The organism is Marinobacterium zhoushanense (assembly GCF_014641945.1).
GTDB lineage: Bacteria > Pseudomonadota > Gammaproteobacteria > Pseudomonadales > Balneatricaceae > Marinobacterium_D > Marinobacterium_D zhoushanense.
The window spans coordinates 172,799-288,141 of the sequence record NZ_BMIJ01000002.1; the positions used below are offsets into that span (position 1 = coordinate 172,799).

108 protein-coding genes (2 of these 108 running past the window's edge) are annotated in these 115,343 nt (G+C 58.4%); 38 read left to right on the forward strand and 70 right to left on the reverse strand.

Annotation, left to right across the window (positions count from 1 at the left end):
- The 4 genes from IEX40_RS05000 to IEX40_RS05015 all read right to left on the reverse strand — a co-directional run.
- Positions 1-1,879: the 5' portion of a sensor domain-containing diguanylate cyclase gene (locus IEX40_RS05000; protein ID WP_229680593.1), read on the reverse strand. 116 nt of this gene lie to the left of the window's left edge; only the first 1,879 of its 1,995 coding nucleotides appear in the window; it begins with the start codon at positions 1,877-1,879; its stop codon lies off the left edge, out of view.
- Between the two features lie 154 nt (positions 1,880-2,033).
- Positions 2,034-4,919 carry an aminomethyl-transferring glycine dehydrogenase gene (gene gcvP, locus IEX40_RS05005; RefSeq protein WP_188746017.1) on the reverse strand — a complete coding sequence of 962 codons (2,886 nt, stop codon included), beginning with the start codon at positions 4,917-4,919 and terminating at the stop codon, positions 2,034-2,036.
- Between the two features lie 94 nt (positions 4,920-5,013).
- Entirely contained in the window at positions 5,014-5,406 is a 393-nt protein-coding gene (gcvH, locus tag IEX40_RS05010; RefSeq protein WP_188746018.1) for a glycine cleavage system protein GcvH, read from the reverse strand.
- Positions 5,407-5,457: 51 nt separating this feature from the next.
- On the reverse strand, positions 5,458-6,834 hold the full coding sequence (locus IEX40_RS05015) for an L-serine ammonia-lyase (protein ID WP_188746019.1): 1,377 nt from the start codon (positions 6,832-6,834) through the stop codon (positions 5,458-5,460).
- A 386-nt stretch (positions 6,835-7,220) separates the two neighbouring features.
- Between IEX40_RS05015 and gcvT the strand changes: the two genes are divergently transcribed.
- Positions 7,221-8,339: a glycine cleavage system aminomethyltransferase GcvT gene (gene gcvT, locus IEX40_RS05020; protein ID WP_188746020.1), complete on the forward strand. Its 1,119-nt coding sequence runs from the start codon at positions 7,221-7,223 to the stop codon at positions 8,337-8,339.
- 51 nt (positions 8,340-8,390) lie between these two features.
- Here gcvT and IEX40_RS05025 read toward each other — a convergent pair whose 3' ends face one another.
- From IEX40_RS05025 to IEX40_RS05035, 3 genes are all read right to left on the reverse strand, one after another.
- Entirely contained in the window at positions 8,391-8,885 is a 495-nt protein-coding gene (locus tag IEX40_RS05025) for a Crp/Fnr family transcriptional regulator (protein ID WP_188746021.1), read from the reverse strand.
- A gap of 144 nt (positions 8,886-9,029) precedes the next feature.
- Positions 9,030-9,221: a zf-HC2 domain-containing protein gene (locus IEX40_RS05030; RefSeq protein WP_229680594.1), complete on the reverse strand. Its 192-nt coding sequence runs from the start codon at positions 9,219-9,221 to the stop codon at positions 9,030-9,032.
- Positions 9,218-9,826, reverse strand: coding sequence for a sigma-70 family RNA polymerase sigma factor (locus IEX40_RS05035; protein ID WP_188746022.1), 609 nt, complete (start codon positions 9,824-9,826; stop codon positions 9,218-9,220). The genes IEX40_RS05030 and IEX40_RS05035 overlap by 4 nt, the downstream gene beginning before the upstream one ends.
- 169 nt (positions 9,827-9,995) lie before the next feature.
- Here IEX40_RS05035 and IEX40_RS05040 point away from each other — a divergent pair, with 169 nt between their 5' ends.
- The 3 genes from IEX40_RS05040 to IEX40_RS05050 all read left to right on the forward strand — a co-directional run bounded on the left by IEX40_RS05040 (position 9,996) and on the right by IEX40_RS05050 (position 11,571).
- Positions 9,996-10,187: a DUF3012 domain-containing protein gene (locus tag IEX40_RS05040; RefSeq protein WP_188746023.1), complete on the forward strand. Its 192-nt coding sequence runs from the start codon at positions 9,996-9,998 to the stop codon at positions 10,185-10,187.
- Between the two features lie 76 nt (positions 10,188-10,263).
- Positions 10,264-11,193 carry an exopolyphosphatase gene (locus tag IEX40_RS05045; protein WP_188746024.1) on the forward strand — a complete coding sequence of 310 codons (930 nt, stop codon included), beginning with the start codon at positions 10,264-10,266 and terminating at the stop codon, positions 11,191-11,193.
- Positions 11,194-11,214: 21 nt separating this feature from the next.
- Complete coding sequence (locus IEX40_RS05050; protein WP_188746025.1) at positions 11,215-11,571, forward strand: DUF4870 family protein; 357 nt, start codon at positions 11,215-11,217, stop codon at positions 11,569-11,571.
- A gap of 6 nt (positions 11,572-11,577) precedes the next feature.
- Here the strand turns inward: IEX40_RS05050 and IEX40_RS05055 are convergent, their stop codons facing one another.
- A complete protein-coding gene (locus IEX40_RS05055) occupies positions 11,578-12,273 on the reverse strand; it encodes a pseudouridine synthase (protein ID WP_188746026.1) in 696 nt (231 codons plus the stop codon).
- A gap of 126 nt (positions 12,274-12,399) precedes the next feature.
- Between IEX40_RS05055 and IEX40_RS05060 the strand changes: the two genes are divergently transcribed.
- On the forward strand, positions 12,400-12,897 hold the full coding sequence (locus tag IEX40_RS05060) for an FKBP-type peptidyl-prolyl cis-trans isomerase (protein ID WP_188746027.1): 498 nt from the start codon (positions 12,400-12,402) through the stop codon (positions 12,895-12,897).
- A 44-nt stretch (positions 12,898-12,941) separates the two neighbouring features.
- Positions 12,942-13,223 carry a peptidylprolyl isomerase gene (locus IEX40_RS05065; protein WP_188746028.1) on the forward strand — a complete coding sequence of 94 codons (282 nt, stop codon included), beginning with the start codon at positions 12,942-12,944 and terminating at the stop codon, positions 13,221-13,223.
- Between the two features lie 92 nt (positions 13,224-13,315).
- On the opposite strand, the gene leuA is transcribed toward IEX40_RS05065, so the two are convergent.
- Positions 13,316-14,983 (reverse strand): 2-isopropylmalate synthase, encoded by a 1,668-nt coding sequence (gene leuA / locus IEX40_RS05070; RefSeq protein WP_188746029.1) that lies wholly within the window; start codon positions 14,981-14,983, stop codon positions 13,316-13,318.
- A gap of 285 nt (positions 14,984-15,268) precedes the next feature.
- Between leuA and IEX40_RS05075 the strand changes: the two genes are divergently transcribed.
- The 3 genes from IEX40_RS05075 (at position 15,269) to IEX40_RS05085 (ending at position 18,158) form a co-directional block, all read left to right on the forward strand.
- Entirely contained in the window at positions 15,269-15,733 is a 465-nt protein-coding gene (locus IEX40_RS05075; RefSeq protein WP_188746030.1) for an Lrp/AsnC family transcriptional regulator, read from the forward strand.
- 31 nt (positions 15,734-15,764) lie between these two features.
- Entirely contained in the window at positions 15,765-17,525 is a 1,761-nt protein-coding gene (gene radD, locus IEX40_RS05080) for a DNA repair helicase RadD (protein WP_188746031.1), read from the forward strand.
- 111 nt (positions 17,526-17,636) lie between these two features.
- Positions 17,637-18,158: an RNA methyltransferase gene (locus tag IEX40_RS05085; protein WP_188746032.1), complete on the forward strand. Its 522-nt coding sequence runs from the start codon at positions 17,637-17,639 to the stop codon at positions 18,156-18,158.
- A 48-nt stretch (positions 18,159-18,206) separates the two neighbouring features.
- Here IEX40_RS05085 and IEX40_RS05090 read toward each other — a convergent pair whose 3' ends face one another.
- Positions 18,207-19,421: an NnrS family protein gene (locus tag IEX40_RS05090; protein ID WP_188746033.1), complete on the reverse strand. Its 1,215-nt coding sequence runs from the start codon at positions 19,419-19,421 to the stop codon at positions 18,207-18,209.
- A 254-nt stretch (positions 19,422-19,675) separates the two neighbouring features.
- On the opposite strand from IEX40_RS05090, the gene IEX40_RS05095 reads away from it, so the two are divergent.
- Positions 19,676-20,128, forward strand: coding sequence for an Rrf2 family transcriptional regulator (locus IEX40_RS05095; RefSeq protein WP_188746034.1), 453 nt, complete (start codon positions 19,676-19,678; stop codon positions 20,126-20,128).
- Here IEX40_RS05095 and dauA read toward each other — a convergent pair.
- The gene (dauA, locus tag IEX40_RS05100; protein ID WP_188746035.1) at positions 20,107-21,855 is read right to left on the reverse strand and encodes a C4-dicarboxylic acid transporter DauA; all 1,749 of its coding nucleotides are present in this window, start codon (positions 21,853-21,855) and stop codon (positions 20,107-20,109) included. The two genes, IEX40_RS05095 and dauA, sit on opposite strands and share 22 nt — an antisense overlap.
- A gap of 132 nt (positions 21,856-21,987) precedes the next feature.
- Between dauA and IEX40_RS05105 the strand changes: the two genes are divergently transcribed.
- The 8 genes from IEX40_RS05105 (at position 21,988) to IEX40_RS05140 (ending at position 29,095) form a co-directional block, all read left to right on the forward strand.
- Positions 21,988-22,188, forward strand: coding sequence for a ribbon-helix-helix protein (locus IEX40_RS05105; RefSeq protein ID WP_188746036.1), 201 nt, complete (start codon positions 21,988-21,990; stop codon positions 22,186-22,188).
- Positions 22,189-22,297: 109 nt separating this feature from the next.
- Positions 22,298-22,507 (forward strand): DUF2788 domain-containing protein, encoded by a 210-nt coding sequence (locus IEX40_RS05110; RefSeq protein WP_036192434.1) that lies wholly within the window; start codon positions 22,298-22,300, stop codon positions 22,505-22,507.
- 125 nt (positions 22,508-22,632) lie between these two features.
- On the forward strand, positions 22,633-23,205 hold the full coding sequence (locus IEX40_RS05115) for a LemA family protein (protein ID WP_188746037.1): 573 nt from the start codon (positions 22,633-22,635) through the stop codon (positions 23,203-23,205).
- A gap of 8 nt (positions 23,206-23,213) precedes the next feature.
- Positions 23,214-24,152 carry a GIDE domain-containing protein gene (locus IEX40_RS05120; RefSeq protein WP_188746038.1) on the forward strand — a complete coding sequence of 313 codons (939 nt, stop codon included), beginning with the start codon at positions 23,214-23,216 and terminating at the stop codon, positions 24,150-24,152.
- A 65-nt stretch (positions 24,153-24,217) separates the two neighbouring features.
- Entirely contained in the window at positions 24,218-24,637 is a 420-nt protein-coding gene (locus IEX40_RS05125; protein WP_188746039.1) for a hypothetical protein, read from the forward strand.
- Between the two features lie 89 nt (positions 24,638-24,726).
- Positions 24,727-25,575 carry a 3-deoxy-8-phosphooctulonate synthase gene (gene kdsA, locus IEX40_RS05130; protein WP_188746040.1) on the forward strand — a complete coding sequence of 283 codons (849 nt, stop codon included), beginning with the start codon at positions 24,727-24,729 and terminating at the stop codon, positions 25,573-25,575.
- Between the two features lie 60 nt (positions 25,576-25,635).
- Positions 25,636-27,663 carry an SUMF1/EgtB/PvdO family nonheme iron enzyme gene (locus IEX40_RS05135; RefSeq protein ID WP_188746041.1) on the forward strand — a complete coding sequence of 676 codons (2,028 nt, stop codon included), beginning with the start codon at positions 25,636-25,638 and terminating at the stop codon, positions 27,661-27,663.
- Between the two features lie 46 nt (positions 27,664-27,709).
- A complete protein-coding gene (locus tag IEX40_RS05140) occupies positions 27,710-29,095 on the forward strand; it encodes a DUF4139 domain-containing protein (protein WP_188746042.1) in 1,386 nt (461 codons plus the stop codon).
- A gap of 10 nt (positions 29,096-29,105) precedes the next feature.
- On the opposite strand, the gene IEX40_RS05145 is transcribed toward IEX40_RS05140, so the two are convergent.
- Positions 29,106-29,588, reverse strand: a complete 483-nt coding sequence (locus tag IEX40_RS05145; protein ID WP_188746043.1) for a tetratricopeptide repeat protein — start codon at positions 29,586-29,588, stop codon at positions 29,106-29,108.
- 287 nt (positions 29,589-29,875) lie between these two features.
- On the opposite strand from IEX40_RS05145, the gene cysK reads away from it, so the two are divergent.
- Entirely contained in the window at positions 29,876-30,844 is a 969-nt protein-coding gene (cysK, locus tag IEX40_RS05150; protein WP_188746044.1) for a cysteine synthase A, read from the forward strand.
- 77 nt (positions 30,845-30,921) lie between these two features.
- On the opposite strand, the gene IEX40_RS05155 is transcribed toward cysK, so the two are convergent.
- The 3 genes from IEX40_RS05155 to IEX40_RS05165 form a co-directional block, all read right to left on the reverse strand.
- Positions 30,922-31,119 (reverse strand): hypothetical protein, encoded by a 198-nt coding sequence (locus tag IEX40_RS05155; RefSeq protein ID WP_188746045.1) that lies wholly within the window; start codon positions 31,117-31,119, stop codon positions 30,922-30,924.
- A 165-nt stretch (positions 31,120-31,284) separates the two neighbouring features.
- Positions 31,285-32,133, reverse strand: coding sequence for a sulfurtransferase (locus IEX40_RS05160; protein ID WP_188746046.1), 849 nt, complete (start codon positions 32,131-32,133; stop codon positions 31,285-31,287).
- A gap of 157 nt (positions 32,134-32,290) precedes the next feature.
- Positions 32,291-33,571, reverse strand: a complete 1,281-nt coding sequence (locus IEX40_RS05165; protein ID WP_188746047.1) for a tryptophan--tRNA ligase — start codon at positions 33,569-33,571, stop codon at positions 32,291-32,293.
- Between the two features lie 136 nt (positions 33,572-33,707).
- Between IEX40_RS05165 and IEX40_RS05170 the strand changes: the two genes are divergently transcribed.
- The 4 genes from IEX40_RS05170 (at position 33,708) to IEX40_RS05185 (ending at position 35,934) form a co-directional block, all read left to right on the forward strand.
- On the forward strand, positions 33,708-33,980 hold the full coding sequence (locus IEX40_RS05170; protein ID WP_188746048.1) for a hypothetical protein: 273 nt from the start codon (positions 33,708-33,710) through the stop codon (positions 33,978-33,980).
- A 123-nt stretch (positions 33,981-34,103) separates the two neighbouring features.
- Positions 34,104-34,343 carry a DUF2789 domain-containing protein gene (locus IEX40_RS05175; RefSeq protein ID WP_188746049.1) on the forward strand — a complete coding sequence of 80 codons (240 nt, stop codon included), beginning with the start codon at positions 34,104-34,106 and terminating at the stop codon, positions 34,341-34,343.
- A gap of 155 nt (positions 34,344-34,498) precedes the next feature.
- The gene (yaaA, locus tag IEX40_RS05180) at positions 34,499-35,281 is read left to right on the forward strand and encodes a peroxide stress protein YaaA (protein WP_188746050.1); all 783 of its coding nucleotides are present in this window, start codon (positions 34,499-34,501) and stop codon (positions 35,279-35,281) included.
- Positions 35,282-35,445: 164 nt separating this feature from the next.
- Positions 35,446-35,934, forward strand: a complete 489-nt coding sequence (locus IEX40_RS05185) for a tetratricopeptide repeat protein (protein WP_229680597.1) — start codon at positions 35,446-35,448, stop codon at positions 35,932-35,934.
- 14 nt (positions 35,935-35,948) lie between these two features.
- Here the strand turns inward: IEX40_RS05185 and panB are convergent, their stop codons facing one another.
- A complete protein-coding gene (gene panB / locus IEX40_RS05190; protein WP_188746051.1) occupies positions 35,949-36,734 on the reverse strand; it encodes a 3-methyl-2-oxobutanoate hydroxymethyltransferase in 786 nt (261 codons plus the stop codon).
- Between the two features lie 267 nt (positions 36,735-37,001).
- On the opposite strand from panB, the gene IEX40_RS05195 reads away from it, so the two are divergent.
- From IEX40_RS05195 to IEX40_RS05205, 3 genes are all read left to right on the forward strand, one after another.
- Positions 37,002-37,391, forward strand: a complete 390-nt coding sequence (locus IEX40_RS05195) for a group II truncated hemoglobin (protein WP_188746052.1) — start codon at positions 37,002-37,004, stop codon at positions 37,389-37,391.
- A 65-nt stretch (positions 37,392-37,456) separates the two neighbouring features.
- Positions 37,457-38,830 (forward strand): D-serine ammonia-lyase, encoded by a 1,374-nt coding sequence (gene dsdA / locus IEX40_RS05200; protein ID WP_188746053.1) that lies wholly within the window; start codon positions 37,457-37,459, stop codon positions 38,828-38,830.
- Positions 38,831-39,017: 187 nt separating this feature from the next.
- Positions 39,018-42,347: an autotransporter outer membrane beta-barrel domain-containing protein gene (locus tag IEX40_RS05205; RefSeq protein WP_188746054.1), complete on the forward strand. Its 3,330-nt coding sequence runs from the start codon at positions 39,018-39,020 to the stop codon at positions 42,345-42,347.
- Between the two features lie 302 nt (positions 42,348-42,649).
- Here the strand turns inward: IEX40_RS05205 and IEX40_RS05210 are convergent, their stop codons facing one another.
- The 6 genes from IEX40_RS05210 to IEX40_RS05235 all read right to left on the reverse strand — a co-directional run bounded on the left by IEX40_RS05210 (position 42,650) and on the right by IEX40_RS05235 (position 50,747).
- Entirely contained in the window at positions 42,650-43,483 is an 834-nt protein-coding gene (locus tag IEX40_RS05210) for a hypothetical protein (RefSeq protein WP_188746055.1), read from the reverse strand.
- Positions 43,484-43,538: 55 nt separating this feature from the next.
- Entirely contained in the window at positions 43,539-43,922 is a 384-nt protein-coding gene (locus IEX40_RS05215) for a cytochrome-c oxidase (protein WP_188746056.1), read from the reverse strand.
- Between the two features lie 201 nt (positions 43,923-44,123).
- The gene (locus IEX40_RS05220; RefSeq protein WP_188746057.1) at positions 44,124-45,029 is read right to left on the reverse strand and encodes a helix-turn-helix domain-containing protein; all 906 of its coding nucleotides are present in this window, start codon (positions 45,027-45,029) and stop codon (positions 44,124-44,126) included.
- Between the two features lie 280 nt (positions 45,030-45,309).
- Entirely contained in the window at positions 45,310-45,867 is a 558-nt protein-coding gene (locus IEX40_RS05225) for a GDYXXLXY domain-containing protein (protein ID WP_188746058.1), read from the reverse strand.
- Positions 45,860-47,170, reverse strand: coding sequence for a DUF2157 domain-containing protein (locus IEX40_RS05230; protein WP_188746059.1), 1,311 nt, complete (start codon positions 47,168-47,170; stop codon positions 45,860-45,862). The genes IEX40_RS05225 and IEX40_RS05230 overlap by 8 nt, the downstream gene beginning before the upstream one ends.
- A gap of 112 nt (positions 47,171-47,282) precedes the next feature.
- Complete coding sequence (locus tag IEX40_RS05235; RefSeq protein ID WP_188746060.1) at positions 47,283-50,747, reverse strand: acyl-[ACP]--phospholipid O-acyltransferase; 3,465 nt, start codon at positions 50,745-50,747, stop codon at positions 47,283-47,285.
- Positions 50,748-50,912: 165 nt separating this feature from the next.
- On the opposite strand from IEX40_RS05235, the gene IEX40_RS05240 reads away from it, so the two are divergent.
- Positions 50,913-51,644, forward strand: coding sequence for a helix-turn-helix domain-containing protein (locus tag IEX40_RS05240; protein ID WP_188746061.1), 732 nt, complete (start codon positions 50,913-50,915; stop codon positions 51,642-51,644).
- Between the two features lie 14 nt (positions 51,645-51,658).
- On the opposite strand, the gene IEX40_RS05245 is transcribed toward IEX40_RS05240, so the two are convergent.
- The 6 genes from IEX40_RS05245 to IEX40_RS05270 all read right to left on the reverse strand — a co-directional run bounded on the left by IEX40_RS05245 (position 51,659) and on the right by IEX40_RS05270 (position 58,845).
- On the reverse strand, positions 51,659-52,192 hold the full coding sequence (locus tag IEX40_RS05245) for a J domain-containing protein (RefSeq protein ID WP_188746062.1): 534 nt from the start codon (positions 52,190-52,192) through the stop codon (positions 51,659-51,661).
- Positions 52,193-52,715: 523 nt separating this feature from the next.
- The gene (locus IEX40_RS05250) at positions 52,716-54,023 is read right to left on the reverse strand and encodes an Eco57I restriction-modification methylase domain-containing protein (RefSeq protein ID WP_188746063.1); all 1,308 of its coding nucleotides are present in this window, start codon (positions 54,021-54,023) and stop codon (positions 52,716-52,718) included.
- A gap of 5 nt (positions 54,024-54,028) precedes the next feature.
- Positions 54,029-54,916, reverse strand: a complete 888-nt coding sequence (locus tag IEX40_RS05255) for a hypothetical protein (protein WP_188746064.1) — start codon at positions 54,914-54,916, stop codon at positions 54,029-54,031.
- 30 nt (positions 54,917-54,946) lie between these two features.
- Positions 54,947-56,914 (reverse strand): ORC-CDC6 family AAA ATPase, encoded by a 1,968-nt coding sequence (locus IEX40_RS05260; RefSeq protein ID WP_188746065.1) that lies wholly within the window; start codon positions 56,912-56,914, stop codon positions 54,947-54,949.
- A gap of 2 nt (positions 56,915-56,916) precedes the next feature.
- Positions 56,917-57,825 carry a phosphoribosyltransferase-like protein gene (locus tag IEX40_RS05265; protein WP_188746066.1) on the reverse strand — a complete coding sequence of 303 codons (909 nt, stop codon included), beginning with the start codon at positions 57,823-57,825 and terminating at the stop codon, positions 56,917-56,919.
- 432 nt (positions 57,826-58,257) lie between these two features.
- Positions 58,258-58,845, reverse strand: coding sequence for a DUF2726 domain-containing protein (locus IEX40_RS05270; protein ID WP_188746067.1), 588 nt, complete (start codon positions 58,843-58,845; stop codon positions 58,258-58,260).
- 209 nt (positions 58,846-59,054) lie between these two features.
- Here IEX40_RS05270 and IEX40_RS05275 point away from each other — a divergent pair, with 209 nt between their 5' ends.
- Positions 59,055-59,900 (forward strand): AraC family transcriptional regulator, encoded by an 846-nt coding sequence (locus IEX40_RS05275; protein ID WP_188746068.1) that lies wholly within the window; start codon positions 59,055-59,057, stop codon positions 59,898-59,900.
- Positions 59,901-59,975: 75 nt separating this feature from the next.
- Positions 59,976-60,599, forward strand: a complete 624-nt coding sequence (locus IEX40_RS05280) for a LysE family translocator (RefSeq protein WP_188746069.1) — start codon at positions 59,976-59,978, stop codon at positions 60,597-60,599.
- 27 nt (positions 60,600-60,626) lie between these two features.
- On the opposite strand, the gene IEX40_RS05285 is transcribed toward IEX40_RS05280, so the two are convergent.
- The 13 genes from IEX40_RS05285 to IEX40_RS05345 form a co-directional block, all read right to left on the reverse strand.
- Positions 60,627-61,289, reverse strand: coding sequence for a PASTA domain-containing protein (locus IEX40_RS05285; protein ID WP_188746070.1), 663 nt, complete (start codon positions 61,287-61,289; stop codon positions 60,627-60,629).
- Positions 61,290-61,301: 12 nt separating this feature from the next.
- Entirely contained in the window at positions 61,302-62,483 is a 1,182-nt protein-coding gene (locus IEX40_RS05290) for a PASTA domain-containing protein (RefSeq protein ID WP_188746071.1), read from the reverse strand.
- Positions 62,483-63,124, reverse strand: a complete 642-nt coding sequence (locus IEX40_RS05295; RefSeq protein ID WP_188746072.1) for a hypothetical protein — start codon at positions 63,122-63,124, stop codon at positions 62,483-62,485. The genes IEX40_RS05290 and IEX40_RS05295 overlap by 1 nt, the downstream gene beginning before the upstream one ends.
- 57 nt (positions 63,125-63,181) lie before the next feature.
- Positions 63,182-64,159, reverse strand: coding sequence for a hypothetical protein (locus IEX40_RS05300; protein ID WP_188746073.1), 978 nt, complete (start codon positions 64,157-64,159; stop codon positions 63,182-63,184).
- Complete coding sequence (locus IEX40_RS05305) at positions 64,156-64,725, reverse strand: hypothetical protein (RefSeq protein ID WP_188746074.1); 570 nt, start codon at positions 64,723-64,725, stop codon at positions 64,156-64,158. Before IEX40_RS05305 ends, IEX40_RS05300 begins: the two co-directional genes overlap by 4 nt.
- A 41-nt stretch (positions 64,726-64,766) precedes the next feature.
- Positions 64,767-65,540, reverse strand: coding sequence for a hypothetical protein (locus IEX40_RS05310; protein WP_229680598.1), 774 nt, complete (start codon positions 65,538-65,540; stop codon positions 64,767-64,769).
- 28 nt (positions 65,541-65,568) lie between these two features.
- Positions 65,569-66,033: a hypothetical protein gene (locus tag IEX40_RS05315; RefSeq protein WP_188746075.1), complete on the reverse strand. Its 465-nt coding sequence runs from the start codon at positions 66,031-66,033 to the stop codon at positions 65,569-65,571.
- Between the two features lie 31 nt (positions 66,034-66,064).
- Positions 66,065-67,855: an OmpA family protein gene (locus IEX40_RS05320; protein ID WP_188746076.1), complete on the reverse strand. Its 1,791-nt coding sequence runs from the start codon at positions 67,853-67,855 to the stop codon at positions 66,065-66,067.
- 33 nt (positions 67,856-67,888) lie between these two features.
- Positions 67,889-68,500, reverse strand: a complete 612-nt coding sequence (locus tag IEX40_RS05325; protein ID WP_188746077.1) for a peptidylprolyl isomerase — start codon at positions 68,498-68,500, stop codon at positions 67,889-67,891.
- Positions 68,497-69,624, reverse strand: coding sequence for a hypothetical protein (locus IEX40_RS05330; protein WP_188746078.1), 1,128 nt, complete (start codon positions 69,622-69,624; stop codon positions 68,497-68,499). The genes IEX40_RS05325 and IEX40_RS05330 overlap by 4 nt, the downstream gene beginning before the upstream one ends.
- A gap of 312 nt (positions 69,625-69,936) precedes the next feature.
- A complete protein-coding gene (locus tag IEX40_RS05335) occupies positions 69,937-70,638 on the reverse strand; it encodes a response regulator transcription factor (protein ID WP_188746079.1) in 702 nt (233 codons plus the stop codon).
- Positions 70,635-72,422, reverse strand: coding sequence for a sensor histidine kinase (locus IEX40_RS05340; RefSeq protein WP_188746080.1), 1,788 nt, complete (start codon positions 72,420-72,422; stop codon positions 70,635-70,637). The genes IEX40_RS05335 and IEX40_RS05340 overlap by 4 nt, the downstream gene beginning before the upstream one ends.
- 68 nt (positions 72,423-72,490) lie before the next feature.
- The gene (locus tag IEX40_RS05345) at positions 72,491-73,840 is read right to left on the reverse strand and encodes a vWA domain-containing protein (protein ID WP_188746081.1); all 1,350 of its coding nucleotides are present in this window, start codon (positions 73,838-73,840) and stop codon (positions 72,491-72,493) included.
- 447 nt (positions 73,841-74,287) lie between these two features.
- Here IEX40_RS05345 and IEX40_RS05350 point away from each other — a divergent pair, with 447 nt between their 5' ends.
- The gene (locus tag IEX40_RS05350; RefSeq protein ID WP_188746082.1) at positions 74,288-75,124 is read left to right on the forward strand and encodes a hypothetical protein; all 837 of its coding nucleotides are present in this window, start codon (positions 74,288-74,290) and stop codon (positions 75,122-75,124) included.
- Positions 75,125-75,386: 262 nt separating this feature from the next.
- Positions 75,387-76,880, forward strand: coding sequence for a carboxypeptidase M32 (locus IEX40_RS05355; RefSeq protein ID WP_188746083.1), 1,494 nt, complete (start codon positions 75,387-75,389; stop codon positions 76,878-76,880).
- 13 nt (positions 76,881-76,893) lie between these two features.
- On the opposite strand, the gene IEX40_RS05360 is transcribed toward IEX40_RS05355, so the two are convergent.
- The 13 genes from IEX40_RS05360 to IEX40_RS05420 all read right to left on the reverse strand — a co-directional run bounded on the left by IEX40_RS05360 (position 76,894) and on the right by IEX40_RS05420 (position 86,209).
- Positions 76,894-77,430, reverse strand: coding sequence for a hypothetical protein (locus IEX40_RS05360; protein ID WP_188746084.1), 537 nt, complete (start codon positions 77,428-77,430; stop codon positions 76,894-76,896).
- Positions 77,431-77,455: 25 nt separating this feature from the next.
- Entirely contained in the window at positions 77,456-77,743 is a 288-nt protein-coding gene (locus IEX40_RS05365) for a YciI family protein (protein ID WP_188746085.1), read from the reverse strand.
- An 11-nt stretch (positions 77,744-77,754) separates the two neighbouring features.
- Positions 77,755-78,411, reverse strand: coding sequence for a VOC family protein (locus IEX40_RS05370; RefSeq protein WP_188746086.1), 657 nt, complete (start codon positions 78,409-78,411; stop codon positions 77,755-77,757).
- Between the two features lie 50 nt (positions 78,412-78,461).
- A complete protein-coding gene (locus IEX40_RS05375) occupies positions 78,462-79,004 on the reverse strand; it encodes an NADPH-dependent FMN reductase (RefSeq protein ID WP_188746087.1) in 543 nt (180 codons plus the stop codon).
- Positions 79,005-79,065: 61 nt separating this feature from the next.
- Complete coding sequence (locus tag IEX40_RS05380; RefSeq protein WP_188746088.1) at positions 79,066-79,623, reverse strand: MerR family transcriptional regulator; 558 nt, start codon at positions 79,621-79,623, stop codon at positions 79,066-79,068.
- An 8-nt stretch (positions 79,624-79,631) separates the two neighbouring features.
- On the reverse strand, positions 79,632-80,030 hold the full coding sequence (locus IEX40_RS05385; RefSeq protein ID WP_188746089.1) for a hypothetical protein: 399 nt from the start codon (positions 80,028-80,030) through the stop codon (positions 79,632-79,634).
- Positions 80,031-80,104: 74 nt separating this feature from the next.
- Positions 80,105-80,764, reverse strand: a complete 660-nt coding sequence (locus tag IEX40_RS05390; protein ID WP_229680600.1) for a nucleoside/nucleotide kinase family protein — start codon at positions 80,762-80,764, stop codon at positions 80,105-80,107.
- Positions 80,765-80,881: 117 nt separating this feature from the next.
- Positions 80,882-81,355, reverse strand: coding sequence for a DUF2269 family protein (locus IEX40_RS05395; RefSeq protein ID WP_188746090.1), 474 nt, complete (start codon positions 81,353-81,355; stop codon positions 80,882-80,884).
- Positions 81,352-81,546 carry a hypothetical protein gene (locus IEX40_RS05400; protein ID WP_229680602.1) on the reverse strand — a complete coding sequence of 65 codons (195 nt, stop codon included), beginning with the start codon at positions 81,544-81,546 and terminating at the stop codon, positions 81,352-81,354. Before IEX40_RS05400 ends, IEX40_RS05395 begins: the two co-directional genes overlap by 4 nt.
- Positions 81,547-81,668: 122 nt before the next feature.
- Positions 81,669-84,293, reverse strand: a complete 2,625-nt coding sequence (locus IEX40_RS05405; RefSeq protein ID WP_188746092.1) for a DUF4132 domain-containing protein — start codon at positions 84,291-84,293, stop codon at positions 81,669-81,671.
- Between the two features lie 36 nt (positions 84,294-84,329).
- Positions 84,330-84,725, reverse strand: coding sequence for a hypothetical protein (locus IEX40_RS05410; RefSeq protein ID WP_188746093.1), 396 nt, complete (start codon positions 84,723-84,725; stop codon positions 84,330-84,332).
- Positions 84,726-84,754: 29 nt separating this feature from the next.
- Entirely contained in the window at positions 84,755-85,315 is a 561-nt protein-coding gene (locus IEX40_RS05415; protein WP_188746094.1) for a hypothetical protein, read from the reverse strand.
- Between the two features lie 63 nt (positions 85,316-85,378).
- On the reverse strand, positions 85,379-86,209 hold the full coding sequence (locus IEX40_RS05420) for a class I SAM-dependent methyltransferase (protein WP_188746095.1): 831 nt from the start codon (positions 86,207-86,209) through the stop codon (positions 85,379-85,381).
- 129 nt (positions 86,210-86,338) lie between these two features.
- On the opposite strand from IEX40_RS05420, the gene IEX40_RS05425 reads away from it, so the two are divergent.
- A complete protein-coding gene (locus IEX40_RS05425; RefSeq protein ID WP_229680604.1) occupies positions 86,339-86,788 on the forward strand; it encodes a group II truncated hemoglobin in 450 nt (149 codons plus the stop codon).
- A 35-nt stretch (positions 86,789-86,823) separates the two neighbouring features.
- Here IEX40_RS05425 and IEX40_RS05430 read toward each other — a convergent pair whose 3' ends face one another.
- The 7 genes from IEX40_RS05430 to IEX40_RS05460 form a co-directional block, all read right to left on the reverse strand.
- On the reverse strand, positions 86,824-88,047 hold the full coding sequence (locus tag IEX40_RS05430; protein ID WP_188746097.1) for an iron-containing alcohol dehydrogenase: 1,224 nt from the start codon (positions 88,045-88,047) through the stop codon (positions 86,824-86,826).
- A gap of 82 nt (positions 88,048-88,129) precedes the next feature.
- Positions 88,130-89,890: an ABC transporter substrate-binding protein gene (locus IEX40_RS05435; RefSeq protein WP_188746098.1), complete on the reverse strand. Its 1,761-nt coding sequence runs from the start codon at positions 89,888-89,890 to the stop codon at positions 88,130-88,132.
- Between the two features lie 221 nt (positions 89,891-90,111).
- Positions 90,112-90,384, reverse strand: coding sequence for a DUF2160 domain-containing protein (locus IEX40_RS05440; protein ID WP_188746665.1), 273 nt, complete (start codon positions 90,382-90,384; stop codon positions 90,112-90,114).
- A 21-nt stretch (positions 90,385-90,405) separates the two neighbouring features.
- The gene (locus tag IEX40_RS05445) at positions 90,406-91,212 is read right to left on the reverse strand and encodes a carbohydrate ABC transporter permease (protein ID WP_188746099.1); all 807 of its coding nucleotides are present in this window, start codon (positions 91,210-91,212) and stop codon (positions 90,406-90,408) included.
- A gap of 10 nt (positions 91,213-91,222) precedes the next feature.
- The gene (locus IEX40_RS05450) at positions 91,223-92,089 is read right to left on the reverse strand and encodes a carbohydrate ABC transporter permease (RefSeq protein ID WP_188746100.1); all 867 of its coding nucleotides are present in this window, start codon (positions 92,087-92,089) and stop codon (positions 91,223-91,225) included.
- Positions 92,089-93,186: an ABC transporter ATP-binding protein gene (locus IEX40_RS05455; RefSeq protein ID WP_188746101.1), complete on the reverse strand. Its 1,098-nt coding sequence runs from the start codon at positions 93,184-93,186 to the stop codon at positions 92,089-92,091. Before IEX40_RS05455 ends, IEX40_RS05450 begins: the two co-directional genes overlap by 1 nt.
- 5 nt (positions 93,187-93,191) lie before the next feature.
- Complete coding sequence (locus IEX40_RS05460) at positions 93,192-94,280, reverse strand: ABC transporter ATP-binding protein (protein ID WP_188746102.1); 1,089 nt, start codon at positions 94,278-94,280, stop codon at positions 93,192-93,194.
- Positions 94,281-94,652: 372 nt separating this feature from the next.
- Between IEX40_RS05460 and IEX40_RS05465 the strand changes: the two genes are divergently transcribed.
- Positions 94,653-96,536: a sigma-54-dependent Fis family transcriptional regulator gene (locus IEX40_RS05465; protein WP_188746103.1), complete on the forward strand. Its 1,884-nt coding sequence runs from the start codon at positions 94,653-94,655 to the stop codon at positions 96,534-96,536.
- A gap of 59 nt (positions 96,537-96,595) precedes the next feature.
- Here the strand turns inward: IEX40_RS05465 and glpK are convergent, their stop codons facing one another.
- A complete protein-coding gene (gene glpK, locus IEX40_RS05470; RefSeq protein ID WP_188746104.1) occupies positions 96,596-98,077 on the reverse strand; it encodes a glycerol kinase GlpK in 1,482 nt (493 codons plus the stop codon).
- 267 nt (positions 98,078-98,344) lie between these two features.
- Between glpK and IEX40_RS05475 the strand changes: the two genes are divergently transcribed.
- A complete protein-coding gene (locus tag IEX40_RS05475) occupies positions 98,345-99,103 on the forward strand; it encodes a DeoR/GlpR family transcriptional regulator (protein WP_188746105.1) in 759 nt (252 codons plus the stop codon).
- A 273-nt stretch (positions 99,104-99,376) separates the two neighbouring features.
- Positions 99,377-100,900, forward strand: coding sequence for a glycerol-3-phosphate dehydrogenase (glpD, locus tag IEX40_RS05480; protein ID WP_188746106.1), 1,524 nt, complete (start codon positions 99,377-99,379; stop codon positions 100,898-100,900).
- 70 nt (positions 100,901-100,970) lie between these two features.
- Here the strand turns inward: glpD and IEX40_RS05485 are convergent, their stop codons facing one another.
- From IEX40_RS05485 to IEX40_RS05500, 4 genes are read right to left on the reverse strand one after another with little or no spacing between them, the layout of a single operon-like run.
- A complete protein-coding gene (locus IEX40_RS05485; protein WP_188746107.1) occupies positions 100,971-101,852 on the reverse strand; it encodes a Tim44 domain-containing protein in 882 nt (293 codons plus the stop codon).
- A gap of 38 nt (positions 101,853-101,890) precedes the next feature.
- On the reverse strand, positions 101,891-102,790 hold the full coding sequence (locus IEX40_RS05490; protein ID WP_188746108.1) for a DMT family transporter: 900 nt from the start codon (positions 102,788-102,790) through the stop codon (positions 101,891-101,893).
- A complete protein-coding gene (locus IEX40_RS05495) occupies positions 102,790-104,487 on the reverse strand; it encodes a potassium channel family protein (RefSeq protein WP_188746110.1) in 1,698 nt (565 codons plus the stop codon). The genes IEX40_RS05490 and IEX40_RS05495 overlap by 1 nt, the downstream gene beginning before the upstream one ends.
- A gap of 4 nt (positions 104,488-104,491) precedes the next feature.
- Positions 104,492-104,875, reverse strand: a complete 384-nt coding sequence (locus tag IEX40_RS05500) for a DUF6394 family protein (protein WP_188746111.1) — start codon at positions 104,873-104,875, stop codon at positions 104,492-104,494.
- Between the two features lie 179 nt (positions 104,876-105,054).
- On the opposite strand from IEX40_RS05500, the gene IEX40_RS05505 reads away from it, so the two are divergent.
- Positions 105,055-107,907, forward strand: coding sequence for an insulinase family protein (locus IEX40_RS05505; protein ID WP_188746113.1), 2,853 nt, complete (start codon positions 105,055-105,057; stop codon positions 107,905-107,907).
- A gap of 17 nt (positions 107,908-107,924) precedes the next feature.
- Here the strand turns inward: IEX40_RS05505 and IEX40_RS05510 are convergent, their stop codons facing one another.
- Both IEX40_RS05510 and sbcB read right to left on the reverse strand, forming a co-directional pair.
- The gene (locus tag IEX40_RS05510; protein ID WP_188746714.1) at positions 107,925-108,314 is read right to left on the reverse strand and encodes a hypothetical protein; all 390 of its coding nucleotides are present in this window, start codon (positions 108,312-108,314) and stop codon (positions 107,925-107,927) included.
- The gene (gene sbcB, locus IEX40_RS05515; RefSeq protein ID WP_188746115.1) at positions 108,283-109,737 is read right to left on the reverse strand and encodes an exodeoxyribonuclease I; all 1,455 of its coding nucleotides are present in this window, start codon (positions 109,735-109,737) and stop codon (positions 108,283-108,285) included. Before sbcB ends, IEX40_RS05510 begins: the two co-directional genes overlap by 32 nt.
- A gap of 66 nt (positions 109,738-109,803) precedes the next feature.
- Here sbcB and IEX40_RS05520 point away from each other — a divergent pair, with 66 nt between their 5' ends.
- Positions 109,804-110,232: a YchJ family protein gene (locus IEX40_RS05520; RefSeq protein WP_188746117.1), complete on the forward strand. Its 429-nt coding sequence runs from the start codon at positions 109,804-109,806 to the stop codon at positions 110,230-110,232.
- 222 nt (positions 110,233-110,454) lie between these two features.
- Positions 110,455-113,040 carry a DUF349 domain-containing protein gene (locus IEX40_RS05525; protein ID WP_188746119.1) on the forward strand — a complete coding sequence of 862 codons (2,586 nt, stop codon included), beginning with the start codon at positions 110,455-110,457 and terminating at the stop codon, positions 113,038-113,040.
- 57 nt (positions 113,041-113,097) lie between these two features.
- Here IEX40_RS05525 and phbB read toward each other — a convergent pair whose 3' ends face one another.
- Together phbB and IEX40_RS05535 are read right to left on the reverse strand one after the other, a co-directional pair.
- Positions 113,098-113,847 carry an acetoacetyl-CoA reductase gene (gene phbB / locus IEX40_RS05530; protein WP_188746121.1) on the reverse strand — a complete coding sequence of 250 codons (750 nt, stop codon included), beginning with the start codon at positions 113,845-113,847 and terminating at the stop codon, positions 113,098-113,100.
- A 177-nt stretch (positions 113,848-114,024) separates the two neighbouring features.
- Positions 114,025-115,343 carry the 3' portion of an MATE family efflux transporter gene (locus tag IEX40_RS05535; protein ID WP_229680605.1) on the reverse strand. Its footprint extends 25 nt past the window's final position, so the window shows 1,319 of its 1,344 coding nt (coding positions 26-1,344); the start codon falls outside the window, past its right edge — the gene reads right to left on this strand; its stop codon occupies positions 114,025-114,027.

The window sequence follows — 115,343 nt, forward strand, 5'->3', positions numbered from 1 at the left end:
TCTTGAGCTGCGCTACGCCGGCACTGATGGTGATATGCACATCGCCACCGAGTGTCTCGATCATTGAATTAGACACATTGATCCGCAACCGTTCCGCGACAAGCAACGCCTCATGCTCCTGGGTTTCCGGCATCAGAATGGCAAACTCCTCACCGCCCAGCCGCGCGAAGAGATCGGTGGCACGCAAGAGCCCCTGAACCACCCCGGCCACATGCTTCAGCGTTTCATCACCAGAATGATGCCCGAAGCAGTCATTGACCCGCTTGAAGTAGTCCAGATCCAGCAGGACCAACGAGAGTGGACGCCGATAACGATGCGCCCGGCTGATCTCGTCGTCGACGGCTGTGGTGAAATAGCCCCGGCTTTTCGCCCCCGTCAGCGAGTCGGTTGTTGCCAGCGCAGTTAGCTCTTTGACGGCGCGGTCCTCGGCGATAGAGCTGCCTATCCACCGTCCCAGCAAACGCACAAACTCGCGATCGCCATCATCAAACTCCTGCGCGTAGGGCTTGGTAGAATAAAAGCCCACAACACCGTAGAGCGTACTGCCCAGCCGCACCGAAGTACCAATAAAACACTCATGCTTGAACGTATCGCTACCGAGCAGGCTCGCGCCATGCCGCTGACTGCCATGGCGCACGAAGACGACATCGCTACTGTTAAATGTATCGGGGGTATAGGTCGAGGGTAGCTCCAGGACATCCCCCTCTTTCAAGTCGGCAAAGGTGTCCGAATAACACTTATCCACAACATAGGTGTTATCGTGCAGGGCACCGACCACGCCCATCTCCACACCCAGGTGCTTGCACCCCAGCTCCAACGCCTTGTAGAACTTATCATCAAGTTCGGCGCCGGCCTGTATGGCGATGGTATTGAGCGTCCGCAGGCTGTCATTTGCAAACAGCAGCCGAGTTCTTAACTGCTGCTGGAGCTGAACGGCTCGGGCAAGCCAGGCACCTGCGGCAAGAAGCAGAAGGGTCACGACGGCAGCGCCCCACTTGTAGTGACGCCAGAGCTCTTCGTGCTCCGCAAAAACCTGGTCAGTCACTTTTGCCGCGGCGACCACCATCGGATACTCGCTCATCCGCCTGTAGCTGATGCGGCGTTTTGCGCCATCAATTACGCTGACTGCCTCGAAAGTACCGACATCCGGTGCGTCGGCCTGCATAAAAGGTCGATCGCCGGGTACAACCTTGCCGATAGCGCTCTCATCCAGTTTCAGGTCTATCCCCCTGGCCCGTACCAGGCCATCGAGACCGACAAGAGCGATGCTCCCACCCTCGCCCAGGTCAAGAGAACCAAAAAAACCTGAGAAGTAACTTGGGTTGAGTGATATCACCAATACGCCGCCAAAGTGATCGCCATGCGACCAGATCGGGCGCGTCAGCTGAATACTGTATCGCCCCGACACCCGGCCCTTGACCGGCTTACTGATAAACAGCTCATCGACATCACTGTCGCGGTGCACCTGGAAATGCTCTCGATCACTGAGATCCACAGGGGCTGCGTCCGGATCAAGGTTGGAGTAGGCAAGCGTTCCATCAGCATTGATGACCGCAATCTGCACCAGCAGGGAATCATCGTAGGCGGCCTGCATGATCCGTACCTTGGTTTCAAACTTCGAGCGGTCGTCCACCCAGGCCTGGCGCAACACCAAAAGCACGGCATCGATATTATTAAAGGTCCGGTCGACATGCTCCTCAAAGGTACGCGCAACACCGCCGGAGTCACTCCAGGAATGCCGATCTACATCCTCATAGTTCCGCCGCTGCTCGAATAATAGTGCCGACCAAAGCGCAGCGATCAAAACACCGGTCAGAGCTAAAATGGCCACAGGACTGATTTTGCGTTGAAACTCACGAGAACGAGACTTTGCGGGCATCCGAACATCCATTTCAAGATCGTCTTATACGCTAATGTTAAGGTATTGAGCGCGACACATACACCCAAAATCGCGTCCAACAAAAAAGGCCCGGCGCAGTGCCGGGCCTTTGTAACGGATTGCTGGTCGAATCCTCAGGACTCAACCCGCATGATCAATCCCGATAAGCATCCACCGACGGGCAGGAGCAGATGAAGTTACGGTCGCCGTAGACGTTGTCGATGCGATTCACGCTGGGCCAGAACTTGCTGTCGCGAGTCGCCGCACTCGGGAACACCGCTTCGGTGATGCTGTAGCTACGTCCCCACTCACCGGTGATATCGGCCAGTGTATGCGGAGCGTTGTGCAGAGGGCTCTGCTCCGCGCTCCACTCGCTACTCTCGACCCTTGCGATCTCGCCACGGATGCTGACCATCGCTTCGATGAAGCGGTCCAGCTCGGCCTTGGACTCCGACTCGGTTGGCTCAATCATCAGCGTGCCCGGCACCGGGAAGGACATGGTCGGCGCGTGGAAGCCGTAGTCCATCAGGCGCTTGGCGATATCCTCTTCGGTGACACCGGTAGCCTCCTTGAGCGGACGGATATCGATGATGCACTCATGCGCGATGCGACCATGCTTGCCGCGGTAAAGCACCGGGTAATGCTCCGACAGCTTCTGCGTCAGGTAGTTGGCATTCAGGATCGCCATCTGGGTTGAACGCTTGAGACCTGTCTTGCCGAGCATGCGGATATACATCCAGCTGATCGGCAGAATCGCACCGGAACCGTAAGGAGACGCCGATACCGCACCGTTGTTTTGCTGCTGGCCGGCGACGTGAGTCACGGCGTGGCCCGGCAGGAAGGGCGCCAGGTGCGACTTCACACCGATCGGCCCCATGCCCGGACCGCCACCGCCATGCGGAATGGCGAAGGTTTTGTGCAGGTTCAGGTGCGATACGTCGGAACCGATCAGGCCGGGTTTGGATATACCAACCTGAGCATTCATGTTGGCCCCGTCCATATAGACCTGGCCACCAAACTTGTGCACGATCTGGCAGATCTCAACGATCTCCTGTTCATACACACCGTGGGTGCTGGGGTAGGTCACCATCAGCGTGGACAGGTTGTCGGCATGGGCCTCGGCTTTGGCCGCCAGGTCCGCGACATCGACGTTACCCTGCTCATCGCACTCGACGATCACCACCTTCAACCCCATCATCGCCGCAGACGCCGGGTTGGTGCCGTGGGCGGAGGACGGGATCAGACAGATATCACGATGGCCCTGACCGATGGACTCCTGGTACTTGCGGATCGCCAGCAGGCCAGCATATTCGCCCTGGGCTCCGGAGTTGGGCTGCATGGACACAGCATCGTAACCGGTAATTTCGACCAGCATCGACTCCAGCTGACGGATCATCTCCAGGTAGCCCTGGGTCTGGTCGTGCGGCGCAAAGGGGTGGATATTGGCGAACTCGGGCCAGGTTACCGGCACCATTTCTGCGGTGGCGTTCAGTTTCATGGTGCAGGAGCCGAGCGGAATCATGCCGTGCACCAGCGAGTAGTCGCGGTTCTCCAGTTTCTTCAGATAGCGCAACATCTCGGTTTCGCTGTGATAGCTGTTGAACACCGGATGGGTCAGGATGGAGTCATCACGCAGCAGCTGCGACGGAATACCAGTGGTTTCGCCATCGACAATGGCCGCGTCCAATGCGTCGACCGAGAGTCCGTGACCGGCGCCAAGCAGGATATCGAACAGGTGCTCCACATCGGTACGGGTGGTGGTTTCATCCAGGCTGATGCCGATATGGTGACCACCGAACAGGCGCAGGTTACAGCCACCGGCCAGCGCGCCCTCGATCACCTCGCCCGGGTTTTCCAGGTCCAACGTCAGGGTATCAAAGAAGGTGTCGTTGAGCTTGAGTCCCTTGCTGCGCAGGCCATTGGCCAGAATCGTGGCCAGCCGATGCACGCGCTCGGCGATACGGCGCAGTCCTTGCGGGCCGTGATAAACGGCGTAGAACGAGGCCATGTTGGCGAGCAGCGCCTGGGCGGTACAGATGTTGGAGGTGGCCTTCTCACGACGGATATGCTGCTCGCGCGTCTGCATCGCCATGCGCAACGCCTGGTTACCGCGGCTATCCACCGATACACCGATGATGCGCCCCGGCACCGAGCGCTTGAGCTTGTCCGAGGTAGCGAAAAACGCCGCGTGCGGACCACCGAAGCCCATCGGCACGCCGAAGCGCTGCGCCGAGCCGAACACCACGTCTGCGCCCAGCTGGCCCGGCGACTTCAGCAGCACCAGCGCCAGCAGGTCGGAGGCCACACAGACCATCGACTGCTGCGCCTTGGCCTTGCCGATCAATGACTCCATATCATGGATATCACCGTGGGTACCCGGATACTGCAGCAGCACACCAAAGCTGTCGTACTGATCCAGCTTGTCGGCCCCATCGACAGCAATCTCAAAACCGAAGTATTCGGCACGGGTACGGATTACATCGATGGTTTGTGGATGCACGTCATCGGCAACGAAAAAGATATCGCTCTTCTTGCGGTTGGAGCGCTTGCACAGGGTCATGGCTTCGGCAGCAGCCGTGGCCTCATCGAGCAGCGACGCGTTGGCAAGGTCCATCCCGGTCAGATCCATCACCATCTGCTGGAAGTTCAGCAGCGCCTCAAGACGGCCCTGGGAGATCTCCGGTTGATAAGGGGTGTAAGCGGTGTACCAGGCGGGGTTTTCCAGCACATTACGCTGGATGACACCCGGCACATGGGTACCGTAGTAGCCCATGCCGATGAATGATCGCTTCACCCTGTTTTGCGACGCCAGCGACTTGAGCTCGGCCAGAGCTTCGGTTTCGCTCACCCCTTCGGGCATGGCAAGTGCGTCATCCAAGCGGATCGAAGCGGGCACCGCCTGTTCGATCAGCTCATCCAGAGATTTGAGCCCCAATGCGTCGAGCATCGCCTGTTGTTCTGCCGCGTCCGGTCCAATATGACGCTGGGTAAACTCGTCGCGCGCTTCCAGCTCGCTCAACCCGCGAATCTCAGTTGCCATCTTGCTGCCCCTTTTTTTGACCTTATGCTGTCAATAAAAATAGATCGGGTCGGCCGTACTGTGCACGACCGACCCGTGATAAACCTGACCCTGATCAGCCCTCTTCGGCCACGCGCTCAGCGTAGTCTTCAGCGCTCAACAGTGCATCCAGTTCTGCGGCGTCGGCCAGTTTCAGCTTGCAGATCCAGCCTTCGGCGAAGGGGGACTCATTGATCAGCTCGGGGCTATCCTGCAGCTGCTCGTTCACTTCGACCACTTCACCACCGACGGAAGCGTAGATGTCGGATGCGGCCTTGACCGATTCAACCACGGAGAACTCCTCTCCGGCCGACACTTCACGACCCACTTCAGGCAGTTCCACGAATACCACGTCACCCAGCTGCTCCTGTGCGAAGTCGGTGATCCCCAGGGTCACTGTGCCATCACCGTTGTCGCGGATCCATTCGTGGGAAGCGGCGTATTTCAGCTCGGTCGGTAGGTTGCTCATGTTCTCTAATCCATCTCTCATTTAGTCATTATCTATACGATGTCGCTGCGATCAGCAGGCCACCACATTCACGGCGAGACCACCCGTAGAGGTCTCTTTATACTTATCCTGCATGTCAGCGCCGGTCTGGCGCATGGTTTCGATTACCGAATCCAGTGACACGAAATGCTTGCCATCCCCCCTGAGTGCCAGTCGGGCGGCGTTGATCGCCTTGACCGCCCCCATGGTATTGCGCTCGATACAGGGCACCTGGACCAGCCCCGCGATCGGATCGCAGGTCAGACCCAGATTATGTTCCATGCCGATTTCGGCCGCGTTTTCGATCTGCCGCACCGTACCGCCGAGCACCGCGCAGAGTGCACCTGCCGCCATCGAACAGGCGACACCGATCTCGCCCTGACAGCCCACTTCGGCTGCCGAGATCGAGGCGTTACGCTTGTACAGCATACCGATCGCCGCGGCTGTCGCGAGGAAATTGATGACCCCCTCGTCGCTGGAGCCCGGTACAAAGCGGTCATAATACGCCAGTACCGCCGGGATTACCCCTGCTGCACCGTTTGTCGGCGCGGTTACCACCCGTCCGCCGGCCGCATTCTCCTCATTTACCGCCAGTGCATAAAGATCTACCCAGTCGATCACCGCCAGGTGATCGCTGATGGCGGACTCCGGCTTGTGCATCAACTCTCGATACAACTCATGCGCCCGCCGCCGCACATGTAAACCGCCCGGCAGTTCACCGGACTGATGACAGCCTCGGCGAATCGATTCATCCATCGCCTGCCAGATCTGCAACAGCCGTGGTCGTACCTCCTCCGCGGGGGTACGTGACTCCTCATTGGCCAGCATCAGCTCAGCGATGGTCATTCCCTCACGCTCTGCGATCGACATCAACTCGTCAGCGTTATTGAAAGGCCAGGGCTCAGCCACCCCCTGCTCCGTCGCGGGGTTATCCACCTCATCAGCGGTCACCACGAAGCCACCGCCGACCGAATAGCAGACCAGCTCCGCGAGCTGTATTCCGGCCTCGTCCAGCGCTTCGAAGCGCATGGCATTAGGATGGGCCGGCAGCGACACGCCGAAATTGAAGCGCAGGTCCTGCTCCGGATCAAAGGCGATTTCAGTACCATCCTTCAGCTGTATCGAACAGCGATCGCGGATACCGTCGATGATCCCGGCCACAGCATCGGGATCGACGCTATCGGGACGCTCACCACTCAGGCCGAGCATTACCGCGGTATCGGTCGCATGGCCTTTACCCGTCATGGCCAAAGATCCATAGAGCTGCACATGCAGACGCTTGGTCCGCGCCAGCGATCCCGCTTCATCCAGCTGCTGCATGAAACGCTGTGCTGCCACCATTGGCCCAACCGTATGCGAGCTGGAAGGACCTATACCTATTTTGAACAGATCAAAGATACTGAGCGACATCGTGATTCTCCGCTTAGACTGAAGGTCAGAAACAGGAAACGAACCCAGGCTCGATGTAACTGGCCACTACACTCCTCAGTTTACGTCAGTTGCGCCGAATGGGGCGGCAGACTAACAGCAGAGTCCGCGCTCGGCAAGAAAAATTTCCTATTGGAAACTCGCGAAACTTTTCACCACTCCCGAACGGACTTGAGTATGGCAATATCATCTAAAAAAAACGGTCTCTATGCGCAAATACTCTGGCAGTTGGAAGGATACTCATAACTCACGGGGGATCATCAGCACCAAAAGCAGAATTGTTTCCAATTGGAAATTTTGTCAGAATTGCACCTTTCACAGCGTACTCCGCTGTTTGCCAGCATAGACCTGATTAAACGAGGCACAGGATGGAAGAGACACTGCTGCGTACCCCCTTATACGACCTGCATATCGAACTTGGCGCACGTATGGTTCCCTTTGCGGGGTATGAGATGCCGGTACAGTACCCGGCGGGAGTGCGCAAGGAACACCTGCACACGCGTGAAGCAGCAGGTCTGTTCGATGTCAGCCACATGGGACAACTGTTCCTGAGCGGCCCGCAGGCGGGTGCGGATCTAGAGCGCCTGGTGCCGGTGGACATCATCGACCTGCCTGTGGGCAAACAGCGTTACGCGATGTTCACCAACGCTGACGCCGGTATCCTGGACGACCTGATGGTGACGCGCACAGAGACCGGCTATTACCTGGTGGTCAATGCCGCCTGCAAGCGTGAGGATATCGCCCATCTGCAAGCCCATCTCAGCCCGGATACCCGCCTGGAGATACTCGACGACCGTGCACTGATCGCGCTACAGGGGCCGAAGGCAGCCGACGTACTCGCCCGCCTGCAGCCCGCGGCTGCGGAGATGCTGTTCATGGACAACCGTACACTGCAGATAGAGGGTGTCGACTGTTTTGTCAGCCGTTCCGGCTATACCGGCGAAGACGGTTACGAGATCTCCGTACCGGCTACCGCCGCCGATGCGCTGACCCGCAAGCTGCTGGCGCAGCCAGAAGTGGAACCGATCGGCTTGGGTGCTCGCGATTCGTTGCGCCTGGAAGCCGGCCTGTGCCTGTACGGACACGATATCGATACCGGTACCACCCCGGCCGAAGCCAGCCTGATCTGGGCTGTGTCGCCAGCACGCCGCAGCGGCGGAGTACGTGCTGGAGGCTTCCCCGGCGCCGATATCCTGCTCGCACAGATCGACAACAAGTCGGCCACACGCAAGCGTGTCGGTTTGATCGGTGAGGGTCGCGCGCCGGTGCGCGAAGGTACCGAGCTATTCGATAGCGAAGGCAAGCTGGTGGGCAAGGTGACCAGTGGCACTTTCGGCCCCAGCGCCGAGCAGTCGGTCGCCATGGCCTATGTCAGCAGCGACGTCAGCGCTCTGGATACGCAGATCTTTGCCGAAGTAAGGGGCAAGCGCCTGCCGATGAAGGTGAGCCGCATGCCGTTCGTGGCGCAGCGCTACTATCGGGGCTGATCTCGCCACCGATCGGTACCAGAACACTAGAGCAGAGCATTGCGACGGGTTTTACTCTCGCCCGTGACCCGTCGCAATTGCCGTCAGCTTGTTATTGATACCGTCGATGGTACGGGCAAGCTCTCGCGACAGGTTTAGCATCAAGATGCCGAAGTCAGAGGGGAAGTCGAGGTGCAGCTGAAAAAAGAGATTGGAGTCGACTTTCAATACGGTGCTGGATTCGAGGGCGTAAACCGACCCCTTGCGGTTGAACAGGCCGATCATCGACACATAGCCAACCTCTTCACCAAAGTGTATCTCGCGGATCAACAGGCGCTCCTGCTCAACCTCTCGGTAGTAGCCGAGCTTGCCTTGAAGTACAACCGCAAAGAAGCTGCCAGGCTCTCCTGAACGGAATATCGTCTCACCGGCCTCGACGCATTGAACCTGCCCGTTCTCCAACAGAAAGCGTATCGCGTCATCGCTCAAGGCACCGAAGGTCGAAGCCCCCTTGAAATAATCCAGGCCCGACTCGGCAAGCAGCCGTTGAGCATCCAGATTTTTCATATATCACCCGCTTATGATGATCGAGCTCTGCAGCTCGCCAACTCTGTTTTAAAATCACTACACTCTAATCACTACACCCTAAAGCTTGGACCTGTCTACCAAGTTGTACAACTATCCCTTGGTACAATCGATCACCATTGCGCCTCACTCCTCCTCTTCGCCCTTTTCGCGCCGGCGCGCCGTAATTCGATGCAATATATCCATCTGCTTCTCACAGCGTCGACAATAGCGGCAGATCAACAGATGCAGTTTCAAGGAGCTTTTTTCCGCCAGGGTCAACTCGCGATCGATGCGTAGCGACATCAATTCGGTCGCCCTCTTGCAGGCCATCGTCATACTTCGCCCTCCCCTTTACTGAACCAGCCGACCTCGAGGCAGGCCCGCAATTTGAGCCGTGCCCGGTGCAGAATCACCCAGCAGTTTTTCTCGGTGATCTCCAGACTCTGACATATCTCGGCCGTTTCCAGCCCCATCAACTCTCGCATCGTAAACACCTGGGCGGCACTCTTAGGCAGGTGAAACACGCACAGATCGAACACCTCCCAGAAATTATCTCGTTCACAGGACGCTTCGGGCTGCACCCAGTGTTGCGGCCGAGCCCCCAGGGTCCAGTGCGCCCTTTCGTCGAACAGTTCGTCGATATCCGGTAGCTCGTCCGGATTGTATTCAGCGGTTACCTCACGGCCCTTCAACCGGATCGCGTCAACCAGCTTATGGCGAAGGATGCCGAACACCCAGGTTTCGAACTTTGACTGTCCGCGAAACCGTTGCAGCGACTCCAGCGCGCCAACCAACGTTTCCTGCACCATATCTTCGGCATAGGTCTGATCGGATAACTGCAACCGGGCAAAGGCCAATAACCGAGGTCTGACAGCGGCCAGACGCTGCTGCAGATCCTGTTGCTCCTCCTTGGAACGCTCCCCCTCTGTTTCGGTAGTCAAAGCCGCCTCCACTCTCCTGATAGTTATGTCGTTTCCGATGCTGCAACCTTACACCCTGGTAAAAAAAATCGCTCGATTTTGGGTCGATCGAGCCATCGACTCAAGCAGGGGACAGCCGCGTTCGGATCCGCTAACATCTGCACGATTGCCGATAAACATGGAGATGCACATGACCACCCTCGTAAAAGGATTTGGAAAATCTGTCCTACTCGCCTCATCCCTGTCAGCTCTGCTGCTGATCTCCGGATGCAGCCCGAAGGTGGGTAGCCCGGAATGGTGTGCCGACATGAAGCAGAAGCCCAAGGGCGACTGGACCGCGAACGAGCTGGGAGATTTCACCAAGCATTGCCTGTTGCAGTAGTGACCTGGGGCATCCCTCTCCCGCGTCCAGCGGTGGTAGTGTTTGGAAAAAGTTAACGAACAAGGAAACGAAAGCGATGGCCGGTGAAAAATTCAGACTCGTAACCCGCAGTGACTTCGATGGCCTGGTCTGTGCCGTGCTGCTCAAGCACCTTGACCTGATCGACGATATAAAATTCGTCCATCCCAAGGATATGCAAGATGGCAAGGTGGATATCTCCGCACAGGACATCACCACCAACCTGCCCTATGTAAAAGGGGTCAACCTGGCGTTTGACCATCACCTGTCGGAAACCATCCGTAACGAAAAGGCCGACAACCATATCATCGATCCCGACGCGCCCTCCGCAGCCCGGGTGGTCTGGCGTCATTACGGTGGCCATGACACCTTCCCGACGAGCTGGGACGAGATGATGGAGGCCGTGGACAAGGGCGACTCCGCTCAGTTCACCCAGGATGAAGTGCTGAATGCCGACGGCTGGGTACTGCTCAACTTCCTGATGGATGCCCGTACCGGGCTGGGCCGCTTCCGCGACTTCCGCATCTCCAACTATGCGTTGATGATGGACCTGATCGACTACTGCAAAAACCACTCGATCGAGGAGATTCTGCAGCTGCCGGATGTGCGTGAGCGTGTTGACCTGTATGTCGAACAGGAAGCGAAGTTCAAGGAGCAAATCAATCGCTGCGCCAGCGTACATGGCAATCTGGTGGTACTGGACCTGCGCAATGAGGAGACGATCTGGGCAGGCAACCGCTTCATGATTTACGCCATGTTCCCGCAATGCAATATCTCGATCCACGTGATGTGGGGTCTGAAGCAGCAGAACACCGTGTTCGCCACCGGCAAGTCGATCTTCGACCGCAGCTCCGGCACCAATGTCGGCGAACTGATGCTGAACTACGGCGGCGGCGGACACCAGGCTGCTGGTACCTGTCAGGTGGAGAACGACAGGGCCGAAGCGGTGCTCAACGAGTTGATCGCGCAGATCAATGCCGACGGCTAACTTTCAAACAGGGATGATGAAATGACGGACATTACAACCACACATTCAAGCAACGACACCGGCAACGCCAAGCTTATATACATCTTGTATCTGGCCAGCCTGATAGTCGGGATTACCGGCATCATCGGTCTGGTGATGGCCTATATCAACAAGAGCGACAACGACAGTCTGGTCAACTCGCACTACCGCTTCCAGATCCGAACCTTCTGGATCGGACTGTTGCTGGCAATAATCGGTATGCTGACCCTGATGATCGTGATCGGCTGGTTCATCCTGCTGTTCCTGACCATCTGGATGATCATCCGTTGCGTCAAGGGCCTGAAGTATCTCAGCGAAGGCAAGGCCCACCCTGACCCGACCAGCTGGATGTTCGGTTAAGTCCGCTCAAGCACTGACAGAGGCGATCTCCGCCTCTGTCAGTGCCCGATACTCCCCCGGCGCCAGTGCCGCGTCCAACGCGATTTCCCCCATGCTCTCCCGGTGCAGGGAAGTCACCCGATTACCGACCTGGGCAAACATCCGCTTGACCTGGTGGTAGCGCCCCTCGTAGATGGTCAACCTCGCCTCGCGATCGGCAAGCAGCTGCAACTGGGCCGGTGACGTGGTCAGATCCTCGTAGGCGAGATAGACCCCCTCTGCGAAGCGTGCTTCCGTATCCGGTGTAATCGGCTCGAGGGTCGTCACCCGGTACACCTTGGGGATCTTCTGTTTCGGCTCGGTCAGTCGCCGCGACCAGAGGCCGTCGTTGGTCAGGATCAGCAGACCCGAGGTACTGCGATCCAGGCGCCCGCCGATATGCAGCTCCGGATGTAGATGTTCCGGCAGCAGCTCCAGCACCGTTGGATGCTGGGGATCCTCCGTGGCGCTGAGATACCCCGGTGGCTTGTGCAGCATCAGGTAGTGCGCGGTTCGCCCCTGCAGCTGTTCATCGTCCAGCCAGACGGCGACAAACCTGTCCACCCAGGCCCTGGGATCGGTAACCACCCGATCCGCCACGCGCACGCGACCACTGGCGATCAACCAGCGTGAGCGCTGATGGCTGAAGGGTGTATGTTTGCAGATAAATTTATCGAGTCGCATGGTGCGCCGATTATCGCAGAAGCCGCCCTGCCCTGTCGCTCCCGGCCGCTTGCCAATAACGCCGGATACCCGGATACTGCCGTTTTTTCCGGTAACATCCGGCCAGATCAACCTACAGGCCCGCCAATGACACAGATTGCAGACAACACAGTGGTCCAGTTTCACTACACACTGACCGACACCGACAATAAGCAGATCGAAACCAGTCTCGACGCCGACCCCTTGGCCTACCTGCAGGGCCACGACAATATGATCCCGGCAATCGAACAGGCCCTTGAAGGCAAAAGCGCCGGTGATACCCTCCATCTGACTCTGACGCCGGATCAGGCTTACGGTGAACGCAAGGAGGGGTCTGAGCAGCGCATCCCGCTCAAGCACCTGCAGGGGCTGCCCAAAGGCCAGAAGAACTGGAAACCGGGCATGCTCGCCACCGTCCACACCAATCAGGGCGTTCGCCAGGTTACCGTGGTCAAACCGGGGCTGAAGATGGTACTGGTCGACACCAACCACCCGCTGGCCGGCAAGACGCTGACCTATGATATCCAGGTGGTCGACGTACGTCCGGCGACCGATGAAGAGATCGCCCATGGCCACGCCCATGGCGTCGGCGGACATCACCATTAAGCACTATGCTTAGCTTTATTTCACACCTATTTAGGAGGCCCCCCATGGCTCGCGCTACAGCACGTCACATCCTCGTCGGCACCGAACAGCAGTGCCAGGAACTGAAACAGCAGATCCTCGACGGCGCGGACTTTGCCAAGCTGGCACAGCAGCACTCCCAGTGCCCCTCCGGCCGCCAGGGCGGCGACTTGGGCAGTTTCGGCCGCGGCCAGATGGTGCCTGAGTTTGACAAGGTCGTCTTCAGCGCTCCGCTGAACGAGGTGCAGGGGCCGGTGAAGACCCAGTTTGGCTACCACCTGCTGGAAGTAACCAGCCGCGAAGACTGATACCGCTCTGCTCAGTGCCGTAAGCGGGAAAGCAAGACTGAAAAAATGCCGGGCGATGCCCGGCATTTTTATGCCCGATCATTGGTTTGCTATCAGGCGGCGACGCTGGCCACAGTGCCGGAGCGGTTCAGCGCCGAGATGATCGCATTCAACGACGCGCTGACGGTATCGTTGTCGAAGGCGATGCCGGACACCCGCTGCCCACCCACATTGAGGTGAACATAGGCCACGGCCTGGGCGTCGGAACCTTCGCCGATGGCGTGTTCGGAGTAATCGACCACGTTCAACGCCTCGCCGGTCGCGTTGCGCCAACCCTGAGTAAAGGCGGAGATCGCCCCCTCGCCCTCGCCGTGTATGGTGCGCGGCTGACCAGCGATAATCAGGTCCGCTTCAACCTGTTCGGAGTCGGCGCGGGTGATACGGTAGCCGCGCAGCTCGACCGGATCGGTGGTCTTGGCGAAGTAGTCCATTAACAGGCGGTGGATCTCACTGCTGTTGATCTCGGCGCCCCGCTCTTCACTGGCGCGCTGTACGATCGGCGCCAGCTCGGTCTGCAACCAGCGCGGCAGATGCAAGCCGAAATCACGTTCGAGCACGAACGACATACCGCCCTTGCCGGACTGGCTGTTGACGCGGATCACCGCCTGATAATCGCGGCCGATATCCTTCGGGTCAATCGGCAGATAGGCGACCTGCCAGTGCTCATCCTGCTGCTGACGGTGCAGACACTTCTGGATCGCATCCTGGTGACTGCCGGAAAACGCGGTATAGACCAGCTCGCCCACCCAGGGATGGCGCGGATGTACCGGCAACCGGGTGCACTCGGTGTAGACCTCGACAATCTCATCCGGGTTGGACAGATCCAGCTCCGGGTCAATGCCCTGGCTGTACAGGTTCATCGCCATGGTGACGATATCCATGTTGCCGGTGCGCTCGCCGTTGCCGAGCAGGGTACCCTCGACCCGGTCAGCCCCGGCCAGCACAGCCAACTCGGCGGCGGCCACGGCACAGCCACGGTCGTTGTGGGTATGTACCGAGATGATCAGGCTGTCACGCTTGTTCACGTGGGTAACGAAGTACTCCACCTGGTCGGCAAAGATGTTCGGTGTCGTCATCTCCACCGTGGCTGGCAGGTTGATGATGCACTTGCGCTCCGGTGTCGGTTGCCAGACATCGATCACGGCGTTGCTGATCTCCACCGCATAATCCATCTCGGTCCCGGTGAAGCTCTCCGGCGAGTACTGGAAGGTCCACTCCACCTCCGGATGCTGGGCGGCGCCCTCCATGACCCAGCGCGCGCCCTGTACCGCAATCTCGGTGATACCGGCGCGGTCCTTGTTGAATACCCGCTCGCGCTGGATGGTCGATGTGGAGTTATACACATGCACCACGGCACGCTTGACGCCCTTGAGTGCTTCATAGGTACGGTCGATCAGCTCTTTACGCGCCTGTACCAGTACCTGCACGGTGACATCATCGGGAATCTGATCCTCCTCGATCAGCCAGCGCACGAAATCATAGTCGGGCTGGCTGGCGGAGGGAAAACCGACCTCTATCTCCTTGAAGCCGAGCTTGACCAGCAGCGCCCACAAGCGTCTTTTCTGGGCCACATTCATCGGCTCCAGTAGCGCCTGGTTACCATCCCGGAGGTCGACACTGGCCCAGCGCGGTGCCTGGGTAAGTGTACGATCCGGCCATTGACGCTGCTGCACGGGTACGGCAGGTGCCGGCTGGTAACGCTGGTGATCAAAAGTGTTCATGAGATATTCCATTAACAGGGTTGAGTTCGAATTTCACAGCTTCGGCTCTTGTGAAGCCTGCTCATCTGAACACCCGGATAGAGCGTAAAGAGAGAAACAGCGCCACCACCGGGTATCGGGTGGCGCCCAAGTCGTCTGGGTAAGTCGACAGGAGATAGTGTAGAGAAAAGCGCGCGACAGATGATTGCAAAGTTGCGACGATTCACCTTTAATTTGGCATAACATGTCTTTCAAAGACACAAAAACGATAATTTATTGCCGAAATAAAAAATTGAGAGGCAGAGAATGCAACTTGACCGTCAAGACCGCCATATTCTCGAGATTCTGCAGCAGGAGGGTCGCATCAGCAACCAGGAGCTGGCCGACCGTGTCGGCCTATCCCCCTCCCCCTGCCTGAGACGGGTTCGCGCGCTGGAGGAGTCGGGGCTGATCACCGGTTACCGCGCCATCGTCGATGCCAAGGCAACGGGACGCACCCTGATGGCACTGCTGCATATCTCGATGGACCGGCACACCCCAGAGCGCTTCGAAAACTTCGACCGCACTGTCAGCGCCATCCCCGAAGTACTGGAGTGCCTGCTGATCACCGGCCAGGACGCGGATTATCAGCTTAAGGTCGTGGTCCACGACATGGATGACTATCAGAACCTGCTGCTGAACAAGATCACCCGGATAGAAGGGGTCACCGGCGCCCATTCCAGCTTCGTGCTGCGCCAGATAGTCAACAAGACTGCGATTCCTATACCCTAGGCAGCCAAGTGCAAACCGATACCGAACCGACGTGACCGAGCAGAATCGAACGACAGGCTTTACCCTGCGCCCCTATCAGCGCGAAGCGGTGGACGCCACGCTAAAACATTTTCGCCGCAGCGATGACCCAGCGGTCATCGTCTTGCCCACCGGCGCCGGTAAAAGCCTGGTCATCGCCGAGCTGGCGCGACTGGCCCGGCGCCGTATCCTGGTACTGGCCCACGTCCGCGAACTGGTGGAGCAGAACCACGCCAAATACGCCACTTTCGGGCTGGAGGCGGGGATCTTCTCGGCGGGACTCGGACGCAAGGAGCATCTGTACCAGGTCACCTTTGCCAGCGTGCAGTCGCTGGCACGCAATATGGACAGCTTCGATGACCAGTTCTCGCTGCTAATCATCGACGAGTGCCACCGGGTCAGTGACGATGACAATTCCCAGTACCAGCAGATTATCGCGGCGCTGAAACAGCGCAACCCAGGACTCAAGGTACTGGGCCTGACCGCTACCCCCTATCGTCTGGGCTACGGCTGGGTCTACCGCTACCACTATCGCGGATTCGTGCGCGCCAGCGAAGCCCGGCTGTTCGAACACTGCATCTACGAGCTGCCGCTACCCTACATGATCCGCCAGGGCTACCTGACCGAGCCCAGATTGATCGATGCGGCGATCGCCCACTACGATTTTTCGGCCCTGCAGCCCAACGCCAACGGCCACTTCAACGAGACCGAGCTGAACAGCCTGATCGCCCGTCATCCCCGGGTCACCCGGGCGATCTGCGAGCAGATCGTCGAGCTGGGTCAGCAACGTCAGGGGGTGATGATCTTCGCCGCCACCGTACGCCACGCCCATGAGATTCTCGGCTATCTGCCGGAGCCGGAATCGGCCCTGATCGTGGGCGATACCGACAGCGAACAGCGCGATGCCACCATTCAGGCATTCAAGCAACGCAAGATCCGCTACCTGGTCAACGTGGCGGTGCTGACCACCGGCTTCGATGCGCCCCATGTGGATATGATTGCGATCCTGCGCCCCACCGCCTCGGTCAGCCTGTTCCAGCAGATCGTCGGCCGCGGCCTACGCCTCAGCCCCGGCAAGCAGGAGTGTCTGATCATCGACTATGCCGGTTCCGGCTTCGATCTGTTCCACCCGGAGGTGGGTTCCCCCAAGCCGGACTCCGATTCCGAGCCGGTACAGGTGTTCTGCCCCGGCTGTGGCTTCGCCAACATCTTCTGGGGCAAGACCGACAGCGAAGGCCTGGTGATCGAACACTACGGCCGGCGTTGCCAGGGCGTGCTGCAGTTGGAGGGCGAGAAGCCGCAGCAGTGTGACTACCGTTTTCGTTTCAAGGAGTGTCCGCACTGCGGCGCCGAGAACGATATCGCCGCGCGCGACTGCCATCAGTGCGGTGAAGCGGTGGTCGATCCGGACGATCTGCTCAAGCGCGCGCTACAGCTGAAGGATGCGCTGGTGATCCGCTGCGCCGGGGTCAGCTTTAGCGAGCGGGAGGGACGGCTGCGCATCACCTACCACGACGAACAGGGTGAAGAGCTGCACGAAAGCTTCGATCTCGGTCATAAGGGACAGCGCGCCGTGTTCAACCGTCTGTTCGGTCGCCGCTTCAACGCCGGCACCGAACCCAGGCGATTCGCCTCGGCCGATGAGGTGATCAGCCACAGCCAGGGATTCCAACCGCCGGACTTCGTCATTGCCCGCCGCCACAAACAGCACTGGCGGGTGCGCGAGCGCCTGTTCGATTACGAAGGACGGTATCGCAAGGCACATCAGCTTTGATAGCTTCTATTGCAACATCAGTTGCAATATCGATCGCAGCGCCCCTTGCCGGAAAAAGTCGCTACAATGGCCCTTTACCCAGATCTTCACGTAAACAAAGCGACTCAAACAATGAAAAAAGGCTTCGCCTGCATCGGCCTACACAACCCGAAGAGTCCGGAGAATGTCGGCAACGTGATGCGTGCAGCCGGTTGCTACGGCGTCAATTCGGTGTTCTACACCGGCACACGCTATGACCGGGCCAAAGCGTTTTACACCGACACCCAGAAGGTACATCAGCGTATCCCGCTGATCGGTGTGCCCGAGCTGAAACAGGTCGTGCCGCTGGGCGCCCGGGTCGTCGCAGTGGAGTTGATCGAGGGCGCCACACCGCTTATGCACTACCAACATCCGCGTAACGCGTTTTACCTCTTCGGTCCCGAGGATGGTTCGCTCAGCCAGGAGGTGCTGGAGTGGGTCGACGACGTGGTCTACGTCCCAACCACAGGCTGCATGAACCTGTCCGCCACGGTCAACGTTGTGCTCTACGACCGCCTGGCGAAGACGCCCGATCTGACGCTTGGTGATGAGCTGATCCGTCGCAGCCGCGACCGCAACAACCGGACCCGGCTGCCCAAGGGCGAGACTGTGTAGCTATTCAACTGGCCCAATGATCGATTTGAATATCGACACTCAGCCTCTTCAGCCCCGCGCCCGGCGCAGCGCGTCCGACAGACTCTCCTCGGGACCGATCAGGATCGGCAGATAGCGCACCGCGAAGAGCAGGAAAGCCAGCAGCCAGATACTGCCAGCCAGCATCATCAACACCAGTGAAAACTCCGGCACCAGAGCTGCGAGCACCCTCACCAGCGCCGCCAAATGGATCGCCAGGAAGGCCAGAGAGACCAGCGTACCGGCACGCAGCTCGCGATTGGTGTGTCCCAGTGCCGCGCGCGAAGCCACCGCCAGGATCATGCCGGCCATGGCGCCGACGCCCAGCGCATGGATGCCCGCGCTCACCGGTACCGTCGCGGTGAACTGGCTAAGCCCCAGTAATACAAATCCGATGCCCACCCAGAGGTAGCCCAGGTGCAAGGCGAACAGCAGCGGTTCGGCCAGGCTTGCCAGCCCCCGCCAACGCAGCAGACGCAGGATTTGGGCAGCGCCGGCCAGCAGCAATAGCGCACCCGCCAGCACCGGTGACAGCTGACTGACCCAGGCCAGGGTCGCCAGGATGGAACTGCCGACCGCAACCCTGTCCACCCAGCCAAAGGCGGCCGGCATCTGCTCTGGCGACGCCTGACGGCGAATCAGCCAGTTGCGGGTAAAGGCCGGCGTAATCCGTCCCCCAATCAGCGAGATCATCAGTGCGACCAGCAGCACCTGCGACTCCAGCAGATGGATACGGTCAACCCAGCCCATCTGGAACATCAGGCTAAACAGGCTCATGATGCCGAGCGCCAGCACCACCACCAGATTGCGTCTGTTGCCACTGGTCAGAACCTCCCGACCGATCAGCACACTCAGCACTATCCAGTAACCGGTATTGGCCAGCACCAGCAGAACAAGGCTGTCGACTCCGCTCCAGCTCACCAATCGACCGGCGAGCCAAAATGCCGTCAGCACCACCAGCGGGGCGCCATGTACCGGCCTGTGCCCCGTCCACTTGGCCACTGCCGCCAGCAGGAAACCACCGACGGCGGCACCGACAAAACCGAACAGCATCTCGTGTCCATGCCAGGCAACCGCTCCCCAGCCGGCCGGCGCACTCAGCGCCAGAGCTCCACTGAGATAAACCAGCCAGATGAGCATGACGGCCAACGCCTGTAGCGCACAGACCAAAAACAGTGGACGGAAACCATTACTGAAGAAGCGCTGCCATGGGCTTGCGGGCTCTAACGGGGGGGTGATCAACATTCATCTGCTCCCACTCTTAAAAATGCATTTATATTACATCTTTAATGGCACAATGGAACCATCTTGTGTCCCTGATCGACAGCCGATATCGACCAATTGCCCATACCGGGCTGGGGAAACCTCTGTATATAGACGTGAAAATATATTAGCCTTCTACAATATATGACTATGCGGGACAGGACTGACCAGCCAGCCGGAATAAAGGGTTTCCGGAAGCAGACCAGACTCATGCCGCACCTTCGAGCGGTAGATATATGCAACTGACCAAATACACCGATTTCTCGCTACGTACGCTGATGTTCCTCGGCGTACAGGAGCCGGATAGCCGGGTCACCATCACCCAGGTGTCCGAGCATTTCCAGATTCCGCGCAACCATCTGATCAAGATCGTGCACCATTTGGGCAAAGAGGGGTTTATCGATACCGTACGCGGCAAAGGCGGCGGCATACGCCTGGGCATGCCGGCGGATAAAATCAACCTGAGAACCCTGGTGGAAACCACCGAAGAGACGCTGCAACCGGTCAACTGCGAACTGCCGCAATGCCCCATCGTCGGCAACTGCCGTCTGCAGGGCATACTGTACAAGGCACAGGAGGCGTTCATGCGCGAACTGGCGAACTACAGCCTCGCCGATATCTGCAAGGCCCCCGAACAGATCACCCAACTGCTGCAGTGGCGCTCGGATCAGGTCCGTTCACATGCCTGATCGGGTGCGCCAGCCAACTCCTCGAGCGCCGCAGTCAGCGTCGGCGTAAAACTGAGTTCTCCCGGCAGGGGCTTAACCCCCGCCCGCGCCAGCGCACGCAAGGGCTGGAACTGCAGGTCGGCGACGACCAGCTGGACCCCCCTCCCTGCGCACTGCTTCTGAAAACGACCAAAGGCGCTCAGTCCCCCCGCATCCAGCAACGGTACCGCATCCATATACAGCACGATTCCCTGTTGCGGTTCCGCCATCGCCAGCACCTCTTCAAACACCCGGTCGGCGGCGGCGAAGAACAGCGGGCCGGTGACCTTGATCACGCTCCAGCCGGAGGGGAGTTCGGCGGGGACATGCTTGCGCTGGGCCGAGATATCGTTCACCCGCGTCATGCCGGCGATATCACGCATGAACAGCAGCGACGCCAGTACGATCCCGGTGGAGATCGCGATCACCATGTCGAACAGCACGGTCAGTGACAGGCAACACAGTAGCACCAGCACATCGCCCAAGGGCGCCCTGCGTAACAGCTCGACCACCTTCGGCGCTTCACTCATGTTCCACGCCACGATTAACAGCAGCGCGGCCATACTGGCCATCGGCAGATAGGCCAGAATAGGTGCCAGCAGCAGCAAGCCGGCCAATACCACCAGTGCGTGGATGATACTGGCGAGCGGTGAGCGGGCGCCGGCACGATAGTTGGCGGCAGAACGCGCGATTGCTGCGGTCGCCGTGATCCCGCCGAAGAAAGGCGCAACCAGGTTACCTATGCCCTGCCCCAACAGTTCTCCGTTGGCGTGATGGCGATAGCCGGTCATGCCATCCAGCACCACGGCACAGAGCAGGGACTCGATCGCCCCCAGCATAGCGATGGAAAATGCTGCCGGTAACAACTCACGCAGGGTGTTCCAACTCAACTCAAACGGCGCGCCACCGGCACCGGCATGCAGCCAGGGCCACTCGAACCCCGGCAGTATCGGCGGAATCCCCTGCCCCAGCGTGCCGTCGGGCAGCGCGAAGCTGAAGCGGCTGCCGATGGTATCGATATCCGCACCCTGCTGATTAAGCCAGAGCGCCAGCAGCGTACCCAGGATCAGTGCCGGCAGATGGCCCGGAACCGGCACCCGCAAACGCGGCCAGAGGATCAGTGTCGCCAGCGTACAGGCGGCAACCAGGGCATCCGCCCCCTGCCATCCCGGCAGCCGCAGGGCCAGCTCAACCACCTTGTCCGAATAGTGGGAGGGCAGCCCCTCTGTGGAGAGACCGAGCAGATCAGGCACCTGCAGGGTGGCGATCACAATCGCAATACCGGCGGTAAAGCCCAGTGTCACCGACTCGGGGATATACTCGATCAAGCGTCCCAACCGGGCCAGTGCCAAGCCCACGAGGATCAGCCCCGCCATCACCGAAGCCACCAGCAGGCCAGCCAGACCAAAGCTTTGCGAGACCGGATACAGAATCACCACGAACGCAGCCGTAGGACCCGATACGCTGTAGCGCGAGCCGCCGGCCAAGGCGATCAGGAAGCCGGCGATTATCGCCGTATACAGTCCATTTTCGGGCCTGACACCGCTGGCAATCGCCAACGCCATCGACAAGGGGATCGCGATGATGCCCACCGTAATCCCGGCGATCAGATCCGACCCCAGGTCCCGTTTGCCATAGCCCGCCGCTAGCGACTCTCGTAGCGCGCTGGCAAAGGAGAGCGAGTGCAGTCTGGCACGGCTGGAAGACATGGATATGAGCCCCCGAAAAGGTGGACGAGCTAAAGTTTAAACATTACAGGCGAACTGAGTTAGAATGCAATGTTAATAGCATTAACATATAGTCCAACTGGACAACGCGACAGATACGCAAGAGAGCCCCTGGTGGATAAGACCGAAAAACGCACGGCACGTCTGACGTTGCTGATCGACCCGAACAAGAAGGCCGTATTCGAAAAGCTCTGCTTCGAGCAGGACGTGACCCCCTCACAGATGGTGCGCAAGTTCATCCGCGACTTTATCGAACAGGAACTGGGCCCGGATTGGCGCGACCAGGTGCTGGATGATCAGGATACCGAGTCCTGAATCCAACCGGTTATAGTCAGCGTTCCTTTTCCCTACAAAGAATCTGTTTATTAACCGCGTCCGGAACAGTAAACTGCGCGCAATTTTTGACCAACTCCGAGGATCTCCCATGCGTCTTGCCGAAGCTGAAAGCCTGATGCTGAACATTGGCCTGGTTGTCTTTGCCGGCTTTATCTTCTTCATCATCTACGACCTGGCCAAGAAATCGAACGCCGGTCGATTTGGCACCTTCGTACTCTTCTTCGCCCTCGGGCTCGGCCTTGCCGCATTCCTGGTCAAAACGGTTGTCGTCGAGCTGATCGAAGGCGGCACTATCTGACCCTCTGTCAGAATTTGACTGGCTGATTCATACAAAACCGGGACAGCACTCCAGACGCCCGACGGTTACGATCCCAACCCGGCTGCGTTATAGTCCCTGCAAAGACTCTTTGCAGGGAGCGCTCCATGGACCCGGTTTTGATCACGATTCTCGTTCTGCTGGCATTGACCATCCTCTATGCCATCTTCATCTACAACCATCTGGTACGGCTGAAGCACAACGTTTCCCGCGCCTTCTCCAACATCGACGTACTGCTGAAGCAGCGACATGATGAACTGCCCAAGCTGGTCGAGACCTGCAAGCAGCACATGGGTTACGAACAGAAAACCCTGGAAGCGGTGATGCGCGCCCGCAGCGCCGTCGCCAGCGCCAGCGAAAAGGGTGATATCAAGGCGTTGGGACAGGCGGAGAGCCAGCTGCGTCTGGGACTTGGCAACCTGTTCGCCGTGGCCGAGGACTATCCGGAGTTGACCGCCAGTGAATCCTTCCACCACCTGCACAGCCGTATCAGTGGACTGGAGTCCGCCATCGCCGATCGCCGTGAGTACTACAACGACTCGGTCAACCTGTACAACATCCGAATCGAGCAGTTTCCCGATCTGATCATTGCCCGTCGCATGGGGTTCTCAGCCGCCACGTTGCTCGAGTTCGACGACGCCGAAAAGGCCGATGTGGATATGCAGAAACTGTTTAGCTGAGTTTACACATGTTGCTTGACCTGGATATCTCCAGCAATGAAAGGCTATTCAGCCTGATTGGCTGTATCATCGGCTTTACAGTCTGTATTTTCCTCGCCTTCCGCCGCTTCACGCGCTACCGCCTGGTCGCCGATACCCCCACCGCCCTGATCCGCTCCGCACCCCAAGGCTATGTCGAACTGATCGGCCAGGTAATCGCTGGTGAAGACGGTCTGTTGCGTTCGCCGCTTTCCGGCAGTCCCTGCGTCTGGTATCACGCCCGGGTCGAGCGCTACGTGCGTAACGCGAACCGCAAGGGCGGACGCTGGAAACAGGTCTATCGAGACACCTCGAGCAGCTGGTTTCAGATCGATGATGGTACGGGGGTCTGCTTGATCAATCCCGCCGGTGCCGAAACCGACACCCAGTACAAGAAGGTTTGGTATGGGCACACAGAAGTACCGATCGGTAGAGTCGATAGCTCCAGTTTTCACCACTACGCGGCCTCGATCGTCGGCGGCAGCGGTCGTTACCGCTATACCGAGCAGCTGATACTCGAACAGGAGCGGGTCTACGCCCTGGGCTGCTTCCGCAGCCTGGGTGGCGGTCGAGAACGTCTCGATCTGAAAGCGGCAAGCCGTGACCTCCTGCGTGAGTGGAAAAGTGACCAGGCGGCACTGATTAGCCGCTTCGATAACGATGGCGACGGCAAGATCGACAGCGAGGAGTGGACTCGGGCACAGCATGCCGCGGTACAGCAGGCCAAGGCCCGGCAACATGAGCTGGACGCCCTGCCTACCGTAGACGTACTGCAAAACCCGGAGCAGCAGGGCCAGCCGTTTCTCCTCTCCACACTGGATGAAGAGGGACTTCTGACCCGCTTTCGCTGGTACCTTGCCGGTTATATGGCATGCGCATTGCTTGCATTCTGGTTAGGACTAGAGGTACTGCTGACGGCAACAGCCTAAAGCTCCGGCTCCGGCGGCCGATAGCAGTAGATAGTGAAGATTGCGAGCTAAAGTGAGGCAGCGGAATGACCTCTTTACCCAGCCCAATCAGCTATATACAACACCCGGACAACACTCCCCTGAGTCTGGATGCACGGCCCGCTCTACCTCCGAACAAACCACCCCTCCCGCTTGGCCTGATCTGCAACTCGTTACAGAAACTTGCCAACGGCACTCTGGTCGAAATCAGCAGTCCGCACCTGGCGCCGGACATGCGCAGCCTGGGCCAGATTATCTGGTGCCGCAGCCTTGGCACGCGCTACCAGCTGGGGGTCGCGTTTTACAGCAGTGAAGACCTTTACACCCTGCGCATGATGGAACAGCTCTGTCACATCGAGCACTACCGTCACATTCTTGATACAGAGGGGCAACCGTCGACACTGGAACACGCCGCTCGCGAATGGGTCGAAAAATTTGCTGAACAATTTCCGACTGAAGGCCTCTAAACGAGCGCAACGGGTCAGTTAGGCGGTACAGGTATTTTTCCCCAGCCTGCTATAATGGCCGCTCTACGCAAACTGGATGAGTTACGGATATGCAACAGAAAGTGGTACGTGTCGGCGATATCGCCATCGGTAATGACCAGCCCATGGTGCTGTTTGGCGGTATGAATGTGCTGGAGTCCCGTGACCTGGCGCTGCAGATCGCCGAGCACTATGTCGAAGTCACCACCAAGCTCGGCATCCCTTATGTATTCAAGGCCTCTTTCGACAAGGCCAACCGCTCCTCGCTCAACTCCTTCCGCGGCCCCGGCATGGATGAGGGTCTGAAGATCCTCGAAGAGGTAAAAAACACCTTCAACGTACCGCTGATCACCGATGTCCACGAGCCCCACCAGGCTGCTCCGGTAGCCGAGGTATGCGACATCATCCAGCTGCCGGCGTTCCTGTCACGCCAGACCGATCTGGTAGTGGCAATGGCCGAGACCGGCGCCGCAATCAACATCAAGAAGGCCCAGTTCCTGGCACCGCAGGAGATGAAACATATCCTGCACAAGTGCAAGGAAGCGGGTAACGACCGGCTGATCCTGTGTGAGCGTGGCACCAGTTTCGGTTACAACAACCTGGTGGTCGACATGCTCGGCTTCAGTGTCATGAAAGAGTTCGGCTACCCGGTGATGTTCGACGCCACCCATGCCCTGCAGATGCCCGGCGGCCGGGCCGATTCCGCCGACGGACGCCGGGCACTGGTCGCTCAGCTGTCACGTGCTGGTCTGTCCCAGGCTATAGCCGGCCTGTTTCTGGAAGCCCACCCTGAGCCGGCCAAGGCCAAATGCGACGGTCCCTGTGCACTGCCGCTGGACAAACTCGAACCCTATCTGACCCAGATGAAGGCGATCGACGAACTGGTCAAGCAGTTCCCGGCGCTGGACACCTCAGGCTAACCGTAAGTCGTACGCTACGCCCTGTGCGCAACAGGGTGTAGCGCTCAGGAATAACAGCCTATGGATAGCACCGCTGCACAGCCGCTGGATGCACTGAAACCCGAGCTGGTCATCGGCCCCGAACATCATCGGTTCCGGCTTAAGACGCCGCTATCACCCCACTTTCTGGGCCAGCTCTGGCAGGCGGAGGATATCTCCACCACCCAGCCGACACCGGTAACCCTGCTGTTCCCGAGCACGCAACTGCTCAGCCACAACGGCTTCGTCGACAAACTTCGCGACACCCTGAACCGCAATCGAGCACTCAAGGACTCACTGGCGGCACGCTGCTACGGGCTGTTCAGTTGGCGCGGGCTGTTTTTCTGCTCCTGGGAGGCGCTCGATGGGCTGACCCTGGCACAGATGCTGGCCGACGGCCGTGCCCACAAGATGAAGGAGCAGCAAAAGCGTGGACTGATCGTGCAGGTTGGCAAGGCGCTCGAAGCCCATCTCAAGCAGTTCAATCAACCCCACGCCACGCTGGCCCCGGAACTCATCTATATCAACCGCAGCAACGGCGTACGGTTGATGGGCTACCAGTGGCGCGCGTTACTGGAACCCGTGCGAGAACTGCTGGCATCACCGCCGGGCTACATCGGCTGGCAGTCCGCCGACGCTTTCCACCCCAATCCGCTGGATGCCAGTGAGGATGTCTTCGCCCTCGCCTGCCTGATCTACGAGCTGTATGCCGGCAAGCCAGCATTCAACGCCGAGGATGGCGAACAGGGCCGTCGCGAAAAGGAACTGAAAGCCCCCTCGGGTCTGAGCAAAGAGCAGTGGAAGGTGTTGCACAGCGCGCTCGCTTACGAGACCGAGCAACGCCCCGCTTCACCTCTGGCGCTGGTGCGCCAGCTCTACGCGGACAAGGCCGACGACAGAAAGGCGCAGCCGGACAAGCCAGTCGAAGCCCTGTCTGAGCCACCGGCAAAGGCTGAGGATCGTCCCGCGAACCGAGCACGATTCACCTGGTCATTGCCAACCGGCTGGGCTAAGCCGACCCTGTCCGGACTGGCACTGTTTGCCGGCGGCGTGGCAGTGGGATACTGGCTGGCGTACTCGGAGGCGGTTCCGACCACCAGCTCACTGCCGCCAGAAGCACAGGAGCTCAGCCAACTGCAGCAGGAAAACCGGGCTCTCAGGGAACAGCTGCAGCAGTTCGGCAGAGCCGCACCGCTCGAGTCAGACGGAGTCGAGACCGCGCAATCCGACAACGGCACACGGGCGGATATCCCTGCCCCGGTCATTGCGCCGGCCGAAGTCGCAAACGGCACAGAGATGCGTGAGGCGGAAAAGCCGGCCGATAACCTGAGTGCATTTCGCGATCAATGGGCACCGGACCGCTTCGCACCACAGATGGTGGTGATCCCCAAAGGCCGCTTCCGGATGGGTGATCTGCACGGTGCCGGAGACGACAACGAGTATCCGGTACACGAAGTGATCATCAGCCGCGCTTTCGCCCTGAGCCGCTTCGAGGTCACCTTCGCCGAATATGACCAGTTTGCCGCAGAGACGGGCCGCCCCCTGCCCGATGACGGGGGCTGGGGGCGTGACAACCAGCCGGTGATCAATGTCAGCTGGCAGGATGCAAAAGACTACACAGGCTGGCTTGCCGAACAGAGCGGCCAACCCTATCGCCTGCCCACCGAAGCGGAGTGGGAGTATGTCGCCCGCGCCGGCACCGAAACCAAGTACTGGTGGGGCGATGAACTCAGCGACCGGATGGCGGTCTGTGATGGATGCGGCACGCAGTGGGACGGTCAGCGCCCGGCACCGGTGGGCAGTTTTCCCGCCAACCCCTGGGGTATCCATGACCTCAACGGCAATGTCGACGAGTGGGTCGAGGACTGCTACCAAGGCACCTACGCAGGTGCACCGTCAGATGGAAGCGCCAGTGCGGGCGCAAACTGCAGTCATCGCGTCATGCGCGGCGGCTCCTGGTTCGAGATTCCGCGCCTGATCCGCTCCGCCAGCCGCTACCGTCATCCGGCCAACTCCAGTCGTAATAGCTGGGGTTTCCGCGTGGCATTGGACCTACCCGTCAGCGAATAGAGAGTCGCGGCTTGAAGGCCACGACAGAATACAGGGAGTGAACAGCATGATGATCCGCACCTTGGTTGCCAGCGTCTTACTGGCGATGGCCGGACAGAGCGCAGCCGACGAACCGATCAGACTCGCCGGCCAGGAGTTGAGCCAGCGCCAGTTGATGATTTTCCAGTCTGGCCAGTCGCTGTTCAGCGAACGGTACCGTCTGGCAGGTAAAACCGCCGATCGCTCGATCGAGATTGCGGATATCAATCCCCAGCTGCAACCCGGGTCGACGCTGGTCGAAGGGGTCGGTGATATCGAGCAGATCGCCCTGATCATGCCGCAGAATGGGATTCAGCAGCGACTGGAGGGGATGATCGGCCAAAACCTGGGTCTTAAACGATACGCGCAGGATGGCAGTGCCATCTATCGCGAGGCGCGCCTGCTCGGCATCGAGGGTAACCAGTTGCTGCTCGAGGATGGCGAGCGGGTAGAGTATCTGCCACTGCAGTCGGACTGGCAGTTGCTGCTGCCCGGGCCGGCTCCGCGTTACTCCGACACCCCCTACCTGCGGATCAAACGCAGTGGCGATGCCGCCGACAACCTGAGCCTGAGTTACATGGGCGGTGGCCTGAACTGGCAGGCGGACTATGCGCTGACCCTCGAGGCGCAGTCCAATACTCTCTGGCTGCAGGCTCAGGCTACGCTGAGTAACCACACGGGTATCGATCTGCCGCAAAGCCAGGTGCGCCTGCTGGCCGGCCAGGTCAATCAGCCGCAGGGCGCACCGCGTCTCTACATGGCCAAGGCGGTGATGGAGATGGCGGCAGACAGTATGCCCGCTGAACAGGCCTTCGAAGACTACCGCCTGTACAGTCTGTCGGGCAGCGTCGACCTGCCCACGGGTGCCAGCACCAGCGTGGCGCTGATGCCGATGCAGAAGCTGACCTATCGCAACAGCTACCAGTTCCAGATGCCGGTGTATGGCAACGCCCAACCGGAGCCGATACAGGGTCGCCCTAACCGGACCATCCGCTTTACCCTGCCCCAGCAGGACAAGCGGGAGTTTTCACTGCCGGCGGGTAATGCCCGCGTCTATGTCCAGGACCAGACCGCGGGGCTGAGCTTTATCGGCGGCCAGAATCTGCCGGCCCACGCCGCAGGTGAAGAGGTCGAAATGGTACTCGGGCAGGTGTTCGATATCGGCATCGAGCAGACCCAAAGCCTGTACGAGCGCCAGGGCAACACCACCCGCCTGGCCTACCAGGTCACCCTGAGCAATGCCGGCAAACAGCGCCAGACCGTGGAGCTGACCGCGGACTTCAACCAGAACTGGCGTATTACGCAAAGCAGCCACCCCGCCCAAAGCCAGGGTGCCCGGGCGCTGTGGAGTATCGATATACCGGCAGAGGGCTCAACCACGCTCAGCTACCAGGTTGAGCTTACCCGCCGCTAGGGGTATCGGCTCATTTTCCGGCAGGCAACGCCGGTTGCTTCTGCTGCCAATAGCTCAACTGTTGAGCATCAGGGCTCAACCCCAAACCGCCGTCACGGCAGAGCTCGACCATCCGCTTAAGGGCCAGCGGATGGCCCAGCTCGGCGGCGCGCCGATAGGCCCGCAGCGCCTGCTCCGGTTCGACACGAAAGTGATGCTCGAAGCCCTGTTCGTGGATTCGCCCCATCTGGTACAGCGCTTTCACATCCCCCTTTTCGGCGGCACGCTGCAGGTAGATCGCGCCCTGAATCCGGTTCGCCACCCCTTCCCCCCGGAAATGCAGCAGGTGTCCGTAAACGGACAATGCCCGGCGGTTGCCGTTATCGGCGGCCAGCCGAAACAGTTTCATCGCCAGCGTATGGCGCCTGCGCGATCCCCGTAAAACGGGGCTGCGAAACAGACCAAAGGCGATCCAGAACAGCAGCGGTGCGAGCAACTTCATAACCAGGCGCATAGGGGCTCCCTGTGACGTGAATCCATAACCGACGCACTCTACCCCAGTCACCGCTTGAGCCCAACTCGGGCGAGGTTGATAGGGCCATACATTATATCGACTCTATTTTTTATAACCTTATGCAAAGACTGTATGAGCATTGCCCGCTATATTGGTTACACTGTCAGCCAATCCCGCGACACGCAACTGCCGACTGGTGCATTTCAGTGCGGTCCAACAGGGTCCAGGCTGAAAGAGCCCGTCTTCAAAACAGTAGAATTGACACGACTTCAAGGAAGTGGAGCTTTATGAAAATCTACGACGACAACTCCCAGACTATCGGCAACACCCCCCTGGTTCGGCTCAAGCACCTCTGGCCCGCCGGTAACCTGTACGGCAAGATCGAATCACGTAACCCGGCAGGTTCGGTAAAGTGCCGTATCGGCGCCAGCATGATCAACGCCGCTGAAGCCAGCGGACAGCTCAAGCCCGGTATCACACTGGTTGAGCCGACCAGCGGCAATACCGGTATCGCACTGGCGTTCGTTGCGGCGGCCAAGGGCTACAAGCTGATCCTGACCATGCCCTCCTCCATGTCCCTGGAGCGTCGCAAGCTAGTTAAAGCCCTCGGTGCCGAGATCCTGTTGACGGAACCCGCCAAGGGCATGAAGGGCGCGATCGCCAAGGCGCAGGAGCTGGTCGACGCCAACCCCGGCGAATACCTGATGCTGCAGCAGTTCGAGAACCCGGCCAACCCGGAGATTCACGAACAGACCACTGGCCCGGAGATCTGGAACGACACCGACGGCCAGATCGACATTCTGGTGGCGGGCGTTGGTACCGGCGGTACCATCAGCGGTGTATCCCGCTACATCAAGCAGACCCAGGGCAAGACGATCACCTCCATCGCCGTTGAGCCCACCGACTCGCCGGTGATCACCCAGACCATCAACGGTGACGAAGTGAAACCGGCACCGCACAAGATCCAGGGTATCGGCGCGGGTTTTGTGCCGAAAAACCTGCAGCTCGACATGGTCGACGGTGTCGAGCAGGTCAGCAATGACGATGCGATCGCCACCGCACGGGAACTGATGGAAAAAGAGGGCATTCTGGCCGGCATCTCCTGCGGCGCAGCCACTGCGGCGGCTCTGCGCGTTGCAGCCAAGCCGGAAAACAAGGACAAGATGATCGTTGTGATCCTGCCCGACTCTGGCGAGCGCTACCTATCCTCCGCACTGTTCGAAGGTGTGTTCAGTGATAACGAGTTGGTGCAGTAACCCGCGGGTTCGTACATCCTGTACATAACAAAAAAGCCGTGGTCTCTGCCACGGCTTTTTTGTTGCGGAATCGTCGATCAGTGAATCATTTCCCGAATCTGATCGTGGCTCGGAAAGCTTTCCAGCTTTTCAAAACAGACACTGCGGTCATCGGATTTTGTCAGCGTATACCAGCTGGGATTGTGCGCCTCACCAATATACACACCGCCCACCTCAAAGGTGTCGCCGTCTACGCCTAGAATTGCAATCGTCTTCACCGTCTGCTGCATTTCCATATTCACCCCCAGGTTTCCTATTCTTGTAATTTAACTACAGAAGTATAGCTTAGAACCGCCATATGACAACGATATGACGCTCTCACAGCACTGGATTGATGAAAAAATAGACAGTTATTGACTGGTATCAGTTTTCAGGGGCCGCTGTACTGTAATTCAACGACATCAAGCCCCTGTTACCACCGGCCTTGCAGGGTCGCGAATCCATTCACTCCAGGAGCCGGCATACAGCTTAGAGCCGGAGAGACCGGCATACTCCATGGTCAGCAGGTTGACGCAGGCGGTGGCTCCGGAGCCGCACATATGCACCACGTCCGATGCTGGCCTGCCAGCGAGAAGCGCTTGCCATTTTTCACGCAGCTTTTCTGGCGTCTGGAAACGTCCCTCGACCAGGTGCTCAGTAAACGGAAGATTGACCGCCCCCGGCACATGGCCCGCGACCGGGTCTAATGGCTCGACGTCGCCACGAAAGCGCTCTCCGGCGCGGGCGTCCACCAACAGACAGGCGTCGTTCGCCAGCGCCTGTTGCAACTGCGCTGCCGTGACCACCTCGCCCAGTTGACCGACAGCCTCGACCTCTGCACTTGTCGCTTCGCTATCAGCGCCCCGCTCGGTCGCCTCACCGGTCGCCTGCCAGGCAGGCCAGCCGCCGTTCAGTACCGCCACCGCCCGATGACCAAGCCAACGCAGCAACCACCAGCCGCGGGCAGCGAAGGCGCCACCGGAGGCGTCGTAGAGCACCACCTGACGCTCGGGTTGCAGCCCCAGCGCACGCAGCCTGGCCAGCAATCGATTCGGGTCGGGCAATGGATGACGGCCGCTGTCCGGCGTGATCGGTGAAGAAAGATCATCTTCCAGATGCAGGTAGTGCGCGCCGGGAATATGGCCCTCGGCAAAGGCGCGTTGACCGGCATCCCGATCCTCGGCCTGGGTCGACAGCACAAAGCGGCAATCGAAGATCAGGGGGTTATCCAGCGCCTTGAGCTGGTCTACCTCGATCAGCGTTTCGTACATGGGTACCCCCTGTCATCAATTGTTAAAAACGTTAGCGAGGCAGCCAGCGCAAGCGGTACGCCGCCCGGGCAAACATCGGCGAAAAGAGGGAGTTTATGCCCCATAAACAACCGAATTCGAGCCGCTGTTTAACGCCACGCTGCAACGCAGGTAGTTTTTAAAGGAAAGACGCCAGCTCTTCGCGCAGTATATCCAGCTCGTTCTGCGCTTTCTGCTTCGCCTTCTTCTTCAGTTGCTCTACCTCGGACGCCTTCTCGTCGATCACCCGGCCGGCCTCGGCTGCCTTGTCGTCGGCACTGCTGACGCGATCGATCAGGTGCTGTACCTGCTTGAGGATAGCGCGGCGGCGCCCCTCTTCGATGCGGGCCAGCTCTTCGGCACTCTTCTCCTTCTTCGCGCCCTCGTCGGCGGCGCTCTGCGTCGGCACATAGCTCAGCGGGCGGATACCCGAGGCGATGCGCACCTTCTGCAGGAACGGCGAGGCGTAAGCACGGGCCTTCTCGGCACCTTCGTGCAGAATCTTCTCCACATAGCCCAGATCGTTCAGCAGCGCGTTATAGCGCTCACGCGGCGCCGTCAGCTTGGCATCGAGGAACTCGAACAGCTCGCGCTTGGCTTCACCCCAGGCGATCCCCTCTTCGTACTGGCGACGCATCTGCGCCTTCTCGTCGGCCGTAGCGAAGTGGCTGTAGAGCTGGAACAGGGTGCTGTTGTCGGCATCCTTCGGCTCGCCCGGCTCGCGCAGGTCGGTCTTGATCTTGTTGATCAGCGAGCGCAGCTCATCACTGGAGCAGAACAGCGGAATGGTGTTGTCGTAGCTCTTGGACATCTTGCGCCCGTCGAGCCCTGGAATCAGTTGGGTCTCTTCATCGACCTGGGCTTCGGGCAGGGTGAACAGCGGCTCGTAGACGTGGTTGAAACGCCCGGCGATATCGCGCGCCATCTCGATATGCTGAATCTGGTCCTTGCCCACCGGGATGATATCGGCGTTGAACATCAGGATGTCGGCCGCCATCAGGATCGGGTAGTTGAACAGGCCCATGGTGATGCCGTCGTCCAGATCCTCGTTACCCGCTTCGCGGTTGGCATCCACCGCCGCCTTGTAGGCGTGGGCACGGTTCATCAACCCCTTGGAGGTCTGACAGGTGAGCAGCCAGGTCAGCTCGGTGATCTCGGGGATATCGGTCTGACGGTAGAAGGTTGCCTTGTCGGTATCCAGTCCCAACGCCAGCCAGGTGGCCGCAATCTCACGGGTGGAACGTGCCACACGTTCCGGCTCGTGGCACTTGATCAGGGCGTGGTAATCGGCCAGAAAGAAGAAGCTGTTGAACGCCGGGTTCTCGCTTGCTTCGATCGCCGGCTTGATCGCGCCGAGATAGTTGCCTATGTGCGGTGTACCTGTTGTCGTGATACCAGTCAGTACGGTCTTCTTGCTCATCGTCTGCTCTATTGGGTGCTTGGCGTTTTAAGGCCAGATATCATACACGAACTCGCCCGGGCTTTGACCAATGGCGGGTAGCTCCCGTGCCGCTGCGGTGATACAACAGAGATTCGGTAATCAGACGAGAATAACAATGTCCGACCTGCTCCCCTCCCTGGTAACACTGGCCGCTTTTTTGCTGCCCGCCGGCATCCTGTTGAAACGCCAGCGCCAGCGCTCCGCAGGCCAGATCGCCCACACGCTGCTGGTGGCACTGTTCTGCATGTTGGGTGGCCTGCTGTTCGCCGGGGCGCTGATCAGTCTGCTCGGCGAAGACAGCCCCGCGCTGCTCAACTCGGCACTGGTGGTGGTGGGCGCCCTGCTCTGCGTGCTTGCTCAGCAATGGTATGCCAAACGCAACGGCTGAGGCCGTGCGATCTTTGACAGCTCGGTAACTGACACCATACTTAACTCAGCCGCACACACCGCGACGGCGTTGTGTTGCGCGACGAGACTCCTGTGTTTTGTCTAGCAACCAAGGAGGAGACCAATGGATACCAGTACCCATACGCTGAATACGCTGTTCGACCAGCTGGGACTGCCCAGTACGACTGTGGAGATCGAGCGCTTTATCGCGACCCACCGCCTGTTTACCCAGGATATCCCTCTGCATCAGGCCACCTTCTGGAGCAGTTCTCAGGCCGATTTCCTGAAGGAGGCGATCTACTCCGATTCCGACTGGGCTGAAGTCGTTGACGAGCTCAGCAGCCGCCTGCGCAGCACGCACTGAAACCTCACCTGTACCCAACCGCTGTTAGAGTGCAGGCAGAGCCTGTGGATGCACCCTGCACTCTTCTCCCCCGATCGGACGCTTGCGCTTTTGCCTACCTGCCAGGTTGGGTATTATCGAGGGCTTCACACACTTAAGACTCAGGCCCGACCAAGATGCTGACGCTGATATCGCCCGCCAAGACACTCGATTACGAGTCGCCGCTAGCCACCGACAAGCACACCCAGCCGCGTTTTCTGGAACATTCGGCTGAGCTGATCGACCAGCTGCGTACCCTGGCGGTACAGGATATCGCCGAGCTGATGAAGCTGAGCGACAAGCTGTCCAGCCTAAACGTGGCACGCTACGAGAGCTGGAGTGCGGAGCACACATTGGACAATGCCCGCCCCGCGGTGCTGGCGTTCAAGGGCGATGTCTATACCGGACTAGAAGCCGAGACGTTCAGCGCCGAGGAGTTCGAGTTCGCCCAGCAGCACCTGCGCATCCTCTCCGGCCTCTACGGCGTGCTGCGCCCGCTGGACCTGCTGGAGCCCTACCGTCTGGAGATGGGCACCAAGCTGAAGAACGGCCGTGGCGACAACCTGTACCAGTTCTGGGGCAATATCATCACCGAGTCGCTGCAGGCGGAGCTCGCCGAACAGGCCAACCCGGTGCTGGTCAATCTGGCGTCCAACGAGTACTACAAGTCGGTCAAACCCAAGGCGCTGAACTGCCGCATCATCACCCCCGAGTTCAAGGATCTGAAGAACGGCCAGTACAAAATCATCAGTTTCTACGCCAAGAAGGCGCGCGGGCTGATGAGCCGCTACATCATCGAGAACCGCATAGACGAGCCGGACGCGTTGCAGGCGTTCGATCTGGAGGGTTACTACTTCAGCCCCGAGCACTCCCAGGGGGATAACTGGGTGTTCCTGCGCGACGCACCGCCGGAGAAGTAGCCGTCAGTTATCGGTCGCGCGCGGATACGCGCGGCCAACTGTATAAAATCTGTTCTAAAGTACCATCCCCGAACCCGGATCCTGTGTCTAAGGTTGTTCTGTAGTCAGCGGACACATAACCGCTCTCCCCAAGGACCAGAACAAAAACACAGGACCGGCACCCCATGCATCGAATCATGCTATCGATACCGCTCGCATTGAGCCTTGCTTTCCAGGTAGGCGCGGCAGAGCTCGACACCAGCGATTTAAGTTACGAATCCTATATAGAGTCCGATAAACGGCTCAAATGCCTCTACGGATATGTGGCTGACAAAACCGGCAACCATACCGCCGCCATCAAGATCTTCGAAGACTGTATCGAGCGCTGGAACGATGTCTATTCGATGATCTGGCTTGCACAGATATATGAGTCCGGTGTTGGGGTCCCCCGGAATCTGGAGTACGCCACCCAGTTGATGAAGAGGGGGGCACATACCGATGACGAGGCCGGATACTCGACCCTGGCCCGATACCACTACGGTGTAGCGCTCTACGAAGGAATCGGCATTGATCAGGATAGGGAGGCCGGCATCGGTTGGCTGCAGCGCGCCGCCGACGAAGGGATGGAGGAGGCAGCCACCTACCTTGAAAAGATCGGCGCTGCCAACGACTAGTACAGGGCGTCGCCTTAGCGCCGTCCCGTACCGGTGAACTGCAGGATATTGTTGGGAAACTCCATCGTCTCCACTTCGGCGGCAAACTCCTTCGCCACCTTCAGGATAATCTTGCTGGCGTGGGCGTATTGCTTGGAGAACGGCGGCCAGTAGTCGCCCAGGCCCATGGCGTCGTTGACCACCAGCACCTGGCCATCGCAGTCGGGGCCGGCACCGATACCGATGGTGGGGATGCGCAGTGACTGGGTGATCGTCAGGCCCAGCGCCGCCGGCACATGCTCGATCACCAGCATGAACGCGCCTGCTTCCTGGATCGCCAAGGCTTCATCGATGATGCGCTGAGCGTCCTCGCTGGTGTTACCCACCTTCTTGAAGCTCTCGGCGGTCTGCGGCGTCAGGCCGGTATGCCCCACCACTGGAATGCCGTTGGCAACCAGATGCTCGATCACATCGAGCTTTCCACCCTCCAGTTTGATGCTGTCGGCGCCAGCAGCCATCAGACGCTTGGCACTGGCCAGCGCGATCTCCGGATTGGCATCGGTCAGATAGGGCAGGTCACCGATGATATGGGTCTCCTTGGCTCCGCGGCGAACCGCGCCGATGTGGTACTCCATATGCTCGATGGTCACGTCGCGTGTGCTGTCGAACCCCATCTCAACCATGCCCACCGTATCACCAACCAGGATCACGGGTACACCGGCTTCCTCTATGCCGCGGGCAACCGGGCAGGTATAGGCGGTCAGCATCGGGATCGGTTTAACTCCCTTGCGCTGGATGAAGTCGCTTGCGCTCAGTTTCATAACCGGACTCCTGTTATTCAGTCCTGTAAGTGAGTTCCCTAAGGGGGAGGTGCAGTGTAGTGAAAACTGCACCTGCGGCGTTTTTAGACTTTAGTCTTACGGCAGTGCAGCATAACCCCCTTACCGGGATATGACGGAACCTTGACCGGCGTCAGTATCGCCCCCAATTCGCACTCCCGGAGCCTTGCTGCTCATCTGCCCTGACGACACACTCCAAGAGTTCCCGTTACGGGCTCCCACGATAATAACGACGAGAGAAACCTGGCCATGACCGATTACTCAGCCTACTCAACTCCGTACGAAGTGCTCGGTGAACAGAAGATCCGCGAGCTGACCAACGCCTTTTACGACATCATGGACAGCCTGCCGGAAGCTGCCGGCATCCGCGCCATGCACAAGGCCGACCTGAACCCGATGCGGGAGCGCCTGGCTGAATACCTGATCGGCTGGTTGGGCGGCCCGCAGATCTATGCCGAAAAATATGGCAGCGTCTGCATGACCGGCCCACACAAGGGTTATGCCATCGGCGAATCGGAGCGCGACCAGTGGTTACTGTGCATGCACAAAGCACTGGAAGCGGTCGAAGTGGAACCCCAGTTACGTGAGATGCTCAAGGCGCCGCTGTTCGCGATTGCGGATATGGTGCGCAACCGCTGAGTGTCGGGCGCCGTTTTCTGGTCTAATCTCCTACCCTGTTCACTGTGAAGATCTAGGTTAGGAATATGGCACCCTCCCCCTTTGACGACTGGATCGCCGGTGCAAGCGACGATCCGGTACTGGCCAACCTGCGGCAATGCCGCGAACAGCTGTGGATAAACCCCAGGCGCGGCGCGTTCGACAGGGTGAAGCAGCAGCTGCCACTGAGCTATACCGATATCGAGGACGCCTCGGCACGGCTGGAGCGGTTCGCCGCCTACTTCTCGGTCGCCTTTCCGGAAACCGCCGCACGCGGCGGCATCATCGAATCGGATCTTGTCCGTGCGGACAGGGGCGCGAAGCTGATCGCCGAGTTTCTGCACAGCGACGTGCCGGACAACCTGCTGATCAAGTGCGACAGCCACCTGGCAATCTCCGGCTCGATCAAGGCCCGCGGCGGCATCTATGAAGTATTGCTGTATGCGGAGCAACTGGCGCTTGAGCATGGTCTGCTTAACGCCGACGACGATTACAGCGACTTTGCCTCCGAGCCCTTCCGCCAGCTATTTGCCCGGCACAGCATTGCCGTCGGCTCCACCGGGAACCTGGGGCTCAGCATCGGCATCATCAGCGCCAAGCTCGGCTTCAGGGTGACGGTGCATATGTCCGCCGATGCGCGGGAGTGGAAAAAGGCGCTGCTGCGCTCGAAGGGCGTGAACGTGGTCGAACACCAATCCGACTACAGCGTCGCGGTGGCACAGGGGCGACAGGAGGCGCTGAATACGCCGGGCTGCCACTTTATCGACGACGAGGACTCCACCTCGCTGTTCCTCGGCTACAGCGTTGCCGCGCTGCGCCTGAAGCAGCAACTGGCGGCACAGAATATCCCGGTGGACGCTGAGCACCCGCTGATCGTCTACCTGCCCTGCGGGGTCGGCGGCGGCCCCGGCGGTATCGCCTTCGGCCTCAAGCAAGTATTTGGCGATGCCGTGCACTGCTTCTTCGCCGAGCCGACCCACTCCCCCTGCATGCTGCTGGGCATGCACTCCGGGCTGCACAACCATATCAGCGTGCAGGATATCGGCCTGGACAACCTGACCTGCGCCGACGGGCTGGCGGTCGGCCGTGCCTCGGCTTTCGTCGGCAAGATCATGGAACCCCTGCTCGACGGTATTTACACCCTCAGCGACGAGCGGATGTACGCGCTGGTGACCCTGCTCAGCGACAGTGAAAAGCTCGCGGTAGAGCCCTCCGCCACGGCTGGCCTGCCGGGGTTCGCCTGGTTGATGAACGCCAGCCAGGAGACGCTGGAAGCGCTGGGCCTGGCATCGACGCTGCGCAATGCTACCCATATCGCCTGGGCCACCGGCGGCAACATGGTGCCGGAGCAGGAGATGGCCAAGTATTACGCGCTGGGCACACAGGCGCTCGAGCAGTTCAGCCAGAAGCAACTTAAGTAACCTCATCGGTCGCAGCCGCCCTCGCACAGCAGATCCGCGATGGCGGCACGGCCCCTGCCTTGCACACCCTAACGACTGCGCCCATGTCATGACATGCCAACTCCCATGTCAGTAGGTGCGGAGAATTTGTTTGCCCAATTCTTATCCTTGCATTGATCAATAATTCCAATTGTTTCAAGAGGATAAGATGACAATATCTGCTTCTGATCGTAAGCAAGCGCTTCAACCACCGCATCTCCACTGGCCTCGCTCGGCCTCGCTACTGGTCGCTGCAGCGCTGATGACACCAGGCATGGCTCTGGCTATAGATAGCTGGACGGGAACACAGGATTCCGACTGGACAGACAATGCCAACTGGAGCAACAACTCTACCCCGATAGCGGCGGCCGATCTCCGCATTAATGCGACAGTGAATGCCCCGGTGCTTCAAACCGACCTTGTCAGTGCGCCCGGCACATTCAACTCGCTATCAGTCGGCGACAACGGCGGCGCGGCGACACTGACGATCAGTTATGACGGCAATGGCAACAATGCGGGCTTGCTTGCCAACACTGTGGCCATAGGTTCCGGCGCAACCGGCCTTGCGACCTTATTGGTACAGGGCGATGGGGGAGTGAACGGGGTTCAGACCTACATCGGCGCCAATACTATTTTCGTTGTCGGTAACTCCAGTGATGGGCAGCTCGATCTTCTGCATGATGCGGAAGCCGAATCAGCGGGCAGCTTTATCATCGGCAGTCAGGCGGGTGCGACCGGAGCCGTCAATATGAGCGGCAACAGCACCCTCTCATCGAAGGATACTATGCTGGTCGGTTTTGCCGGATCGGGTTCTCTAAATGCCGATACCGGGAGTGTGATCACAACGCGTAAAGGCGCCTACGTCGGTTTCGCCGGAGACGGCTCGGTTAACCTCACCGGCGCCGGCACCGTTTGGGGAAACTCCGGCAACTCCATTGACCTTGGCGCCAGCAGTAACGGAAACGGCACGGTCACCATTACCGACGGAGCGGAACTCGAAAGCGTTTCTCAGACCGGCGATGCCACCAGCAACGCGATTCAGTTGGGTGTCGCGTCTAACTCGTCCGGTACGTTGAACATTTCCGGCACATCATCCAATACGTCGAAACTGACCACGACAGGGGCGTTCAAGGTTGGTGTGCAGGGTGATGGCACACTCAATGTTGGCGCTTACAGCACGGTGGATACGGCGAACGCGAACAGCAGATTGTCGATCGGACATTTTAACGGTGGGAAAGGAAGCGTGAATGTTGCGGGTGCCAATGCCCTCCTCGATGCCGCGCTAATCAGTGTTGGCGACAATGGCACCGGTACTCTCAATATAAGTGACGGGGGCCAGGTCCACTCCTCTGCTGATGCCACTATCGGTTTGGGTACGTCGAGTCAGGGCACAGTAACCCTAAGCAACGGTGGTACCTGGAGTATCGATCCCGGCAAGCGGCTCTTCGTCGCCGATGGCGGCACCGCAGCACTGAACATCCACAGCGGCAGCAGCGTCTCGAGCTACCTGGCATATGTCGGCAACGGCCCGGATGGTACAGGTGCAGTCAGCGTGGATGGTGCCAACTCGAAATGGACCAATACGGATGACCTGATCATCGGCGCCTCGGGTGACGGCTCGCTGTCCGTTTCCAACGGCGCCGAGGTTAGCACTGCAGCCAAACTTAAAATCGCCCAGGCGATCTCAAGCACCGGCGCGGTCAATATCGGTGCCGCTTTGGGCAAGCAGGCTGTGGCAGCCGGAACGCTGGCCATTGCTGACACGATTGAATTCGGCGCAGGGAGCGGATCGCTCAACTTCAACCACACCGATGAAAACTACCCGCTCACATCCAAAATTGTCAGCGGAACCGGTACCGCCTCCATCAATCAGGTGGCGGGAGTAACGACGCTCTCGGGCGATACTTCCGGCTTCGCCGGTACCGTCAACGTCGCCGGAGGCCGCCTATATGTGAATGGTGATATCAGCAATGGCAACATTGTGATGGCCGGAGGGACACTGGGTGGCACAGGCAATATGGGCGCACTTAATGTCACTAACGGCTCCCGTGTAGCACCGGGTAACTCCGTCGGCACCATGAACGTTACCGATCTCACGTTCAATGCTGGATCGATCTATGAGGTAGAGCTTAATGACGGCGGCTTCGTCGCGGGCGCCAATAACGATCTCATCGATGCCAGTGGCACGGCCACCCTCAATGGCGGCAGGGTTCATGTGCTGGCGGAGAACGGCACTGACGACGGAACAACCTACACGCCCGGCACCTACACCATCCTGACGGCAACCGGAGGTATCACCGGTACCTTCGATACCCTGAGCGACGATTTTGCCTTTCTTGATTTCTCTCTCTCTTATGATGCCAACAATGTTCTGCTGACATCAGCCCTAGCCGCAGGTGGTTTCTGCTCAAGTGACATGAGCACAAATCAGTGTGCAACTGGCGACGGCGTCTTTTCGCTTGGCACAGGCGGTCTGTACACCGCAGTGTTGAACCTGTCCGAGACTGCTGCGGCGGATGCTCTGGATCAGCTTTCGGGGGAAATTCATGCGTCGGCTAAAACATCTTTCATTGAGGACAGCCGTTTCTCGCGAGCCGCTGCATTTGACAGGCTTCGCTCTGGGACTGGGGGTGTTCGCGCCACTCAGACAGGCCTAGTGGAACATCCCATTACGGATAGCGCCTCCTCTTGGGGGTACGGTTTCGGCTCGTGGGGACACTGGGATAGCGATGGCAACGCTGCGAAACTGGAACGGGATATCGGCGGCTTCTTTATCGGCAGCGACGTTCTGGTTGCCGACAACACTCGCCTCGGTCTTATGGGCGGTTACAGCCATGCCGACATTCAGGTGGATAACCTGGCCTCATCCGGCGCAGTGGATACCTACACACTGGGCGTCTACGGCGGCAGTTCCTGGAATGCACTATCGCTCAAAGGCGGCATAGCCCATGGATGGCATGATGTCGCTACCGATCGCAAGGTGGCATTTACCGGCTTTTCCGACGCGCTCTCCGCATCATACGATGCCACCACCGTTCAGGTTTTCACTGAAGCGGCGTACAGATTGGACAGTGGTAACCTGCACTTCGAACCTTTCGCAGGTCTGGCTTACGTAAAGCTTGATACGGAGAGCTTCACTGAAATTGGTGGCTCAGCAGCACTCAGGACTGCCGGTGATAACGAAAGCATCAACATCGGTAAACTGGGCCTGCGTGCCGAAACCGCGGTGAACATGGGTGCCACAAACGCCCTGCTCCACAGCTTGATCGGGTGGGATCATGCGTTCGGTGACCGCAGACCGACCGTTAAGCAAAGTTTTGAGGGTGGCGATGCGTTCTTCGTCAAAGGGGCTCCATATAGCCGTAACGCGCTGACACTGGATCTTGCACTCGATGCGCATCTCACTGAACACGCCAAGTTCAACCTTGGATACACTGGCCGCTTCAGTTCGGATAGCACCGACCAGGGCCTCAGCGCCAGCCTCAATGTGCTGTTTTAACCACAGGCGAGAAGGGGCACCTTCTCAACAACCCAACTAGAAGCTCAATGCAGCCGTCTCCTCTCTGGTGGCGGTTGAGAAAAGTCACAACGGGAAAATTCGCAAAGGGAACATTCGCAAAGGAAAAAGTCACGACGGGGAAAAGTCAAAACCAGTTCGTAGACTGCTGCCCTATATGAATAACATCTCGTTTTATACAGGGAGAGTCTAAAAGCGCGACGGCAAGACGGATCAAGGTGGTTTTACCGGCACTCCACCACTCACCTGACCGCCGCCGACGCGACGTAAAACGATATAACTTGTCAGCCTGCAGGCTGTGGACTCATGAGCACCAACATCACCTCATCGTTGCCAGAAGGCGCTTCGTTTTTGAGCGCTTCTTCAAGTTTATTAACGATGGTATCGGCTAGCTGCTTTGCTCTTGCTCGCTGAGTGTCATGTGCGAGTTCTGTCTGATTCGTTTTTACGAGCTCATCTAACTCCCGCTTAAACTCTACCGCTTGTACCGTCCAGTCAGCACAGGCCCTGTTAATAAGTTCAGAAACCTTCTGCTTATTGAAGCTAACGCGCAACCGGGAAAAATCAAACTGATAGCGCTGATCCTGAGGCGCATATCCATTAGCAAACAGCAGTTCCGGCTCAATACTGTCGGAGGTGGTGTGCCTGTGGCTAAGTCCGGGTAACTCATACCGCGCTGCAGAGATAAAGACAGCATATTCATCACGCCCCGGGCATCGCTCTCGCAGCTCGGTATCGACATGCGCGTCAAACGCTTTTCGAACGCGCCAGATCTTGCGCATAAAGGCTTCATATTGCGCTCGATTGTAAGCCAGGTCCTCTTCAGTCGCGTGCAGCTCAGGCTCTTCGCCCGCTATCTGCTGCTCCGACTGAGACTCTTTCTCTATCTGCAGCAGGACCATCTCCACTTCAACAGGCCCCATCGTGACTACTGAACGCTCGATTTGCGGACGCAGGATTGGGCGCATTTCGGGTTCGGCATCTCTCAACAGCGCGTCAACCAACCGAACCTGGTCCGGCTGCAAATCCGCCCCTATAGAGGGGGCGGAAACGAAGGCACTCAGGAACAACAGCATTCCAGTGGCAGGTAATGCTGAAGAAAAAAGGTGTTTGTACATGGTTTCACCACATGACAGGAGCATACAAAACCAGGCGCTGGGCCTGGCTGTCAGATCAAACCCGATAGAACAGGTTAAGCACGAACAGTGCGACACCCAGCGTGGTCGCGATAGCGCCCACCGCAATAAGGGGTTCGGCTGCCGCAAAGCCGAACCTGAATGCAGCAAGCCCGGTCATCATGACGACTAATCCAAGGTTGTGTAGCCAGAAGTGGCCGTAGGCCAAGCGGCTCTTCAACATGGTCGGCACACTGGCATAGACCAGGCCGGTCAGTGCCAGCGTTGCCCAGCCGAGAAGGTTGATATGGGCATGCACGCCGTTCAACCTAAAGTCATGCGTGGCGGCCATGACGATTCCCATTACCAAGCCGAACAGGAGCCACAGGGCTGCTATTTTCAACTGTGTCGCCGCCAGGGAAGGCAGTGTTTCATTGGACATGTTTTACTTCCTCTTCAATTAGTTACAAAACACCAGACCTTTGCCCTCCCGGCTCCCCGAGAAGGTGTAAAGTCACGATCTCTTGTATGGTTTCAGTGCCCCGACAGACTACCTAGCGGCCGTTTTATTGTCTGGGCATTTGCTGACAGAGGAATAGGCAGCAGGCGACATGTGAGGGTCAGCGTGCCGGTAACAACTGCGTTAACGATGCTTGGCGAGCGCGTGTTCGCGAGCTTCCCGGGGGGAGATGCCAAAAAGGCGTTTAAAAGCGCGATTGAAGGTGGATATGTCCTGAAATCCGCTGTCCAGTGCAATGGAAATGATCTGCCGCCGGGCGAAGCCAGGGTCAGTCAGCGTGGTATAGGCACGCACAAGTCGCTCTCTGCGTACGAATTCCGAGAAGTGATCTCCCGCTCGTGCGAACAAACGTTGCACCTGCCGCAGACTGAGACCATGCATCCGGGCGATCCCCTCAAGGGAGAAGCCTGGATTTGCAAGATTGGCTCGGATCGACTGTTTAATGGCCTCAAAGCGGGCGTCAGCCAGTTGCTCCGGATCTGACTGAGCGGCTTCTTCATGACTTGGGTTAATCAGGCTGGCGATCAATTCGAGCAGGTATGCCTCACTTTTTCGACTCATATCCGGCGTTAATGTCGCGTCGGAAAAGGCGCAGCGTGCATAGTTGAAAAGCAGGTTCAGTCCCGGTGTAAAACGGGGAAGATGCATTATCGGCGCCTCGCCAAGTCGCGGCACTAACATGGCAAGGGCAGATCGAGGAAACCGCAGAATAGTGTGATGAATGGGCAGGGTATTCAGAGACCAGTATTCCCTTGCAGCGGAGATCATCACCGCACCGCCCGGCTCAACATCAAAGGTGTTGCAGCCCGTACCCATATGAAGCTTGGAGCTGCAAAGCGACAGGATGATATCGTCACAACCATCCTTCAGCAGGTTACCCTCCCTCGTGACATGGAACGAGCTCACGCTCCAGTTGGTAAAGGTAACTTTCCCGAGCGTCTCAGCGGTTGCTTCGAAATACACCGGAGCGTCCGTCTTCTGCGCGACTATATCGGCGCGCAATACTTCACGCCCCAGGGTTTCACGCAATATTGAAAGCCTGTTGGGTCCTGTTATCTCCCTGGAGGAGAGTCGCATCGCCGGTGGGCGTTTCTGTAAAGAGGTTCCAACGTAATCCTGCTGATGTAATGACGTCACCCGGCCAGCTCCCTTAACCTATTGATCACGCGATACGCATAGCTTCGTATTGCGGTTTAATCTGACGTATTCCCTTCCGGACAGCCCGTAAACTCAACATAACGGTAAAAACTGTGCAGTAAAACTTAAAAAGATCTTAAACACGGCTGCATATCGGCAGCCGTGCGGGTATTTACCGAACAGACTTGTCGCAGCCGCCCTCGCACAGCAGATCCGCGATGGCGGCACGGCCGCTGTCGAGCAGATAGACCTGCGCCCAGGCCTCCCTCTCCCGCACCGCCGATTGCGCCGCCAGCGCCTTCTCTTTCGGCATGAAGAACGCCTCGATGCCGTACTCGATGCGGTAAAACTCGCTGCTGGCCCAACGCACCCGGCCGCGGATGAACGGGCCCTGCTCCGGCGGCTCATGCAGCAGAGCCTCGGCCACGTGGTAGCGCCCCTCCGGTCGTAGCGCCACATACACCACCTGATGGCGACGGAACGGCTCTGCCGCAAGCGTGCTGTCGATGCTGGAGACGCTGTAGTTCAACCGCACATAGTTGCCCCGGAACAGGCTGCGCGGGTCGATGGGTTCAGTTTTCAGCAGTACCGGCTGGCCATACTTCAGCGGCCAGATCGAGCTGAGATATTCGGTGCCCAGCACCGCCAGTTGCAGCACCAGGGTCAGCGCCAGACCGGCGCCGAGCAGCCACTTGTTGCTCCAGATCGGCTTAAGGGTCAGATCAAACATGGTCAGCCTCCTGATTCAGTCGTCCGCGCCAGAAGCGTGCCGCACCGAACAGCACCCCGGCCGCCACCAGGAACAGCAGCGCACCGCCGATATAGTCCCCGATCAGATCGAAATAGCGCAGCAGCGCGGTGAGCAGCAGCACGCCGACACCGGTGTAGAAGAAGTGGGTCACGGCATCCTCGACGCCGCGCCGGATCAGCCAGATACCGGTCACCACCAGCATCAGGTTGGTGGCCACGGCCAGACTCAGCGGATCCAGCCACTGCTGCTGTACGCACAGCGCCGCCAGCGTGAAGAAGGCGCCGTTGACCAGCAACGGCCCCGAGGCGTTGCGCCCCGAGGGACGCGCCAGCGCCAATCCGGCCATCGTCGCCAGTGCCAGCAGTAGCGGGTTGAACACACCGAGCAGGTAGTCACCGCGCAGCAGGTCACGCCAGAAGCCGGTGTAGCTGAGGATCAGCAGGGTCAGGATGGCACCGCGCAGCAGGTAGAGGTGCAGCAACTGACCGTAGTCCCGAATCAGCGGCTCGCTACTGCGCATCAGCCACCAGGCGGCGCCGGCCAGAACCAGACCCAGCGCCACCGTCAGCGGCACCTGATCGGCGAAGGCATCGTAGCGGTACCAGTCGCCGGCACCCCAGGCCAGCAGCAGGTTGATCCAGGCCACCAGCCCGGCCAGGGCCGCCAGGAAGATCAGCGCCGAATGCTTCTGCGTCCACACCAGCCACAGACAGGCCAGGGCAAAGAGTGGATAACTGGCGGGGAAGAAACCGGTTTTGGCCTCGCTGAACATCCACAGCGTGGCCAGTGTCAGCACCTGCAGCGCGATCAGCCGCGAGCGGGTCAGCACCAGCAGCGGCAACACGCCCAGCGCCCACCAGTAGATGCCATCCGGGTAGTGCTCGCCCAGATGGTAGATCTGGGCGATCAGCATGATCGACGCGCCGTAGCTGATGCCACCGAAGAACAACCAGAGCACACCCGTCCGATAACGGTCGCGCAGCAGCTGCCAGCCGCCAATCAGGTTGATCGTGACTGTGCCGCCGATCAGCCCCAGCATCCGCACCATACGCGGAATCTCGTCCCAGTTGTGGGACAGAACCAGGATCAGCGCCAGCCCGGCGAACAGCGCGGCCAGCGCCGTCAGCACATAATAGCCGAACGAACTGCCCCGTCCGTCTGCCAACCGCGCACCGTAGCGCGCAAGGATCGCCTCACCCTGGGCGGGTTCGATCAGGCCGTCGCCGACCCAGTCGCCCACCTCTCGGGCCAGATCCTTCTTGAACAATCGTAGAATTCGCATGGCCATTCTGCCTTCAGATGTTCGGGTTAATGTTTGAAATCTTTGTCTCTCGTGTCCGGTAGGGAGAGCAACGTCTCTTCCTGCCTTAGAGCCTTCGTGAGAGATTCCTAAGTCAAGCCGCCAGCCGCTTCAGCCCCGCAAAGTCGATCTTGCCACTGCCCAGCTTGGGCAGCGCATCCACTTCGATAATCTCGGCGGGGATCATCAGCGGATTGGTGCCGCGGTCGATCAGGCGCTGGCGTAGCGTTTCAGGATCCCCGCCAGGGGTGATCAGCAGCACCACCCGCTCGCCCTTCTTGTCGTCCTTCACATTGGTGGCGGCGAACTCGATCTCCTCGTTATCCACAACCTCACGTACAGCAGCCTCCACCGCGCCCAGGCTGATCATCTCGCCGCCGATCTTGGCGAAGCGGGAGTAGCGGTCGACGATGGTCAGGAAGCCGTCCTCATCGACATGGCCCTTGTCGCCGGTCTTGTACCAGCGGCGGCCATCCAGCTCGATGATCGCGTCGGAGGTTTTCTCCTCATCCTTCAGATAGCCCTGCATCACCTGGCCGCCGGAGATCAGGATCAGGCCATCCTCGCCCACCGCCAGGGTTTCATAGCTGGTCGGATCGACGATGCGGAAGCAGCTGCCCGGCAGCGGCATACCGACAGTGCCCTGCTTCTGTCCCTTCTGCACCCGCCAACTGGTCGGGTCGATGGCATCGGGGATATTCACGCTGGCCACCGGCGCGGTTTCGGTGGCGCCGTAGCCCTCGTAGATGGTCTTCTTGAACTTCAGCTCGAAGGCATCGCGCACATCGGCGGTCAGCTTCTCGGCGCCGGCCACCACCACGCGCAGGGAGTCCAGCATCATCGGCTGCACCTTGCGGTTGCGGGTGTACAGGCGCAGGAAGGTGGCGGTGCCGCACAGGATGGTGCCGCGATATTTCGAGATCGCCTTGGCCACGTTCAGCGCATCGGTGGGGTCCGGATGGCACACCGCCGGAATCCCCTCCACCATCGGCAGCAGGCTGTTCACCGTGAGGCCGAAGGAGTGGAACAGCGGCAGCGTCGCCATCATCACGTCATCGCCCCGGGTGTTGAGCACATCGCTGATCTGCTTGATGTTGCCCATCAGGTTACGGTGGGTCAGCACCACACCCTTGGGTGTGCCCTCACTACCGCTGGAGAACAGGATCTGCGCGGGATCCTCCAGATCCACCGCCCGGCCCTGCAGGCGATAGAGCAGGTCTGCCGGCAGCAGGATCGCCGCCAGCAGATGGCTCAGCAGGCGGGCGCTGCTCATGCGCTCCTTCAGCTCCTCCAGGTAGACCACCCGCGTACCGGCGAGCATCGCCTCCAGATCGATCCCCTTGGCGAGAAGCTTCTTGGCAAAACGGGCGGAGGTGTACACGGTCTGGATCTCGCTTGCTGCAATGGCCGCCTGCACCGAACCGACCCCGGCGGTGAAGTTCAGGTTCACCGCGGTCTGGCCGTTCAGCATCACCGCCAGGTTGGCCATCACGCCACCGGCGCTGGAGGGCAGCACCAGCCCCACCTGCCGCTCCGTTTTGCGCGGGCTGATCTTGCGCATCGCCTGGGCGATGGCGGTGGTGCCGGCAATCACCCGGGCATTGCTGTACTCACCTCCAGAAGAGTCGATCAGGCTGATCGCACGCAGATTGGACTTCGCCTGTTTCAACCAGGCCAGCGGCAGGGTCTCGAGCTGGGCGGTATAGCCCTCCCAGGCGGTGATCGACAGCTCGGCCACCTTCTGTTTCAGCTGCTCGGCCCTGGTCTCCAGCGGCAGCGGCTCGCCGAAGGCGACGATCACATTGCGCTTGGAGCCCCCGGCCGTGTTCTCGCGCAGCTTCTCGCTGTGGGAGCGGGACAGTCGGCTACCCCAGAGCCCGCGCAGGTAGAAAGGTACAATTGCCCCCTTCTCCACACCCTCGACGGTGCGTTCGTAACCGGACTTGAACTCGCCCAGCTGGCCGGTGCGGCTGATGCCACCCTCCGGGAACAGGCACACCACCTCGCCCTTCTTCAGTGACTCGTTGACGCTGGCCAGCGCATCGCGACTGTTGCCCGGGCTGATCGGAATGGCGCCGAACGCCTTCAGGAACGGCTTCAGGTACCAGGTATCGTAGTAGTTACGCGCCATGACAAAGCGGATCTCACGCGGGCAGGCGATCTGCACCATCGCCCAGTCGACCCAGCTGATATGGTTACCCAGCAGCAATACCCCGCCCTCTTTCGGCAGATGCTCGAAGCCGATCACGTTGACGCGGTAGGCACGCTTCATCAGTGCACCGACCACAATCCGCACCAGCGATTGCGGCAGCTGGTAGAGGGTGTAGATAGCGCCGCCGATAGCGGTCAGCGCCAGCAGGTAGAGCAGCCCCTTGCTGCTGAAGCCCAGCAGCGAGAACAGCACAGCAAGCAGAAGAAAACCGAGCATGCAGATGTTCTGCACCCAGTTGTTGCCCGCCAGCACCGTACCCAGCTTCGACTCCGGCGCACTGTACTGGATCAGCGAGTTCAGCGGCACGATAAAGAAGCCGCCGCAGACACCCAGCAGCAGGAACAGCACGCCGATGCTGGCGGCGCTCTGCAGCGAGGGCAGCAGCATCAGCGCGGCGGCGATACCGATGGCACCGGCCGGGATCAGGCCCAACTCGATATAGGCGCGGGAGAGACGCCCGGCGATCACCGAGCCGATCACGATGCCGATGCCGGTGGCCGCCAGCAGCCCCTGAATCACCACCGTGTTGGTCTCGGCCAGCGTCGCCTTGGCATAGGCGGGAAACGCCGCCAGCACCACCTGAGAGATCGCCCAGAACAGCGACAGACCGACGATGGAGAGCCAGATCGCCCGGCTGGAGTGGATCGCCCTCAGGTTATGCCGCAGGTAGCTGCCGCGCAGGTAGTAGTTCAGCTGGATCCGCTTGGCCCGGTCACCCGCCGTTTTTGCCGGCAGAGTGTAGGTGACCAGCCATTCGATCAGCGCCAACCCCACCAGGATAAAGCCCAGCGGCGCGATACCCCGGACAATCGCTTCAGGAGAGGTGGCTCCTTGTTGAAAAACGGGCTGGTAGTAGTACTCGAACAGCGCCGAGAACAGGAAGGTACCGGCCAGAATCGACACAATGGTCACCGCCTGCACCCAGGCGTTACCCTCGGCCAGCCGCTCATCGCCCACCAGCTCGCGGATATAACCATACTTGGCCGGCGAGTAGAACGCGCTCTGAATCGACAGCGCCAGCGTCAGGCCGAAGGCGATCTCGAACCAGCCGTTAAAGTAACTCAGCGTGATCAGCAAAGTGCCCGCCACCGCCGCCAGTGCGCCGTAGCGCAGCACCTTATGCTTCGGAAAGCGGTCGGCCAGAAAACCGGCCGGCGTGAACAGCAGGATAAAGGGCAGCAGGATCAGCCCGTTGACGATGGCGGTCAGGATCACCTGGGTCTCGCCATCCCAGGTTTTGAAGATGGTGTTCTGAATCACGATCTTGTGGCCAAGATCGACAAAAGCGTTGATAAACACCACCAGGATATAGGGCAGAAATCCCTTTATAGCGCTGAGCTGTTTCATGGCCGGTTCCATCGATTTTGTGAAGGGGTTTAAATGAAAGACCGCTCAAATGTCGAATAACCGCTAACTATTCACAACCTTCATCGCACACGTCGCATCTCAAGCATCAAAAGGTATCGTATTATGCTACCTTTTCACGGATAGACAGCTGCGACGGACAGACCGATGGCCAAACAGACCAAAGCCCTGATCGCCACCCTCAAACGCGCCCTGAAAGCCAGCGGCAGAACCTACGCCGACGTGGCCCAGGCACTGGCGCTATCGGAAGCCAGCGTCAAACGCCTTTTCTCCACCCACCAGTTATCCTTAGACCGGCTGGACGAGATCTGCCAGCTGATCGGCATGGAGATCTCCGATCTGGTCAAGCAGATGGATGAAGACGCGGGCAGAATCGAACGCCTCACCGTCGAGCAGGAGCGCGAGATCGCCACCGACCTGACCCTGCTGCTGATCACCGTCTGCGTGCTTAACCGCTGGACGCTGGAGGAGATCCTGCGCGTGCATCAGCTGGACCAGCACACCTGCATCCAGAAGCTGGCCCGGCTGGACCGGCTGCAGATCATCGACCTGCTGCCGAAAAACCGCATCAAGCTGAAGGTCGCCCCCAACTTCAACTGGATCGAAAACGGCCCGATCCAGCAGTTCTTCCAGCAGCGCATCGCCGCCGAATACTTCAGCACCCGCTTCCAGGGCGACGACGAGAGCCTCATCGTGCTCAACGGCATGCTGTCGAAATCATCCAACCAGGCGTTCCAACGCCGCATGCAGCGCCTGGCGCGGGAGTTCGAGGAGTTCAACCGGGAGGATGTCGCGCTGGAGTTCGAGCAGCGTCATGGGGCGACAGTGATTATTGCGATTCGGGGGTGGAGATATGGGTTGTTTAAGGGGCTGGAGTGATTCGTAGCGCCCTATCAGGAGGCACGCGCCAGCAACGCATCACGCGCCTCGGTAATCCGCACAAACTGCTCATGGCTACCGCCCGTGTCCGGATGCGCCTTTTGCGCGAGCCGACGATAGGCGGCTTTAATCTGGGATGAGTCCAACGTGCCCTCTACCGGCAGGTTCAACGATTCACGGTGCTTGCGCTCAGAGTACTGTTCAAAAGGCGAAGGCTCCGCGCGACGCGCATTAAAGCGCGCAAATGCCTCATACATATGCTGCTGCGCCGCACGGCGTTGTTTGTGGGATTCCCGACGTAGCGCCACCTGATCCTCTTGCCAGCGTTGGCGCGACATCACAACACAGGCGGCAAACTCTATATATCCCTCAGCCTCCAACGCATTGAGACTGATCGGCCCGACCATATCGTAAGGCTCGTCCAGCCAGACCTGCCGCCCTACGGAGTCCTCTTCGACGCGGCCAATTGTCACGGTATCGACAACACCCAGAGCGCCGTTCCAGATGATCCAGAACTCCTCTTCGATAGATGGCGGGATACCAGACATAGGCTGTCCTAAGTTGTTTGATGATGTAGGTGTTTGAGTGTGTGCTGCAAGACGCACGCCATTAGCACGACTCCAAAACTTCGGAGTTGTCCCGGCTAGGCGTTCTACAGCCACATGCAGAGCTTGGCGGGATAGTTGATTCAAAAGGAAGAAAACCGCCCTGGTGTTTGATGAACATGATGGGGCAACTGAGACTATAGCTATGAGGTGGTTGGAGAATCGACTGATTAGAGGAAATGAATGACCAGTCTAATTTCCGCCACTGAGCACGCATATTCAACTCCGCTTTTCGGCATACAGTGGACATTAGCGGGGAGCGAATTCGGCTGTCGCTATCGACCCTGAGCAGTCTTTCAGATTGCATTAGAATGTAACTCTGCTCCCAAACTCCGCCGAAAATAACAGGATATTGTAATTTTTAGATTGAAACCAAACTATAAAATTCGTAAAAATAACGATTTTGGATGAAAGTCTCTATCTCAAAAATAATTGATATATTTCGACAGGTAATTATTTTTAAATTTCATAATAAATTATTATCAGTATATATATTTCCATCATCATGATCATTTTTAAGAATTCTTTTCATCAACCTCTTTTCAATGTATTCCATACCGCTAGAATCATTTTTTAAACATAATTTTTTATATCTGTAAAATTCGTCATTGAATTTTTTATCCACTCCAATAGGAATTAATAATTCCCCAAGTGAATTTATAGTTATATACTGTGCACCCGTACCCTTTTGAAGCAGCTTTCTTCCTAGACTATTGGCATAAATTGAGCGGATCGAAAATAGCGCCTCAATAGGATCTACGATTCCCTTAGATCTTAAAATAAGTATACAGTCAGATATGATCTGCCTTCTTTCCAGCAAGTAGATTCCAAAAGTTAAAACGCAATTCCTACCTACTCTCTTCAAAATCAAATCATTTTTATTAGCATAAACATATGCTGAGTTTTTATTAGCTATACTACTATTTTCGTGATTCCAGTGCCCATCCTTATAAGAGCTTGTGTGTAATATCATGCTATTTTTAAAAGGAAGATTACTGCTACCTCGGTATATATCAAAAAGATCATGTATTTTCGTGAGTGGCAGTTCCATCCTCGAAACTATTGAGTTATAAATCCTAGTAGAATCATGGTAAGAAAAATCGAGCCTATAGTTACTGTTTTTTAAAAAGTTCTTTTTTAATATGATACGGTCATTTTCTGAACCTATGAGCGCCATAGATCTCGAATTTTGAGATTTTTTTATAACTAAAATATAAAACTGTCCTTCAATTGAAGGAAAATCGAAGCTCTCCAGCTCGTAAACATATTCAACACTATACTGATTGATTAGACTTGATCTAAAGCTATGAGAATGTTTGTTTTCACTTGATATAATTGATTTTGGGACAATTGCGATAATGCTGCCACCGCTTTTACATAGTTGGATAGCTGCTTTCAAAAAAGCAAGTTCTATAGGTTGTTTACTTCCATCAAAATAAATCCAGCTTTTCAATTTTGCTGAAAACGGGGGATTCATCAGCACTAAATCATATGTGTCTTTATAAAGCTCTTTATTCTCTTCATACCAACTTAAAAATTCGGCTCTTAAAAAATTTACATTTTTAAACTTATTATCAAACTCATTTGATATATAGTCTATACAATTACCATTTTGATCAATGGCTGTGATTGAACATAGGGATTTTCTGTGGTCTGGTAAAGTATGAATTAGCGCTCCATTGCCAACTGACGGCTCGAGAATACTAGTTATTCTTTTAGGCAAGTGCTTTCTAATAATTGAAACCAAGTGATCTGGTGTATAGTGCTTAATCATATTATTTAAAACACAACATCATAAATATGTACTGCGCCAACAGACTGGCTACGACCATGACTTTTTATTGGGTGATCATACAGCAAATTTGTATCTTTAAAAACTGCTGTAAACAACAATGCTCCTAAGCTATGTGGCTTAGAACCTATCGGTGCTACCGTCAACTGTGACTCATCTTGCATTGATCGACGTAGCTGATCTAGTTCGTAGAAAACAGCTGCTGGATTATCAGCCCCGCAAAAATATACTCTCCCATCTAAGTCGTTGTCGTTTACATACTTTATGTTATTTTCAAATGCATCTATTTCCCAGCCAGGTTTGTACGGAGGAACACCAAAAAATAACGAGCAATCGCTAGATGCGATATTCAATTCTTCTAGAGCTGTTTGTAACCTATGACCTTCAAAACCGAGAAAAAATACAACATCATTGGGTTCTTCTAAGTCTAGACGCTTAGATATAGTAGGAATGCCACTAAACCCTTTAAATTTATCTGTAAGGTTGAATACTCTTCCACCAAATACTTGGGATTCTTTTTTTCTATAGTCTTTTGGCTCAGTATAAATAATAGAGATTTTTTTCTTTTTTAAAGTTGAGAGTACGCGTAATAACAATGCCAGCTCTGGAACACCTAAAGTTGTGGCATCTATTAGAACACTATCAAATGAAACCTGATTTATATAATCAGATAGACCGTAACATTCAACAGTATCACCATTAACATCCAATCTCATATCATCGGCATTGTATGCCATTGCAACTAGAGAACTAGAGTTTGATTCTGCATAGTTATATGAAATATTCCCTCTATCATCAATAGCTTTTCCACAAAAAGTAATATCCCAACGTCGATTTTCATCAATCAGTTCTTCTATCGAATTAAACTTGAACATTTTTAGCTTCATATCAATACAAAACCAATTCTAAATAAGGGTGTAGTTATGTGGCACATTATTATCATCCAGGTCCCATTTTGATCTAAAAGATCGTTCAAGCCCTTTTATTTCTTCATCTGACCCACAATGCAATACTCTAAATTGCTCAGGAGAAATATCGAGCTTTCTTTTCTTTCTGAAACTAATAAAGAAAAATGGTGCATAAATAGGGTTCAGAACCCACTCTACAGAATCTGGGTTTGATCGATCTTTTTCCTTAGTACTTTTTACCTTATAAACCACACCCCATTTTTCAGCTTCCAAAATAAAGTTCTGATCGTCTTCGCTTAACCCTGAATATCCACCTCTGATACTAAAGTGATTAACTTCTGGTTCACTTTGCGTTTTTCGCATTTGAGAATATTCAAAAATATGCCCAATGTTGTAGATGAACTTTTGTATTCTATTACCCATCACACCGTACGTCGGTGCTTCATTTAGTATATCTTCACTTGCTGATCTAGTTGCAAGTGATTGAACTTCAATAGGGATAGAGTAGCTTTCAGAGTCATTAGAAAATCTATGTACAGCTGCATTACAAAGTTCTAAAAAGTGTCGAATATTACCTTTAGCTAAACGCACAAATGAGTTAAAACCTGCATACAAAGGACAAGGTCGATCATATGCTCTAAATAAATTAAGATAACAGCCAACGAAATTATTTGAAACCCAAGATCCATCACCAGAAAACTTTGATTTTTTGCCATCTCTTAACTTGTTGAACTCATCAATGACATGATTAGCATCAATAGTATTCCTAGATAATAACGCTGGTAGTACGATAATTTCCTGAGGAAAGTTGTCATCAAATACAAAATCTAGTTCTGGCTTTTTATTTTTAAGATGCTTTTCAATCTCCTTCAGAAGTCGACTTCTTATTCTGTCATTTTTAATAGCCTGATCAGCCATTTCTTTGTAACTATAGCCCGGCAGTATTCTCTTTGCAGAATCTATTATTTTTGTTTTATATTCGTTTGTTTTTCTTATATTAATAGAGCCTTCTCTTTTTATTATTTCTTTATCAAAAGCGATATGCTTGGAATTCTTAGATATTCTATGCAAAAGTATTTCGGCCGCAAACAAATCAAAATCTGATTTCTCTGAAAGGAATTCGTCAAGGTCTATATTTCTGTAGTCTGCAATACCTTGAATACTCTCATTCCCTAGTGTTTCATTAATTTTCATTCCATTAACTTTCATTGCTATATGAAATATTAATGGAGCCCTTCCATGCTTTATCTTTGTGTTTATTGTTTTTTGTTGATATTCAAGTAAGTTCTCATATTCATCAATGTAAAAAGAAAATATGGTATTAGATAGAGACGGTATTTGTGCTTTTATCTCATCGATTAGGCCATCTGTCACGAAAGAATCAGGTATCTTTATAAGATCCTTCAACGTTGGAGGATTGTATATTGCATTTTCACATTCTCTAATTTTTTTCTTAATTACCCTGACAATATTACTATAGCTTCCTTTAAAGGAAGCATCATAATCGGTGAGATGATCGAAATTTAGTCTCTCAAGGTCTTCAATCGAGAAACAGTTTAACCTACTCGTGGCGATACTATTCAAGCTCTTTAATATTTCCAAAGATATACTGAGTGTTAAATAGTGCTTAAAAACTAGAACCCAGTCTACCTCATCTACTTTTTGCTTATTAAGCATAGGTAAAAAGTTTGTATCTGCTCTCCAATAAAGTCCAATATTAAGAAGGGAATCTTCATTAATATCTTCTCTCGATTTAGAGAATTGAGAGTGATGGGAAAAATATCGAAGCAGCATTGTTTTTCCACACCCTCTACCACCGACAATTCGTCTTGCTTTTTTAGCCTCTTTAAGGTCTAGCTCGTCAAAGAAAAGTGGAATGACAAAGTCATCCCATACATCGAATCCTAGCTCTTCCGCTCTATTAGTTGTAAAAGCAGAACGAAACGATTGGGATTTACTAGTCATATTCAGCACCTAGTCAAAAAATGATTTTCAATTTTATCAGACCAAAGCAAAGGTAACGTTGCATTTGGAGTCGCATGGTTAAATCCATATGTTAAACTGAGATCTTCATAGCCAAGCGGCATGCTGAAACCTGTACCTAACAGCGATTGTGAAATGCTCAAATATAATGCTTTAGCTGCATCGCATGTATTAATATTATCAGGAAGCATTCCATTATCTGAAAAAAATAAACCGTTATTTTCTGATAAAATTTCAGATGCTGCTAGTCTAAGATTCGGAAATTTACTCTTGACCTTTTCGACTCCATATTCATGGGCCGCTAAAGGTACATAGAGCGTTGTTATATTATTAACTTCGATAATTTTTTGATTTTCTTCATAAAACTCAGAGAACTGATTTCCTGTACCTAGAAAATCATCTATAAATATGAAAAGCTTGGCACCATCTTTTATTGATTTATCTATTTGATCTGGACTAATTATAATTCGTTTATTAACACCTACCTGTGTAATATACTCTCTCGAAACAATTTGCCCACTTTTATAAGGACCATCGTTTTTTCGTAGGACAGGTACTAGTCTAATAGGAGTTCCTGACTTAGTGAGTGTCTCCGGCCATTTATCCCTATACTTCGAAAAGTATTCCTCTTCTTGGAGTAGTTGAGGTATTTTCCTAAGAATGATTTGAAAAATCATTGCCTTAGTTTGTGACTCGGAGCGAAAGGTAAGATTATCTAATATGAAGGCTGCCAAGTACCGCTCTTCAGGATTTTTAAAAGAAGAAAGCCATCTATTTAACTTATTTCGATCAATTCCATTCCATATTTGTGATCTAATTAGGCTGTCACATCTTTTTTTTATTTTGTCGATATATAACTCAACGCTATTTGGCAATTCTAAATAGCCACTCATGCGAAATCCTTATCATATTAAAGTACTAATACGCTATATAATATATAATTTTTTTTATAATTGCTATTTTTTTAAATTTAAATATCAAATTTATATAATTAAATATATTAAAATAGAAAATTGTATTAAATAAATTTACCTGAAATATTATTTTTGAAAAGATATGTCTATAAACATGTGTACTGATATCAATGCCTTTCTATTAGGCAGATTCAAATTACGATCATCAAGTAAGTTAGTAGGTTTTAGCTCTTCCAGACGTTTTCTTTAACGGACGTTTTGTGCCGTTAGCCCGCCAGGGACACAGCACACTTTATGTCTGCAAAGGCCAAAAGCAGTCTATGCGGTAACTCTTTCCACCACGTCAGCTCCGGGTCGTTAGCGGTCACCGGCACTCTTCGCCTCCGTCCTCTAAATATCACCTAGCCCCGGTTAAATTCTTATGCCGTTAGGTTTGCAATCCATTTTCTGCTTTTGAACTGGTTCTTCCATTTTCGACTCAAGCCCTGAAAATATGTGCGGTGACAAGAGTATTTTGACCTCGGGCACTTGATAACCACGTTGGGCCGGCACCCTCACCAACGCCAGTCCCACCTGCCCACAAACCTTTTCCAACAACTCATCCCGCTGCTGACGTTTGCTCTGCTTATGGCTGGCATCATCCAGCTCAATGGCACAAACCGGCGTCAGGTCATCCGCCTTACAGATCACAAAATCGAAGTGTTTGGCGCTGATGCGGTTGAAGGCTTTCTGCCACTGGCTTCGGTTACGCTTACTGTTATGTGAGCGTTCAGGCTCAATCAGATCGGCCACGCGGACCTTGCCGAAGATGCGGTGTTGCTGAGGGTCAATAATGGAGTCGAGCACACCGAGAAAGGAGCGCTCGGCGGCGGTGAAGAGGGTTTTGCGCTGGCGGTAGCGGTAGTCGCCTGTGTCTTGGTTGGATGCACCGGCATTGCGCTTCTGCGCGATCAGCACAAACACGAACAGCACTACCACTAACGGAATAATCCATTCCATCGACAATCTCCCTGATTCCGTGTCGATTAAGTGCTAACTGCCCATGTAGCACATATGGGTATTGAGTTTCGGTTCTCGGCCCGTTTTTGGCAAGCCCTCTCTGTCTGCAGATAGCTGCGCTCTTGATCTGCACAAATCTTCCAGACAGCTGCTGCCTAATGGGTTTAGCTGTTACTCTTTCTGCATCAAGCCAATAGCGTCTTCAGGTCATGTCTGCGTCCACACAGGATAACTGGGTTCATTTCTCCCGCGATGCCGATACCGGTATAGAGCTGTTTCGCACCCATATCACCGGCAACACCCACGCCTACGATCCGCACTGGCACGACGACTACCTGATCGGCTACAACGAGCAGGGGTTGCAGCAGTTCCACTGTCGTCATCAGGTGCAGCGGGCCACGCCGGGCAGCAGTTTTCTGATCGAACCCGGCGAGCTCCATGACGGCGAGTCGCCGCATCATGAGGGGTTCACCTATCGTGCGCTGTATCTCCCGGCGGACTGGCTGCACCGGCAGCTGGGCGGCATTTTCGAGAACCTGCCCGACCACTACGAGCTGCGGGCGGAGTCCACCCTGTCGGAAGATCGCCTGTTGTTGGGCAGCATCGCCTCGGCCTATATTGCGCTGCGGGAGAATGAGCCGCGCATCGTGCGCAACGCCTGTCTGGATCAGATGATCGAGCGGATGACCGCGCACCTGAGCTGGCGCAAAACCCAGAACAGTGAACTGCTGCTGCCGCGACTGGCCCGCGAGGGACGCGACTTTCTGCATGCGCATCTGTATGAGGATATAGGGTTGGAGCAGATGGCGCTGGCGTTGGGCAGCGACCGTTTCCGCATCAACCGCTCGTTCAAGGCCGCCTTTGGCATGGCACCCCATACCTATCTGATTCAGCTGCGTCTGGTCGAGGCGCGGCGTCTGCTGGCGAAGGGAGTTAAACCCGCCGAGGTGGCCAGCGACCTCTGCTTCTCCGATCAGAGCCATCTGGGGCGCTGGTTCCGCCGAGCCTACAAACTGACACCGGCGGCCTATCACCGCAGCTGTAGCCCTGGCTGAAACTCTGCACGGGCGTTACAGAGTCGCTCCACCCGAGCAGGAACAATGATGGAGACCACCTAGAAAGGAGTTTCCATGTCTACCGACGCTTTCACATTAACGCTCAGCTTTTCCCTGTTCGCCTTCGTTGCCTCCGCCACGCCGGGACCGACCAATGTGCTCGCGCTGAACAACGGCAGCCGCTTCGGCACGCTGGCTACCCTGCCCTTTGTGGTCGGCGGCTCCTTCGGCGCCTCGGCGATCCTGCTGCTGACCGCCAGCGGACTGGCCGGTGTGATCACCGACTATCCCCTGTTACGCACGCTGCTGGCCTGGAGCGGAGCACTCTGGCTGAGCTGGATGGCGTGGAAACTATTCCACGCCCCCGGCGTCAGCGGCGAAGCGCAGCATGGCGCACCCCGGGTTCGCTGGCACCACGGCGCGCTGATGCAGCTGGTCAATCCGAAAACCTGGATGATGGCGCTGACCGCCAGCGCCCTGTTCGCGCCGGCTGGCGAGGCCGGCCATACCGCCAACCATAGTCACAGCCTGATGTTGGCGCTGATCTTCTTTCTGGTCACCATCCCCTGCATGGCCGCCTGGGCCTGGCTCGGCGAAGGCAGCGGCCGGCTGCTGAAAACCGAGGCGCAGCGACGGCTGTTGAACCGGGTGTTGGCGGTGTTGTTGGGAGTGTCGGTTTGGGTGGCGCTGCTGAGCTGATCTCGGTTACCGATCAGCGCAGCAGACTCACTCGGCCAGCGTTACGCTCAGCTCATCGCCCGCCCGCACGATGCTGTCGGCAGTGGGGGTCTGGGTCGCGACCAGTTTGCTGTCGTCGATATCAACACCCTCTTCGGCCTCTACCGCGACACTCAAGCCCAATTGTTCCGCCACGCTGCGGGCATCCGCCAAGCTGCGGCCAACCAGTTCCGGCGCCAGCCTCAGTTCGTCCACGCCGTCCGGTGGCGGGATGGGTACGATGCGAAAGGTCAATTTGGCGCTGACATCGGCGCTGAATCCGTATTGGTTGCTGTACCCGGCGTCGACCGGCGAGGCATAGAGCTTGCGACTGGTGTTCAGCCCCTGACGACCCAGCACGCTGCGGATGGCGGGTGTAGTGGATTTGATTGCCGTTGCCGACTGCGCGCCCGCCGCCCCCTGCCCCAGCCGCAGCGCCACCCGGACCTCGCCGGTGGTATCGGGCAGGGCGTAGAAGGTGGGTCGGTAACCGATCTCCTGCAGCAGTTTGATCTTGGCATCGTCGCTTTCGGCATAGATGTCCAGCACCGCCGCCAGGGAGCCTTCGTCGAGTGCCTGTTGCGCCTGGGCCACGCCCTCACCCACCGAGGCGATCACGTCACCAAGGGGGGAGGCAACCACATCCTGTACCAGTGTTCGCAGGTTTTTCATGCTGATGTCCTGTTAGGCTGAGGTGGATTTCAGTTCGCCGAACACCACCATCACCTCACTGCCGTGAGCGAGTTGGGTGCTCGCAGCGGGGTGCTGGCTGAGCGCCTGGCCGGGCACACCCTTGCCCTCGCCCAGTTGCTGGTGGGCTGCGGTCATGCGTAAACCCACCGAGCGCAGCACCCGGCGGGCCGCGGTTTCGGTCAGGCCCACCACGGCGGGTACGGTCACTTTCGTTTCGGCCGAGGCGGCATCGTCACCGAACAGTTCCGTGCTTACGCCACCGCCGGAGCCGCCCATGACGATCGAGCTGCCATCATCGGTCAGCGAGCCACGCAGGTCGACCTTGATACTGCCGATGCGGAACGGCAGGTTGTCTTTTTTCAGTTGCGTGTTCGAGCTGTGCAGCTTGCTGCCAAGGCCCACCAGCACATCCTCGATTTTCGCCGGCTCTTTGGCTTTGGCCCGGATCGCCTCGAGCTGTTGAGCCAATTCGAGTTTCTCAGCGTTGACGCTGCCCAGGTCGGCCCTCAGCGTGTCTATCGTCAGGTTGGCGGTGTTGAGTTTTTCGGCGGTGAGGCTGACCTCCCGGGTCTTGTCCATCAGCTCCGAGTTCAGTTGCAGCTCGCGCGCCTTGAGCACTTGCACCTCTTTGTTGCTCAATACCGCAGCTGTGAGCGCCTCGTTCAACTGCGGCGCGGCGGTAGGCTGCGTTGGCGTGCCGATATCGACACGAGTAAGGCCCGCCGCCAGCCTGGGGTTGGCGGCCACCATGCGATTGATCGCCAGCGTCGATATCTGCGGCGAGACCGGAGCGCCGGCGATGGTAATCACCGTGCGTGCAAAACGGCTGTCACTCTGTTGCAGGCGGTAGGCGGTCTCTTCGAGCCGTTCCACCTGGCCGAAATCGACCAGCAGCGTTTGGGCATTGACGTCGAACTGCATATAGCCGCCCTGCGCCAGGACGCGGGGCGACGGATTACCCAACTCGGTCAGGCGCAATGCCGGCGCCATCGGCTCATTGGCAACATTGGTCGCGGTGGTCAGACTGGCTTTGCCCTGGGCATCGGTTTTGGCCCTGGCCACGGCCTGCCAGCGACGGGTACTCAGACTGTAGGCCTCAAGCACCAGACCGTGACCCGCCGCGGGTTTACCCTCATCGGTCAGCAGGAGGACGGTGGCGACAACCTTACTCATCAGTCGATCTCCTTGCCGATTACGATGCGCAATGTCTCATAGCCCAGTTCTGCCACCAGCACGATCACGGCCGCTCTTTGCAGTGTCGGCCCCAACTGCACCCGCGCGGTGGCGCCCCCCGAGGTGTCGGTCTGCACGACGGCACGCTCCAGCGTCACCGCCGAGAGCCGGGGCGAATCCACGCCGGCGGCCTGGGACAGACCGGTGGATGCATCGACATCCAGGTTCAACTCGATATCGGCGCCGGCGAGCACCTCTCCGGCGCTGGTGGTGGCGGTCAGTTTGAGAATACGCTGATCGCCCTCCGCATCGATCTCGGTCATCAGCCGGGGCACCGGCATGCCTTCCCCCGGAGGCACGGCCACAAAGCGTCCGGTGATGCGGCTGGTGACCTCCTTGGATGCCTCTCCGCTGACCACGGGGGCGAAGATAAGGCGCACCCCGCCGCTGTTGTGGGTTTCCGACTTCAGCCGAAAGCCGACTTCAAAATCGAGATGGGGGATACGGTATTGCGGCGCAGGACGGCCGTAGCCATCCAGTGGCGGTATGCTGTTGAGTTCCTCCTGTGCCTCGCGCAGGCTCTCGGCCATGCCGACCAGCACGCTTTCCAGGGTATCCGCGATGAACCGTCCTTCGCTCATTCCATCTGTCCCATAATCTTAGAGTTCACTTCATTGCCGGGGTTTATCGATCCCGGCTTACGATTCGGCTTGTTCCCGTTGTCGCTCCCGCTGTCTCGTCTGCGCCCGTTCCCGTCGTTGCTGGTCGCGTTGCTCCTCCTGCTGCTGCTCACGTCGACGCTCCAGGGCGCGCTGGCGGTTGGCCTGCATGCGGGCGAACAGATCGCCCGAGCCGCCGCGCTCGACGGACAATCGCTGTTCGCGCCGGTCGGCATAACTGGAAAATCGATCCATGGCACCGCTGATCTGGTTCTCGCGGGACTGCCACTCCCGCTCGACGCGCTCGACCGCACGTTTGGGCGCATCCAGCGCGGATTGCGCCCGGTTTAACACGGCGCTGGTCTTATCCAGACGGTCGCCCTGCAGGGTGTCCCGGATCTCCTGCCGGTCGGTTTCCGATACCCCTTCGGCGGCCAGCCGTTGGTCCAGATCGCGCAATTGGTCGCGGGCGTCATCGACCGAGCGTCGTGCATCGCCTACCGGGCGACTGACCGACTGCAGCGGTGTCAGCGCTTCACGTGCCCGACCGAGGCCAGAGCGTCCCGAACGGCTTGCGCTGGCAAATCTATCGCCCAACCCCTGGCTCAGTCCGCTACGGCCTGGCATCCCGGCGTCCATCCGCCCCTCCAGCGGAGACGGGGGCAGCGCCCCGCGCGTGGGCAGTATGGTGGAGGGTTCCTCTCGCTGCCGGGCCGCTGCGCGCTGTGCGGCCCAGAGTTGCTCCTCGGCCCTGCGCTCGGCAAAACTGGCTACGGGAAAGCGCTGTCGGGCCGCCTGGTCGCGCTCGGATTCACCGGTCAGCTCCCGCAGTCGGCTCTGCAGTTCGTCACGCCGCGCCATCAGCTGGTTCAGGCGGCTATCCGGTGCCAGGGCGGCCGCCTCGGCCAGGCTGTCGCTGCCCGACCGGACGGCCGACGGTGTTGCAAAAGGCATCGACGGAGTGGACTGTTCCGGCTCCTCGCCTGTCTCCAGATCACGCCAGCTACGTCGGCTCATGGGTTATCCGGGGCCTCGGTCATCGTCGCGGCGATCATCGAGCGGATACGCTCCTCCAGCACGGCGGGCGCCGGCACCGGAACCAGCTTGGTGCGCAACAGCGATGAGCCTTCGGCCGAATACTGGTACTTGGACGAGTAGCTGGCCGATACCGAACTGACGCTCATTTTGGCGGACGCGGAGAAGAAACCGACCTTGCCGCTGACCGAGGCATTCACCTGGGTCGACGAGCGACTGAAGTTGGTTTCCCGCGACATTGAGATCGACAGCTTCAGTTCGATGAGCGTATCGACGAACTGGTAAAAGGTGGGCACGAAGCCCAGTTCAAGCAGCGAGTACTCGTTGCCATCCCCCAGCTTCACCAGCATGTTGCGCTCCGGCGGCGAGGCCGGCGGTGGCGCCGGCTGCCCCTCCTCCGGTTCCGGATCGGGGGCGTAGCCGGCCATCATGCGGGCGATTTTCAACGACACCAGGTCGAGCTCATACTGGGCTTCCGCGATGCCGATCCCCAGTGTACGTACCATCTCCGGGAAGGGAGTGTTCTGCATTTCGGTGCCAATGGACATGGCCTATCCCTCTGCTTGTTCGTTAAAAATCAGGCGTCGGATCAGGGCGTATCATCCAGACCGAGTTCCTGACGTTTCTTCTGCAGGTTGGCTTCCCGCCGCGCCTCTTCCGACTCCATGAAGGAGCGGATCCGGTCCTCCAGCACGGTCGGCGGCGGCACAGGGACGATCTTGGTGCGCAGAATCGAGGCGCCTTCGGCGGTGTAGGAGTACTTGCTGGAGTAGGTGGCATCGACCTGGCTGGTGGACACCGAGCTGCTGGAGCCGGACGATTTCGAGGTGCCCCAGAATGAACGCTTGCGCTTGTGGGCGTTGGCCTTGTCAGTCTTTTTGTTGCTGCGGGTGTGGGTGTACTCGCGTTCGCGGGTGATCTTGATGGCGATCTTCACTTCAATGATGGTGTCGACGAACTGGTAGAAGGTGGGGGTAAAGCCCAGCTCCATCATGGAATGCCGCACCGGTACGCGAATCTCGGTTTTCTCGTCCAGTGCCACCCCTTCGGCGTCCTTGGTCAGCGGTTCGAGCACCTCGGACAGCTTGATCGCGTCGTCACCGAGCGTTCCGCTCAGCGCATCATCGGTCAAGGCAAAGGCGCGCGCTTCCTTGATGGTCATGTATTCGTAACCGAAGAAGACCCGGCTGTCGTCGAAGGTGACCTTGCCCTCCTCGTCGTACACGGTGGTCAGCCCCCCCATCATCTCGGCAACGTTGATGGAGTTCTCATCGAGTTGATACTGACCGTCGGCGATAGCGAAGGCCATCTGCCGGATCATGTCGCCCATGGGTACGTTAAGCAGTTCCTGTCCAATGGCCATGGTTTATCTCCTTTGTCTGGGTGCTCGATTAAATCTCTTGTTGATATTGTTGTTTCAACAACAGCAGGAAGGTTTCCGGTGCCGGCAGCGACACCAGCCGCGCCGCGATCGACGACATCCCCTCGGCAGAAACCGAAAACTTGCGCGCGTAGCCGACGTCGACCGAGGCCGCCGCCATGAACACGCCATAATTGATCCCCGCCTGCACGCCGACATTCACCGAGGTTTCGGTGCTCTCGGTCATGCTGAAGCTGAGCTTGGCTTCCACCGTTGCCTCGGTGAAGGCGTAAAAGCTCGGCACAAAGCCCAGCGACAGCAGGTTGTAGGTCTTGTCGCCGATATCGACCTCCGATTCCGCCAGGGACTGGGCGATCTCGATGGAATTTTTGTCGAGCGCCAGCTGAGCCTGCGCGATTGCCACCCCCAGCTTTTCGATAATCTGGGGCAGCGGTGCCGACATTAACGAGCGGGTAACACCGGGTACCTCACTCATGACCTTGCCTCCTTGGTATCTGGTCAGCTATCTAGTCGTTCTGCGACAAATAGGATTTGATGGTTTCCAGGAACTCCGGCGGCGCCGGAATGGAGACCAGCCGCGCCGAGATCGCCGAGTTACCGGTTACGTTCATCTCGAACTGACGGGAGAACCTGACATCCAGCGAGGCGCCAACCGCCACGGCCCGATTGCCCGTATTCTGTCGGGTCATGCTGGATGATTCGGTGCGTGAAAACTGGCGTGTCACCGTGATCCCCTCGGTACCGCTGATCTGGATCGAGCGCTCCTCGGACGACACCAGGATCAACTGGAACGGCGTACTATCACCGAACAGGGAGACCACGTTGGCCTCGGCGGAGGCACCGAAATCGACGCCGCCGTTGGCGTTGATGTCGTTCTTCAGGTTTTCGGCATAGGCCGACGGGCTGCCCGCCGCATGACCACCGGCCGATGCGCCCGAGAACGGGAAGTTGGTGCCGTCGATGGTGACCGACTTGCCGGACAGCGCCAGTGGCTGCGGCCGGTAGAGCCAGGCAAAACCGTTGCCGGTACTGCCCGGCGTGGTTTTGTCGGGGGTGACGTCCTGGATCGTCAGGCTGCCTGAGGTGGAGTGCACGATCAGGTAATAGGCGGTGCGGTTCTTGATCCGCACCTCGGCCTTGCGAAACGCCACATTGTCCGCTGGTCCACCGGCGGCGATGGCATCGGCGGAGCCGCGGGAGGTTTTCCGCGTTACCTTGTTTGCCGGTAAGCCGTTGGCCACCAGAATGCGGATGATTTCATCGGCGCGCCGGTTGCCCAGCTCGATGTTGCTCTGGTCGGAACTGGAGGGGGACTGGCCACGGTAGCGCTGCGCATCGGCGAAGCCCTCCACCTCGAGATCGAAGTTGTGGTCTTTGGCGAACTGGGCCAGATAGGCCAGGCTCTGGAACGCACCGTCGTTGTAGGTGGTGCCATTGAGATCGAAGGTTTCCAGATTGTGCCGGCCGGTCTTGAAATACTCCGTGGTAATCGGCGTGCCCGGCGCAAAGAGTGAGGCGACATAACCGGCTGCCTCGACCTGAGCTTCGACGTGATCGGCATAGGCCTGCAGCGATCCCTGCGCCGTGGTGTTGACGGTGACACTGCCGTTGAAGACATAGTCGGTGGCGGTGTTTTCGTCGATCTGGATCACACAGCGGTCGAAACCGCCACCCTTGAAGGCGACGGTGCGGTCGGTGGTTTCCACCTTGGACGCGTCGGCATCTGTGGTGATGGTGAAGGTACGGTCGCCCGGCGCATACAGCAGACGCGGCACGCCAGCCTGCTCATCGGCGGTCACGGCGTCCTGCAGGGCACGGATACGGGCCAGCGGATCGTCTCCGGTCAAGGTGAACTGACGCCCGCCGATCGTCAGCGCCCCGGTGCTGGAGGAGTGCACGCTCACCTCAGCGGTGCGCTCACGCGAGACCGTGCTCGACCCGCTTTCCGAGCTTTCGCTGCTCTGCGACTCATTCGAGCTGCTGGTCTGGTTGTCGCTGAACGAGCCGTTGAGGTTCAGCCCGACGCTGAGGTCCTTTTCCACCCGCAGACTCAACTGCAGCGAGCAGCTGATGTCGGCGTGTTGATAGTGATAGAACGCGGGTGAAAGCCCCAGATCCAGCAGCGATTTACCATCCAGGCCGGGCCTCGGGGTCAGGAACTCGCCGATCTGGTCGACCGAGTTTTCGTCCAGCGCTTTCTGCGCTTCGGCTATGGACAAGCCCAGCGCTTTAATGAATTCCGCGACGCTTGCATCGGCCAGAACCTGGCCCGGGGTGAGTCCGTCATAGTCCGCCATTGCTCTCCTCCATTCCGCCAGCGGGCGGCTTGATCATCCTGTTATGCCAAACGAATCCCGAGGGTCTTGCCGCCGGGTCCTGTCCGCCTCTGCCGGCAGGGGTCTGGCCAGTTGGGCATTTACCTGCTCGGCACGGACGCTGAAATAGCGGTGCTTGCGTTGTGCGTCGGTCAGCCGCGCCACATCGGGGCGCAAACCCCGCTGCAGCCAGCCGTACACCTGTTCGGTCAGCTCCAACCGCGCCTGCCCAGCCAGCTCGCGGGCCTTCGCCAGGCTGCTCAGCGCCGACTCGCGCTCGCCCAGCTTGGCGTAGACCAACCCCTGGCGTTCGAGGATGGCGGCATGATCCCGGGCGTGCAGTTGGCGCCGGGTATTGAGCTGCTGGTAGTAGACGTCAGCCTTTTTGCAGTAATCGAGCACGTCCTGATACTGACCGGTGAGTTCCAGGCTCTCCAGCACGCACTGGCTGTAGTGCCGGAAGAACACCTCCGGTGCCTGGGAAGAGACGGCCAGCCGCATCGCTTCGCGATAGTGACGCAGCGCCTCGAGATGATCGCCCTTGAGCGCGAAGCATTTGCCCGCCTCCGCTATACCTAAGTGATAGCGATGGGTCTCGGCCTGAGCCGCCTGTTGCGTTGCCGTCATGCGGATACCTCCACCAGTTCGGCCTCTGTGCCCGCTGTTCTCAGGGCATAACGAATCACCCGCGCCTGCAGCTCCGGCAGGACACAGGGCAGCTGGAAGGGCAGTTCAGGCAGGTGGTTGCGTTTGGTGTCGAGCAGACCAAGCGAACGCAAGGTCTGGTTTAACAGGCTGGGCTGGGCGGTACGGGTAATCTTCAACCCCAGGTGCATGAAACTGATCAGATCGGCACGCACACTAAGCCCCGCCTCGCTGAACGCCAGCATGAATCGCTCCAGCTGCCCCTTGGGCAGGGCCTCAACCAGGGTTACCGGCGTCGCCTCGAACAGTCGTGGAATGATGTGATCGGGTATGCCCGCCAGTTCGCTGAGCACGCGATGGGCGGCATCGCTCAGACCCGATCCGGGTTCGGTCAGCACCAGGTCGAAGCGCAGAAAATCCTGGTTGATCACCCGCAGGGTATTGGCGCGTTGGAAACTGGACCAGAGGCGGTCCGCCTCCGGCTTGCTCATATCGATCAGGACACAGCCCTGATCCGCGATCAGAGAATATCCCCGACGGCGCAGCTCCTGGCAGGTTCGGCGCGCCTGATCGGCGCTGTCGACTGCCAAAAACAGATCGTAAAGTGCCGTGGCGGGGTTAGAGGCGATCAGTTCAACGCCCTCTCCCAGACGCCCGGTCAGCGCATCCAGTGTCGCCTGGGTCACGTTGCCGATAACGATACCCGGTGGCGTGGTCAGCAGTCGGGAAGCTTCGCTCTCATCCGTACCGAGGAAGCGGGCGAGCTCCGCCACAATCCGGTCGTAGTGCTGTTCGTCAGTGATGTAAGCCGCAATGTCGAAACACTCGGCCTGCACAGCGGATGGCTGCTGACAGTGTTCGACCCGTGTGTCATAACCCAGGGTGTCCAGCAGATCCTGCATCTGCTGAGCCGTGTCAAAGGGGATGTTGTCGACCAGAATGGCCGGTGCTCGATAGAGCGCATCGAGCACCCGCTGCACTGGGACGCCGAGTCCAAGCGCGATCGATTTAGCTGAAGCGGGCGTTGCCTGGCCGATGGAGCAGACAACCAGACGGTAATCACCGGAAAGCGGTTCTGCAGTGGCTTGCGCCAAGGGTAGCTGCATATCCTGACACCCTGTCCCTCCCCTTGCGGAGATTCCCTAAGCGTACATTCCATGTCCGCCCCGCCCAAACAGATAACCAGACGGTGCGTGACGCCTGGCACTTCACGATAGAGCCCCGAGATAGCTGGGGGCAACAACCGCGACTACGTTAAGTGCGTGACGGGAGTTAAGCAGCTGAAATTGAGACTGTCAAACATGTGTTTGAATAAAAACACACGTACTTGAACAGAGCGGCGGGTGTTCGAAAATCAGATGAAAACACCATATTTTTTCATGACAAATTCGGTCATCACCGACAGCCTACTACTGCCGTCAGCCATCAAACCTGTACCCCACCCCATGCACCGTGACGATGATCTCCGGTGTCTGCGCATCCCGCTCCACCGCCTTGCGCAGCTTGGAGATATGCTGATCCAGGGTGCGGCTGCTGGGCAGGTAACTGCGCCCCCAGCACTCGTCGAACAGCTGGTCCCGGCTCAGCACCTTGCCGCGGTGGCGGTGCAGCGTCTGCAGGATGCGCAGGTCGCGAAGGCTCAGGTCGATCTTCCGGCCGTCGCGCTCGGCGCGCAGCTGGGCGGGGTATACCTGCAGGTCGGCCATCTGGAAGCTTTGCTGCTCCGGATCGGACTGGCTGCGCGCCAGGCAGCGGCGGGTGACGGCGTGGATGCGCGCGATCACTTCGCGGCTGCCGAAGGGTTTCTTGATGTAGTCGTCGGCACCGAGCTCCAGCCCCAGCACCTGGTCGATCTCTTCCGATTTGGCGGTGATGAAGATCACCGGCAGTTGCTGGTCCTGCTGGCGGATGCGGCGGCAGAGGCTGTAACCGTCTAGCTTGGGCATCATGATATCGAGCAGCACCAGCGCCGGGCCCTGCTGACTCGCGATCTGCTCGCAGTAGAGGGTCCAGGCCTGTTCGCCGTCGGCCGCTTCAAGGCAGTCGTAGCCCTCCGCTTCCAGCAGGTCGCGCAGGCCAAGGCGGATATTGAGATCGTCTTCGGCGATCAGCACTTTCATCTATTGGTCTCCAAGCGGATCTGGAAACAGGCGCCGCTGTCGCTGGCCTCCAGAGTCAGGTCGCCACCGTGGGCGCGGGCCAGATCCCGCGCCAGGCCCAGGCCGATACCGGTGCCGGATACACCGTCGGTGAGCCGGCTGCTGCTGCGGTAGAAGGGTTCAAAGATGCGCTGTCTATCGGCCGGGTCGATACCGGGGCCGCTGTCCCGCACCTCAACACAGAGTGCGGTGCTATCGAGCCAGGAGCGCAGCCTGAGTTCACCACTGTCAGGGGCGTACTTCTCACAGTTGCTGAGCAGGTTGTTGAGGATCTGCTCCAGCGCCGCGGGGTCGTAGGTCAACGGTTGTTCGATACCGGGCGCGAACCGTGGTTCGATGCCGCGCTGACGCAGCAGCGGTGCGAAGGTGTGCAGGATACGTTCGATCTGCTCGTCCGGGTTGGCTGTTTCCGGCGCCAGCTTCAGCTGCTTGCGCTGCAAGCGGGAGAAGCTGAGCACATTCTCGATCAGCCGCGACAGGCGCTGGCTCTCATCGGTGATGACGCCGAGGTAGCGGTTGACGGTGGGATCCGCTGTTTCTTCAGATCCGTCGTCCAGGCGCTGCTGCAGCATCTCGGCATAGAGGCGCACGTTGGTCAGCGGTGTTTTCAGCTCGTGCGACACCTGATTGACGAAGTTGACCCGCTGCCGCGCCAGCGTCAGTTCTCGCCGATGTTCGCGGTAGAGCAGATAGCCGAGTCCGGCGAGCCCGGCACCGAGCAACAGCAGCGGTGCCACCAGCGTCAGCCAGAGCGGAGCGGCGGCCCGCTGCAGCGCCGGGGCATGATACTCCAGCCGCCAGCTGCCCAGCGGATGGCTCAGCCCCAGACTGCGCAACGCCTGACCGTTGGCCTGGTAGTCGCCCCAGCTGTAGAGCGCTGTGCCCTGGCTGTCGAGCAGACGGATCTGCGCCTCGCCCAGTGCCTGACTGCCCTGCCCCGCATCCGGCAGGCGGTTGATCAGGTCCGACAGCAACCGGGCGTCGTTGAGTACGAAACCCAGGGTGCGTCCCTCGGGATCGCGCCACCAGTAGATATGCATCAGCCGGGCATCGGCATACCAGGCGATCCAACCGGACGCGGTGGTGTCGGTCTCTGTGCGTTTAGCTTCCGTTTTGACGCTGGAACGTTGAGTCTGGTCGGACAGCTCGGCCGCAGGTTCGGCCATCTGCGCCGAGGCTAAAGGCGCCTCGGCGATATCTGCCGACAGCTCACTCGATAACTCAGCCGGCGCACGCTGCGCCAGCTGGCCGCTGGCGAAGTAGTCGCTGGCCTTGGCGGCAACCGGTGCCTGCGCTTGTACGGCGGGCGCCGACGGATCCGATGCGGTGGGATGGAACAGGCCGGGGGACTGCCAGAGCGGTTGCAGCCGATCCACCAGGCGCTGCTCCTCCAGGCTCAGCGGCTGGTCGCGGGGCGGGAACTGGCGCTGGTCGTCGGCATCGAGCACAAACAGCTGCTGCACCTGCGCCGAGTCCTTGATGAAACTGCGCAGACGGTCGCTGGGGTAGTCCGGGTCGGCCAGGCGATAGAGGCCACCGGCCTGGCGTTGCAGCAGGCGCTCCAGCTGCTGGAAGTGGGTCTGCAACTCGCTGTCCAGCGATTCCAGCTGCTGTTCGATCAGCTTCTGTAGCTGCAGCCCCACCAGTTGCTGTTCATTCTGCTGCAGGCGAAAACCGAGCCAGCCGAGCAGCAGCAGCGGCAGCAGTACCAGCAGGATCAACAGCAGCGCGGCGCGGTATTTCATCTATCTCCCTTAGGCAGAAAATTCCGGTGTGAATAGCTACTCACACCGGATTCATCTCGCGCAGTCATTTAATAGGTCTGCTGAGTGGCGCGTTTATATTGCTTCTCGCGCAGCTCCTTACGCTGGCGATTCCAGTCATCCTCGGAGGATAGCTTATCGGCATCCTGCAGCGCCTCCTCTTCCTGGGCTTTCAGCTCCGGCGAGGCCAGCGCTTCCGCCTGGGCACCGAGGTACTCGGCGCTTTTCTGCAGTAGACTCCTGGCCCCCTGCACATCGCCCTGGTCGCGCAGCTCCACCGCCTCACGACTCAGTTCGTTGGCGACCTGCTCCACCGCCGATTCCAGTGCCGGTTTGTCCACCGCCTGCTGTACCTCCTGCTCTGAGGCACTGAACTGAGCACGGACCCGGCCGTCGAGACGGGCGGCCTGACGGGTGGCCAGGTTGGCGTAATCCACCTGCACGCTGGCCAGCTCCAGTTCGCTGCCGGCCTCCTGCGCAGGCACCTCCACCTCCAGCACCAGGTACTTCTCCTGCTCGCTGTAGAGCTGGTTCAGGCGGGTGCGCACCCGGTCACCGTACACGTCGCTGTCGCGCCCGAGCAGACGCAGCGGACGCACACCATTGAGGCAGCGGATCTCGATGATCAGGTCCTGCGCCACCACCGACATCACGTCGCCGAACTCGTACTGGAAGATCCGCGCCAGATCGGCGGCGTTCTCGACGAAGGCGTGGTTGCCATCGCTCATCCCGGCAAGCTGTGTCATCAGGTCCTCATTGTACCCAAGCCCCAGGCCGATGGTGGTGACACTGATCCCCTCCTTGGCCAGCGACTGCCCCAGCCGCCCCAGTGCCGAGGGTGTCTGCGGCCCCACGTTGGCCAGGCCGTCGGAGAGCAGGATGACACGGTTGACCCGGTTGCGGTCGATAAACTTGCGCAGCTCCGCCGCCCCCTTGCTGACCCCGGCGAACAGCGCGGTATTGCCGCCGGCGCGGATCGTGCGGATCGCCTGGTAGATCGGCTGGCGGTCGGTCAAGCGCGTGGCCGGCACCACCACCTCGACCTGGGAATCATACGCCACCACCGAGACGATATCGCGCTCATCGAGGCGACCCAGCGCCATGATCGCTGCTTCGCGGGCGTGCTGGATCTTGTCGCCGCCCATGGAACCGGAGCGGTCCAGCACGATCGCCACGTTGGCCGGTGTGCGTGTGGCGCGGCCGGGCAGCTCGAAGCCATCCAGCGAGATCTTGATATACGCTTTCTGCGCCGCACCTGCCGCCATCACCGGTGTGGCGAGGCTCAAATCAAGCGTCACCTCCTGTTTGTGCTGCGTCTGTGCCCGCGCCGATAGCGATACGCAGGTTAACAGCAGCAGTAACGCCGTGATCCAACGGTGGCGAGGAAAGTATCTGTTCATGGCCCAACTCCTTGTGCAGTGGATAGTAAGCAATCAGCTTCTGAGCTGCACTCTAGGTGGAGTGGAACGGGCAAAGGTCAGATTGATGTATGGGGTTTGTAAAAGCTTTGTAAAAACGTGGCGGACCTGATGCGGAGAGGAATAACGGGATACGCAAACTTAAACCCATAGTGTAATTAAATCGCGTTTTTTAACTGAAAGTTCTGCATGTTTAGAGGCAAAGAGTGCACCCCCTGGCAGACATTAACTTAGTGAGTTCTGCCGTTGTTTCAAAAACCTTACACTTTTTACACCTATTGGCTTGAGTGTAAATCATAGGGTGCAATTTCCGGCAATCGCGCCTCGTCAAGTTAACAACCTCCGTCGTCTATAACTTAGGTCGTATCAGTTGCGATACAGGGCACGACCCCTAGGGTCCTGTGTGTTTAAAATAACAAGGAGGCCGAAATGAACGTGCTTCTAAAAACCTCGTTAATCGCTTCACTTTTTTCCCTGGTATTCGCCCCACTCGCCATCGCCGGCAATGGCGCGCCCAGCGGGGCCCACTACACGGTGAACTTTATCGGTCACCCGAACCTCGCAGAGTGTGACGGCGATCCGGAATATTGTGAATCGATACTGGGCGGCAATGCCGCTTACAGCGGAGGTTCAGCACTGTTTGTACCGCTGGTTACCAGTAAATCGCCAGGCAATGGCAAGTCCGGCAAGACAACTCTGTGTACCGATCCCGACGATGGTCTGCAGACAGAGTTTATTGATGAGGAGGGACCCACTTTCCAGACAGAGGAGCCCGACGGCAAGACCAGGATCTATTTCGAACCGACGACAGATGGCTCGTTTGAAATTGTGGATAGAATCGCCGACAAGGATGGCGCCACAATTCAGGTACCGGTAACAGACGATGCTAATCGCTATATCATGCTGGATCTGTTCATCCGCGTCCTGGGTAAACCGGGCACCTGCGCCGAAATCACCGGGTATGCAGAAGAAACCGTGGATACGACCCAACTCTGGTGGTATTCCGGCTCCATTCTGCTCGACCGCGAATCGGGCCGCAGCACCTTCGAAAAGGCGACCGATATCTTCAGTGTGGCCTATTGCGAAGTCGAGTGGGTGGATACCGATGGTGACCTGGCTGGTGATACCTGGCAGTGTGTCGATGGATCCGAAACCGAGCTGTCGGTGTTCAACGATATCTTCGATCAGTATTTCTGGGAGTTCCTCAACAACGGCACCCGCCTGATCCAGGCACGTTTCTACCCGCGTAGCGATTACCCGGGATAATTACCCTGCCTTAACCCTTAAGCTGACGGCCCTCTTCGGAGGGTCGTCCAGTTTTAACCACCTCCCAAACAGCTACTGCAGACGGCTAACCTAATCCGCCACTGAACCGGCTATTCGCTAATGTGCTGCCAGCGACAGGACAACCTCTCCATTCAGCGATAGGATTAGCTGATCGAGTTCACACAAGATTTTCATCTCAGCGTTTCAGAGTCGGCGCCATTATCGGCTCTGGCATTATCTCTTCAGGTAACAGGATCACCTCATGAGCGCCTACCAATTACTGGTTAACCAATTTGCCCGCCTCGACAAGCTTGCCCACGCCAGCACCTTCCTCGGTTGGGACCAGCAGGTGATGATGCCGCCGGGTGGCGCCGAGGCCCGCGCCCAGGCACTGGCGGAGCTGCACCAGATCCGCCATGAGCTGCTCACCGCCGAGCAGCTGGGCGACTGGTTCGAGAATGCCCTGCAGGAGGGCGAAACAGCCGATCAGCAGGCCAACCTGCGCGAGATGCACCGAATATGGCAGCAGGCGACCTGTCTGCCCGCCGACCTGGTGCAGGCGCAGTCGCTGGCCGCCTCACGCTGCGAGCACGCCTGGCGCGCGCAGCGCGGCGAAAACGACTGGCAGGGGTTCCTCGGCAACTTCAAGGAGCTGGTGCGGCTGAGCCGGGAGGAGGCCCAGGCGCGTCAGGCGGCAGAAGCGGACAGGTTCGCCACGCCCTATGACGCCCTGCTCGATCTCTACTCCAGCGGTGACAGCAGCGCCTCGATCGGCCTGGTCTTCGACGGACTGAAAGCCCAGTTGCCGGCATTGATCGACGAGGTGATCGAGCGCCAGCGCCGGGCGCCGCATATCGACCTGAGCGGCCACTACGATATTGGCGTGCAGGAGCAGCTGAGCCGCCGGGTGATGGAGGCGCTGGGCTTCGATTTTGGCCGTGGCCGGCTGGATATCAGCAGCCACCCGTTCAGCACCGGGGTGCGCGGCGACCACCGCATCACCACCCGCTACAAGGAGCACGATTTTATTGAGGCGCTGATGGGTACGGTGCATGAAACCGGTCATGCCAGTTATGAAGCGGGTCTGCCCGAGGCCTGGAGCGGCCAACCGGTGGGCGATGCGCGCAGCATGAGTATCCATGAGAGCCAGAGCCTGCTGTTCGAGAAGCAACTGCTGCTGTCCAAGCCGTTCGTGAAGTTCCTGACGCCGCTGATCCACCAGCATTTCCCGTCATTGAAGGATGTGGATAGCGACCAGTTCTGGCAGGCGATGGCCCGGGTCAATCGCGGCTTTATCCGGGTGGAGGCGGACGAGGTCACCTACCCGATGCATATCGTGCTGCGCTACGAGATCGAATCCGCGCTGATCAACGGCGAGATGGAAGCAGAGGATATCCCCGACGCCTGGGCCGAGAAGATGAAGGCCTACCTGGGATTGAATACCAACGGCAACTACAAGGACGGCTGCCTGCAGGATATCCACTGGCCCTCGGGTGCGTTCGGCTACTTCCCCTCCTACACCCTGGGGGCACTGAATGCGGCCCAGCTGTTTGCCGCCCTGCGCCGGGATATCCCCGCACTGGACGGACTGCTGAGAGAGGGTAATGTAACGCCGTTGCGGCAGTGGCTGGGCGAGAAGATCTGGAGCAAGGGCTCGTTCCTGAGCTCACAGGAGCTGATCAGCCAGGCCACCGGCGAGCCGACCAATCCGGAGCACTTTATCCGCCATATCCGCAGCCGCTACCTGGAGCAGTAGCGGGTATCGCGGTTCAGGCGTTCGGCAGCAGACGCTCGAACACAGCCCCCAGTCCTTCCTGCTCGGGGGCTGCTGCCTTCGCCATCTCGACAGAGCACCAGGGATAAGGCAGAGCGGAGGCCCAGTCGGTCAGGTTTTCGGCCCACTCCGGCGGCAGTGTCTGCATCACATCGATGGTGATGCGCAGCTGTTCCACCAGTCCCGATTCCGACGAGAAACACCAGTCGTAGCGACCGCAACCGACACGCACCGCACGACTCTCCTTCTCCGTCATTACCACCAGCCAGTCGCACGCGAACGTCTCACGCCGTTCAACCGGCGGCTCGGCCAGACAGAAGGTGTACACATTTTCATAGGTCTGCCCGAATCGGCGCACCAGCACTTCGCTGATCGCCTCGCGCCCCTCGGACAGGGGCGGAAACGAGATACTGCCGGTGTTGACCTGCATCTCCAGCTTCGCATCGGCGCCAAATGCACGCCGCATCAAATGGGGACGGTTGCCATCTTTAGCGTGCAGATACGCAGTAATGGCATCGGCGGGTGTTGGCATATTGCTCTCGCTGAGTAGAGGATTGCTACTGACAGAGGAAGTCCAGCTCTTTCGCTGTCTTACTCGGCACAAATTCGATAACGTCGTAATCAGCCAGGTTGTGAACGCTGAACGGATCTTCCGCCAATATCTGCTCCAGCTGTTGCCGACCGTCTGCCCGCGCCAAGATCACACCCCCGGTGCGAGGTACCTTTCGGCCCGAGGCCAGAAATACGCCAGCGGCATACTGTCGATCCAGATATTCGACATGGTCGTTCAAGTACGTATCGATTTCGCTTAAGTCACACTTGTAGGTCAACAAAACTATAAACACACGGTTTTCCTTTACCATTTGAATACTAATGGAAGCACAGGTCTGAAATCCCGGCACTTTCCGCTTGAACCGTTATCGAACGCTATCTCCACCCTATGCTCCTGCGCCTTTGCAATCTCAAAACCCTCAACGGTAGACGCCTGTGTTGCGGGATTCGAGTAGTCATCAGCAGGCATGCAGACTTTCAACGTCGTAACCTCTTTAAACCCGACCGCATGCTCCAGCGGCTGCCGTCTTTCGGCAGCGGCCCGATCCGGCCTGGATGCAAACGACAGGTAAAACCACATCGGCTCGGTAATCGGAGCCATACCCACATCGACCTGCAACCCTTCCGGCAGATAGCGCGGCCTGTAGCCCCAGCTATGGAAAGGCACCTCTCTGGCTTCACCCTGCCCTGGTCGGAAGCAGATACCCAGAGGTGAAACCGTCCCGTCCTGTGCAGAGAGCCGCTCGTACAACTGGGTTGGTCTAGTCAGTTCACTGCGCGCTTCCCGCTCGTCGGTCAGGTACAGAAGCTCGATAAAGAAGTTGCGAAAAAAGAATCGTCGATTCGCCGTTCCCTGTCCTGGATGCGTATTGGGAACCCCCTCTATCAGGCCTAATTTTATCAACTCGTCTGCCTCGGGCGCACCGGGTTTTACACATAAAAAGATATGATCGATTTCCATAAAAACTATTTACCGGTAGTCCATTAAAAATAATCTGGCGATCGTTTTCGTTAATCTATCAGCCGGTTATTTGAGCTAACCTCAATTCCTGTACGGAAGTTATTCAGCCCGGTTTTTAAGCTGTGGCACAGCGCCGTATCGGCCAGTATGCCATCCCTGTCCAACCCGCTGCTCAATAGCGGCAAAGACACATAAGCAGAGTCAACGAGAATACCGGACATGGTGGTCAGCACCTCTTTCAGCGCCTCCTGCGCATGGCAGGCGCGTGGCGAAGTGTTGATCAGCATAATCGGTTTGTAGGGGAACTCCTCGCCACTGACCAGCCAGTCCAGCGCGTTTTTCATCGGTCCACTGATGCCATGCGCATATTCGGGACTGGCGATAATCAGACCTGAGGCTTCAGCCAGCACTGCCTTCAGCTCATCCAGCGACGGTATCGATTCCCCCTCAAGATCGGGATTATAGAGCGGCAGATCGGCAATGTTGCCGATCTGAATCTCGATGTCAGAGGGTGCGAGTGAACTCAGGGCTTCCAGTGCAGCGGTATTGTAAGAGGCCTTGCGCAGGCTTCCCGATAGGGCCAGTAGTTTCAATCTCCCTCCTGAAATATCCGATCCATGAAGAGTGCAAGCCTAGAGCTTCAGCAGGGTGCAATCAACGGTGGGGGGCAGCAGGAGGTTCCTTTTGCCGGGAGCGCTGACGGATCTCGCTAATCTCCGCTTCATCCAGGCCCAACGACTGCAGGAAAGTCTGATGTGCCTCCGGGGCGTCACGCTCAAACGCCTGATGCCAGCGCAGTCGGCCGGCAGCATCGACCCCGGCCTCCTCCAGCATCGCGACCCACTGCTGCACGTCCACTTGCCGCTCGCCGCTATCGCCGCTTTTGCGTTGCAGCAGTTCAATCACCAACGCCTGTTGACTGCGCAGCTGGGCGATCTCCCGGTTGAGTGAGGCCAGTCGTTGCTCCAAGGCCAATTCCAGTAGCCCCGGATCTTCTCCATCGAGAATGGCCTGAATCGACTTCAGCGGAATACCGGCTTCGCGAAAGGCCGCTATACGCGACATCCGCTCCACTTCCCGCTGGCCATAAAGCCGATAACCCGATGTGGAAACTTCGGCAGGTTTAAGTAGACCGATACGATCGTAATAGAGCAGCGTTGTCCGCGAGAGACCAAACTTCCGCGCAAATGCGGTAACGGTGATGGTTCGCATGGCACTCCCTATTGTATTGCGTCCCGGTCGGGTTCCACCCAGTTTGTTCTGGCTCGATCGGAATTCAACAGTTCGGCGCTGTAATGCCTGTCCAGCAGCGATTTGGCATCATTCAACAGATCCGGATTCTCACGCAGAAACGCGTCGAAGCTTCGTATAACCTGCCCCCGCATACGCAGTTCAATGATCCGCATTAGCGCCTCGGTAAGCGTATGGTTGAACTTTTCCGGCGCGCCGAACCGCGTCGCCAGCTCGCGGATACCGCTGCATACCCGCTGCCGGGCCTCCTCCTCTGTGAAATGAACAAGGTGGAGCCAGGCGAGGCGAAGGTGGCCGCGATGATCAAAGTGTTCCGGCCCCAACGCCCTTGATGCAAACAGCTCCAGATAGGTCTTATCGTCCAGCATCGTCTTCCCCCAGCCGGTAAAAGGGGCGAGTATGAAGAGTGAAGCGGTAGACAGGTCAAGCGCATCCTGTCTGGTCAGCGATCCGAGAGCCTGATATCACCTGCGTCGCTATGTTCCAGTACAAGCCGGGCATTGGGTATATCGTTGCCCTGCGCCCGCGCCTGGGCCGCTGCCTCTTCCAGGCCATGAATAAGCCAGCGCTCGATGAGGCGTTGTTCCAGAACCTCCATGGGTGGTGACAGGAACACCGTGAGATCGTAATGGGTACGCATCGACACCCAAGGCTCCTGCTTCAGTAACAGGTAGTTACCTTCGACCACTATCACATCGACCTCGGGCGTGATCACGCCGGCACCGGCAACGGCAAGATCCCGTGTACGGTCGAAAACGGGATGTATTATCTCGCTGGAGCGGTCATGCAGTCGCTGCACCGTCACACCAAAGCCGACCGCATCGAAGGTCTCGGGAGCCCCCTTGCGGGACAACAACCCGCGCGCCGCCAATATCCGGTTGTCCAGGTGGAAACCGTCCATCGGCAACAGTGCGGCACAGTCAGTTCTTGTGGCATTCAGCTTTGCGACCAACTGTTCGGCAAGGGTCGATTTACCGGAAGCGGGTGGACCGGCGACCGCCAGGATGTAGCGTCTATTGCCAGACCTTTGTGACAGAAGGTGAGAGCAAAGTTGTTCGAGCGCATCCGAGTAACCGGTCGTCAGACTAAAGCGGCTCTGCAACGGTCAAACCTCCGGTCATGAAGTTGTAGGGTTGGTGAAATCATTATGGCAGATCACACTATCGAAACCGTGGATCGGGTCAACCTGCAAAAGCGCCAAAGCCTGACTGCCAACCTGTTAGTTGAACAGGGTTATACCGACACCCGCCTTGGTCACCATCAGGTAGAAGATCACCAGCATGGCGAGAAAAGCGGGAATACCCAGCCCTATCCACAGCCTCATCAGGCGCTGGTACTCGGGGCTGCCGTGATGGGATTCGGCCAGTCGCGACAGGCGCAGTTGAATCCACACCACCGGCAACCAACAGAGGCCAACAAGGATAAACAGACCGATCACCGAGACGAACCAGGCCGAGCTGTAGGCAAAGTGCAGTTGGTGGGTGAGCCACAGCCCGGTCAGCAACTGCACCAGCACCGCCGGTGTCGTGAACAGCCAGTCCGCCGCGACCACGGCGCGGCTGGTGGATATGAAGCTCTGCTTTTCGCCGGACAGGTGTGCCCTGAGCATAAAAAAGGCGATGCCCATGCCGGTACCGAACAGCACTGACGCACTGAGGATATGGATGATCTTGACCAGGACGTAGACACTCACGCTTGCGTGCCCTCCGTGCCGATCGACCAACCGATATCGAGCGCCGAGACCTCCTCATCGAACTCCGCCAGCGACATCAGTTCATAACAGGGGTAGGCGCCGCGCAGCGGCAGTTGCCCCCGGACAAACTTGCGTGCCAGCGCCAGCGCCGGTGACACCGGGATCTCCGGTCCGTGGTTCTGCCGCGCCACCAGATCCCAGCGACGGCTGATCGGCTGGCCGTTGGCGAGTTGCCGGTGCCACCCAGAACAAGAACAGTGATCGGATCCTGGTCAGACATCCCTGTTTTAACCTCCGCTAATGACCTGCTTCCCTATCGATAATGATCGATCTGCGAGTTGATTGTCGTATCCTTGATCTTGCTGTCATCGGCCAGCAGTACTGCTTTCGACAGGATGATCGAGAGCATGTTGTCACCCTCGAACGGCAGAAACAGCTTGTCTGTGGTGCTCGTCTTGCGACTGTCCGGCACGATGCACAGATACTGGTTATTGGGCTCCATCAGGATATTGCCGGAACCGAGATGTATCTTGTAGGTACGCCGTTGCCCTTCAACCACCAGGAAGCGGCCAACGAATGTGCATTGGGGGCCGATCTTCAGCTTGGGTATCAGGTTCTGCAGTATCGCCTTGCGGGTTTCGGCGCTGGCGTTGAGCTCACCGAAGCTGAAGGTGTGCCAATAATCGTGGTAGCGCCCATCGGGTCCGCCGTCGGACCATTCCGGATCGTTGCCCACCGAGCAGACGCCGACGAACAGATCCACATCGCGGAACACCTCTGACAGCACCAGAGCCGGCACCTCACGCAGGTCCACCGACGTATCCCGGTCGATATTCTCCTCATTGAGGTCATCGGCACCGGTGCGAATGCGGTAGAAGCGTACCTGGTCGGTGCTGACATAGAGGAAAACGCCCGCCTCGGTGGTGTCGTTGCCGTACTCGCCTATCCCCTGCACCCAGAACTCCGCCCAGAGATTGAACCGGGGTAGTCCCAGCCGAGCGATATCGTCGCCTCCATCCCAGGCACCCTGCAGGGTGTAGCGCCAGCCGCGGGTCGCGGCCAGGGCATTGAACTGGTGCTGTTTGATGATGTGGGAGGCGAAACGGTTGCTGTATACGCCGGTGTTGATCTCGGCATCGGTGAGCAGATACACCTCGCGGTGCGCCTGTTTGAACGGTTGCACCACCTGCAGCCGCTCGATGCAGGCGCGCCACGCCTGCACCTCGACCGCGTCACTGGTGATCGGGTGCCAGAGGCTCACCTCGACCTCACCCGCCGGCAACGTCAGCGGTTCACCTGCGCTGTCCAACAGCTGGCCATCCTGATAGATCCCCAACACAGCCGCCTGTTCACTGCTGAAGCGCCAGATCAGGTTACGGGCCAGCACACCCACCAGCGGATGATCGCGGTAGCGCTCGCCCCAGACCTCGAAGGGCCAGACCCGCTCTTTCAGGAACAGCTGCTCCAGCCGTTCACGCTGAACGCCCAGCATCGCCTTGATATCCTTGAGGGCACCGCGCAGCTCTTTCAGATCCGCCGCATGATCCTCCTTGACTCGGGTCGGTACTGATTTCTGCACCTTGCCGTCGTCGTTGCGCCAGGAGAGTTCCACTTGTCGTAGGGAGGGCAGGCTGATAATGGCGGTGTAATCGCCCAGCGGCTCCTCACCGTAACCGACGCTGTCCAGTCCGTAGGCGGGTACGCCCATCTCCTCCAGTGCGTCGACGCTGATCCCTTCACGTGCAGCGGCTTCCTCCAGCGCCTTGTTGATGATGTTGAGCGCACTGCGGTACTTGATCTTCACCTTCAGCACGGCGAGTTGGTACAGGCCGGAGCGGCCCGGCATGGCGGCCAGGGTGTAGATGCAGGCGTTACCCACCCGCACTGCCCGCGGCCCCACGCCCGGCACCTTGCGAAAGCAACTCAACGCCGCCTTCACCAGTGCCCGCGCCAGCTCTGCATCCTCCGCAAGACTTGCGCACCAGATCAGTCCCTTAAGGATGTCGGCATTGGATTCATCCATCATCAGATTGCGATCCGGCTGCCATAGGTCCCGGCGCGTGGCGGGCTTGGTCCTGGGTTTATCCACCAGTGCCAGCCAATTGATCAATAAACGGTTGAAGCACTCCCGGCCGAACTGGTCGAGCAGCAGTGTGACACCGGCCAGCCACTTACGACTCGGTTTGCTGCCGCTGGCCTGCGCACACTGACTGATCAGGTTGAGCAGCGCATCGCGACGATCGGCCGCTGCTTCGCAGTCGGCGATGGCCGCATCGCTCCAGGCCTCGCCGGGATGAAGCAGTTGCACCTGTGTACTGACACCGGTCAGCGCCTGGATCCGCCCGGCGATCTTGCGCAACGCCTGATCCGTATGCTTCCGGTCGATGCGCTGCCGCAGCTGTTCCAGTCGGGCTCTGAGGCTGTCGTCAAGCTCCGCACCAGCGACATAGTGCTCCACCGTCGTCATCACCCCGGACAACGGCAGGTTGTAGGTGGTTGGATGCTTTTCCGTCAGTACCCCGTCCAGCAGTTGATGCAGTTGTGGCAGGCTCAACGGCAGCTTGCGACGCAGCAGTGCACGCACCACCGTATCGTAGCAGGCACGGCGCTCTCTGATATTGGCGACTCGGGTGATACCGCAGGCATCGGGTCCGAAAAAGTGGCTGTACGCCTTGGCGGTCTTGCCCATGGCACCGAAATACTCCGGCGCACAGTGCATCAGCATCGCCACGCTCTGTTCGGCATCCAGCGCCAGTATCGCCTTGCCGGCCTCGGAGTCGCCGAGTTTAAGGTCGTAGAGGTGACGCTTGTCCGCCACCTCATATGCGATATAGCGTTCGATCAGCGCCTGATACTCACTGCCGGGGGACGCTGACTCCCTATCCTTAGCGCTGCCTGCGCCGGACTTGTCTCGCTTGAGAAAATCGAAGATACCCATCACAACTCCTATTTGGCCGGTCGGGCCCGATGATCCCTAACCGCCAACCAGTGGAGTCAGTTTAAGGAACACCACCGAGGTCGTGGGAGTAATGAAGATCCGGTCGTCCAGCTCGGTGAGCTGCCGGTCATTGACCAGCAGGAAGAAACCGTTGCTCTGAAACGCCTTGATCGCGATCTTCTGCTGCGCATCCAGATCGACCCTGCGCTTTTTGCGCACCTTGAAGCCGTTCAGCGCCCGCTCCGAATCGCTGGGTTGAATCAGCCCCATAAACCGCCCCCTGTCCGACGTGTTATAGCGCTCCACCTCGCTCTGCACGCGCGCCTCGATCAACTGCCGTACCGATATCACCTCTGCCGGGAAATGCAGCAGGTTTTCGAACACCGTCTCGCCGCTGGTGGACTGATCCGATATTTTAAGCGCTACAGTCATCTCTACTCCTCCCTGTCAGTTGATGCTGGTTAGGGTTTCCAGCTGAACTCCCCGTCATAAGATCTGCAACCGGTCATCGTTTCGGCGGCATCCTCGATATAGATCTGCTGTGCGTCCGACACCGGATAGCTTAGATACTGCGAACATTGTGCACTCTGGCCGGTACCGACCACCACCTTGGTGCCGGGTTGCAGGGTACAGGTTTCCAGCTTGTCCAGTGGCGACCACTGGTAACAGATCTCGTAGTCGGCACGATAGGTCGCCACCTTGCCGGTCGGCATATCGAACGCCCACCAGTTGCCAAGGCGGCTGTTGGGGTTGGTGCTGTTCCAGGCCCGATAGAGCGGTATCTCGACCTTGGCCTTGCTCTGATACACCTGTCCCTGACAGAGCCCGCCCGCGTTCGGCGCGCCGAGCGCCTTATCGAGCAGTGCCTGATCCTCAGTGGCGACGAACTTGTCTGTTAGATTTTCCGGTAGTGCGGTATCCCCGACACAGGTTGACGTGACCGGCGCGGATTGCTCGGCGGCAGGCTGATAGGCGCAGCCGCCGACTGACAAGATTGCGAATAGCAGCAGTGTTCTGTTCATCGATCCCTCTCCTTTCTATCTATCCTTAGGCGCAAAACGGTATTAATGCCTTGCAGCAGGCGGCTAGCGTCGCTTGCGGCAGATCAGCTGAATCGGGCAGGTTCTGCCCTCTTCGATATTACGCCCGGCATTACGCATCTGCTCCACGGCGCTTTCGCCCATCAACAGGTGCACGCCGAAACTTGGTAACGTGCCGGCTTCGGCCTTGGCCACGGCGGCTCGGTAGCCCGATAGATAACGCGCTCCGGTCTGCTCAATCTGGATCGCCTCGAAGCCGTTTTCCTCCAGCAGCGCCCTCGTCTCGTCGATGGGGATCAGGTAGGAGCCGCTGCCGTCCAGAGACCAGGGCACGGGATAACAGGGGTTACCGGTGTCACCCAAGCCATGTTCCGTGAGCGCAAAAAAGCCACCGGGTTTAAGCACTCGACAGGCTTCGGCAAAAAACGCGGCACGGTCGGCCACGTTCATCGTCACGTGCTGGCTATACGCCCCATCGAACTGGTCGTCCGCGTAGGGCAGACGCTGGCCGTCGCCAAGCTCGATCTGCACCTGCGTTTCAAGTCCTACCAGCGCAGTGAGTCTGTTGCCGGTTTCGACAAACGATTCGGTGATGTCGATACCGGTGACCCTGCACGCGAATCGCTGGGCCAGATAGCGGGCCGGGCCACCGACGCCGCAGCCGATATCGAGCAAGCACTGTTCCGAACTGGCGGGCAGCTTGTCTGCCAGCTCAACCGTAGCCGGGAAGCCGCGGGCATGAAAATGATCCATCGGTGCCAGATCCTCCACGGTCAGGCTGTGGAGCGGTTTTGACAACGCGCTCAACTCCGACAGGATCTGTTCATACAGATCCGCCTGGCCCCAGTGGCCAGTGCACGATTCGGTGCTGCTCATCCTCTCTCCCTGCGTGCGGATAAAATCCCATATTATGATCTGCCACTATTGATGCACCAGGGTGTTCGCGCCAGTATCAGGTACCGATGGTGCGAATTACCGCAGATGAACCTTTGTGTGGATAAGATAATGAGCGACAAGACAGACACGCACAACCCGCTCCCCTATGGCACCGGAGATGCCACCTACCGAGCCGCCGGTGGTATCGAGGGGATCACGGCACTGGTGGACCGTTTCTATGAGCTGATGGACAGCCTGCCGGAAGCCAGGGCGCTGCGCGAAATGCATCCAGCCGACCTGACTCAATCGCGGCAAAAACTGGCCTATTTTCTGTCCGGCTGGATGGGGGGCCCGAGGCTGTTCAGTCAACACTATGGTTCGATCATCATCCCCGAGGCGCACAAGCAGTTCCCGGTGGATATGGACAGCAAGAACGCCTGGCTGCGCTGCATGGAGCAGGCACTGATCGAACTCGAGTATCCCGAAGATTTCCGCCACTACCTGATGAAACAGCTGGCGATTCCGGCCGAGGTGATCCGCGCGCGGGCCCAGATGGAGGCGCAATCGAGGCAGCAGTAGAGCGATTCGATCTCGGCTTTAAAGCTGTCTGAGCGTCAGAGCCGCTGCGCCAATATCGACCGGAGTTCCTGCCGGGTGAGTACCACCGGATTGGTTTTCATGCTGTTACCGCCGGACGCGGCCACAATATGCGCCAGATCACTGGCTGCCACTCCGAAAGAGGCAAGACTTGGCAACCGGCAACGCCCGACCCAACTCTCCAGCAACTCGACCAGGGTATCGGCATCGCTCAGTTCCTCACCTCTAAGTTCTTCACCTCTAAGCTCTTCACCTCTAAGTAAGCGCGCCGCCCGTGCATATTTTCGCAGTGCCGGACTTTGCGGCGCGCGCTCGCGTAGCGCCTGCACATTCCCCCTCGTCACCGCCGCGACCAGCGTGCCGCAGGCTACGCCATGGGGGATCGAGAACCAGGCGCCCAAGGGCGCAGCGATACCGTGCACCGCTCCCAGTCCCGCTTGTGCCAGGCAGATACCGGACAGCATCGCGGCGTAGGCGATACAGCTGAAGTCCCGAACCGGCTGTTCAGGGTCAGCCGTAAAACCGGCGGCAAAGGCTTTGATCCCGCTCTCAGCCAGAGCATCGGCGAACACACTGGCCCCGGTGGAGACATAGGCTTCCAGCAGTTGTGTCAGTGCATCCATGGCGTTGCCAAGCATCACCGGAGCCGGACAGCTGCGCAGCAACTGCGGATCAATAACGGCCAAGCGCGCCAGCAGGCGTTCGTCGCGAAACGACTTTTTAAACCCGCCCGCACCGGCCTGCGTCAGCACTGCATTCTTGGTCATCTCGCTGCCGGTACCGGCCGTGGTCGGCACCGCGATAAAAGGCAGTGAAGGCCCCTCGTACGGCAGCTGCGGTCCAACCCCCTCAAGGTGATCCATCACCGAACGCCCGCTGGGCAGCAGTCCGGCAATCGCCTTGCCGGCGTCCAGCACGCTGCCGCCACCGATCGCCACCACCATATCGATCGAGCTGCACATAAAACGCCTGACGGCAGCGTCAACCTGCGCTGGACTGGGTTCGCCGCCAATGCCGACCTGTTCCCACTCCAGCCCCTGCGCTTCAAGCGCCCGCCCTAGCCGCGCCCAGTGCGGTCCGGCCAGGAACGACTGCCCACCCGTGATGAGCAATATACGGCGGCCGAAGGGAACAAGCTCGGCGGGCAGCCGCTCGATGCTCCCCTCCCCAAACAGGATGCGCGGCAGGGCCGCTACGGAAAAAGGCGGAATCGCGGTCAGAATGTCGTTACTCTCCGGCATACTCCCTCCTCCAAAATAAAAAGACCGGGCAACGTTACCGCTGTCCGGCCAATAGGGCTTTCAGGATTAGGTATCGGTTCTATCAGTTGCTGCCCGCGACCTTGTTGACCGCCTGCCAGCTCTTCAGCAGCTCTTCGTAGGCGATGGTCTCGCCCTGCGGCTTCTCATTGGCCAGCTTGGCCTTCGGAGAACCCGGCTGGCTGAGCCAGTACTGCGGATCGCGCGGTTCGTTCAGTTTCGGTCCGCACTCGCCCTGCACACCGGCACGCTCAAGACGCTGCATCACCTTGTCCTGAGCTTCGGCCAGACCGTCCAACGCTTCCTGCGGAGTCTTCTCGCCACTGGCCGCTTCGGCAATGTACTGCCACCAGAGCTGGGCCAGTTTCGGGTAGTCCGGCACGTTGGTACCGGTCGGTGACCACTGCACGCGGGCCGGGCTGCGGTAGAACTCGACCAGACCGCCCAGTTTCGGCGCTTCCTGGGTCATCACGTCGGAGTTGATATCGGATTCGCGGATCGGCGTCAGACCCACCAGGGTCTTCTTCAGCGATACGGTCTTGGCCACAGTGAACTGGGCGTAGAGCCAGGCCGCCAGACGCTGCTTGTCAGGGGTGGAGTTCAGGAAGGTCCAGGAACCGGCGTCCTGATAACCCAGCTTCATCCCCTCCTCCCAGTAGGGGCCTTTTGGCGACGGTGCCATGCGCCACTTCGGCGTGCCATCCTCGTTCACTACCGGCAGCCCCGGCTGGGTCATGCTGGAGGTGAAGGCGGTGTACCAGAAGATCTGCTGGGCGATATTACCCTGGGCCGGAACCGGACCCGCCTCGGAGAAGGTCATCCCCTGAGCTTCGGGCGGCGCGTATTGACGCAGCCAGTCGACATATTTGGTGGTGGCGTAGACCGCAGCCGGTCCGTTGGTGGCGCCGCCGCGCGACACGCTTGAGCCCACCGGGCGACAACCGTCGACGCGGATCCCCCACTCATCCACCGGCAGACCGTTCGGACGCCCCTTGTCACCCTCGCCCGCCATGGAGAACCAGGCATCGGTGAAGCGCCAGCCCAGCGACGGATCCTTCTTGCCGTAATCCATATGGCCATAAACGCGCTGGCCGTCGACGTTTTTCACCTTGTTGGTGAAGAAGTCAGCGATATCCTCATAAGCAGACCAGTTCTTCGGTACTCCCAGCTCATAGCCATAGGTCTCCTTGAACTGCTTCTTCAGGTCTTCGCGAGCGAACCAGTCGGCGCGGAACCAGTACAGGTTGGCGAACTGCTGGTCCGGCAGCTGGTAGATCTTGCCATCCGGTCCGGTGGTAAAGGAGAGACCGATAAAGTCCTGCAGATCCAGCGTCGGCAGGGTGTAGTCCTTGCCATCACCGTCGATCATGTCGGAGATCGGTACTACCTTGCCGTAGCGGAAATGGGTACCGATCAGGTCGGAGTCGTTGATGTAGGCATCGTAGATGTTGCGGTCGGACTGCATCTGGGTCTGCAGCTTCTCGACCACATCGCCCTCCTGGATCAGGTCGTGGTTGACCTTGATGCCGGTGATCTCCTCGAACGCCTTGGTCAGCACCTTGGATTCATATTCGTGGGTGGCGATGGTTTCGGAGGCGACATTGATGGTCATACCGCGGAACGGCTCCGCCGCCTTGGTGAACCACTGCAGCTCCTTCAGCTGCTCCTCCTTGCTCAGGGTGGACTTGTCGAACTCTTCGGCAATCCATTTGTTCGCCGCATCGAGATACTGGTCCGCGTAGGCCTGAACACTGATTCCGAGGGTGGCGGCACCGATCGCAGCGCTAAGCAGTATAACCTTTGGCATCTTCTTATTTTTGTTCATCTTCAACCTCTTTTTATAGTGCTTTTCGTTATTGGGAGACCGACGCTACGTCGGAATACCGGTCCTGTTGCAGTTGCTTTCGTTCTCACCTGGCCGAAGCCGAGATTTTTTTCGTTATATTTCACTTGCGAGCATTTATCGAGTAAAACTAGTTCTATTTCGAAAATTATTCAAATATAAATTTTCGAAAATATACAAAAATCACACATATCGAAAACACATCATCCCCAGCGCAGTATCACGGCAAGCCAGATAACCGAGATCGCCAGCGGGATCCACAGGTTGAGATCGGTGAGGCCGAGAAACACCAGATGGAGATAGGCGCTGCTGAGCAGACCGATAAACAGGCGGTCACCGCGCGTGGTGGCGATAGGGAGAAACCCCTTGCGTTCGACGCAGGGTGAACGGACCTCGTACACCGTCATGCACATCAAAATGAAGGCGATCACGGAGAAGAACACAGCGACCGGGAGGGTCCATGCCATCCAGCTGATCATGATGAAACTCCTCTTTTATCAGACTCGGCCCAGGGCAAAGCCCTTGGCAACATGGTTACGGACAAACCAGATCACCAGCAGTCCCGGGATGATGGTCAGAGCCCCGGCCGCCGACAGCACGCCCCAGTCGATACCGGCAGCTCCCACGGTTCTCGTCATGATCGCCGCGATCGGCTTCGCTTCCACCGAGGTCAGGGTGCGCGCAAGCAGCAGCTCGACCCAGGAGAACATGAAGGCAAAGAACGCGGTCACGCCGATTCCCGAGCGGATCATCGGCAGGAAGATCCGTACGAAGAAGCGTGGGAAGCTGTAGCCGTCGATATAGGCGGTCTCGTCTATCTCGCGCGGCACGCCGGACATGAATCCCTCCAGAATCCACACCGCCAGCGGTACGTTGAACAGGCAGTGGGCCAGCGCCACAGCGATATGGGTATCGAACAGCCCAACCGACGAGTAGAGCTGGAAGAAGGGCAGCAGGAACACCGCTGGCGGCGCCATGCGGTTGGTCAGCAGCCAGAAGAACAGGTGCTTGTCACCGACGAAGCGGTAACGGCTGAAGGCGTAGGCGGCAGGCAGCGCCACCAGCAGCGTGATCACCACGTTCATCGACACGTAGAGAATCGAGTTGATATAGCCTGAATACCAGCTCGGATCGCTGAAGATCACTTCGTAGTTGGCCAGCGTGAAGTGCTGTGGCCAGAGTGTCAGCGAGCTGAGAATCTCCTCATTGGTCTTGAACGACATGTTCAGCAGCCAGTAGATCGGCACCAGCACGAACAATATATAGAGGGAGATACCCAGCGTTTTGCGCTTACTCATTGTCATGATTCAAACCTCACTTCGCCTTGTCCATGTGGGTGATGGTGGTGAAGAACAGCCAGGACACCAGCAGCACGATCAGGAAGTAGACCAGCGAGAACGCGGCCGCCGGTCCCAGGTCGAACTGCCCCACCGCCATCTTGGTCAGGGTCTGGCTCAGAAAGGTGGTGGAGTTGCCCGGCCCGCCGCCGGTCAGCACGAACGGTTCGGTATAAATCATGAAGCTGTCCATGAAGCGCAGCAGGACGCCGATCACCAGCACGCTTTTCAGGCGCGGCAGCTGGATGTAGCGGAACACCGCCCACTTCGAGGCACGGTCGATCTCCGCCGCCTGGTAGAACGCCTCCGGAATGGCGCGCAAACCGGAGAAGCAGAGCAGCGCCACCAACGAGGTCCAGTGCCAGACATCGATCAGCAGCACCGTGGCCCAAGCGTCGCCGGGGTTGGAGGCGTAGTTGTAGTCGATGCCCAGACCGTTGAGCGCGGCGCCGAACAGGCCGATATCAGCGCGGCCGAAGATCTGCCAGATGGTGCCGACCACGTTCCAGGGGATCAGCAGCGGAATCGCCAGCAGAATCAGGCATAGCGATGCCATCTTGCCCTTGGTCGGCATCATCAGCGCGACAGCGATGCCGAGCGGAATCTCGATCGCCAGTACCGCGAACGAGTAGATAAACTGCCGCAGCAGCGAGTCGTGCAGGCGCGGATCGCGCAACACCTCGCGGAACCACTCGGCACCGACGAAGTAGGCGTTGTTCTGGTCGAAGATATCCTGCACCGAGTAGTTCACCACCGTCATCAACGGGATCACCGCGGAGAAGGCCACCAGCAGAAATACCGGCAGCACCAGGAACCAGGCTTTGTTGTTTTCGGTTTTGTTCATCAGACTTGCTCCTCGATCAGGAATTCGTCCACATACAGCTTCAGCCACTGCTGCGGGAAGCTGACGTAGACTTTGCCCACCGGCAGCTCACGGTCTTCGTCCAGGCGTGCCTTGATCAGTTGATTGCCCAGTCTGAGCGTCAGGATCTTGTGGGTGCCCAGGTCCTCATGCGACACCAGCTCGGTGACATAGGCATCGTCCACCGGCTTGTCCCAGACATGCACGAACTCGGGGCGGATGCCGACCTTGAGGTTGTAGCTGGGGACATCGGCCAGATAGGCGTTGAGTTCATCGGAGAGCGGCACCTGGATATCGTCGAAGCTGACGCCCCCCTCGCTGCGGCGCACCTCGATCAGATTCATGCCGGGACTGCCAATAAAGAAGCCGACGAAGGTGTGGTTGGGCACTTCGAACAACTCCCGCGGCGTGCCGAACTGGACGATCTGGCCGCCGTACATCACCGCGATCTTGTCGGCGAAGGTCGAGGCCTCGAGCTGATCGTGGGTCACGTAGATCATGGTGATATTGAACTGCTCGTGGATCTGCTTGAGCTTGCGCCGCAGTTTCCATTTCAGGTGCGGATCGATCACTGTCAGCGGTTCGTCGAACAGGATCGCCGACACGTCGTCGCGCACCAGCCCGCGTCCCATCGATACCTTCTGCTTCTCGTCGGCGGTCAGGTTGCGCGCCTTGTTGTGCAGCACCTCATGCAGTTCGAGGATCTCCGCCACTTCGTTGACCTTGGCTCGAACCTTGGCCTCCGGTACCTTGGCGTTGCGCAACGGGAAGGCCAGGTTGTCGTATACGGTCATCGAGTCATAGATCACCGGAAACTGGAACACCTGGGCGATGTTGCGCTCCTTCGGCGGCATCTCGTTGACACGGACGTTGTCGAACAGCACCTCGCCCTCAGAGGGCTGAAGCAGGCCGGAGATGATGTTCAGCAGTGTGCTCTTGCCGCAGCCGGACGGCCCCAGCAGCGCATAGGCCCCGCCCTGATGCCAGACGTGGTCCATCTCCCGAATCGCATAATCGGCGCCGGTGGCCGGGTTGGGAAAATAGCTGTGCGCCAGCGACTTCAGATGTATTTCAGCCATGTTCCTTACCCCCTCACCCGTTTAACCGGTGCTTGAATCAGATTGCCGTCCATACCGAACACGAACAGCTTGTGCGTCGGCAGATAGACCTTGATCGCCGTGTCGGTGTGATACTCGTGCACGCCGGACAGCTGCAACACCAGACCGAAGTGCTCGTTGCGCACATGCATGAAGGTCTCGGAACCACTGATCTCGGCCAGCTCGACCAGTGTCGACAGCTCCAGATCGTCGTCGTTGTGGGGTACCAGCCCGACATGGCTGGGGCGCACCCCGAACCAGTACTCCCCCGGTGCCAGCTGGCGCAGATCCTGATTCAGAGGGAAGTGGGCATACTCGTCGAAGGTCACCTCGGAGTCCGAAACGCGGCCGCGGATCAGGTTGATCGGCGGCTCGCTGAACAGCTCGGCGGCCTGGATATTGACCGGCTGGCTGTAGACACTGTTCACCGGACCGGATTGAACAATCTGCCCTTCGTGCAGCAGCGTAGTAGTGCCGCCAAGCGCCAGCGCCTCGTGCGCCTCGGTGGTGGCGTAGATCGCGATCGAACGGCGCTCCTTGAACAGTTCGCGCATCTCGAAGCGCAACTCCTCGCGCAGCTTGTAGTCCAGGTTCACCAGCGGCTCGTCGAACAGGATCAGGCTGGCGTCTTTCACCAGCGCCCGCGCCATCGCCGTGCGCTGCTGCTGGCCACCGGACAGCTCCAGCGGATGGCGCTCCAGGTAGGGTTCGATATGCAGCATCGCCGCCGTTTCCCTGACCCGTTTCTCGATCTGGGATTCCGGCAGCTTAGCCAGGCGCAGCGGAGAGGCGATGTTCTCCCTGACCGTCATGCTGGGGTAGTTGATGAACTGCTGATAGACCATGGAGATGTTGCGCTGCTGCACCGGAACACCGGTCACATCGCCTCCATCCATCAGAATCCGACCACTGGTGGGTTTATCCAGACCGGCCATCAGGCGCATCAGTGAGGTCTTGCCGGCCAGGGTGCGTCCGAGCAGGACATTGAACGATCCCGGCTCGAAGGTGATATTTGCGTCGGCAATGAATGGCACTCCATCCACTACACGCGTGACGTTTTCCAACGTTAGCGACATATTGCCGTCCCTTATTATTATTGTCCGGGCGATTCGCGCAGAGCCTATTCACTCCGAGCGCGTACCGCGGGGCTACAGATGACGGCAATCACTGTTGCGAACCTCATGCCAACATTTCGAACACCTTTTAACACCAAGTCTTATCTCATTGCTTTAAAAAGAACTATTTCGAAACTTATAATTTTCGTTTTGAATTCTTTTACGTTCGTTTTATGCTGTTCAGTGTTCAAGACACTGTTGACTTCACTTTCGTTTGAACACACCATTGAACACCTTGAACAGTTGAGCAATCAGTCAGAGAGCGATTAGTAAGACGAGCAGCCTGACGGCTCAAACTGGACCGCATGCCTCGAATAATAAGAAAAAAACACCATGACCGATCAGGCACTGAAAGAGCAAAACCACACAGAGGTGGTAGAGAACTCCTGGGATCGCTGCCGCTCGTTCGGCCTCGACCACAACAGCACACCGACGCTGATTCAGCTCGGCACCGGCGAGCGCCGCGACCTGAAGGAGGAGCACCGCTACCTGGTGCGCACTACCGACACCGAGGTGCTGCCCTTCTATGAGAACATCCTGTCGAACAGCAAATGCATGATCCTGCTGGCGGACAGCCGCGGCCAGGTACTGAACGGCTGGGGTGATCAGCGCTTCGTCGCACCGCAGCAGAAATCCTTTTTTCAGGAGGGCAGCAGCTGGGATGAGCGCTTCAACGGCACCAATGCGATCGGCACCGCGATCGCCTCAGGCCAAGCGGTGCAGATTCAGCGTGATGAGCATTTCCTGAAAGCCAACCGCTTCATGATCGGCTCCGCGGCGCCGATCTACGACACCAACCGCGATCTGCTCGGGGTGCTGGATATCTCCAGCGATGCCTACCTGCCGCAGGCCCATACCTTGGGGATGGTCAAACTGATGTCGCAGTCGATCGAGAATCGGCTGATCATGAAAACGTTCAGCAGTGAGCACTTCATGCTCACCTTCAACACCAACCTGGACAATATCGACAGCCAGTGGTCGGGCCTGATCGTGTTCACCGAAGAGGGCACTATCATCTCCGCCAACCGGCGCGCGGAGCTGCTGCTCGGGTACGACCTGGCACTGGCCGATGTATCGCAGATTTTTAACTGCCCGCTGCGAGAACTGAAGAATCATCCTGAGCTGCTGCCGCTGAAGCTGCAGACACCGAATCGCCACAATATGCATGCGGTGATCAAACGGCCGGCCGAGAAACCGATTCAGGCGGTGGACTACCGGAAGCAGCGCTCAGTATCGGCCGAAACTTTTGGGGAGATTACCCTGGACCGCATCGGCTATGGTGACGAGCGCGTTGCCCGCTGCGTGCGGCAGGCGGAGCGGTTGATCGAGAAGGATATTCCGATCCTGATCCACGGCGAGACCGGCGTCGGCAAGGAGGTGTTCGTCAAGGCGCTGCATCAGCGCAGTTCACGTCGCCCACATGCACTGGTCGCGGTCAACTGCGCCGCGATACCCAGCGAACTGGTGGAGTCGGAGCTGTTCGGCTATGAGAAAGGCGCCTTTACCGGCGCCAGCACCAAAGGCGCTATCGGTCTGATCCGCAAGGCCCACAAGGGCACCCTGTTTCTGGACGAGATCGGCGAGATGCCACTGAAGGCGCAGGCGCGGCTGTTACGCGTGCTGCAAGAGCGCAAGGTGACGCCGCTGGGATCGACCGAGTCCTACCCGGTGAATATCAAACTGGTCTCCGCCACCAACCGCTGCCTGCGCGCCCAGGTGCAGGAGGGCGGCTTCCGCCAGGACCTGTACTACCGCGTCAGCGGCCTCAATCTCGAGCTGCCGCCGCTGCGCGAGCGCAGCGATCGCCGCACGCTATTCCAGCAGGTGCACCGCATGCACCGGGAGCCGCACCAGCAGGCTGAGCTGTCCGACGAGATCCTGAACCTGTTCGAGCAGCACCCCTGGCCCGGCAATATCCGCCAGCTGATCAGCGTCCTGCAGATCGCCCTGGCGATGGCCGATGACGAACCGGTCGAGAGTTGGCATCTGCCCGACGACTTCTTTCACGATATACGGGAACAGACATCCTGGGAGGGGTCAGACCCCGAACCGGCAGTTGCGTCGGCGGCACCCGGCAGTGCCGACAATGAGAGCCTGCTGGCCGAAACGCTGGTGGAATATAACCGCCTCGAAGGCAATATATCCCGTACTGCAAAACGGTTGGGGATCAGCCGGAATACGCTCTACAAACGACTTCGGGAACTGGGAGTCCGTTGAAAACGACCCGCGTTGCCGGCACGGCGTTTTCAACGGCTCGTTAACCTCAGCGCATCAACTTACCTGCACTGCACCTTGGATACCGCCTGAGTCCAGCCATCGTACAGACGGTCGCGCTGCTCCTTGGACATCTTCGGCTCGAACCTGCGCTCGCACTGCCAGAGCTTCTCCAATGCTTCCAGCGATTCGAACACCCCCGCCTTCAGTCCCGCCAGATAGGCCGCGCCCAGTGCGGTGGTTTCGATGATCCGGGGCCGGTCGACGGTGGCCCCCAGGATATCGGACAGGTTCTGCAGCACCCAGTTGTTGGCCACCATGCCGCCATCGACGCGCAGCGCTACGGGACGTACGCCGTCGCGCTCCATCGCTTTCTGCAGATCCTTGGTCTGGTAGCACACCGACTGCAGTCCGGCGGTTACGATCTCCTTGATGCCGGTGTCACGGGTCAGACCGAAGATGGCGCCGCGGGCCTCAGGATCCCAATAGGGTGCACCGAGACCGGTAAAGGCCGGCACCAAGTAGACACCATGATCGACCGGGGTCTGCAGCGCCAACTGCTCGGTTTCCCCTGCCCCCTGAATCAACTGCAGGCCGTCACGCAGCCACTGGATGGTGGCCCCGGCGATAAAAATACTGCCCTCGAGGGCATAGGTCGGCCGACCATCGAGCCGGTAGGCAACGGTGGTCAACAGGCGGTGTTCGGACTTCAGCGCACGCAGGCCGGTATTGAGCACCAGGAAGCAACCGGTGCCGTAGGTACTCTTCGCCATCCCTTCATGGAAGCAGGTCTGACCGAACAGCGCCGCCTGCTGATCGCCGGCGACACCGTAGATCGGGATCGCCTGGCCGAGCAGATCGGCATCGATCATGCCGAAATCGTCGGAGGAATCCATCACCTCCGGCAGCATACTGGCCGGAATATCGAACAGCTCCAGCAGTTCCGGATCCCACTGCTGGGTGTGGATATTGAACAGCAGGGTACGGGATGCGTTGGTGGCGTCGGTGCGGTGCACCCTGCCCTTGGTCAGGTGCCAGAGCAGAAAGCTGTCCACTGTGCCGAAGGCCAGTTCGCCACGCTCCGCTCTTTCCCGTGCGCCCGGTACCTCGTTGAGGATCCAGCGTACCTTGGTACCTGAGAAGTAGGGATCAATCAGCAAGCCGGTCTTGTCGTTGATCATCGACTCCAGCCCTTCCGCTTTCAGGCTTTCGCAGTACTTCGACGTGCGTCGATCCTGCCAGACGATGGCGTTGTAGAGCGGTTCGCCGGTATGTCGGTCCCAGACGATGGTCGTCTCACGCTGGTTGGTGATACCGGCGGCACGGATCTGGCCCGGTTCTATACCGGCACCCTCAATAACCTGACGGCAGGTCTCGATCACCGATTGCCAGATCTGCGCGGGATCATGCTCAACCCAGCCGTCCTGAGGGAAATGCTGGGAAAACTCCTGCTGGCTGGTGTGAAAGATCTGCCCGGAGGTGGTGAAGAGGATGGCACGGGAGCTCGTAGTGCCCTGATCGATTGCCAGTAGATACTCAGTCATGGTCCGACCCGCTTATTCTAAAATGTTCTTTTTTTTTCGCATTCTTACCAGTTTGCACCTAAAAACCAAGGAAAATTTTTCCTCGATTCACCGCCCCCTACTTTTCTAAGGCCGAAATCTCGCCTCCTTTCTTATGCCAACCTACTGATTCTGTGCGACAATTAGCCAACGAGCGGAGAGAGGTCGAGCAACCGGCTTTCGAGCGCACTCACGAATCTATCCGTTTATGCAGCATCGTTCATGTAGCCAAGGAGTCACCATTCAATCATGGCACAAAGACACCGGCAGGATCTGATATTCGAAAAGGTCCAACAGGCCGGCTTCGTCACCATCGACGAGCTGGTCGAGTGTTTCCAGGTTACCCCGCAGACCATCCGCCGCGACCTTAATCAACTGGCCAAGGACAACCGGATTCAGCGCCACCACGGCGGTGCCAGCGCCGAGTCCAGCACCCAGAATCTGGCCTATCAGACGCGCAAGATCATGACCCTGGAAGCCAAGGAGAAGATCGCCGCCGAGCTGGTGAAGATGATCCCGAACGGTGCCTCGCTGTTCATCAACATCGGTACGACTACGGAAACCATCGCCCGTGCACTCCTCAATCATCGCGACCTGCGGGTGGTGACCAATAATCTTCACGTCGCGTCGATCCTGAGCCCCAAGGAGGACTTTACAGTGATCATCGCCAGCGGCGAAGTTCGCAGCCGGGACGGCGGTATCGTCGGTGAAGCGACGCGCGACTTCATCAATCAGTTCCAGATGGACTTCGGTATCATCGGAATCAGCGGCATACACAGCGACGGCACCCTGCTCGATTACGATTACCGTGAAGTACGCGTGGCCCAGGCGATCATCACCAACTCGCGCCAGGTATTGCTGGCGGCGGACCACACCAAATTCGGTCGTAACGCCATGGTACGCCTCGGTAATATCACCCAGGCGGACCATCTCTTTACCGACCAGCGCCCCCCCAACGGTATCTGCAAGCTATTGGCGGAAAATCAGGTCGAGCTTCATATCGTCTGATACCGGTTTCGCCGCCGGGCTGCGCATACGGCAGCCCGGATCCGCACCTTCGGGCACCTGAACGCTCGAGCAATCTTTATCCACCGACCTGCCAGCATACGGAGACACTCATCTTCGTGTAAGAATAATTTCATCACAAAAAATATTCGTTTTTGATTGATTATTTTCGTATTCGAACACTATAGTAACAACAGCAACGCAAGGCACTCTTTTCAATCGGGTATAGATCCAGACTCCGGCTGACGGCCTGGTCTGGCGTGGAGACTCCAAAGCATGACGTCGATTACAGCGATTCAGGACCTCATTGTTGTCGGTGGCGGCGTAAACGGTGCCGGTATTGCTATGGATGCAGCCGGACGCGACCTGAAGGTGATGCTGTGCGAGATGAGCGACCTCGCCTCAGCCACCTCGTCCAACAGCAGTAAACTGATCCATGGCGGCCTGCGCTACCTGGAGCATTACGAGTTCCGCCTGGTGCGCGAAGCGCTGGCTGAACGTGAGGCACTGCTGCGTAACGCCCCCCATATCATGTGGCCGCTGCGCTTTCGCCTGCCGCACCGTCCCCATTTGCGCCCGGCCTGGATGATTCGCGCCGGCCTGTTCCTGTATGACCACCTGGCCAAACGGGAGCTGCTACCCGGCTCCCACGGCATAGGATTCGCAACCGACTCACCGCTGGCCAGCCATATCACACGGGGATTCGAATATTCCGACGGCTGGGTCGACGATGCCCGGTTGGTAGTATTGCTGGCGAAGGCCGCCGAGGAGAAAGGCGCCGAGATTCGCACCCGCTGCCGCTGCGTCAAAGCCCGGCGTGAAAACGAACTCTGGGCCGTCACCCTGCGCGACGAAAACACCGGCCGCCAGGAAACCCGGTATAGCCGAGCCCTGGTCAACGCCAGTGGTCCCTGGGTCAGTAAGCTGTTTGAAGAGACCATGGCAAGCCGGCCGCCAAAGCAGATCCGCATGGTCAAGGGCAGCCATATTGTGGTGCCACGCATTCACGACGAGCCCGAAGCCTATATCCTGCAGAACGAAGATAGCCGTATCGTGTTTGTCATCCCCTATGAGGATAACTTCTCACTGATCGGCACCACGGACGTCGACTACGCGGGAGATCCGAGCGCCGCGGAGATCTCGCTGGAAGAAGCCGACTATCTGATCTCGGTGGTCAACGATCACTTCAAGCACCAGATCAGCCACAGCGACATCGTCTACACATACTCCGGCGTACGCCCGTTGATGGATGAAGAGGGTGGCGCGGCGCAAAAAGCCACTCGCGACTACACCTTCGAGGTGGATGCTGGTCCCGGCCGGGCTCCGCTGCTGTCGGTATTCGGGGGCAAGATCACCACCTACCGTAAGCTGGCGCAGGCCGCCACCGACGCAATCTGCAAATATTTCCCGGAAGCGGGTCCAGCCTGGACCAAGAGCGCCACACTGCCCGGCGGTAACTTCGAGACCCAACAGAGCCTGCAGGCAGCCTTGGCGCGCCAGTTCCCCTGGCTGCCTCTGGCGTTGGCACGCCGTTTCACACGTACCTACGGCACCCTCAGCCATCAGATTCTGGACGGCTGCCGCTCACTGGAAGACCTCGGCCCCTCCTTCGGTGCCAGCCTGCATCAGCGTGAAGTAGACTACCTGGTCGAGCATGAATGGGCGCAGTCGGTGGACGATATCATCTGGCGCCGCACCCGTCTGGGACTCTACCTGCAAGCCGGTGAGCGTGAAAAGCTCGCCAATTATCTGGACAGAGTATTCGGCAGACAACAGAAAACGATGATGCTATCTAAATAGGAAGATCGGCTGGCCCTCTCCAGGCCAGCCGATCGGTTAGCGGTGATAGCCCAGGCTATCGACGCGAGGATTATTTGGGCTGTTCGATACCAACGATGAACCAGTCGGCGTTCTCCACCGACATGTCGCGGCTCAGGTGCCAGATCTCGCTGAACTCGGCAGTGTCACCCTGCTCCTCTTCACGCAGCCAGCCGTAGAAGTGCAGGCTGACGACGACCTGGTTCTGTTCGTCGATGAAGTTGATCAGGTCCGCCATCACCGACACCACTTCGGTGTGCTGACGCTCCGGGAAACGGGCACGCTGCGCCTTCAGCTCTTCGAACAGTTCGGCCGAGGTGTAGCTACGGATCTCATCCCAGTTGCTGTCGTCCCAGGCTTTCTGCAGCGCGCTGAAATGGTTGCAGGCCTGATCGAGAAACGCTTTCTTGTTGAACCACTCCGGCAGTTTCAGCTCCGGCTCGGCCAGTGCACTGCCGATACCAGCGTCGTAGATCGGCGGTTGGGGTACCTCGGTCTGGGCGCGCCATTGCGTATTCTGCTCCTGGCCTGAGTTCCCCACTCCAGCATAGGCGGTTTGTGTCTGGCGCCGCCCGGAAAACAGCTTGAACAGCACAAAACCGATCAGGCCGAAGATCAGGATATCCATCAGTTGGATCCCTTCGAACGCTCCGCCGAAGAACAGCGCCCCCAGCAGACCACCGGCCAGCAAACCGCCCATCAAACCGCCAAAACCACTGCGACGCGGTGCGGTCGCGGTACCGGTCTGGGTGGGCGATGTGGTGGTCTGAGCATCCTGCTGCTTGTTGTAAGTGGGTGAAGGCGCCACCTTCTTCGGTGCGGTGTAGGTCTTACCCAGGGTGAAGCCACCGCCAAGACGCTTGGCTTGAGCCTCTTCCATCGGGATCAGGAAGCTGAGCAGGATAACGAAAATGCTGGTAGTCAGGGTTCGCATTGAAGCTCCTTTAGAGTTTCTTTGTGTCCATCACGCCCTCACGAGCGTTTGGGTTGCAGCTTACCGATTGTTTTCGACAAAGTCGCCAAATAGATGCCGATGAATATGAGCAGCATGCCCAGGGCATGGTAGAGCTGCAGCGTTTCGTCGAGAAACAGCACCGATAGCAGCACGCCGAACAGCGGCATCAGGTGGATGAATAGACCGGCGCGGGCCGCCCCCAGTTCCGCAACACCTCGGTTCCAGAACAGGTAGGAGAGGATCGACGGGAAAATCGCCATATAGGCCACCGCCGACAGCACCAGGGGAGACCAGGTCAGTGTAAGCTCGCCCTGCTGCTCGTTTAGCGCGAAGGGTAGCAATGCCAGCACACCGATCAGCACATTGCAGGCGAACAGGGTGAATCCATCCAGCTCTTTCGGCCGCCAACGCAGGGCCAGTGAATACAGCGACCAGGTCAGCACCGCCGCACCGATCCAGATATCTCCCGGGTTAAAGCTCAGGTTCAGCAGCATCTGCAAATCGGCCCTGGTGATCAACACTGCGACACCTGCAATCGAGACCACCACACCCAACCACTGACGCGCGGTTGTCGGCTCACGCAGCATGATGGCGCTTAACAGCAATATCACCACCGGAATCGCCGACTGCATCAACGCGGCATTGGAGGCGGTGGTGTCCTGCAAGCCGATGTAGAGAAAGGTATTGAAGTTGGCGACACTGAGAATCGACAGTACCAGCAGCATCGGCAGGTGTCTGAACAGAACGCCCCGCTGCCGCCACAGACGTGGCAGCGCCCACGGCAGGATCAGCACCAGCACCAACGTCCAGCGTAGCAACGCCAGCGTCACCGGCTCGATATCCGCGTGAATAGCGCGGGCGCTGACCAGGTTACCGGCCCAGAACAGTATCGTCAGCGAGAGCAGCAGGTAGGCCATCAGTTTTGCACTCGACCGCTTATCCAGCGCTGGATCGCGCTTTGCGTGGCATCCTCACCGGTGAGAATAAAGTGCAGGGTGTTGTAGTTGTGCGTGGTCCACTCAAACTTAGTCAGGTCCCGTTTGCGGCCACAGAACAGTATCTCGTCACCCGGTTCAACTAGCGTCAACTCTCCCGGCAGCGCTTTCACGTCACCATTTCGACGCAACATCAGTGGAAAGCACTCCAGCGTCTCGCGCCGGTCGTGGGGGTTTTTCAGCAGTGAAATCAGCTTAACCTCTACCCCCTCATCGAGCTTGCATTGGATCGCCGGTGCGGAGGATTCATCGATTCGGATCGAACGACTCTCCAGCGCCTCGTCTCCGACCGTAGCGTTCATCCGGTTGACCAGGGTGTGAGCCCAGACCTCATCCTGCTGCATCAGGTGATCCAGAAACACGGACATCAGCGGAATCTTCAACCGAGCCAGGATCTGCGCGGCGATGATCTTCCCAGGCTGCATGATGAAGTCGCAGCGGGAGTTGGCAAACACCAGCTCATTGGCGCTCAGGTTCTGGCGCACCACCGTGGTCAGCTTCGGGTTTAGCTCCCGCGCGGTCATGATGATCGACAGGTTGTCGGCATCGTTCGCGGTACCGGCAACGACGCCGACCGCACTCTCAACTCCTGCCTGCTGCAGGGTGATCGCCTCGGTGCCGATACCGAGCACCGCACTGCTCATGCCCCTGATGCTGTCCGGGTTGGGATCGATAACGGTGATCTCGGTGCCCTCCTGCTGCAGGTTGCGGGCGATATTGCGACCAAAGCGGCCGTAGCCACAGATGATCCAGCGTCCCTTTTCACGGCGATAGACACTGGCGAGGCTGCGATGCTCGGGATTCATCAACCAGTCGTACACCAGATGACGGTGGGGACTGTGGGCGGCGAGCGCGACATACTCGGCATAGGAGCGGAACGGGTCGACAATCATGTCGGTACCGAAGGAGGCCAGGTTGGCGCTGGTGATATCGTTCTCCGAACGACTGATCACCAGCCGCTTGGGCATCAACACCTTGCTGGCAATGGCGATGGCCAGATTCACGTTGTCGCTGTTGGTCAACGCCAGTACACCGACGCAGTGTGGGTTCTGCAGCCCCGCATAGTCTAGGATATCGGGCAGCGATGCATCGGCGCACAACGCCGGTACCGGCATCACCAGCCCATCCAGCTCCAGTGAATCGATCCTCTCCTGATCGATATCCACCACCACCGCCCTCACGCCATGATCGATCAGCTCCCGTACCACGTGATTGCCGGTAACACCGTAGCCACACACCAGGTAGAAGCGCTCGTGCAGACCGCGAACTTCCCGCACGAAGGTACGCAAGCGCCGCAGACGGATAAAGCCGGAATCCTGAAACACGGTCAGTGTGGTGCCGATACCGTAAAGCCAGGCCACCACGGAGGAGTAGATGGTTACCAGCGTCCACATCCGCTGGGCGCCGGTGAACTCATAGGGGATCTCACCGAATCCGATGGTCGAGCCCATGAACGAGACAAAGTAGAAGGCGTGGAAAAAATCCATGTGCCAGACGTTGCCGGCGTCGTCACGTCCCGGGATCAGCGTGAAACCCAGCACCGCCACAGCGTATACCACGATCAGCGTGATCAGCGGCACGCGCAGACGGCGCAACAGCACATAGAGGATATCGTTCATCGAATCAGCGCCGGATCAGAGCGGTCTCGACCATCAGCAGGATCACCGAGGTGATGTTGGCCACCAACGCCCCGCCGGCAAAGGAAACCACACTGGCCATCACCTCCGCCTCCATACCGCTGGCGGCGATATGCTCGCCGTACGCCCAGATGCCGGCGGAGATGATCAACTGCAGGTCAGCCACCAGACTGGTGGCCAGCATCAGCGCGCCAAGGTGGCTGCGATCGCCGAATTTGAGAACGGTGCAGATCAGGCTGACCACCAGGGCCAGGAACAGTTCGAGCACATCGTGGTGGTCCGGGTTATCGATCTCGCCGATAAAAAAACCGAAGTTCAGCGTCAGCGCCAAAACGATAAAGAAAGCGAAGATCACCTTTTCGCGATTCATCCGTGCATACTCCTTATGTACACTCACGCCGATTACTCTCATCAATTGTATAGGCAGTCGCCCAACGCATACCAGCGGAACCCCGAGGCGACTACCAGAGTCAGAGCAGTGAATCCGACCATCTCACCGGAGCTTCCAGGCTGAGATAACAACACTACAGGAGCGGTAAAGGATTGCGAATGCAGAGCCTTAATTCGACACTGATACGTTTCACCCTGCTGCTATTGGTCGTGCTGGCGCTGCCGGTACGCGCAGCACTTCCGATCCAGAGCCCCAACGACAGCCGCCAGTACGAGGTGTTCAGCCTGTCCAACCGGATGCAGGTGGTGGTGGTATCCGACCCGGACAGCGACAAGGGTGCGGCCTCGCTCAGTGTTCAGGTCGGCAGCGGGGACGACCCCAAAGGCCGAGAAGGGTTGTCTCATTTTCTTGAGCACATGCTGTTCCTAGGTACCGAAAAATACCCGGAAGCGGACGCCTACCAGCAGTTCATCAGCGCCAATGGCGGCAGCCACAATGCCTACACCGCATTCGACCACACCAACTACTTTTTCGACGTCAAGGCCGACGCCCTGCCTGCCGCGCTGGATCGTTTCTCGCAGTTTTTCATCGCCCCGCTGTTCACCCCCGAATACGTGGACCGCGAGCGTCATGCAGTGCACTCCGAGTTCAAGGCCAGGATCCGCGACGACGGCCGCCGCCTGTACGTGGCCGGCAAGCTGGCGCTGAATCCGGACCACCCCTACAGCCAGTTCGCCGTCGGCAGCCTCGACACCCTTGCCGACAGGCCGGATAGCCCGGTGCGTGAGGACCTGATCAAGTTTTACAACAGCCACTACTCCGCCAACCTGATGACGCTGGCGGTGGTGGGTCGACAGTCGACAGCCGAGCTGCGCCGGCTGGTCGAGGAGCGCTTCTCGGCGGTCGCCGACCGCAACCTGAAAGCACTGAACATCGACGCCTCCCTGTATAAGGCTGACCAGCTACCGATTCAGCTGGATGTGGTCACCCTGATGCAGACCCGTTTACTCGAACTAAGCTTCCCGATCGCGCCGATACGCGAGCACTGGGACAAGAAACCGGTCCGCTATATTGCCAGCCTGATCGGCTACGAGGGCGAGGGCAGCCTGCTGAGCCTGCTCAAGCAGAAGGGCTGGGCCCAGGCGCTCGGCGCCTCCGCCGGGATCGATCTGGACAACCAGGCCAGCTTCGATGTCAGCATCGAGCTGACCGAAGCGGGCCTTGAACACTACACCGAGGTGGTCGCGCTGTTCTTCAGCTATGTCGACGCGCTGAAGGATGCAGGGGTACGTCAGGATCTGTATGAGGAGGAGGCGTTACTGGCCGCTGCCGAATTCCGTTTCCGCGAGCCGCGTGAGCCGATCCATGAGGTCACCAATCTGTCGCGCAGCCTCGCGCGCTACCCCAGCATACACCTGCTCGATGCGCCCTATCGCTTCAGCGGCTTCGACCCGGCGTTGATCGGCAGTTATCTGGACCAGCTGACACCGGACCGACTGGTGCTGCTGCGCGCCGCGCAGGATCTGCAGACCGACCGGCGCACGCCGCGCTACGAGATCGACTACCGGCTCGGCAAGCCCGAGGATCAGGCGCTGGCCCGCTGGCAGGCACCAAAGGCGGTGGCTCAGCTGCATGCTCGCGGCCAGAACCCCTTTGTCGCCCATGACCTGGAGCTGCTCGCCACCAATGGCGATCCCGATCCGCAACCGCAGCGGATCTGGCACAGCGAGGGCGGTGAACTCTGGTTCCTGCAGGATGCGAGTTTCGGCGTCCCCCGTGCCAACCTCTACCTGGCGCTGCTTACCGGCTCGGCCAATGCCAGCCCGAGGTCCGCGGTGCTGAACGAACTCTATACCCGCATGCTCAAGGACCGGTTGAACGAGGTGCTCTACGATGCCAGCCTGGCCGGACTCTCGGCCGATATTTACAACCATGCCCGCGGTATCAGCCTGCGCCTGAGCGGCTACAACGAGCGCATGCCGCTGCTGCTCGACGCCATCCTGGACGCCGCCAAACAATCGCCCAGCTCCGAATCCCGCTTTGCCCGCATCAAGCAGGCCTTGAGCGAAGAGCTGGACAACGCCCGCAAGGAGAAGCCCTACACCCAGACCTTCAGTACCCTGTACCGCTCGCTGATGCCGCAGTGGACCGAGGAGGAACAGCTGAAGGCCTTGGCGCCGCTGACCCTGGCCGACCTGCAGGGTTACTGGCCGTCACTGTTCAACGACGTGCACATGCGCGGTTTGGCCCACGGCAACCTGAGCGAAGCGTCCGCGCGGCATATGGCGCAGCAGGTCTACGACAACCTGTTGAACGGTCGTGCCGCAGCCGCCACGCCGAGGCTGCCGGTTGTGCAGCTGCCCGAGGGGCGGACACTGCATACCACGCTGCCGATCGATCACAACGATTCGGCGCTGACACTGTACATGCAGGGTGAAAACACCGAGCTGGGGACCCGCGCCGAGGTGGCGCTGCTCAACGAGATTCTCGCCACCCCGTTCTACAATCAGCTGCGCACCGAGCAGCAACTCGGATACATCGTCTTCGCCAACTTCCTGCCGCTCAGCGAGGTACCCGGGCTGGCGCTGGTGGTGCAGTCTCCGGTGGCCGATCCGGTCAGACTGGAGCAGGCATATAACCTTTTCCTCGACCAGATGCAGACCGCACTCGCCGAGCTGCCCGAGCAGACGCTGGAGGGGTTCCGCCGCAGCCTGATCTCCCGGATCGATCAGCGAGACAACTCGCTGAAGGAGCGCAGCTCGCGGTTCTGGCGCGAGCTGGACCGAGAGAACACCGAGTTCGATACGCCGGAGAAGATGATTGCCGCGGTACAGCAGGTGACCCGAGTGCAGCTTGGCGAACGGCTGAAACAGCTACGCTCTCGCCAACTGGCGGTGCGCAGCTTCGGCAATCAAAGCAACCAGGGTAATAGTGGCGGTGACGATCGCGAGCTGCTGGACGCGCTCAAGGCTGAGCAGCGCTATGTGCCGGGCAGCGCAACGCTGCCCTGATCAGGGAAGATGGCAGGTTAAAGCTCGATTACGTCACGATGGGTTCCGAAAGGCGGCGGCGGGGTCAGTTCCGGTCCCGGCGCCTCTTCCGGCAGGAGATCGAGTTCTGTCGGCAACTTAGCGTCGCGCTCGATCTGGGCAAACACCAGATCCTCGCCTGTTAGCGGCTTAACCTTGACCGGCTCCACCACGATCTCATGTATCGGCAGCGGCGCAGAGGGCGCTACAACGGTGACCTCCGGCAAAGGTACTGGCGGCCCCAGCTCAACCACGAAATAGTCCGCCTCATCAACTTGACGCGTGCCAGGCAACAGCCCCTGCCCAGCAGCCTGGACAGATCCCGATAGGGTCACGGCGCACACCAGTGCGGCTGACTCAAAACTCCATCGGGTAGATCGATTCAGCATAGTAAGCCAGTTCTTCCAGTATCTGCTTGTCCCGTTCCGAAGTTGTCGGCAGCTGCGCCAGACGGTTGAGCTCGTCGTAGAAATTCGGAATGGTCAGGTAACCGTTATTGTCTTCATCGAGCAACTTGCGCGAACGGTATTCCTCCCAGCGCTGATGCTCCTCGTCCTGTAGCGCCTGCGGGTAGTTGCGCGCCTTGTAGCGCAGCAGCATCTCCTCAAGACGCGGATCCTGGAACGGCAGTTCCAGCGTCGCCAACTCCTCGGGCGCCGCGTTCCGCACCTGCTCCATCAGCCCCCGGTCGCTATCGCTGAAGAAACCGCCACTGTAGAGCATATGGTCCGGATCGCCATCCGCCGGCGGCTGGTCATCGGTGTACAGCACCGCCAGTTTAGCCTGCAGACCAGGCTCCGCGCGCAGCAATGCCAGATGGCGGCGGCAGGTATCACCGTCGATATTGAGCCGTGCCGCCTCGGAAGCGTTCAGCATACCGGCAGGTGCGACGATAGGGCAACGGTTGCTGTGCAGCAGTTTCAACGCGATCTCCGGCGCGCCTTCCGGACGCTGGTCATGGCGGGTGTAGAGCAGCTCGCGAATCTGCTCGACGCTGAGTTCGAACAGCGGTGTCGGGTCGACCCGCAGGTCCCAGACGGCCGCGGCGTTGCGATTGACCGGATGCCAGCACAGCGGTGCTACCACCGCCGCGTTACCCCACTGCACCGGGTACTTGGAGGAGATGTGCAGCACCGGCTTCATCGCCGGTACATCCAGTAGCGCCTGCACCGCACGCTTGCCGCGATTGTTCAGCACATAGTTGAACAGTTTGGGCTGACGTTCGCGCACCAGCTTGGCCACCTCGATGGTCGCGTAGACGTCGGACAGCGCATCGTGCGCCTGCTCGTGGGACAGACCATTGGCGCGGCTCAGGTCCTCCAGACGCAGGCTTGGTGTACCGTCCTCATACTCGGGCCAGTTTATCCCCTCGGGACGGAGCGCACGGGTCAGGCGCAGCATATCGATTATGTCCCAGCGCGAGCAGCCGTTCTGCCACTCACGGGCATAGGGGTCATAGAAATTACGATAGAGGGTGTAGCGCGTCACCTCATCGTCAAAACGGATGCTGTTATACCCGACAGCACAGGTACCGGGACGGGAGAGCTCGGTGTGGATAGCGCGAATGAACTCGGCCTCGCATACCCCTTCTTCCAATGCCAGTTGCGGCGTGATGCCGGTGACCAGACAGGCCTGGGGATGCGGCAGCACATCCTCAGACGGCGCGGCATAAATGACCAGTGGCTCTTCAATGATATTGAAGTCGGCGTCGGTACGTACGCCGGCAAACTGCACAGGCCGATCGCGTTTGGGATCGGTGCCGAAGGTTTCATAATCGTGCCAGAAAAAGGTTTCGGTAGCGTTGGCTGCCATCTCGGATCCGTTTGCGTGGTTCATGTATACTGGGCCCACACACTACCATCGATAGGGATCGCACGCATGCTTCACGACACAATGAACAGTAACCGACCCTGCCCTTGTGGCTCAGGCCGTTTGTTCAGCGCGTGCTGCGAGCCCGCCCTGACCGGCGTTGCGCCCGCGGCCACGGCGGAAGCGCTGATGCGCTCCCGCTATAGCGCGTTTGCGCTCGGTGCTGTGGATTACCTGATCGAAACACTGGCACCGGAAAAGCGTCAACCGGGCGAGGCCGAGCTATTGACCGAGCAGACCCAGGTCACCACCTGGACCGGATTGACGATACTCGACACCCAGGCCGGCGGTCCGCAGGATCCTATAGGCGTCGTCGAGTTCGAAGCGCGCTTCGATTCGGGCCCCGATCGTGGTGTGCTGCATGAACGCTCCCGCTTTAGGCGGGAAAACGGCCGCTGGCTCTATGTTGACGGCGACGTTCAGCTGAAACCAGCCTGAGCGAAGAACGGACCGCCCGGATTTAACCGCCTTGTCAAGGCTTTTCCTGCGCGACCCGAGGCCGGTAGAATAGCTGCCCGCCCGACAGGGACACGCTGATATTATCAGTACGCCGGGGTATGGAGCCGCCTACGCATACCTTATGTATGCAGTAGCGCCTCGCTCTGCTGTCTGGTTCTCCGATTGAGTAACCGAGCGCAAAGCGCCGGTCTGTGGTGATTGATGTTTGTAAATCTGTTCAAACCCAAATGGCGTCACTCCAGTGCAGCCGTACGCGCTAGCGCCGTTGCTCGTCTACGCAAAGACCATCCCGGCCACATCGACATCCTGCGCCAGCTTCTGCTGGACGATAACAGCAGCGAAGTGCGTCGCGCCGCGCTTGATCGGGTCGACGATCCTGAGTTACTGATTCAGGCGCTGGTCTCTGAGCAGGATCAGCAACTGCGCCTGCATGCCGCCTGCGCCATCGCCAACTATCTGGAGCCGCTGCCAGAGCAGGAGCAGCGCAACTGGCTCGAGCGCCTGCCGGATACAGCCAGCCTTGCAGCACTGGTGCTCTGCGATGCCGGCAACCAGGTGCAATACGTCGCCCTGTCCCTGATCGATGACCAGACCACCCTGCTGACCCTCGCCCTGCAGGGCGCCATAGCCCAACTACGGCGATCGGCAGCCGAGCGTATTACCCAGCCTGAGTTGCTCGACACCCTCTGCCGGGAAAGCCGTGGCAGCGACAAGACGGTGCACCGTATCGCACGGGACATGCTGCAGGCATACAAAGAGCAGGAGCGTGAACAGCAAGCCCTGGAACAGAAGCAACGCGAGCTGATCGCGACACTGAATGCGCTGGTCAATGGTCTGGACCACCAGCATTTTCAGGCCCGTTTCGATGTAATTAACCGCGAATGGGAGCAGTTGCCGAGCTCTTCCCTGCTCGAACCCGAGTTTCAAACTCTGGCGCAACGCGCTCGCGCCTTCATCGCTCAGCAGCAGGCGGAACGGGAGCAGCAGGAAGCCAAAGCGCGTGCGGCGGCAGCACATCGCGACGCCTGCGTACAACTGGAGCAGGAGATTGACGGTGCCCTTACCCAGGATATCGAGGTCAGCGCGCTACAATCGCTTTGCGACCGGGTCCAGTCGCTCGAACAACAGGGGCCGCTGACCGACGGCCTCAACAGGCGGTTGAAACAGGCACAGCACTGCAGATCCGCACTGGAACAGTTGCAGCAGCACCAAGACCAGCTCCAGTCACTGCTGCAGCAGCCGCTGGAGCAGCTGGACAAGGGCTCTATCAATAATCTGCTTCATGCAATCCGCTGGCCCGAAAAGCTGGCTAAGCCGGACCTGCTGGTTCAGGCGGAGAAGCTGCTGAAAGCGATCGACAAACGCCGGCAGGAGAAGCGCGAACACTCCGACAGACTGGCCTCCCAGTTGGAGGGCAACCTCGATGCTCTGGAACAGGCGATCAGCCAGGGCGAGATCCGCGTCGCCGTGCGCTGTCAGGATCAGGCCACCGATCAACTTCAGCGACTCAACGGTACCACCGCCCCACAGCTGGAAAAGCGCTACAAGTCGTTGATCGCGCAGCTGCAGGAGATGAAGGACTGGCAGGGCTTTGCCATCAATGGCAAGAAGGAGGAGCTGTGCGACCGGATGGAAGCGCTGATCGACGCCGACCTCCCCCCTCAGCAACTGGCCGACCAGATCCGTTCGCTGCAACAGGAGTGGAAATCCCTGGACGCCGGCGCCTGTGTTCATTCGCAGAAGCTGTGGCAACGCTTCCGCACAGCGGCCGAAGCCGCTTACAGCCCCTGTGAAGCGCACTTTTCAACCCAGCGTCAGCTACGCGAACAGAATCTCAAACAACGCGAAGAGATCTGCCATCAACTGGGTCAGTTACTCGACAGCATCGACTGGGACAAAGCCGACTGGCCTGCCATCGAGCGGATATGCCACACGGCAAAGCGGGAATGGAAGCAGTTCTCACCGGTCGACCGCGCGCCCGGCAAAGCAGTTCAAAGCAGCTTCAATCAGCTGATCCGCAACCTGGACCAACGCTTGCGTAACTGGCATCAGCAGTGTGCCGAGGCGAAGCGGCAGCTGATATTACGCGCGGCTGAGCTGGCAGAAGCCGAGGATCTGCGCGCGGCAGCCGAAGAAGCCAAGGCCCTGCAGCGTCATTGGAAAGCGATCGGACCGGCCTTTCGCAGCGAAGAGCGCGCTCTCTGGCAGGAGTTCCGTGCCCACTGCGATACCATCTTCGCACGACTCAAGGACGACCCGACACCACCTGCTACGCAGATTATGCTCGAGCAATCGCCGGCGCCGATGAAGGAGGCGGAACTGAGTCGATTCAACTCCTGTGCCGAAATGCTGACCAAAGCGGAAGCGGCAATGCTAGAGGGCGATGCCGAGCTGATCGACAGGATACTGGATACGGTGCGCGGGTCGGTCAAGTCACTGCCCCTCCCCTGGCGCGCGGCGATGCTGGAGCGTGCCGACGTGGTAGAGCGTACAGTTGAATCCACCGAAGAGCTGGAGCAGCAGTTGGCTGACAGCGAACAGCGTCTACGTGAGCTGTGTATCCGTCTTGAGATTCTGTTGGGACAGCCAACACCGGACGAGGATCAAGCCAAGCGCATGGAGTATCAGATGCGCCGCTTGCAGCAAGCCCTTGCCGAGCAGAATCAGAATCCGGCTACAGGCGATGTGATACAACTGGACCTGGAGTGGAAAACGCTGCCCTACAGCGGCGTATTCCCCGAACTGCGCCAACGCTTCGAGCAGCTGAAGCAACGGACGACTTGTTGAGTTCGACAGGAATAAAAAAAACCGGCGCATGCGCCGGTTTTTTTGTCCCCCAAGGGATCAGTGCATGTGCTGACCACCGTTGATGGAGAAGTCGGCACCGGTGATATAACCGGACTCTTCATCAGCCAGGAAGGCCACGATGCGGCCGATCTCATCCGGTGTACCCAGACGTCCAACCGGGATATTGGAGGCGATTTTCTTCAGCACCTCATCGTCGATCTTGGCCACCATCGCGGTCATGATGTAGCCCGGCGATACGGTGTTGACGGTGACGCCCTTGGATGCAACTTCCTGTGCCAGCGCCTTGGTAAAGCCATGAATACCGGCCTTGGCAGCTGAGTAGTTACACTGACCGAACTGGCCTTTCTGAGCGTTGATAGAGGAGATGTTGATAACGCGTCCGAAGCCCTGCTCCAGCATCGGGTTGATGACCAGGCGAGTCATATGGAACATGGAATCCAGGTTGGCACTCAGCACCTCATCCCACTGCTCCCAGCTCATCTTCTTGAAGGTGCCGTCGCGGGTAATACCGGCGTTGTTGACCAGTACGCTGATCTCGCTGCCGGTCAGCTCTTTAACGGTCGCCACGCACTTGGCGCAGGACTCGGCATCGGTGACATCGCCATACGCGACCTCGATATCATAACCGTCGGCTTTCTGCTCGGCCTGCCAGGCTTTGGCTTTCTCGTGCTTACCACCGCTGTTGTAACCGGCAACCACCTTGAACCCGGCATCGGCCAGTTTACGGCAGATTGCTGTACCCAAGCCGCCGGTACCGCCAGTTACCATTGCTACTTTCTGACTCATAATATCGCACCCCTCTAGTTTCCATCTGAATACCGGCAAAACACCGGCTTTTTTAATTCTGTATTTAATACTGTGCGTCTATCCCTATCGTTTGATCATAGTACGATGAGCGCAGGGATCACAACCGCCAGGCCGTTTTTGCTGAGGAAAGGTTAAGAGATAGATTTGACGTACAGGTTACAGACGGTCACAGAGGCGTCGCAGGTATGCGTTCATCCAGGAGTAGGCGATAAACGCGGTGATGCCGTTGGCCAGCACCAGTGCCGCGAACATACCCGGCAAGCCGAACAGCAGGCTGCCCAGCCAACCCAGCGGAACATACATAATAAACAGGCGAAACAGGCTGATACGCATGGCGCGCATCGGCTGGTGCAGGGCGTTGAAGGAGGAGGCGCTGAGGAAAGTGATCGCCTGGAAACCGAAGCCTGCAGGCACCAATACCATCCACAGTTCCAGCCAGCGGGATACCTCGTCATCATCGCTGAACAGCGACGACAGGCTGCCGGAGAAGATAAACAGGGCCAGGAATATCACCCCTTGCCAGATCAGCGCGAAGCGCGCGGCGCCGATATAGGCATGGCGTACCCGCTCGATCTGCCCCGCTCCGTAGTTCTGGCTGATAAACGGCGGCAGTGTCATCGACAGCGCGAGACACACCAGTAACGACAGCGATTCCACCCTGTTGCCGACACCATAGGCAGCCACGGCTTCGGCACCATGCCGGGCCACGACAGCGGTCAACACACCGTTCGCCAGCGGCGTCATCATGTTGGAGAGTGCTGCAGGCAGAGAAATCTTCAGCACCGTACGCCAGTGCTCAAGCATCTGGCCAAGTTCTGGCCGGCTCAACAGCAGCATCTGCCGGCGATGCAGCAGGTAGAGTGCCATCGCCGTAGTCGAAGCCCAGGCCAGTACGCTGGCCACCGCCGCGCCTTGAATACCCAACTGCGGAAAGGGCCCAATGCCGAAGATCAGCAGCGGGTCGAGCAGCAGGTTGAGCAATGACGAGACCAGCATGATCGCGGCGGAAAACCGGGTATCTCCCGCCGCCCTGAAGATGCTGTTGCAAACCATATTCAGCACCAGGAACACGGAGCCGGAAAACCAGACCGACATGTAGTCGTGGATATAGGGCATCAGGTGGGCTTCCGCGCCCATCAGCGAGAACACGGGATCGATAATAAAATGTCCGGCGCTACCGATGATTACCATCAGCAGCACCGTCATGATCAGGTTATCGGTGGCCATGCGCGCGGCGCCGGTTGGACTGCCGGCGCCGATCAGCCGTGCCAGGGTGGCAGAACTGCCGACCCCCAAGCCAATCGCCAGACTGGTGATGGAAAATGTCACTGGGAAGGTAAAGGCCAGCGCCGCCATCGGATCGGTGCCGAGCTGTCCGACGAACCAGATATCGACGATGTTGAACAGCATCAGGCTGATAATCCCGAGCATCATCGGCAGCGTCATACGCACCAGAGTCGATCTGATGGGCGCAG

Coding starts and splice junctions, on each gene's coding strand:
- IEX40_RS05350 (WP_188746082.1), top strand. CDS start 74,288: ATGAACGTGCTTCTAAAAACCTCGTTAATCGCTTCACTTTTTTCCCTG.
- IEX40_RS05125 (WP_188746039.1), top strand. CDS start 24,218: ATGACCTCTTTACCCAGCCCAATCAGCTATATACAACACCCGGACAAC.
- IEX40_RS05045 (WP_188746024.1), top strand. CDS start 10,264: ATGGCCGGTGAAAAATTCAGACTCGTAACCCGCAGTGACTTCGATGGC.
- IEX40_RS05075 (WP_188746030.1), top strand. CDS start 15,269: ATGCAACTTGACCGTCAAGACCGCCATATTCTCGAGATTCTGCAGCAG.
- IEX40_RS05325 (WP_188746077.1), bottom strand. CDS start 68,500: ATGACGGCAACGCAACAGGCGGCTCAGGCCGAGACCCATCGCTATCAC.
- IEX40_RS05465 (WP_188746103.1), top strand. CDS start 94,653: ATGACCGATCAGGCACTGAAAGAGCAAAACCACACAGAGGTGGTAGAG.
- IEX40_RS05415 (WP_188746094.1), bottom strand. CDS start 85,315: ATGAACAGAACACTGCTGCTATTCGCAATCTTGTCAGTCGGCGGCTGC.
- IEX40_RS05430 (WP_188746097.1), bottom strand. CDS start 88,047: ATGCCGGAGAGTAACGACATTCTGACCGCGATTCCGCCTTTTTCCGTA.
- gcvP (WP_188746017.1), bottom strand. CDS start 4,919: ATGGCAACTGAGATTCGCGGGTTGAGCGAGCTGGAAGCGCGCGACGAG.
- IEX40_RS05330 (WP_188746078.1), bottom strand. CDS start 69,624: ATGCAGCTACCCTTGGCGCAAGCCACTGCAGAACCGCTTTCCGGTGAT.
- IEX40_RS05410 (WP_188746093.1), bottom strand. CDS start 84,725: ATGACTGTAGCGCTTAAAATATCGGATCAGTCCACCAGCGGCGAGACG.
- IEX40_RS05230 (WP_188746059.1), bottom strand. CDS start 47,170: ATGCGAATTCTACGATTGTTCAAGAAGGATCTGGCCCGAGAGGTGGGC.
- IEX40_RS05240 (WP_188746061.1), top strand. CDS start 50,913: ATGGCCAAACAGACCAAAGCCCTGATCGCCACCCTCAAACGCGCCCTG.
- IEX40_RS05510 (WP_188746714.1), bottom strand. CDS start 108,314: ATGCTGAATCGATCTACCCGATGGAGTTTTGAGTCAGCCGCACTGGTG.
- IEX40_RS05050 (WP_188746025.1), top strand. CDS start 11,215: ATGACGGACATTACAACCACACATTCAAGCAACGACACCGGCAACGCC.
- IEX40_RS05120 (WP_188746038.1), top strand. CDS start 23,214: ATGTTGCTTGACCTGGATATCTCCAGCAATGAAAGGCTATTCAGCCTG.
- gcvT (WP_188746020.1), top strand. CDS start 7,221: ATGGAAGAGACACTGCTGCGTACCCCCTTATACGACCTGCATATCGAA.
- IEX40_RS05435 (WP_188746098.1), bottom strand. CDS start 89,890: ATGAACAAAAATAAGAAGATGCCAAAGGTTATACTGCTTAGCGCTGCG.
- IEX40_RS05445 (WP_188746099.1), bottom strand. CDS start 91,212: ATGACAATGAGTAAGCGCAAAACGCTGGGTATCTCCCTCTATATATTG.
- IEX40_RS05275 (WP_188746068.1), top strand. CDS start 59,055: ATGTCTGCGTCCACACAGGATAACTGGGTTCATTTCTCCCGCGATGCC.
- IEX40_RS05060 (WP_188746027.1), top strand. CDS start 12,400: ATGACACAGATTGCAGACAACACAGTGGTCCAGTTTCACTACACACTG.
- cysK (WP_188746044.1), top strand. CDS start 29,876: ATGAAAATCTACGACGACAACTCCCAGACTATCGGCAACACCCCCCTG.
- glpD (WP_188746106.1), top strand. CDS start 99,377: ATGACGTCGATTACAGCGATTCAGGACCTCATTGTTGTCGGTGGCGGC.
- panB (WP_188746051.1), bottom strand. CDS start 36,734: ATGAAACTGAGCGCAAGCGACTTCATCCAGCGCAAGGGAGTTAAACCG.
- IEX40_RS05450 (WP_188746100.1), bottom strand. CDS start 92,089: ATGAACAAAACCGAAAACAACAAAGCCTGGTTCCTGGTGCTGCCGGTA.
- IEX40_RS05055 (WP_188746026.1), bottom strand. CDS start 12,273: ATGCGACTCGATAAATTTATCTGCAAACATACACCCTTCAGCCATCAG.
- IEX40_RS05145 (WP_188746043.1), bottom strand. CDS start 29,588: ATGCGCCTGGTTATGAAGTTGCTCGCACCGCTGCTGTTCTGGATCGCC.
- IEX40_RS05290 (WP_188746071.1), bottom strand. CDS start 62,483: ATGAGTAAGGTTGTCGCCACCGTCCTCCTGCTGACCGATGAGGGTAAA.
- IEX40_RS05205 (WP_188746054.1), top strand. CDS start 39,018: ATGACAATATCTGCTTCTGATCGTAAGCAAGCGCTTCAACCACCGCAT.
- IEX40_RS05345 (WP_188746081.1), bottom strand. CDS start 73,840: ATGAACAGATACTTTCCTCGCCACCGTTGGATCACGGCGTTACTGCTG.
- IEX40_RS05520 (WP_188746117.1), top strand. CDS start 109,804: ATGCTTCACGACACAATGAACAGTAACCGACCCTGCCCTTGTGGCTCA.
- IEX40_RS05385 (WP_188746089.1), bottom strand. CDS start 80,030: ATGCTGGACGATAAGACCTATCTGGAGCTGTTTGCATCAAGGGCGTTG.
- IEX40_RS05280 (WP_188746069.1), top strand. CDS start 59,976: ATGTCTACCGACGCTTTCACATTAACGCTCAGCTTTTCCCTGTTCGCC.
- IEX40_RS05245 (WP_188746062.1), bottom strand. CDS start 52,192: ATGTCTGGTATCCCGCCATCTATCGAAGAGGAGTTCTGGATCATCTGG.
- IEX40_RS05165 (WP_188746047.1), bottom strand. CDS start 33,571: ATGAGCAAGAAGACCGTACTGACTGGTATCACGACAACAGGTACACCG.
- IEX40_RS05460 (WP_188746102.1), bottom strand. CDS start 94,280: ATGTCGCTAACGTTGGAAAACGTCACGCGTGTAGTGGATGGAGTGCCA.
- IEX40_RS05160 (WP_188746046.1), bottom strand. CDS start 32,133: ATGTACGAAACGCTGATCGAGGTAGACCAGCTCAAGGCGCTGGATAAC.
- IEX40_RS05015 (WP_188746019.1), bottom strand. CDS start 6,834: ATGTCGCTCAGTATCTTTGATCTGTTCAAAATAGGTATAGGTCCTTCC.
- IEX40_RS05405 (WP_188746092.1), bottom strand. CDS start 84,293: ATGGGTATCTTCGATTTTCTCAAGCGAGACAAGTCCGGCGCAGGCAGC.
- yaaA (WP_188746050.1), top strand. CDS start 34,499: ATGCTGACGCTGATATCGCCCGCCAAGACACTCGATTACGAGTCGCCG.
- IEX40_RS05300 (WP_188746073.1), bottom strand. CDS start 64,159: ATGAGCCGACGTAGCTGGCGTGATCTGGAGACAGGCGAGGAGCCGGAA.
- IEX40_RS05175 (WP_188746049.1), top strand. CDS start 34,104: ATGGATACCAGTACCCATACGCTGAATACGCTGTTCGACCAGCTGGGA.
- IEX40_RS05135 (WP_188746041.1), top strand. CDS start 25,636: ATGGATAGCACCGCTGCACAGCCGCTGGATGCACTGAAACCCGAGCTG.
- IEX40_RS05195 (WP_188746052.1), top strand. CDS start 37,002: ATGACCGATTACTCAGCCTACTCAACTCCGTACGAAGTGCTCGGTGAA.
- IEX40_RS05495 (WP_188746110.1), bottom strand. CDS start 104,487: ATGAACGATATCCTCTATGTGCTGTTGCGCCGTCTGCGCGTGCCGCTG.
- IEX40_RS05260 (WP_188746065.1), bottom strand. CDS start 56,914: ATGACTAGTAAATCCCAATCGTTTCGTTCTGCTTTTACAACTAATAGA.
- IEX40_RS05040 (WP_188746023.1), top strand. CDS start 9,996: ATGACCACCCTCGTAAAAGGATTTGGAAAATCTGTCCTACTCGCCTCA.
- IEX40_RS05380 (WP_188746088.1), bottom strand. CDS start 79,623: ATGCGAACCATCACCGTTACCGCATTTGCGCGGAAGTTTGGTCTCTCG.
- IEX40_RS05285 (WP_188746070.1), bottom strand. CDS start 61,289: ATGAAAAACCTGCGAACACTGGTACAGGATGTGGTTGCCTCCCCCCTT.
- IEX40_RS05110 (WP_036192434.1), top strand. CDS start 22,298: ATGCGTCTTGCCGAAGCTGAAAGCCTGATGCTGAACATTGGCCTGGTT.
- IEX40_RS05225 (WP_188746058.1), bottom strand. CDS start 45,867: ATGTTTGATCTGACCCTTAAGCCGATCTGGAGCAACAAGTGGCTGCTC.
- IEX40_RS05095 (WP_188746034.1), top strand. CDS start 19,676: ATGCAACTGACCAAATACACCGATTTCTCGCTACGTACGCTGATGTTC.
- IEX40_RS05215 (WP_188746056.1), bottom strand. CDS start 43,922: ATGTCCAATGAAACACTGCCTTCCCTGGCGGCGACACAGTTGAAAATA.
- IEX40_RS05500 (WP_188746111.1), bottom strand. CDS start 104,875: ATGAATCGCGAAAAGGTGATCTTCGCTTTCTTTATCGTTTTGGCGCTG.
- IEX40_RS05185 (WP_229680597.1), top strand. CDS start 35,446: ATGCATCGAATCATGCTATCGATACCGCTCGCATTGAGCCTTGCTTTC.
- IEX40_RS05335 (WP_188746079.1), bottom strand. CDS start 70,638: ATGAAAGTGCTGATCGCCGAAGACGATCTCAATATCCGCCTTGGCCTG.
- phbB (WP_188746121.1), bottom strand. CDS start 113,847: ATGAGTCAGAAAGTAGCAATGGTAACTGGCGGTACCGGCGGCTTGGGT.
- IEX40_RS05455 (WP_188746101.1), bottom strand. CDS start 93,186: ATGGCTGAAATACATCTGAAGTCGCTGGCGCACAGCTATTTTCCCAAC.
- IEX40_RS05065 (WP_188746028.1), top strand. CDS start 12,942: ATGGCTCGCGCTACAGCACGTCACATCCTCGTCGGCACCGAACAGCAG.
- IEX40_RS05115 (WP_188746037.1), top strand. CDS start 22,633: ATGGACCCGGTTTTGATCACGATTCTCGTTCTGCTGGCATTGACCATC.
- IEX40_RS05340 (WP_188746080.1), bottom strand. CDS start 72,422: ATGAAATACCGCGCCGCGCTGCTGTTGATCCTGCTGGTACTGCTGCCG.
- IEX40_RS05265 (WP_188746066.1), bottom strand. CDS start 57,825: ATGAGTGGCTATTTAGAATTGCCAAATAGCGTTGAGTTATATATCGAC.
- IEX40_RS05140 (WP_188746042.1), top strand. CDS start 27,710: ATGATGATCCGCACCTTGGTTGCCAGCGTCTTACTGGCGATGGCCGGA.
- IEX40_RS05420 (WP_188746095.1), bottom strand. CDS start 86,209: ATGAGCAGCACCGAATCGTGCACTGGCCACTGGGGCCAGGCGGATCTG.
- IEX40_RS05250 (WP_188746063.1), bottom strand. CDS start 54,023: ATGATTAAGCACTATACACCAGATCACTTGGTTTCAATTATTAGAAAG.
- IEX40_RS05085 (WP_188746032.1), top strand. CDS start 17,637: ATGAAAAAAGGCTTCGCCTGCATCGGCCTACACAACCCGAAGAGTCCG.
- IEX40_RS05505 (WP_188746113.1), top strand. CDS start 105,055: ATGCAGAGCCTTAATTCGACACTGATACGTTTCACCCTGCTGCTATTG.
- IEX40_RS05485 (WP_188746107.1), bottom strand. CDS start 101,852: ATGCGAACCCTGACTACCAGCATTTTCGTTATCCTGCTCAGCTTCCTG.
- IEX40_RS05295 (WP_188746072.1), bottom strand. CDS start 63,124: ATGAGCGAAGGACGGTTCATCGCGGATACCCTGGAAAGCGTGCTGGTC.
- IEX40_RS05270 (WP_188746067.1), bottom strand. CDS start 58,845: ATGGAATGGATTATTCCGTTAGTGGTAGTGCTGTTCGTGTTTGTGCTG.
- gcvH (WP_188746018.1), bottom strand. CDS start 5,406: ATGAGCAACCTACCGACCGAGCTGAAATACGCCGCTTCCCACGAATGG.
- dsdA (WP_188746053.1), top strand. CDS start 37,457: ATGGCACCCTCCCCCTTTGACGACTGGATCGCCGGTGCAAGCGACGAT.
- IEX40_RS05170 (WP_188746048.1), top strand. CDS start 33,708: ATGTCCGACCTGCTCCCCTCCCTGGTAACACTGGCCGCTTTTTTGCTG.
- glpK (WP_188746104.1), bottom strand. CDS start 98,077: ATGACTGAGTATCTACTGGCAATCGATCAGGGCACTACGAGCTCCCGT.
- IEX40_RS05090 (WP_188746033.1), bottom strand. CDS start 19,421: ATGTTGATCACCCCCCCGTTAGAGCCCGCAAGCCCATGGCAGCGCTTC.
- leuA (WP_188746029.1), bottom strand. CDS start 14,983: ATGAACACTTTTGATCACCAGCGTTACCAGCCGGCACCTGCCGTACCC.
- IEX40_RS05425 (WP_229680604.1), top strand. CDS start 86,339: ATGAGCGACAAGACAGACACGCACAACCCGCTCCCCTATGGCACCGGA.
- IEX40_RS05255 (WP_188746064.1), bottom strand. CDS start 54,916: ATGTTCAAGTTTAATTCGATAGAAGAACTGATTGATGAAAATCGACGT.
- IEX40_RS05490 (WP_188746108.1), bottom strand. CDS start 102,790: ATGGCCTACCTGCTGCTCTCGCTGACGATACTGTTCTGGGCCGGTAAC.
- IEX40_RS05360 (WP_188746084.1), bottom strand. CDS start 77,430: ATGCCAACACCCGCCGATGCCATTACTGCGTATCTGCACGCTAAAGAT.
- IEX40_RS05355 (WP_188746083.1), top strand. CDS start 75,387: ATGAGCGCCTACCAATTACTGGTTAACCAATTTGCCCGCCTCGACAAG.
- IEX40_RS05235 (WP_188746060.1), bottom strand. CDS start 50,747: ATGAAACAGCTCAGCGCTATAAAGGGATTTCTGCCCTATATCCTGGTG.
- IEX40_RS05210 (WP_188746055.1), bottom strand. CDS start 43,483: ATGTACAAACACCTTTTTTCTTCAGCATTACCTGCCACTGGAATGCTG.
- IEX40_RS05475 (WP_188746105.1), top strand. CDS start 98,345: ATGGCACAAAGACACCGGCAGGATCTGATATTCGAAAAGGTCCAACAG.
- IEX40_RS05155 (WP_188746045.1), bottom strand. CDS start 31,119: ATGGAAATGCAGCAGACGGTGAAGACGATTGCAATTCTAGGCGTAGAC.
- kdsA (WP_188746040.1), top strand. CDS start 24,727: ATGCAACAGAAAGTGGTACGTGTCGGCGATATCGCCATCGGTAATGAC.
- IEX40_RS05525 (WP_188746119.1), top strand. CDS start 110,455: ATGTTTGTAAATCTGTTCAAACCCAAATGGCGTCACTCCAGTGCAGCC.
- IEX40_RS05030 (WP_229680594.1), bottom strand. CDS start 9,221: ATGACGATGGCCTGCAAGAGGGCGACCGAATTGATGTCGCTACGCATC.
- IEX40_RS05315 (WP_188746075.1), bottom strand. CDS start 66,033: ATGAGTGAGGTACCCGGTGTTACCCGCTCGTTAATGTCGGCACCGCTG.
- IEX40_RS05305 (WP_188746074.1), bottom strand. CDS start 64,725: ATGTCCATTGGCACCGAAATGCAGAACACTCCCTTCCCGGAGATGGTA.
- IEX40_RS05025 (WP_188746021.1), bottom strand. CDS start 8,885: ATGAAAAATCTGGATGCTCAACGGCTGCTTGCCGAGTCGGGCCTGGAT.
- sbcB (WP_188746115.1), bottom strand. CDS start 109,737: ATGGCAGCCAACGCTACCGAAACCTTTTTCTGGCACGATTATGAAACC.
- IEX40_RS05370 (WP_188746086.1), bottom strand. CDS start 78,411: ATGGAAATCGATCATATCTTTTTATGTGTAAAACCCGGTGCGCCCGAG.
- dauA (WP_188746035.1), bottom strand. CDS start 21,855: ATGTCTTCCAGCCGTGCCAGACTGCACTCGCTCTCCTTTGCCAGCGCG.
- IEX40_RS05310 (WP_229680598.1), bottom strand. CDS start 65,540: ATGGCCATTGGACAGGAACTGCTTAACGTACCCATGGGCGACATGATC.
- IEX40_RS05320 (WP_188746076.1), bottom strand. CDS start 67,855: ATGGCGGACTATGACGGACTCACCCCGGGCCAGGTTCTGGCCGATGCA.